This window comes from Thalassobacter sp. 16PALIMAR09 (assembly GCF_000765485.1).
Classification (GTDB): domain Bacteria; phylum Pseudomonadota; class Alphaproteobacteria; order Rhodobacterales; family Rhodobacteraceae; genus Thalassobacter; species Thalassobacter stenotrophicus.
Genome location: NZ_JHAK01000005.1, coordinates 114,527 through 229,869 on the forward strand (window position 1 = coordinate 114,527; position 115,343 = coordinate 229,869).

Sequence of the window (115,343 nt, forward strand, 5' to 3'; positions counted from 1 at the left end):
CCGTCATATGCTGTTTGCGGATTTGTCTGATGCAGAGTTTCTCAAGATCGCCGCAAGCCATGTAGAGGCCCTGAACCATGCGCTTAGTGGGATTGATCCATCGCGGGTGCGTGTTCACATCTGTTGGGGCAATTACGAAGGCCCGCATGTGTGTGATATCGACATGGCCAAAGTGTTTCCGACGCTGATGTCGGTCAATGCGAGCCAGTTGTTGTTTGAGACCTCAAACCCCCGTCACGCCCATGAGTGGACCGTGTTCCGAGACCGCGCCGCAGAAATTCCTGAGGATAAAATCCTCGTGCCCGGCGTGATCGACAGCACCACAAACTTTGTGGAACATCCTGAACTGGTCGCTGAGCGCGTTACGAAATTCGCGCAAATTGTGGGGGTAGACCGGGTTATCGCAGGGTCGGATTGTGGTTTTGGAACATTCGCCGGCTTCGGCACCGTTGATCCAGATATCGCCTATGCCAAGCTGAGCGCCCTATCGGAAGGCACCCGCTTGGCGGCTGAACGGTTCTAGAGTTTTTCGACGTGGATGGTCCCGGTCACAAAGGCGATATGCCCTGCGATCGCGGACACCGCGTCGGCGGGGGTCTCATAGGACCACGCCACGTCGTCGACTTGTCCGCTACGCCCAACAAGGTGAAAATAGCTCGCGACGCCCTTTTTGGGGCAGGTTGTGGTTGTGTCGGATGGCTCAAGAAAAGCCATGCCAATGTCTTCGCGGGGGAAATAGATGACGGGGGGCAAGTTGCCTTCGGTCAGTTCCAGCGCGTTGCGGGTTTCACCAAGCACAGAGTTATCGGTCCGAACGACCCAGGTTCCGGTAGCCTTGTGAACGGAAATCTCTTTTAGCATGTCTCTCTCCCCTGCGGTGTAAGGGCCTCATGTAACACAAACTGTGCAGAAAGCCACTGCCATGCGCGTGTGACATAGGTGTGACGGCTTCTTATGCACAAAGCGGGTGGCTGAGCACCCTATACGACCTGCGACTATAGGGGCGCGCAGGCCGCCGTGAGCCATGCCAAAGGCGCGGTATCCAGCTGAGACCCTACCTTGGCGAGGACTTCGCCATGATAGGCATCCAGCCAATCTCGCTCCGCCGGGGCTAGGATCGTGACATCAATCAAACGCCGATCAAACGGTACGAAGGTCAACGTCTCAAATGCATACTGCGTGCGCTCTGGGTCACCACCGGGCAGGGCAGGGGCGGGCTGCACCACGATCAGGTTCTCCAACCGAATGCCAAATCGTCCCTCTAGGTAGTATCCCGGCTCATTGCTGAGGATCATCCCGGGTTCCAGCGGCAGATCGGAGACTCGGCTGAGGCGCTGTGGCCCTTCATGCACGCTAAGGTACACGCCAACGCCGTGACCCGTGCCATGGTCAAAATCGCGCCCCGCCGCCCAAAGCGGCGCACGGGCCAGCGCGTCCAGATGTGCTCCCGCAACGCCCTTCGGGAACCGCGCACGCGATATCGCGATAAGCCCCTGAAGCACTTGGGTATAGGCGGTGCGCTCCTCTGGGCCGGGCTCGCGCAGGGCCATCGTCCGAGTGATGTCGGTGGTGCCGTCCAAATATTGCCCGCCGCTGTCCACCAGCAGGAGCGTATCGTCCGCAAGGGGGCGGTTGGTTTCCTTGGTGACACGGTAGTGCATGATCGCGCCGTTGGGGCCGCTGCCACAGATTGTTTCAAAACTAATATCGCGCAGGGCATTGGTTTCGCGCCGGAACCCTTCGAGTGCTGTGACAACGTCGATCTCTGACAGGCTGTCTTTGGGGGCACTGTCGAGCCACGCGAGGAATTTCACCACCGCGCTTGCATCCCGCAAGTGGGCCGTGCGGGTGGCGGTGATTTCGGCGTCGGTTTTGGCGGCCTTGGGCAGGGCGCAGGGGTCACGGGTGTCGACGGGTGTCGCACCTGCCGCCATCAGCGCGCGATAGACCGCGAGTGGGGCTGTGCCATAGTCCACTGCGACCTTGCCCGTCAGCTCGGACAGGGCGGGTGCAAACCCTGCGGGTGCAGCTATTGTGACGCCCTCTAGTGGTGCGATGCCTTCTAGTTTCTTGGCGTCAATGAACAGGGTGACTGTGCCGTCATCGTGCAAGATCCCCAGACACTGCGCAATCGGGTTGCGCGGGATATCCGCGCCGCGAATGTTCAAAAGCCAGTTGAGGCTGTCGGGCAGGGTCAGCACAGCCGCCGATTGTCCCGCTTTGCGCAAGTCCGCTGCAAGGCTGGTGCGCTTGTCCTCGGCGCTTCGCCCAGCAAGAGCGTCTGGGTAGACCATCACAGGCTCGGTCGGCGGGGCGGGGCGATCCTGCCAAATGCGGTCCAACAGATTGTCTGTTTCACGCAGATCAGCGCCGTTGTCCTCAAGGGCGGTGGCAAGGGCGAGGCCCTCTCTAACCGTGTGCAACCACGGATCAATCGCCAGAGTTTGGTCCTTGGTCATGCGCGCCGTGAGCCACTCCGCCAAGCCGGTCTCTGGCCAATGCACGGGGGTAAAGCTGCCCAAATCGACCTGATGCTTAACCTGAACGCGGTAACGTCCATCCACGAAAACACCGGCTTGATCACGCAAAGCCGCGCAAAATCCGGCGGACCCGGTGAACCCCGTAAGCCACGCCAAGCGGTCATCGCAAGGGGCCACGTATTCACCTTGGTGAACGTCCGCGCGTGGGATCAGAAATCCATCGACGCCCTCAGCCTCCATGATGCGGCGCAGGGCCTCCAATCGGGGGGGGCCGTTTTCGGGGCGCGCGCTCACGGAGAAGTCTTGAAACACTAGGAAACCTTTTTCATTCCAGCGAACCGCGCCCTTGCGCGCGGGTCCGTATCAAAGAGAGATGCAAGCTGCTCGGTCATCGCGCCCGCCAATTGCTCAACGTCGGTGATGGTTACGGCACGCTCATAATAGCGGGTCACGTCGTGGCCGATCCCGATGGCGATCAGTTCGATTTGCTTGCGCTTTTCCACCATGGCGATCACGTCGCGCAGGTGTTTTTCGAGGTAATTAGCCGGGTTTACCGACAGGGTGCTGTCGTCCACGGGCGCACCATCGGAAATCACCATCATGACCTTGCGCGCCTCGGGGCGGGCCAGCATCCGGCGCTGCGCCCATTCCAGCGCTTCACCGTCGATGTTTTCCTTCAGAAGGCCCTCTTTCATCATCAACCCAAGGTTGGGCCGCGTCCGACGCCATGGCGCGTCGGCTGATTTGTAGATGATGTGGCGCAGGTCGTTCAGGCGCCCGGGCTGTTGGGGGCGTCCCTCCTTGAGCCATTCCTCACGGCTCAGGCCGCCCTTCCACGCGCGGGTCGTAAAGCCGAGGATTTCGACCTTAACACCGCACCGTTCCAGCGTGCGGGCCAGAACGTCGGCGCAGATTGCCGCGATTGAGATCGGACGGCCCCGCATTGACCCAGAGTTATCCAGCAAAAGCGTCACGCAGGTGTCGCGGAATTCTGTGTCACGCTCCATCTTGAAGCTGAGCGGTGTGGTCGGGTTGGCAACGACACGAGCAAGGCGGCCGGCATCAAGGATGCCCTCCTCCAGATCAAATTCCCAAGAGCGGTTCTGTTGCGCCTGAAGGCGGCGTTGCAATTTGTTGGCAAGCCGCGACACGGCGCCCTTAAGGGGCTCTAGCTGCTGATCCAGATAGGCGCGCAAACGCTCCAATTCGGCGGGTTCCGCAAGGTCCTCGGCGCGAATTTCTTCGTCGTGTTCGGTCCGGTACACGATGTAGCCGGGGTCCGCCTCAGAGATGGGCGCCGGTGGGGGCGGCTCCATGTTGTCCTGGCTCTCGGGCATCTCCGCTTCTTCGGCGTTCTCAGCCTCGGCCATGTCATCCATTGTGACAGAGGCCTGCGCGGGGTCGGACTGTTGTTCTTGGCTTTGCTCGGGCGAGGCCTCATCGTCCTGCTCGGACTGATCATCCTCGCCGGTGCTGTCGGGCTGCTCATCCTCATCGGACTGGCCTTCTTCGTCCTGATCCTCGTCCTCTTGGTCAGGATCGTCGCCCAGCTGATCGCCGTAGCCCATGTCATCGATCAGCTGACGGGCGAGCTTGGCAAAGGTCGCTTGGTCGGCAAGCGCGCCGTCGATACCGTCGAGCGTGCCTTCGCATTGGCCTTCGATAAAATCGCGCCACAGGTTCATGACGTTCGCCGCTGCCGGGGGCAGGTCGCGGCCAGTAGCCAGATGCCGGATCAGATAGCCCGCAGCGGTGGCCAGCGGCGCTTGGGCGGCCTCGGTGATTTCACCGTAGCCGCGACGCGACGCGTCTGAGCCGATTTTGGCGTCGATGTTGCCAGCGGTGCCGGGCATAGCGCGGGCGCCGACGGCTTCGCACCGGGCGGTTTCCATCGCATCGTAAATCTCACGTGCCATGTTCCCGCTGGGCAGGTAGCGGCTGTAGGTGCTGGCGTCGTGGTACTTGTGGCGCAGGGCAAAAGCGTCGGCTGTGCCGCGCGCCAGCAGGACCTCTTCGCGGGTCATGCGGCGCGTTACCTGTGGCAGGCGCACACTGTCGTTGGTGGCACCGGGGGGGTCCACGGAATAGCTGACGCCCAACTCAGGATCGTCGGCCAGAACCTTTGTCGCCTCCGCAAGCGCCTTTTTGAACGGATCAGCCGGGTTATCGTTGGGTTTTTTCATACTATCCTCCGGCGGCGGAGGGCGTTGCTAAGCAAGCCCGCCCGCCCAGATTTTCACGGGAAAACCCGCCGCGTGTTCCTTAGCCGAGGCTCATGCTTGCTGCACTTTCAGGCAGTTCTTCGTCAAAGCACCGCTGGTAGAATTCGGCCACTGTCTGGCGTTCCAACTCATCACATTTGTTGAGAAACGACAGGCGGAACGCATAGCCCACGTCGCCAAAGATGCGCGCGTTTTCGGCCCATGCCAGCACCGAGCGGGGCGACATCACAGTAGACAGATCGCCGTTCATGAATGCAGTCCGGGTCAGGTCGGCCACAGTCACCATCTGGCTCACGATCTGGCGGCCCTTTTCGGTGTTGTAGTGGGGCGACTTGGACAGAACGATTGCGGCTTCCGCATCGTGGCTGAGGTAGTTCAGCGTTGCGACCAGCGACCAGCGGTCCATCTGCGCTTGGTTGATCTGTTGTGTGCCGTGATAAAGGCCCGTCGTATCACCCAGACCAACGGTGTTGGCTGTCGCGAACAAACGGAACGACGGGTGCGGAGTGATAATCTCGTTTTGGTCCATCAGCGTCAGTTTGCCGTCGGCTTCCAGTACGCGCTGGATCACAAACATCACATCCGCGCGGCCGGCATCGTATTCATCAAATACGATGGCAACGGGGTTTCGCAGGGCCCACGGCAGGATGCCTTCGTGGAATTCGGTAACCTGTACGCCGTCCTTCAGCTTGATCGCGTCTTTCCCGATCAGGTCAATCCGGCTGATGTGGCTGTCGAGGTTCACGCGCACTGCGGGCCAGTTCAGCCGGGCAGCGACTTGTTCAATGTGCGTCGACTTACCCGTGCCGTGATACCCTTGGATCATGACGCGGCGATTGTAGCCAAAGCCAGCAAGGATCGCGAGCGTGGTGTCTGGGTCGAACTTGTAGGTCGGATCAATCTCAGGCACGCGATCAGAGGCTTCAGCGAACCCCTTCACCTTCATGTCTGAATCAATTCCGAACACTTCCCGGACCGAGATATCTTCGGTCGGTTTTGCAATTTGCCCCATGCCACCATCCGCCATCGTGTAATCCTTACCTTGTTGGGGGCTCTCAGCCCACCGCGTTCGACGCAACATAACGCATGAAACGGCGAGGGGAAGGGGTGTGCTGGCACTATCGCGCCTGTCTTGACTAAGACCAGCCCGCAGTCGCCTTGAACGGGTGGCAACGGCGGGCTGAACACTTGAATAAAAAGGGGAGGGGCGTCTGCCACGACCACCCCTCCCGGAGAAGGATCACGCAATATAGGGACGCTTGCGTGATCCTATCGCTCACTCGGCGGCATGCGGGGCGGACGCCCCCCGAAACCATCCAAGTTTGCGAAACAGAACCCAGTCGAGCGCGAGCACGGCGATTAGGCTGGCACCGACAAGCGGCAGTAGGATCATCATGGTCACGATCACCGCAGCCACAGGCCATGACACCTGCGCATCTGGGGCGGCAGGCACGCCGAGGCTGCCCCGCGGCCGGCGCATCCACCACGCCACAAACCCTGACACCGACAACACAACGCCCAGCACTGCGGCCACGGTGTTTTGGGCTACGTTGGCCCAGCCGTATAATTCGCCTTGGTGAAAGCTGATGCCGAGGGATTTCGCCTGGGCGACCCCGGGGTTGTCGGTGAAATCGACCCGCGCCAAGATCGCGCCGCTATACTGGTCAACAACCAGTTCTGATTGCGCGTAGCGGTTCACGCTGGCAGAGCGCATCCAATACGCGCCATCGGCTTTGCGCGGGGGGCGGATTTCATAAGGTGTGGCCAGCCCTTGGGCCGCAGCGATGGCCGCGACCTGTTCAACCGCGATCGGCTCGCCTGTGTCGGTGCTCGACTTGGGCGCAGAGCCACCGAACCGGAGCGATTTGCTTTGAGTGCCGGTGATCTCTTGGATCTTGTTCAGGCCGCCGCCCCAGACATCCGTCCACGGCAGCCCAGAGACCAAGATCGGCAAGACCAAAACCACCGCGAGCATCCCGGTGAACAGATGCATTTGCCTCCAAAACCCGCGCTTTGCGGATTGGTTTTTCGGCAGGCGGGGCAATGCCGCGCGGTCCCGCAGCCGCTGTGCGCCGCGCGGCCACCACAACACGGCCCCGGTCACCAGCATGATCACGGCCCAATGCGCGGCCAGTTCCACAAACTTGGTGCCAATGTCGCCAAGAAACAGCTCTCCGTGGAATTTTTTGACTTGGTGCATCAGCATCGTGTCGCGCGCCTGCACGGCGATGATGTCGGCGGTGTAGGGATTGATCCAAGCGTAACTGCGCACGCCTTGGGAGGTGTTGAACTCAATCCGGGTGGTATGTTCGGGCGACACGGGCGGGATCACCGCGCGCATCCGGGAAATCCCGACAAAGGTGTCGAGCTGAGCGATTTGAACGGCGATGGGCAGGGCTGTTTCCTGCGCCTCTACGTAGAAACGGTCTGCATAGAGCCAGTTTTCGATCTGAGGCTTATAAAGGTAGAGGCCCCCCGTGATCGAGAGCATCGCCATGAAGGGCAATACATAGAGAGAGGCGAGGAAATGCCATTTCCAGACAAGGCGGTAGAACGCCCCGCCACGGGCGATGGTTGGGCGGATTGAGGCCGCCCCGGTGATATCGGACATGTAGTGTGGTCTTTCGCTGCGAATTTAGGTCTGAACAAAGGGGTCAGACAGGCAGCGGGGGACCTTGGGAGGGGGGCGGTAAAACGGCCGCGAGGGGCGCAGACACAAGGTCCGCACGCGCCGCATCGCGAAGGTTGGCACGGGCAAGCGTTTGCCAAACGGGTGTTTCGGGCACGGCGATTGCAACAACCGCGTCCTTGAACACACACTTGTGGGCCTCGGTGTCGGCGACTTCGACGGGCTGACCCTCGGCGTCAATGACGATGGTCTGCATCTCAAAGCCAGAGCAGATCACGATGGTCTGGAATTGGCCGGGCATCAGCTCCATGGCTATGGCCGATGCGCGCGGGGCAAGAATACCCAGCGTGATCGTCAAAACCAAAAGAAGGCGGAGCGCGTGCTTCATGGCACCCTTGGTGCGGCAGTCGCCCCAATGGGGCAACCGCCAAGATGTCGCAGCCTATTTAAAGCTGCGACTATCCTTAATCTGATCCCAAGCCCAGACGACTTCGCCAAGCTGTTCTTCTTGGCTGCGGTCGCCTCCGTTCATGTCGGGGTGAAGCACTTTGATCAGCTTTTTGTAGGCCTTGCGGATTTCGGCCTTTTCCCAATGATCCTTTGCTTCAAGGATTTCGAGTGCTTTGCGCTCGGTGGGGGGCAGTCTGCGACCACCGCCACCGCCCTTGCCAGGATTGCGGGTAGCGTTGGCACCCAGCACCTGATGCGCGTCATCCACGCCCAAACGGGCCCAGGCGCGTTCCTCGGCGGATTGCTTGAACGGTTTGGTGGGGCGCTCGCCCACTTTGTCACGGTCAAGTTGCGCGTTGATTTCTTCTTCGGTCGTCCCGTCAAAGAAATTCCACTTCAGGTTATATTCCCGCACGTGTTCACGGCAGAACCAATAGAAGTCGTCCAGAATGTCCGGGCTTTTGGGGGCGCGGTATTGGCCCGCTTCCTCACAGCCTTTGTGTTCACAGACACGTTTTGACGTCTCAAACGCCCCGGACATGCCGCGCCGTGTGCGGTTGGTCTTTTTCTTTGCGGTCGAAACACGCATGTCGAAGTTGAATGGATCGCTGCTGCTCACGGGTGTGTCCCCTTCGTTGCAAGGCCCTAGACTTTAGACTATCTGGCGGGGGAGTGAAGAGGCAGCGAGGGGATTTTTCGTGACTAAGGCCGATAAAATTGAAGCTGCCCTGCGCGCAGCGTTTACGCCGCAGGTTTTGGATGTCGTAAACGAGAGCCATATGCATGCGGGACATGCTGGCGACGATGGTACGGGCGAGACACATTACGCCGTGCGCATCCAATCCACCGCGTTTGATGGGATGTCCCGGATTGCGCGTCACCGGGCCGTGCATGCCGCGATTGGAAAGGACCTGATGGTGCAAATCCACGCCTTGTCACTGGATATCAGCGCGTAGATTCTGCCCCTTCGTCTATCTGATCCGCGCCCTCGGGCGTGTCTGGAGGCGTTTGTGCGCGCTTGGGGCGTGCCAACAGCGGATGTGTAACGGGGGCTGCGGCTTGTTTGGGGCGGCGAAAGATCAGCATCGTGTGCTGAACTGTGCTGCGAAACAGAAGGCCGCGGCGCTCCTCCGCCGGGAGGGTGTCGGTGCGAATGTACTCCCATCCTGCGGCGCCTAGCTCGTTCATCACCACGCTTAGGGCATTGGCAAACTTCGCCTCATTGCCGCGAATACCTTTGCCGGATTTGCCGCGACGCGGGGCAGGGACGATTTTGTATTCGAAGGTTTGCATTGTGTCAGATGTCCTTTGGGAAGGGCGCGGTGCACTAAGCGAGTGCGGCTGTTTTATGGTGTGCAAGGGCTGCTGCGATGACGCGGTCGACGTTTTGACTGAACGGACGACCGGCGGCTGCGATTTCCGACAACGGAATCCATTCGGCGTCCGCGGCATCATCCGCGGCAATGGGGCTACCCGCCACATAGTGGCATAGCACGGCGGCCAACAAGTAGTGGTGGGTGATGCGGTCGTGTGCGTCGCGGCCAACCACATCTAGACAGGTGAGATAGCCTGCGGCGGTCGCGGTGACCCCGGTTTCCTCATCCAACTCGCGAACCGCAGCCTCAAGGGCGGTTTCCCCCCATTCGACGTGCCCGCCTGGAAACCCCCATAGCCCTGCGTTCGGCTCTTTGCCCCGCTGCACCATCAGGGCTGCATCGTCACGCAAGACCACCGCGATCGCGCCGACTTTGGGGCGATCCGCGCTCATAACAGCCCCGTGGGCGATTGTTTTTCGCCCCGCGCATAGAGCCAAAACAAGAGCGTGAGTGCCAAGCTGCCAGTCATCAGCGCGCAACCAACCCAACCCGCAACATCTACCATAGACGGATTGGACAGAACGAGCACCCAAAGGGTCATCCCTGAGTTGAGGACGAATGATAACCCAAACAACCAGACCGCCGCGCGGTTTAGAAGAACCAACGCCGCTCCCCCAAGCAGAGCAAGAACAACTTGAGTGGCCCAAACTGCATCAAACCACGGAGGAAGTGTTGCAAACCATTCCTGCTGCTCGGGTGTGAAGGCCTCATAGTAAGCTGGCAAACTGTATTGTACGGCCGCGTAGTCGACCAGAACAGCAACTCCATAAAATACAGTTACCAGTCCCATGAACCAGTAGTGAAAACGTTCCATCCTGTATCCTTCGCAAGCAATGGGATGAGCATACCGCTGAACTCTCATTGTGCAATGTCGTCGAAAGGACCGTACGTTTGATTCGCGGTTAACAGCCCAACCGTGGCTCGGGCGATAGCGGGACAAACCGAACTGGCCGCGTATAGCTGTTTTCAGATTTTGTGAGTGATTTCCGCAGGTTTTAAGAGGATTAACCCGTTTCCGATTGGCCGGGTCCCCGAAGGGATGCTCTTAACACTTTGCTGGTACCGGTGGCCGGACTCGAACCGGCAAGCCTTGCGGCGGGGGATTTTGAATCCCCTGCGTCTACCAATTCCGCCACACCGGCACTTGCGAGGCCCGCTCTAGCCCAGTGTCGCGAGAGCGTCAATCGCTCTCGGGCAACAGATGCATTTATTTGGCCTGATTTGCCGCGTCGCGGCATTGACGGAACTCAAAAGGCATGACACTGCCGAAAGTATGATAAGGTCTTTATACAACTGGACTATGTCCATGGCCGACCATCCCCGCGCGTTGTGGGTGCTGGCTTTTGTGGCGTTCATCGAAAGTTCGGTGTTCCCGATCCCCCCGGATATCTTGATGATTCCCATGATCCTCGCGGCCCCGCGCCGTGCGTTTTTGATCGCGGGGGTGGCCACAGTGTCATCCGTTTTGGGCGGAATGCTGGGCTATTTTATCGGCGCATTCTTTTATGACACCATCGGCGCGCCCGTTCTCGAAGCGATGGGCAAGGGCGGCTCAATGGCCGAGTTTAACAACCGCTTTAACGATTTCGGATTTTGGGCGGTTCTTGTGGCAGGGCTGACGCCTTTCCCGTATAAAGTGATAACGATTATGTCCGGTTGGACCGGGATGCCGCTTGCGACGTTTGTTGCGACGTCCATCCTTGCCCGCGGTTTGAGATTTTTTATTGTGTCTGCATTGTTATGGAAATTCGGCGCCCCGGTTCGCGCCTTCATTGAGCGTCGCCTTGGGCTTGTGTTCACCGCGTTTGTTATTTTGTTAATCGGTGGCTTTGCGGCCCTTAGGTTTTTATGATCCTGCACGATATGTCCCAAAAACAAATGGTTATGGTCGCGGCTGGCGGCTCTTTGGTGTTGCTCGCTGGTGCGTACTTGTTTCAGGCGCTGGGCTATGCACCGTGCCAGATGTGCTTGTGGCAACGCTGGCCACACGGCGCGGCAATTGTTCTGGGCTTGGTCGCTATTGCTGGCATCGTGCCACGGGTGACGGCCTATGTGGGGGCAGCTGCTGCGTTAACGACCGCAGGGATCGGCGCGTTCCATTTCGGGGTTGAGCAAGGATGGTGGGAAGGCCCAAGCGCGTGCAGTGGCGCGGGCAATGATCTGGGCACCCTCAGCGGCGCTGATCTGCTGAGCACGGCAATCCAAGACACGATCATCATGTGCAATGAAATCGCGTGGTCCTTCATGGGCCTGTCGATGGCCACATGGAATATGGTTCTGTCGTTGGTGTTCGTGGCGATTTGGCTGCGCGCGGCCCGGATGGCCTAGCACGTCAAGCCCGCTGACGAATGGTCAAATGACCCGCCGGATGCCAAGGCACCCGGCAGGATTGAGGTCTTAACCCGCCAGTTTCTTCGCAACGATTTGGTTGACGACCGCAGGGTTTGCTTTGCCGCCCGTTGCTTTCATCACCTGACCCACGAACCAACCCGCGAGCTTGGGGTTCTGCTGGGCCTTTTCGACCTGCGCGGGGTTGGCGGCGATGATGTCGTCAACGGCTTGTTCAATCGCACCTGTGTCGGTCACCTGTTTCATGCCGCGGGCTGCGACAATCTCAGCCGGGTCGCCGCCTTCGGTGTAGACGATCTCAAACAGGTCCTTGGCAATCTTGCCCGAGATTTCATCCGCTTTGATCAGCGCGATGATCCCTGCCAATTGCGCAGGCGAAACGGGGCTATCAGCGATGCCCGCATCGTCCTTTTTCAAGCGACCAAACAGCTCATTGATGACCCAGTTGGCGGCCAGCTTGCCGTCGCCTGCGGCCTCAGCCACAGCCTCGAAATAGACCGCATCGGCAGTCTCAGCCGTCAGAACGCTCGCATCATAATCGCTCAACCCAAAGTCGGACATAAACCGGGCCTTCTTGGCATCGGGCAGTTCGGGCAGCGAGGCTTCGATTTCATCGACCCACGACTGCTCAATTTCCAGCGGCAGGAGGTCGGGATCAGGGAAATAGCGGTAATCGTGTGCTTCTTCCTTGGACCGCATCGAACGGGTTTCGTTCTTGTCGGGATCATAGAGCCGGGTTTCCTGCTCGACGCTACCGCCTGCTTCAACGATGGCGATCTGGCGGCGGGCCTCGACCTCAATAGCGGCTTGGATAAACCGCATGGAGTTCATGTTCTTGATCTCACACCGGGTGCCAAGGTGCGAAAAATCCTGCGTTTCTTGGTATTTCTCATAGGCGCCGGGCAAACAGATCGAAACGTTCACGTCCGCACGCATGCTGCCGCTTTGCATGTTGCCATCACAGGTGCCCAAGTACCGCAGAATTTGGCGCAGCTTGCCCAAGTAGGCAGCGGCCTCTTCGGGTCCGCGAATGTCGGGGCGCGACACGATTTCCATCAGGGCCACGCCCGTCCGGTTCAGGTCCACGAATGACATCGCGGGGTCCATGTCGTGGATGGATTTGCCGGCGTCTTGCTCCAAATGGATCCGCTCAATGCGCACAAGCCGCGCGGTTGGGGCTTCTTTGGCTGAGCCCGCGCCCATTTCGACCAGCACTTCGCCCTCACCCACGATGGGGTGGTACAGCTGCGAAATCTGATAGCCCTGTGGCAAATCCGGATAGAAGTAGTTTTTACGGTCAAACGCCGAGGTCAGGTTGATCTGTGCCTTGAGGCCAAGGCCCGTGCGTACAGCCTGTTCTACGCAGAATTCGTTGATGACGGGCAACATGCCGGGCATGCCTGCGTCCACAAAGGCCACGTTGGAATTGGGCTCTGCGCCGAACAGGGTCGATGCGCCAGAAAACAGCTTTGAGTTTGAGCTGACCTGCGCGTGGACTTCCATTCCGATGACCAATTCCCAGTCGTGCTTGGCACCGGCAATGGTTTTGACTTTGGGCAGGTCATAGGACAGGTCGAGCATCAGGGCCTCCGGGGTCATGTCTTGGCCTTTCGTTTAGGCGAGCATGCGGGGCAGGGCAAGGGCAAGCGATGGGCGAAAACAGGCTCAAACCCCGGCTTGGGGCTGTGGAAATTGATTTTTTCTATCTGTGGCGCTACGCGACAAGGACGGCCTTGGGGGTGTGGAGCATGTCAAGCACGGTAGCAAAGGGGGCGATGGCCCTGTTGGTGTGCCTCACGGTGTCTGCGGCCTCGGCGCAAACGGCTGCTGTGTCGGATGAGGAACTCGCCGACCAGACGTTACAGGCCCCGCTGTTTTCTGCCCCTCCAATCGTGCGTCCTGCGCAGGCCAAACTGCCAAAACTACGGTGGGATCATATTAATGGGTCCCGCGCATGGACCCGGGCTGCGATGCGCGCGCTTGGGGCACATGGCGCGCCGCTGGTCGACATGGTGCCCGGTGATATCGCGCAATGGTGTCCTGCCTATCCGGAGGCCGAGCAGTGGGCGCGCAAAGCGTTTTGGGCGGGCCTTCTGAGTACCCTTGCAAAGCATGAGAGCACCTATCGCCCCGGCGTTGTCGGAGGCGGTGGCAAGTGGGTCGGCCTTGTGCAGATCCTACCCGCAACCGCGCGTGGCTATGGGTGCAGTGCGCGCACGCGTGAAGCGCTCAAGGATGGTGGGGCCAACATGTCGTGCGCCGTTCGGATCATGGCGACGACGGTGCCGCGCGACGGAGTGGTCAGCGCAGGTATGAAGGGCGTGGCTGCGGATTGGGGCCCGTTTCACAGCCGTGCCAAGCGGGAGGACATGCGCCGCTGGCTCGCCGCGCGCCCGTTTTGCAAAGCGCCGGTTGATCTGGCCTCGGTCGCGCCAATGCCTCGGCCGGGCGCTACAACGCCCGTAGCGAACTAAGGTTTAGGGTAGGATCAAAATCCAGACCGAAACCGTTACGATCGACGCCGCCGTGCCCAGTAAAACCCCAGAGGCCGAGACCCGCGTCGCTCGGCCATAGACCGCTGCAAAGAGGTAACTGTTCACACCCGGCGCCATTGCGGCGGTCAATACGGCGGCACGCAATTGCGGCGTATCTAGCGCGAGCAGTGTGCCCATACCCAGCGTCACTGCGGGGTGCAGGATCAGCGCGATAGAGATCAGCATCAAGATCGTGCGGCCATCGCCCCCGGGCTTGTAGCGGACCATAACGCCTCCCAGCCCAAAGAGGGCTGCGGGCAGGGCCGCGCTTGTCATAAGGGTCACGGCCTCCATCACCGGTGCAGGCAGGGCCAAGCCCGACAGGTTCACCGCAAGCCCAAGCCCCACGCCGATCATCAGTGCGTTACGGAACATCGCCCGGGCCACCAGTCGCGCGGTGGCAAAGGCGCCGGGGCGGGTGGCGGCGTGTCGCGCGCGGACAATCTCCATGGTGGTTAGCCCCACCAAATAGCAAAAGCCTGCGTGGATTGAGATAATCGCGAAGTTTGGCGTTAGGCTGTCGATGCCGTAGGCGCGTTCGGCGATGGGCAAGCCAAGCAAAACGGTGTTGGCGAACATCGCGGCAAAGCCGATGGCAATTGCATCCTCGGTGGGGCGGGCAAAAAAGATTTTGGCCCCTGCGATGCCTGCCATGAAACACACGATAGAGCCTGTGTAGTAGCTGGTCAGCAATCGCCAATCAAAGCTGGCCTTCAGGTCCAGCCCTGCAATGGCGGAAAACAGCAGACAAGGAATGGCGAATTTTTGGGTGAAGGTCATCAGACCTTCGGTGTGGGTCTCGGAAAAAATCCCGCGCCATACGGCCAGATAGCCCGCCGCAATCAAGACAAAGACCGGCAGCGTGACGCTAAGAACGTCACCCATCGGTGTAAGGGAGTTCGAGGACACGACCATCCCAAGCGGGGCTGATGTGCGCGGGCGTTTCTGCGTCGAGCGTCGCGTAGTCGAGGTCGATGTGCATATTGGTGATCACCCCCTGTTTGGGGGCCATCTTCGTGAACCACTCCAATGTCTTGTCGAGGTGGAAGTGGGACGAATGCGGTTCTCGCCGCAGGGCATCAAGAATCCACAGATCAAGCCCTTCGAGCGGGGGCAAGGCGGTCTCAGGGATGTCGGAGACGTCGGGCAAATACGCAGCCCCACCGACACGGAACCCAAGCGCGTCGATGCGCCCATGGGCGACTTCGAACGGGGTGAGTGTCAGGGGACCGCCGGGGCCCTCGACCGTGATGGGTGCTGGCGTGTCGATCCGGTGCATATCCAGAATGGGCGGATAATCTGAGCCGGGAGGCTGTACAAAGACATAGCCAAACCGCTGGGTCAAATTGTCGAGCGTTATGCGATCTGCCCAAACGGGCAGGCGCGCGCGCATGTTGTAGACGATCATCCGCAAGTCATCGACACCGTGCACGTGATCGGCGTGGGAGTGGGTGTAAAGAACACCGTCCAGCCGACCAACGCCTGCATCCAACAACTGCCCGCGCAGGTCCGGTGAGGTGTCAATCAGGACGGTAGTCGTGCCGTTTTTGCCCACTCGCTCCACCAGCAAAGAGCACCGCCGCCGTCGGTTTTTGGGGTTGGTTGGATCACAGTCGCCCCAGTTGCCGCCGGGCTCGCCCGACAGCCGAGGCACGCCCCCAGAGGAGCCGCAGCCCAAAATGGTGAGGCGCAAAATGTCAGGTGTGGAGGTCGAATTCATGGCGTGTTGATGCGCCTTTGACGGGTTGGATGCAAGAGCAAGGCGTATCGTTGTGGGTTGGTTAGGACTGCGAAATGGGGCGCTGCCCCCGTCTGATGAGATCAGACGCCCCCGGGATATTTCGAAACCAAAGAGGGGCTAGGGCTGTGCTTTCCAGAACAGACGCTCAAAGTTTTGTTCTAGCTGTGCGGCGAAGTCCGGGTAAGGGATTTCGAAGTGGTCGGCCATCCGCTTGGCAGTATGGGCAGAATACGCAGGTTCGTTGCGTTTGCCGCGGTAGGGGGGTGGGGCGAGATAGGGGCTGTCGGTTTCGACGAGGAGCCGGTCGCGCGGGGCTTTGGCAAATATATCGCGCAGTTCGGAGGATTTGGGGAAGGCGGCGATCCCCGAGATCGACAGATAGAAGCCAAGGTCGAGGGCGGCCTGCGCCAGTTCGGGGCTACTGGAGAAGCAGTGCATGACGCAAGTGTAGGCGCCGGCCTTGTGTTCCTCGCTGAGGATGCGGGCCATGTCGTCGTCGGCGGCGCGGGCATGGATAATGAGGGGCAGGCGGGTCTGGCGCGCGGCCTCAATGTGGATGCGTAGGCTTTCTTGTTGGATCACAGCGCTTTCGGCGGTGTAATGGTAGTCGAGGCCAGTTTCACCGATGCCGACGAATTTGGGGTGTTCTGCCAGGGTCAGCAGTTGGTCGAGGGTTGCGAGGGGTTCTTCAGCCGCGCTCATGGGGTGGGTGCCAGCGGCCCAGAATACGGGTGCGTGGCGCTCTGCGAGTGCGCGTACCTGTGGGGCATGGCGCAATTTGGTGCAGATTGTCACCATTCGGTGGACGCCAGCCTCGGCCGCGCGGGTGATCAGATCGTCATGCTCACCCTCGAACGTGTCGAAGTCGATATGGCAGTGGCTGTCGGTAATTTTGGGGGCGGTCATGAACGGGCGCTCCTGCGCTCAGGCCCAGCGACGGGCCTCGGTGTCGATTGCGTGGAGCGTATCAAGGATGACGGCGGCGGGGTCAAGGTTGACGGCGCGGGCGTGGGCGATCCGGGCGCTGTGGGTGGCCGAAAGGGTGGCCCAACTGCGTGCGGCGACGTCATGGGGCGCGAGGCGGGCAAGGATCTGTGGCTCATTCTCTGCGACGGGCGGGTTCGGCGGGCCGGTTAGCCCTGTGCGCGCAAGACGGGCCAGAAAGATCGCAATCAGTTCTGTGGTCAGCGCGTAGGTTTCTGCATTCGCAGCGCCGACGCAGGCATCCGCGCATTTGAGGGCGGTCTGCCGATCTAGCGTAGGGCGGGCCCACAGGCTGAGGAGGCGCGCATAGATGTCGAGGCCACCGCCCGATGTCATGCGCAACGCGGTTCCGACCGAGCCGTTGGCGAGCGCGTTGAGCCCCGGTGGACGCGTGGTGTCTGCGTCCGGGGCAGCTTGGTGCAACGCTTGGGTCAGGTCATCCTCGGACAGGGGCATGAAGGGAAGGGCCCGACAGCGTGAGCGGATCGTGGGCAAAAGGCGCGCAGGTTGATGCGCGATCAGAAACAGCGTCGTGTTGGCGGGCGGCTCTTCAAGGGCCTTAAGGAGCGCGTTGGCGGCCGACGTGTTTAGTTCATCCGCGGCGTCTACGATCACTGTGCGTCTGCCGCCATCGCTCGCGGACATGTGGAAAAAGTTGTGCAGGGCACGCGTGGCATCCACCGTGATTTCGGCGCTCAGCTTTTTGGTTTTTGCGTTCCAAGGGCGGCGCAGCAGGAAATGTGACGGCTCCGAGAGGGCGGCCATGCGGCGCGCGACGGGGTGGTCTGGATCTGTCTCAAGGCTGGTGGGGGTGGGGGGCGCACCAAAGAGCCCTGCGTCGCCACCGGGTGTGGGCTGCGACAACAAAAAACGGGCCGCGCGCCAGGCGAAGGTTGCTTTTCCGATGCCGCGTGGCCCGGTCAGGAGCCACCCGTGATGGAGCCTGTCCGAAGTAAAGGCGTCCAGAAACGCGGCCTCGGCGGCGGCTTGACCAAAAAGGCGCACAGTATTGCGTGGGTGTGGGGCATCCCCGGCGCGATCTGGTTCTGGCGGGGCCTCATCGGCTTCGATTACCGCCATTCGGGAGCACCTTTGAGGGAGGCAAGAGCACGATAGTTATAAAGATGCGCGCGACGGACAGCAGGGACAGTGTTTTGCATCGCTTAGACCTTTTGGCGCAGATGGCTGTCGACTGCGTCCCAGATGCGCGCGGCGACCGCGTCTTGGCTGCCCTCCGCGCTGACGGGGATGCAGCGATCGGGGGCGTCTTGGCTGAGGGCGGCGAACCCTGCAGCGAGCTTTTGTTGAAAGCCCAATCCCATCGCTTCGAACCGGTCCTCGGTCGTGTCGCGGGCAAGGCCCCGGCTCAGCGCGTGGGCGGGATCCATATCCATTACAATGGTGACGTCCGGCTCCATCCCGATCATCAGGCTGTGCAGGGCGTCGACGGTGCCGCGCAGATCGCCGCGTGTTGCACCTTGGTACACGCGGGTCGAATCCGCGAACCTGTCGCTGATGACCACCTGACCTGCGGCAAGGGCGGGGCGGATCGTGCGTTCCAAGTGATCGCGCCGAGCGGCGGTGAACAGCAAAATCTCAGTCTCGGGGGACCAACGGCCGGGATCGCCCTCAACCAGCAGGCGGCGGATTTCTTCTGCACCGGGGGCGCCTCCGGGCTCACGGGTCAGGACAACGTCGTGGCCCGCTTGCCGCAAACGATCAGCCAGCATCCGCGCTTGGGTGGACTTACCGGACCCATCGATGCCCTCAAAGCTTATAAACATATGGTTTCTACTGTTCGCTAGAAGAGAGGGGGCGCGCATCGGCAGCACCGCCCAAAAGGCGGGCCAGAACGGCTTCACCCGCAAGTTGGATGCGGCGCAGAATGCCCGCAGGTTCCACATCGGCGGCCACTCGCAGGGGTACGGTGACGGGGGTCATATCCGCGACGGTGACATGGAAGGTGCCGACTTCGGTGCCAGCCGTCAGGGGCGCGGACAGGGGGCCGTCGAACTTGATCTCACCCGAGACGTTGCGGTCGCCGACGGCGGGCATCAACAAGGACACATCGGCCCCGGCAACCAAAGGCACGGAGGACGCTGCCCCCATGAAAACGGGGGCTTCACCGACCACGGTGCCTTCGGTCAAAACGGTCGTCTGCGCGAACTGGCGAAATGCCCAGTTGACGATGCGCTCTGCCTCACGGGCGCGGGCGGCCTCAGTCTCAAGGCCTGAAATCACAAACGTAACACGCCGCTCACCCTGTAATGCAGAACCAACAAGGCCATAGCCTGCTTCTTGGGTGTGCCCGGTCTTGAGGCCATCTGCCCCGATATCAAGCCGCAAAAGCGGGTTGCGGTTACGGGTATTGGACGGCGCGCGGCCATCAAACGCAAACTCTGTTTCGGCGAACATCGTATAGTATTCGGGAAAGTCGGTGATGATTTTTTCAGCGATAAACGCGAGATCCTTCATCGACATCACATGGCCCAAGGCGGGCCAGCCGCTGGCATTGCGGAATGAACTTTGCGTCATCCCCAGATCGCGGGCGCGCTGGGTCATCATCTCGGCAAAGCCTTCTTCTGTGCCATCGGGAGACAAAGCCTCCGCCAAGACAACACAGGCGTCGTTGCCCGACAAAACGATGATCCCACGGATCAAGTCTTCGACCCGGACACGGTCTGTGGTGTCCAAGAACATGGTTGAGCCGCCAAAGGACATCGCATGCTCTGATACAGGCAAGATGGTGTCCAAGGTCAGACGCCCATCTTCCAGCGCCTCATAGGTCATCAGCAGCGTCATTAGCTTTGACATCGATGCGGGCGGCAAGGGCACATCGGCCAGCTTTGACAGCAGGACTTGCCCGGTGTTGTGGTCGATCACCACGGCCGAGGTCGCCTCGGTCTGGAACACCTGGGCAAGGCTGGCGGCGGGTGCGGCCACCACAAGGGCGATCCCCACAGCGCAGGCACGCAGCGTGGCAAAGAAAGACGGGGCGGGGCGGTCACACATCACGGGTTCTCCGTTTGGCTCAGCGCAGGGTTCAGATCAGGGCGTCGGATCAGTTGGTAACGGGGTAGGTATCCTCAAAACCGAGGTTTTTGATCGTGCCCAGCACCGCCGCGCGATCCGCGCTTGTGCTTGCGGGGCCCACGACAACACGCCAAAACGCTTTGCCCGCGCTTTCTTGGGCCAACACGGTGGGCACTATACCCGCTCCGCGCAGAGCTGTCGCGGTGTTGCGTGCGTTTTGTTCGATGGAAAAGATCCCGACCTGCAAAAATGGCTTGGTCAGAGCGGTTTGGCCTGCCGCGGGCGTGGTGGTCACGGTCGCCGCCTCGGTCGCGGTTGGGCGCGGGGCGGGCACACCGGCGGCCACTGATGCGGCCTCGGCACGGTCCAACGCGGCTGCGGCGGCGGCGATGGGGTCGTCCAGCGATGTGGCTTCAATGGCGTCAACCGGCGCGGCTTCGCCCGTCGTGTCTGCGGCGAGTGTAATGGCGGCGGGATCAGGCATCTCTTCACGGCGCAGGGCGATCACGCTGACTTCGGTCGGGGCACCCGCCAAAATCCCAAGGGCCGCCGCCGCGTCTGAGCTGAGCTGCATGGGCGGACCGGGATTGGTGCGTTCCCGGCGGAACAACGCGCCGATCACAAACTTGTCGTTCGTCGTGTTGCGAATAATCACACGCTCAGGGTCGGTCACGTTTGGCGCCGCAATCCAAACCCCACCAAGGGACGGACGCCCATCCCATAGGCCGGGATCAGTGCGGTCGTAGACCTCGGGGGCCTCAACGTCGCGCTCGATCATCGCAACGCTTTGTGCCGCTTCAGGCGTCGTATCCTCTGCACCGCTGCCAAAGCTACTCGTGATGGAATTGAGCATCTCACCGGGCTGGCACGCAGACACCAAAAGCGCCAACGCGCTCACGCCCAAATACCGCGAAAAATTCGATCGACTGCTGCTCATCCTGTCACCCTTGCTTATTGGGGTTTGCGCGCCTCGGTGCGGTGCTCTTATTGGCGGCCGTCACATGCTATGGGCAAACCCTAGCCGAGGCTGTCCCGCATGGGAAGCCTTGGGGCGGGCCTGTGTGCCGGTTTTCGCGCAGATGTGACCCGGATGGCGGGCGTGATGGATGACGTAGCGTTTAGGCGCTGTGACGTGCAGGGGTTTGAAGGGTGGCCAGCAGGTCAGGGATGCGGGCTTTGAACTTGAAGAAACCAGCCGTTGCGTGGGGCAGGGCCGCGGCATCCCAAGGGCGCATTATCCGGCGCAGCGGCAATCGCGTGGCACCGGCCACGGCGTCCAGCCCGGTGCGGCCGGGTCCGGTGGGGGTGTAGGGCGCAACCAGTTGCTCAACCGCGTGTGCTTTTGCCCAATCTGCTGCGTCCTCGGGGGTGTGAACGATGGTGAAGCCGCCCACACGATCCCCCCAACGCGTGGCGCAGTCCTGTGCTAAGGATGACGTGAAATCAATAACCTGCGGTGCGACGTTAAATGGTGACCGCCGCGTTGTGTTCAGCAAGATCAGCCCCGCAACCGGACGCACCCCCCCCCTCAAGCAAAAAGCCGGGTGAAAGGTCATCTTCTGTCAGGATCAGCCCGGTGGGGAGGCTAGTGTCCACACTATCAGAGCCCGAAACTGGCAGCGGCTTGGGGTGTTCCGGATGGCCGAGGGGCTGGACCTCATGGGCTGGGGCCAGTTGCCCTGCCGGGTTGAACCGCCCGTCGGTATACTTGGCGATGTTATCGGGCCGCGCGGCATATGTTTTGCCCACGGTTTGCAGGCCGCCGACCCACCGCCATGACAGCGTGTTGGACGCTGGATCCCCATCCAACAAATGCCGCATAAAGAAATCGGCACCTAACGCCCAAGGCAGGTTCAGGGTGAACATCCAGATAGACGCAAACCACATCCGCGCATGGTTGTGCAGGTACCCGGTTTCTACCAATTCTTTCGCCCAATGGTCGAAACAGGCGATCCCGGTTTCACCCGCGCAGGCGTCTTGCCATGCCTGCCGCAGCCCCGATTGTGTGGCCAACTGGTTCTGCGCGGCCTTCACCTCTGCCTCATAGGCCGTCCAAACCGAAGGCCGCCGATCCAGCCAAGCCTTCCAATAGCTGCGCCAGCACACCTCTTGCAGGTACTTTTCGGCCGTCGACGGTGAAAAGCGCCCCAAGACAGCCTGCGCGATCTCAGCCTCCGACACCACGCGGTGGCGGACGTAAGGCGAAAGGACCGACACATGGGGGTGACCGGGCAGATCGTGGTTGCGCAGGCGTGCGTAGTCGCTGCCAGTTTTTGGAACGAAATGGGCGAGGCGCTCTAACGCGGCGGTGCGGGTCGGTTCAAATGACATAGCGCGCATCTAGGGGGCGCGCGCCGACTGACAAGCCTAGAAATTCGACAGGGCCGCATGGGCGGCGGCCGTAAAGCGGGTGCCCAACACATGCTCCCACACGTGGGAATAGGCATCCCGCGCAGCTTCGGCCTCAACTCCCAGTGTGTCCCAACCGCCATGGGTTAGCTGCATCCGGGTGCCACGCCCTGCAGCCTCAAATTGCAGGCTGACCGTGGTGGCCTCCGCATCCGGGCGGCCCATCCGCCACCGCAGGCTCAGTCCTTGGGGGGCATCCCACGCGGTCACGTCGGCCCAGCAGCCCACTTCGCCTGCGATTGTGGTCTCTTCGATGCGCCCATCGGGGCCGCCGTGAAACACTAACGCCATCGGCAGGCTGCCGTCCGTATCCGCGGAAAGGGAGTGTTTGGCGACGGGCCACCACAGGGCGATATCGTCGGTAAACAATGCAAATGCCTCAGCCGGGGTGAGCCGCACGTCATAGGCTTGGGTGATCGGGGGTGTCGCACCTTCGTCTGGGGCCTCGTCCGCTTGGACCAGGCTGGCGGTTGCGTCGGCGCGCAGCGCTTCCAGCCAGCTTTGCAGCGGCGCGATCCCCGTGGGGTCCAAGGCGTAGAGGCTCCGAGTGCCGTGCTTTTCCAGTGTCACAAGGCCCGCTCCCAGCATCACCTTTAGGTGCTGCGACACGGCGGGGCGCGACACGGGCAGGGGTTCGGCGATTTGTGCCACGCTTTGTGGGCGGTCGCGCATTTGGTCCAGAATTGCGCGGCGGGTCGGGTCCGCCAGCGCGGTCAGTGCATTTTCGTAAGCCATGGCTAACGTTAAGCCGCGAGGCCCCTGTGGACAAGAGGTTTGTTAACAAAGCGGTAACCACTTTTCAGTAGACCAGCAGGAATGTGCGACGGAACTAGCGAGGAGGCCTTGCAGCCCCCGATGTGCAGACCTAAGCTAATGGGGACTCCGGGCCATTCCGCCCGCAGCCCGAGCATATATCCGAGGCACTCCAATGCATGATCCCGTTGATTATTTCACAAACAACCTCGTCCCCATGGTGGTGGAGCAAACCAGCCGTGGCGAACGCGCATATGACATTTTTTCGCGTCTCCTGAAGGAACGCATTATCTTCGTAAATGGCCCCGTACATGATGGCATGAGTCAGCTTGTCGTGGCCCAGCTTTTGCACCTTGAGGCGGAAAATCCGTCCAAGGAAATCTCGATGTACATTAATAGCCCCGGCGGCGTCGTGACCTCGGGTCTGTCGATCTATGACACGATGCAATACATCCGCCCGGCTGTGTCCACATTGGTCGTCGGCCAAGCGGCCTCGATGGGGTCGGTCCTGTCGGTCGCGGGCGAAAAAGGCATGCGCTTCTCGCTGCCAAACTCGCGGATCATGGTGCACCAACCTTCCGGTGGGTACCAAGGTCAGGCCACGGATATCATGATCCACGCCGCCGAGACGCAAAAAATCAAAGAGCAGCTTTACAAGATCTACGTCGATCACACCGGCAACGATTATGACACCGTGTATCAGGCGCTAGAGCGTGATAATTTCATGTCGCCCCAAGAGGCAAAGGACTGGGGTCACATCGATGAGATCGTCACCAGCCGCGCCGTCAAGGACGCTGACTAATTCCTTTGGCCGCGGGGCGAATTCTCGCGGCTTTTGACATTGTGGATAGCGGCGCGCTGCCATAAGCTATCCAAAGATGAGCCGAGCGACAGGTGCGCGTGTCGCTCGGATTAGGTCCCCTCCATGCTCAAAAACGGGCACGGGGACATCCGATGAGGTGCGAAATGGCGAATAATTCCGGCGACAGCAAAAACACCCTATATTGTAGTTTTTGTGGCAAAAGCCAGCATGAGGTGCGCAAGCTCATTGCGGGCCCGACCGTGTTCATCTGTGATGAATGCGTCGAGTTGTGCATGGACATCATCCGTGAGGAAACAAAGGCGACGGGCCTGAAATCCTCGGACGGGGTACCCACGCCGATGGACATCTGCAAGGTGCTGGATGACTACGTGATCGGGCAGGCACATGCGAAACGCGTGCTCTCGGTGGCGGTGCATAACCACTACAAACGCCTCAACCACGCCTCAAAGTCCGACATTGAGCTGGCCAAATCCAACATCATGCTGATCGGCCCCACGGGTTGCGGCAAAACGCTCCTGGCTCAGACGCTGGCGCGCATCCTTGATGTGCCGTTCACGATGGCTGACGCCACGACCCTGACCGAAGCCGGCTACGTCGGTGAAGATGTCGAAAACATCATCCTCAAACTGCTTCAGGCGTCTGAGTATAATGTGGAGCGTGCGCAGCGCGGCATCGTCTATATCGACGAAGTCGACAAGATCACGCGCAAGTCCGACAACCCCTCCATCACGCGGGATGTATCGGGTGAGGGCGTGCAACAAGCTCTGTTGAAGATCATGGAAGGCACCGTCGCCTCCGTCCCGCCCCAAGGTGGGCGCAAACATCCGCAGCAGGAATTCCTGCAAGTGGACACAACGAACATCCTGTTCATCTGTGGCGGCGCCTTCGCGGGCCTCGACAAGATCATCGCACAACGCGGCAAAGGCTCGGCTATGGGCTTCGGCGCAGACGTCCGTGACGAAAGCGACAAGGGCGTTGGTGACTTTTTCAAAGATCTTGAGCCCGAAGACCTGCTCAAGTTCGGCCTGATCCCAGAATTCGTAGGTCGCTTGCCAGTGATCGCTACGCTTGAGGATCTCGACGAAGACGCCTTGGTGACCATTCTCACAGCGCCCAAAAATGCGCTTGTCAAACAATACCAACGTTTGTTTGAGCTTGAGGACGTGTCCCTTACCTTTACCGACGACGCGCTAACGGCAATCGCCAAACGCGCGATTGAGCGTAAAACCGGTGCACGGGGTCTGCGCTCCATCATGGAGGACATCTTGCTCGACACGATGTTCGACCTGCCGGGCCAAGATGACGTCGAAGAAGTGGTCGTAAACGAAGAAGCCGTCGGCCGCACCAAACCGCCTCTTCTCATCTACGCCGAAAAGAAAAAAGAAGAAGCCAGCGCGAGCTGATCCCCTTCACCAGATCCACCAAAAAAGCGCGCCCCTATCCGGCGCGCTTTTTCCTTTGTTCCTGAAATACTCTGGGGGAGGCCCAACGGGCCGGGGGCAAAGCCCCCTGAAGCATCTCATGCGCGAAAGCGCACAATGCTCTAGACCAAAGACCCACCCACATGCCCAGCAAGCCATGCCTCAGGGATCACCGGCGCCGCGTTGATCAGCGCGGCGGTGTATGCGGCTTGTGGATTGACAAAGACCTCCTGGGTCGCCCCTTCCTCCACGATACGACCAGCCTGCATCACCATCACGCGGTCAGTAATCGCGCGCACAACGCTCAGATCGTGACTGATAAACACATAACTCAGCCCAAGCCGCTTCTGCAGGTCGCTCAACACATCCAAAACCTGCGCACGCACCCGTACATCTAATGCCGACACCGCCTCATCGAGGATCAAAACTTGGGGCCGTGTAATCAACGCGCGCGCAATCGCAATGCGCTGCCGCTGCCCGCCCGAAAACGCATGGGGGTATTTGTGCGCATCACCTGCCGCCAGACCAACGGCCTCAAGTGCTGCAATCACTTGCGCCTCCGCATCCGTAGGCCGTCCCGTCAAATGAAACGGCTCCGCCACCAAGTCAGCCACGCGCCAGCGGGGATTGAAACTGCCGTATGGGTCCTGAAACACGACCTGCTGTGCGGCGCGCGCCGCAGTCGGCATGTCCGGGCCGACAGGTGTGCCAAGTAACGAAACCCGCCCCGCGTCCGCAGGCTCTAGCCCCAACAAAACGCGCGTCAGCGTCGATTTTCCACATCCGCTTTCGCCCACCAACCCAAGGCTCTCGCCTGCGTGAAGCGTGAAGCTGACCCCATCAACGGCCCGTGTCGCCCCATAATGGCGGGCAACATCGTGGGCCTCCAACACAGGGGCACCAACAGTACTGGGCGCCACACGTGCCGCAGGGCGGGAGGCCGCCAAAAGCGCGCGAGTGTAGGGGTGGCGCATCGTCCGAAACAGCGCTTCGGTGGTATCGCTCTCAACGATCCGGCCGGATTTCATCACCGCCACACGGTCCGCCATACCCGCGACAACGCCCAGATCATGGGTGATGAGCAACAGCGCCATCCCCTCGTCCCGCACCAAGTCGCGCAGCAAATCGAGGATTTGCGCCTGCGTGGTGACATCCAGCGCCGTCGTCGGCTCATCCGCGATCAGCAGTTTTGGGCGTAGCGCAATGGCCAAGGCGATGCATACGCGCTGCCGCTGCCCTCCCGATAGTTCATGCGGGTACCGGTCCAACCCAATATGGCTCAACCCGACCCGGTCCAATCGATCCCGCGCAATCGCGCGCGCCTCGGCCCGGCTGGCGCGCCGGTGCAAGCGGACGGTTTCTGCGACTTGGGCCCCGATGGTATGCACCGGGTTCAGCGCGGTCATCGGCTCTTGGAAAATCATCCCAATGTCTCGGCCTCGCATCTCGCAGAGCGCGCGCTCGGGCAGGGCGGTCAGGTCAGCTCCTTCTAGCCGAACGGCACCGCGCATGTTGCTGCCATCCGGAAGCAGCCCCATGATTGCAAGGGCCGTCAATGACTTGCCCGACCCGCTTTCGCCCACCAACCCCATGACCTCGCCCGGCGCGATATCAAACGACACCTCCCGCAACAGGTCCGTGCCCTGGATCGCAACGCTCAATCCATCAATCGTCAGCAATGAGGAGCAGGGGGCCAACGCGCTCACATCCCCGCCTTCCGCAGCCGCGGGTCAAGCGCATCGCGCAACCCGTCGCCCATCAAATTCAGCCCCAAAACCATCAGCACAATCGCCATGCCGGGCAGAATGGCCAACTGCGGCTCGGTATAAATCATGGTCTGCGCATCCGCGAGCATCCGCCCCCAACTCGCCGTCGGCGGCTGCGCGCCCAACCCCACATAGGACAGCGCGGCTTCGGCCAAAATACCCAACGAAAACTGTATCGTTCCCTGCACGATCAGTAGGTTGGCGATGTTGGGCAGGATGTGTTCCGCGCTGATCCGCGCCCGCCCTTTGCCGGCAACCCGCGCGGCAAGGATATAATCCAACGTCCACAACGGCAGCGCGCCGCCCCGGGCGACACGCGCAAAGACGGGGATGTTAAAGATGCCAATCGCCAAGATTGCGTTCACCGCTGATGCGCTAAACACAGCCGTGATCAAGATGGCGATGACCAACGACGGAAAGGCAAACACCAGGTCGTTGCCGCGCATGATTGCCTCATCCAGCCATGTCCCGCGATAGGCAGCCGCCGCCAATCCAAGGGGCACGCCAAATACAATCCCGATGCCCACCGCAACCAAGGCCACCGCGATTGAGGTCCGCGCCCCGGCCATCAACATCGCCACCATGTCGCGCCCAAAATGATCCGTGCCCAACCAATGGCTGGCGCTTGGGGGGTGCAACCGACCCGCGATATCCAGCACCGTGATGTCATACGGCAGCCACAGCAATGACACCGCAGCCAAGCTGACAAACACTGCGCTCAGCACCGCCCCAATGACCAACGACACTCTCATCTGCGCCGCAACCGCGGGTCAGCGAACGTATAGGCGAGGTCCACAAGAAAGGTCACCAAGATGACCGCAAACACCAACAGCATGGTCACCGATTGCACAACGATCAGGTCGCGCTGGGTGATCCCCTGAAAAATCAACCGCCCCAAACCGGGCAAAAAGAACACGTTTTCAATGATGATCGCCCCCGCCAACAGGAATGAAAACTGCAGGCCCAAAATGGTCAATACCGGGATCATCGCATTGCGCAACGCATGGCGCACAACGGTGGCACGGCGCGACAGGCCCTTGGCCCGGGCGGTCCGGATGTAGTCTTGGTCCAACGTGTCCAACAAGGCGGATCGCAACACCCGCGCAAGGATCGACGCCTGCGGCAGGGCCAAAGCAATCGCGGGCAATAATAGGGCACGCACCCCAGGCCAAAGCCCCGCGTCCCATCCCGGAAATCCTCCGGCTGAAACCCAGCGCAACTTCACTGCAAACACCAACACCAATATCATCGCGAACCAGAAATTGGGCACGGCAATGCCCAACTGCGTACCCCCCATGATCCCCCAATCCGCGGCACCCCCACGCCGCGCTGCCGCGATCAACCCCACAGGGATCGCGATCACAGTCGACAACACCAAGGCCATCACCGCCAGCGGGGCTGACACCACTATCCGCTCAGATACCAACTCCGCCACAGGCACGCGGTAGGTATAGGAGGTTCCAAAATCGCCCCCCAACATGCCACTGATCCACGCCAAATAGCGCACAGCCAACGGCCCCTCTAACCCTAACTCTGCGCGCAACGCCGCGACCGCGTCCTCACTTGCATTCATGCCCAACATGAACGCCGCCGGATCCCCCGGCACCGCCTGCAACATCACAAAAATCACAACGCTCGCTGCAATCAATGCCAGCAACAAAGACAGGGCCCGCCGCCCCGATGCCCGGATCATCGCAGCACTCTCACCGCTGGCCCACAACGCGCACCGCCCAAGGTCTTTGGTTCACAAATATCCCCGCCGGAGGCGCAGTCTCGCCTCACGGACCCGCGCGCCAGCTCACCCCTGTCAGGTCATTGGCTTGGGTGGGCGCATTCTGCCAAAGCCCTTCGATCCGGCTATCCGCCACACCGGTTTTTGCCAGCTGGAACAGGTAGCCATTCACGTAGTCCGCCGCGATCATTTTTTGCGCGTCCTGCAACAATGCTGTGCGCGCGTCCGGAGCCGAAGTGATGCCAAGCGTCTCCATCAACTGCTGAAAACCGGCGTTATCGTACTGAAAGTAATAATCCGGACGGGCATAGATATTTATGTCGGCAGGTTCTGTATGGCTCACGATTGTCAGGTCAAAATCCTTGCCGCGAAACACCTGCTCCAACCACTGAGCCCATTCCATATTGGTGATGTCAGTCGCAATCCCGACGGCGCGCAATTGGCTCGCGATGATCTCACCCCCGCGCCGCGCGTAGGATGGGGGCGGCAGCGCCATACGCAGGCGCAGGTCCGTGGCCCCGGCCTCTGCCAACAGCGCGCGCGCCATGTCCGGATCATGGGCCGAACCGCCCGTCAGGTCCACGTAATCTGGGTTATGCGGCGCAAAATGCGTGCCGATGGGCGTGCCATATCCAAACATCGCACCGTCGATAATCGCTTGGCGATCAATCGCGTGACTGATCGCTTTACGCACCCGCACATCTTTCAAATTGGCGTTGTTCATCGCGAGGATCGTCTCCCCCTCGGTCGAGCCAACGATGACCGAGAACCGCGGATCGGCATCAAAATTCGCCAACGTTTCGGGCGCAGGAAACACCGGGAACGCATTTACGTCGCCCGCCATCATCGCCGCAAACGCCGCATTCGGGTCTGAGATAAACTTGAACGTCGCACGCGTCAGTGCCGGGGCCGCGCCCCAATAGCCGTCAAATCGTTCCAACGTGACGCTGTCGCCCTTGGCCCACTCCACAAATCGGAACGGCCCGGTGCCCACAGGCTGCGTCGCGTTGGTGGCCACGCTCTCGGGGGCCACGATCACCGCATCCCCCCACGCCATGTTGAACGCAAAATTGCCATTGGGCGCGTCCAGCGTAATGACGACCGTGCTCCCATCCGGCGCACTCACGTCTGCGATCCCCGCAAACAGCGCCTTTTGCGCGTTGGTGCTGTCCTCGGCCCGCGCCCGGTTGAGCGAGAACACAACATCCGCACTGTCCATCGCGGTGCCGTCGTGGAACACGACTCCGGGACGCAGGTCAAAGGTCCATGTTAGCCCGTCCTCTGACACGCTCCAGCTTTGGGCCAGTCCGGGCACAACCGCCCCATCTGAGGCGAACCGCGTCAGCCCCTCAAACAGGTTGGCGTAGGTCACCTCATCAATGGCCGCCGCCGCGCCGCCCGTCGGGTCAAGGTTCGGCGGCTCCAACTGCATCCCTATGATGATGCTGTCCTGCGCGGCCCACGCGCCGGATGCCATCAATGCAAATGCTGCCACGGACATCTTGAGGGTCTGGGTCATGAGGTGTCTCCCGATTGGTTAACGGGAGTTTATGCGATGCGCCTTATGTGCCGCAAGCCGCTCTCGCAGAACCGCGACATGTGGTCAGTCCCCGCGCAGTCCCGGCTCGGCGGGCGCGCGGGCCAAAACGCGCGTGTTACCGCGCAAAACGACGGTCCATCCACGGCTCACATGCGCAGCAATACGGATCCCGCACGGTTTCCGTTCGCCACGGCGTCGTGGGCCTCAGCACAGGCCTCAAGGGGCAGGACCTCGGCAATGCGCGGGGTCAGCGTGCCGGCCTCAAGCAGGGTGTTCACATGGCCGATGGCTTGGGCGCGTTGGGTTGACGTCAGCAAGTAGATCAACGCCAATTCCAAGGTCACGGCTTTGAACATCAACGGATAAAAGGGCAGGGTCGGTGTCATCTCTTGGGCTGAGCCATAGGCTACGATCCGCCCGTTCTCTGCGATGACGGCGGTGTTCCTCGCGAGATTTTTGCCGAATTCAACCTCAACGATCTGCTCAACCGGTGCGCCGTCATTCGCGGCGATGATCTGCTCGGCCAGATCAGGCGCGGTATAATCCAGCACCGTATCGGCCCCGGCGGCGCGCGCGGCATCCATGCCCGCGCCGCGGGCCGTCGCGATTACCCGCGCGCCCGATTGCACCGCAATTTGCACCGCCAAATGTCCGACCGTGCCCGCGCCGCCCGAAATCAGCAGCGTTTTACCCGCAACAGGGCCGTTGCCCAGCACCACATGCGCCGCCGTCATCGCAGGAATGCCCAGTGTGGCGCCCTGCTCAAAACTGATGGCGTCGGCCAAGGGGACGGCTTGGGCGGCGGGCAGGGCGATGTAGTCGGCGGCGGTACCAAATGCGCGTTGCCACTGACCGTTCCAGACCCAGACACGCTGACCGACGCGCGCGGTGTCCACGCCTTCGCCCACAGCCTCAATCACGCCCGCGCCGTCGGAATGGGGGATGATGGTGGGAAAGGGCGGCTTGGTCACACCGGGCCGTCCGCCCGCACGCGCCTTGACGTCCGACGGGTTCACGCCTGAGGTATGCAACCGCACCAACACCTCGCCGGGGGCGGGATCCGGGGTGGGCACATCGGCCAAGATCAAAACATCGGATGCCGGGCCAAACCGGTCATAAGTCATCGCGCGCATGGTATTTTTCCTTATTCGCCGTAGGGCACCCAGATGGTTTTGACCTCTGTGGCAGCCTCTAGGAAGCGGTCCATTTGAGGGGCGGCAAAGTCATGGGCCTGTCCGTAGTTGACCCATGTCCGCTTAAGGTTGCCTGCCGCCTCACACTCAATCACGCCCGAAATATCCGCGCTTGAGAAGGACCAGCACGCATCCACCTCCATGTGGCCAGCCAAGTGCGGGGCCAGTTCCGCGTGCGACCCGGTTAGGATGTTGACCACGCCGCCGGGCACATCGGATGTGTCGAGCACTTGGTAGAAATCCGTCGCCGTCAGGGGCGCGGTTTCGGGCGCCGCCAGCACCAGACGGTTGCCCATAGCCATTGCGGCCCCGACCACGGAAACCATCGCCAACAGAGGGGTTTGTTCGGCGGCAAAGGCCCCGATCACACCGACCGGGCTGGGCATGCCCAAGGCGATCCCACGGATCGGCACACCGGCCGCGCGGCCCTCATACTTGTCGGCCCACGCGGCGCAGGTGAACAACCGGTCAAGGGCCGCCTCGACCTCTGCCGTGCCGTCTTGGCCAGTTTGTGCGTGCAACTGGGCGGCAAATTCATCGGCTCGGGCCGACAGGTTTTCGGCCATATAATACAAGATTTGCGCCCGCAGATGGCCGCTCGTTTTGCTCCAGCCGCTGGCCTTTGCGGCGGCTTCTACGGCGTTGCGGATGTCTTTGCGGTTGGCCTCGGCCACTTCGCCCAGACAGGCGCCCTTGGGGCCAAACACGCCGCGCACATAGCCGCCGTCAGGCCGTGCCTGTTTGCCGCCGATATACAACTTTGGCGTCCGGTCGAGGGGGCCTGCCGCAGCCATCTCACCAGTAGGGATGTGCAGCGCGGGCAGCTTTTTCGCATCCCCCACGGGCTTAGTATACGCGCGCAAGCCGGCCCAGCCGCCCTCCCGGCCAAAACCGCTTTCCTTTGTGCCTCCAAAGCCCGCGGCGGCGTCCATCAGGTTGGTGGCATTCACCCAAATGATGCCCGCCTCCAGCTTGGGTGCCAAATCCAGCGCGAGGTTCACGTTCTCGGTCCAGAGCGACGCGGCCAACCCGTAGCGCGTGTTGTTGGCCAATTGTACCGCTTCAACCGGGGTACGGAACGTGGTGGACACCAACACAGGGCCAAAGATTTCCTCCTGCATCAAGGGGTCGGATGAATGCAGCCCCGTGATCAGGGTGGGCGGATAAAAGGCTCCGGTTTGCGGCACGGGGCCGGCCTGATAGACCTCGCCTTCGGTCTGTTCGACCAAACCCGCAACCCGCGCGCAATCTGACGCCGCGATCAAGGATCCGACATCAATGCACTTGTCCAACGGATCGCCCACGCGCAACCCGTCCATGCGGGCCTTCAGCTTGTCATGGAACCTGTCCGCAATCGCTTCATGCACCAACAGGCGCGCGCCCGCACAGCACACTTGCCCACCGTTAAACCAGATCGCATCGACCAAGCCCTCGACGGCCGAGTCGATGTCCGCGTCGTCGAACACAATGTAGGGGGACTTGCCGCCCAACTCTAACGTCAGGGCCTTGCCGGTGCCTGCGGTGGCCTCTCGGATGGCGCGGCCCACGGTGGTCGATCCGGTAAATGCGATTTTGTCTACATCCGGGTGTGCGACAAGCGCGGCTCCCGTTGTCCCATCGCCGGTGACTATGTTCAAAACGCCCTTGGGCAGCCCGGCAGCTTGCGCCAACTCTGCAAACATCAGCGCGGTCAGGGGGGTCTGCTCTGCGGGTTTGAGGACAACCGTGTTGCCCATAGCCAAAGCTGGCGCGACCTTCCACGCCAGCATCAACAGCGGAAAGTTCCACGGAATGATCTGGCCGCAGACGCCGATCGCCTCACGTCCGGGCAGGTTTTCGGCCATCAGCTGGGCCATCCCTGCGTGATAGTAAAAATGCCGCGCCACAAGCGGAAGGTCGATATCGCGGCTTTCGCGGATGGGTTTGCCGGTATCGAGCGTTTCAAGCACCGAAAGCGCGCGGGCGTGTTTTTGCACCTGCCGAGCCAGCGCATACAGATGCCGCGCGCGCTGATGCCCGGATAGGGCGGCCCATTCGGGCTGAGCGCGGCGGGCCGCTTTGACGGCTGCATCCACGTCCGCAGCCGTGCCTTGGCTGACCTCGGCAAGGACCTCGCCGGTGGCGGGGTTGTGGGTTTTGAACCCGTCGCCCATCACCTGCGCTCCGTCAATGACATGACCAAAGGGGGCCTTGGCAGCCAGCCACGCGCGCACCTCTCCGTCCGCCTCAGGGGCGGGGCCGTATTCCAAAGTTGCAAAGATATCAGCGACGTCTGTCATGGTCTTCATCCAAAATTAGCCCATCGGGTGGCGGTGGCTGGCGGAATAACGCCCGGTGACGTGGTGCTCTAGCTGCCGCTCAATGTCATTCAAAAGCGACGAGGCGCCGAACCGGAACAGGTCCGGTTGCACCCAGCGCGGCCCCAATTCATCGCGGATCATGGCCATATAGACCAAGGCGTCCTTCGCCTTGGAAATCCCGCCTGCGGGTTTGTAGCCGACCTTGTGCCCGGTGCGATCCGCATAGTCCCGGATCGCGCGCAGCATCACCAGCGTGACGGGCAGGGTCGCGTTCACGGGCTCCTTCCCGGTGGAGGTTTTGATGAAATCCGCACCCGCCATCATGCACACCAACGACGCCCGCGCCACGTTGCGCAGGCTGCCCAATTCGCCCGTCGCAAGGATCGCTTTGACGTGGGCATCGCCACAGGCCGCGCGATAGGCGCACATCTCATCATAAAGGGCCTGCCAATCGCCGGTCAGCACATGACGCCGAGAGATCACGATGTCTATCTCGGCGGCACCGGCCGCGACGCTGGCCTCAATTTCCGCAATGCGCGTGTGAAATGGTGACAAGCCCGCCGGAAAGCCCGTGGAAACGGCCGCCACCGGAATGCCGGTGCCCTGCAACGCATCGACGGCTGTCGCCACCATCTCATGATACACGCAGATCGCGCCGGTGGTCAGGGGCGGCAGGCCGAGGGCCGTGTTCAGATCGGCGCGCAAGGGCTGACGGCCCTTGGCACACAGCCGCCGCACCCGGCTCGGCGTATCATCGCCCGACAGCGTGGTTAGGTCGATCAACGTGATCGCCTTGGCCAGCCACGCGGCTTGATAGGCCTTTTTGACGGACCGACGCCCGGGCAGCGTGGCGCAGCGGCGTTCAATCGCAGAAGTGTTGGCCTGCGCACGCGCGACCCAATCAAGGTCCAGCGGCATGCCGGGATTGCGCGGCAAGGTAACCTGCGGCAGCTGTGGGGCGGTGCCGGTGGGGGCGGGCGCGTGTGTTTGCGTCTGCATGGCGGGCCTTTGACGATGAAATGAACCGGCCAAAAGCGTCGCATGGGTCCGGAGGACATGCAACCTGTGACGTGGGGCCTATGGTTGTGCGTGCTCCCGAACCGGCCACATCACTTGCACTGCGCCCACCCCTCGGTCTAGAGGGGGCGCAACCGACCCGAGCACCCCCTCAGGAGCCTTCGCCATGACCACCCCCTCTGCCACGCCCAAACCGATCATCCCCTTCGACCGCACGACCAAAATCGCGCCATCGATCCTTGCGGCTGATTTCGCTAATTTCGGTGCGGAATGCGCCGCCGTTGAGGCGCAGGGCGCCGATTGGATCCACGTTGATGTCATGGACGGCCACTTTGTGCCCAACATCACCTTTGGCCCCGCCACCTGTGCTGCGATCCGCCCGCACATCAAAACGGTGATGGACGTGCACCTGATGATTGCGCCCGTAGATCCCTACATCGAAGCCTTTGCCGAGGCGGGCGCCGACATCCTGACCGCCCACGTTGAGGCAGGCCCCCACATTCACCGCACGCTGCAAGCGATCCGCGGCGCGGGCGTCAAAGCGGGCATCGCCCTGAACCCCGCCACCCCCGCAAGCGCGGTCGAATACTTGTTGGACATGGTCGATCTGGTCTGTGTGATGACGGTAAACCCCGGCTTTGGTGGGCAAAAATTCATCCACTCACAGATTGAGAAAACCCGCCAGTTGCGCGCCATGATCGGCGATCGCCCGATCCATATCGAGATCGACGGCGGCATCACCCCCGAAACGGCCCCGTTGATGACGGCGGCAGGGGCCGATGTGCTGGTCGCGGGTTCTGCGGTGTTTAAGGGCGGGTCGGTCGCCAACCCCGCACCTTACGGCGATAACATCCGCGCAATCCGCGCAGCCGCTGACGCTGTGGCCTAATCCCGCGCTGCGGGAAACGCGCCCTCACCGGCGGCCCATAACTGGCCCAATGCGGCCACATCGGGGGCGTCGGTGCCAAGGCGCGCGGCGTCCCGTGCCACTTCGGCGGCAAGGGCGCGGGCGCGGTTGGCTTGATCCGTCGGGTGGCCTTCGTGCTCAAACATTTCCTCTATGGCGTCTGCGGCGGCACTGAACGCGGCACTTAGCTGTGATGCGGGCAGGGCAGGGAAATTCTGCACAAGCCGCACCCCAAGGGTGCCGCGCCCCGCCAAGTCCTCATGCATGGCCTCGATGATAAACTCGACAACGTGGTCGATTGTCATGATACGCCTGTGTGCCGTTTCAATAGGCTACGGGTCTACACGCCAAACGCTAAGCAAAGCATAACACCAGCGGTGGCAGGCGCGTTTGCGCCTATACCCGCGATGTGCCGTGGTCGCGGATCAGTTCCGTCAGCAGGGTGCGGGCGGCGTTCAAATGCGTGCCGTGCAACTGTTGCGCAGTGGCCGCATCGCCCGCTTCAATGGCCGCTAGAACCGCCGCATGACAGTCAAGTGAGGCCGTCGGTAAGGGCCGATGATGCATCGTGGCCAAGCGCGCGCGACGCACCCGGTCGGTATAGCGATCAAAGATCGTGACCAACTCAGGGTTGCCCGATAATTCGACCAAGGCGCGGTGAAAATCCTCATCCGCGCTGGCCCACGTGCCCATGTCCCGCACGCTGAGCGCGTAGCGCATATTGCCAACGGCGCGCTGCAATTGCGCCAATTCACCAAACGCATGGGGGTGTCGGGCAGCGACCCGGCCCACAGCCACGATTTCCAGTGCCGTGAGGACCTCATAGATATGAGCCATGTCCTCAACAGATATGCTCGCGATGGTGATGCCGTGGCGGGGGCGGACCGTGACCAATCCGGCTGTTTGCAACCGCATCGCGGCCTCTCGGACGGGGGTGCGTGATAGGCCAAGGTGAGCGGCCAACTCGGCTTCGGTAAAACGCGTACCCGGCAGCATCCGGCCCGAAAAGATCTGCTCGCGCAGGGTGGTTTCGGCCAAATCGGTCAAGGTCTCGGTCATAGCGTCACTTTCCGCCCTTCGGCATCAGAGGCATAGCACGCCGCTTCCATCCGCAGCACCTCAAGGTAGTCTTGGGCGGTGTTTTCCAGCGTCGTGCCGGTCGTCAAGGCATCGCGGACGTGCAGTTGCAATGCACGCACGCAATCTCCCGCAAATCCGGGCCAGTCGCGCCCCTCTAACAGGCACTCCGCCTGCGCGCCACGGGTGCCAAAGCGGCGCAGATGCACCGCGCCGTCGCCCGTCAGGTGCAGGCTGGCTTGTGTGCCCTCGATCAAGGCCTCGCCAAAGGTGCGGCGCGGGCTGTCGGTGTCAAAATCAAGCAAGCGGTTGCCGTCTAGTACCGCGCGCGCGCCGCCCTGCCAGCCAAGGACAACATGGCCCGCATCTTCGCCCGCGATCGAGGGGTTGAGGCGGCGCAGATCGGCATAAACGCTTTGCGCAGGCCCCATCAGATAGCGGAACGTGTCCAGATAATGCACGCCGGTTTCATGGATCAAAAGCCGGGGCATCGTCTGAAAATAGGGTTGGCGGTCCATATAAGCGTCTGGGCCTTGGCCATCGCCTGTACGCAGCCGAAACGTCAGGTTCAAAACCTCGCCCAATTGCCCTGCATCTATCGCGGCTTTAACCGTGCGAAACCACGGCTGAAACCGAAAGTTTTCATGGATAATCAACGGAACACCGGCGGTTTGCGCAGCTTCCGCAAGGGCTCTGGCCTCCTCCAACGAGGTGGCAAAGGGTTTTTGGCAGATCACCGCACGGGGGCGTGCGGCCAGCGCCTGTGTGACCGCTGTATGGTGGCTGGGCGGGGGGGTAATTATGTCGATGATATCGGGGCTTGTGGCCGCGATCATAGTGGCCAGATCGGCAAAACCCTGCGCGCCGTGGGTGTTGGCCGCGGCTTGTGCACGGGCAGGGTCCTGATCGGCGACGCCGACCAGTGTGCAGCCCTCCATGCTGGCCCATGCCGCGTGGTGGTGTTGGGCGAAATACCCCGCACCCAGACATGCAACGCGCAGGGTCATAGTGCTGCGGCGACGGCGTCTGCGGCGGCCTCGGTCCCGCAGGTGCCGCCCAAATCGCGGGTGACATTGCGGCCCTCGGCCACCACTGCATCCACGGCGGCGCGCAGGCGGGCACCATCCGCGCGCAGGGCGGGCGCGTCGTGGGTATCGGCCAGCCAATCCAGCATCATCGCCGCTGACAGGATCATCGCAAAGGGGTTTGCAACCCCTCGGCCCGCGATATCGGGGGCGGAGCCGTGGCAGGGTTGGAACACCGCGTGCTGTTCACCGATGTCCGCGGACGGCGCAAGGCCAAGCCCCCCCATCAGGCCCGCGCCCAAGTCCGACAGGATGTCGCCGAACATGTTTTCCGTCACCATAACGTCGAAAATCCAAGGCCGGTCCACCATCCACAATGCGGTCGCATCCACATATGCGTGGTCTGCGCCCAGATCCGGGTGCTGGGCCATTTCCGCATCGAAAATCTCACGGAAGAAGGCGAAGGCGCGGAAAACGTTGGCTTTATCAACGCATGTGACATGGCCCGCGTGGCCTGCGGCCTTGCGCGTTGTGGCCAGCCGGGCGGCAAAGCGCATCAGTTTTTCCGAGGTCGCGCGGGTGATGCGCAGGGTTTCTTCGGCGTAATCCTGCGTGACGTGGCCGGTGCCTTGGGTGTGGAACAGGCCTTCGGTGCTTTCGCGGATCAGGACGAAATCAACGGTTTGCCCGCCCTCAAGCCGCAGGGGCGTGGGCGTGCCCGGCGTGATGCGCACGGGCCGTACGCCTGCAAACAGGTCAAACCGTTTGCGTAGGTCAATCTGGGGCGAAATCTCGGTCCCGTCGGGATAGCGCACATCGGGCAGACCCATCGCGGACAGCAGGATCGCGTCGGCGGCACCAGCGGCCTCAAGCGAGGCGGCGGGTAGGCTATCCCCGGTGCGCGCGTAGTGAGCGGCACCGGCGGGGCAGGGCACAAACCGGAGGCCGTAGCCGCCCGCTTGCGCGAGGCCCTCAAGCAGGCGCACAGTGGGGGCCATGATCTCGGGGCCAATGCCGTCACCTTCAAAAACGGCGATCTCAAAATTGGATTTCATGGGGCCTCACGTGCTGTGCCAGATTAGGCATTGATTGAACCGACAATGTATACATTAATGTATACATTAATCCAGACCCGGAAAGAGACACATATGTTCGCTGTCGTCGTTACGTTCGAAATCAAACCAGAGGCCGTCGCGGCCTTCACCGACTTGGTGTGCCATAACGCCGAGACATCGGAGCTGTTGGAACCCGGGTGCCACCAGTTTGACGTGTGTACGGATCCGGGCCGCCCGAATGAGGTGATGCTGTATGAGCTGTATTCCGATGCGGCCAGCTTTGATGCCCACCGCGCGTCGCCGCATTACCATGTGTTCACGGCAGCGATTGAGGACATGGTGCGGCAAAAGACAGTGCAGACCTATGTGAATGTCCGTCAAGGCGGGGCGGAGGCATGACGACGGGCGAAAGCGGCACGTGGGAGGTCCTGGCCGTCAAATACGCGGAGCGGAACGCCCGGACCCGTGCTGACAGCTTTTTGTTCGATGACGCCCACGATACCCCGCATGAGATGGACTATTATATCTGGGTGCTGCGGCAGGGCGCGCGGGTGATCTTGGTCGATACCGGATATGACGACCCCGAGGCCACGCGCCGGGACCGGCCCATCCAGATCGACCCCCGTACGGCGCTTAGGCCCTTGGGTATTGCGGCAGAGGATGTGACGGAGGTGATCGTCACACACCTGCATTACGACCACGCCGGGGGATTGCACCTGTTTCCCAACGCGAAGCTGCATCTTCAGGCGGCTGAGATGGCTTTTGCGACCGGCCCCTGCATGTGCCACGACGCGCTGCGGATGCCGTTCACTGCCGATCACGTGTGTGAGGCGGTCAAACGGCTGTTCGCGGGGCAGGTGCAGTTTCATGACGGCAGTGCCGAGATCGCCGATGGCGTCCGGTTGCACTGTATCGGGGGGCATTCGAAGGGATTGCAGGCGGTGCAGGTGCGCACGCAGGCGGGGTGGCTGTGTCTCGCGTCGGATGCGGCGCACTATTATGAGAACGTTTTCCGCGGCAAGGTATTCCCGCTGGTCGTGGATGTGGATGACATGTTGGCGGGGTTCGAGACGCTCAAGTCGCTGGTGTCGGCGCCGGGGCTGATTGTGCCGGGTCATGACCCGCTTGTGCGGCAGGTTTTTCCCCGCTGGCGGATGGGCGCGGACATCTGGCGGTTGGATGCGGGTCCGGTCGCGGCGGATGCGGATTGGTTAAACTCTATTACCGATTCGTAAACGTGTGATCGATTCGACCCTATCGCCTAGTGCATAGCCGGTTGTCCCTGATTGCATACCCAGTAACCCGTAGGGTGTGGCGGCTGTTGGGGGCGTAAACCATGCCGTTAGCGAAAACATTATCGGGGTGCTGCAATTGACCCGATAAGTCTGTCGGTCTAAAAGTGCCATGGGGACGGGGTATCAGCGCAATTTTTGCATTGATACTGAGCAATGGGGAGACATTATCCTGCACGATGGCCCGCTAAAGGCGCATTCCACTGTCGTAAGACATATGCGTTAGGTGCGATCGGTCCCTAGTAAACGCCTTGCCAAATCGGTAAGGAAACTTCACCAAAACCTATGTTCCACGGGAGGAACTCAACATGAAACTGAAATCAATCGCGCTGGGCACTGTGACCGCGCTTGCCGTCACCGGCACCGCAGCACAGTCCCAAGAAGTGTTCGAGATGACCACAGCGTTCGGTAAGAACCTGCCAATCCTCGGCACCGGCGCCACCGACTTTGTCGCCAAGATCAACTCGATCTCCACCGAAGTGGAATTTGAGCACTTCGATCCCGGTGAGCTGGTCCCCGCTCTCGAAGCTCTCGACGCTGTATCGTCCGGTTCCGTAGACGCGGCCTACACCACTGCTGGTTACTGGCAGGGTAAAATCCCCGCAGCATCGCTGTTCTCCGCTGTGCCTTTCGGCCCAGAAGCTGGCGAATTCCTTGGCTGGATGCTGTACGACGACGGTCTGGAGCTGTTCCAGCGCATGTACGTCGAAGCTGGCTTTAACGTCCACGTTCTGCCCTGTGGTGTGACCGCACCCGAGACATCCGGCTGGTTCAAGAACGAGATCAACTCGATCTCCGACCTCGAAGGCCTGAACATGCGCTTCTTCGGCCTCGGTGCTGAAGTCATGCAGCGTCTTGGCGTTTCCACATCGCTGCTGGCTGGTGGTGACATCTTCCCCGCGCTGGAGCGTGGCGCGATCGATGCGACCGAATTCTCCATGCCCGTCATCGACGCGCGTCTGGGCTTCTACAACATCGCGAAGTTCAACTACTTCCCCGGTTGGCACCAGCCCGCGACCATCTATGAGCTGATGATCAACCGCGATCGTTGGGAAGACCTCGATGAGATGTCGCAAAACCAGATCGAAATGGCTTGCTTGGCAAACCTGACGACCAACTACGCAGAAGGTGAAGCCACAAACTTCCCCGCCATGGTCGACAACGTTGAGAACCAAGGCGTGACCATCAAACAGTGGTCGCCCGAGATCCTCGAAACATTCGAGGCCACATGGAACGAAGTGGCTGCAGAGCTGGCGTCCGAAGATGCATACTTCAAAGAAGTGTGGGACGATCTGCAAGAGTACCGCGCAGGCTACAAAACCTGGGGCAACTCGATCTACCTGCCGCGCCCACGCAACTAAGTGCGTGGTCCTTTAAGCGCGTGGTAACGCGGGCTTAAGGCCAAAGACCTTGGGCCGGGCGATCCTGAAATAGCGGACCGCCCGGCCTTTTTTATCAGACCCCCTGCCATGCCCGCTTGAAAAAAGAGGCATGCAACACGGAGCAGACAGATGGAGAACCAAGAGCCCGTCGTGGCCATTTCCGACCCCGGTGAGGTTGGTCGTGCCGCGCACAATGCCGGTGATCGCGCCATCATTCAGATTTCAAACGTTTTCGCGTGGCTGTTCCCGATCCTGATGGTCGCCATTGTGGCGCAGGTTATCCTGCGGCAGTCTGGTTTTAACCAAGCGTGGTTGGATGACATGCAGTGGTGGCTGTATGGTGCCGCTGTTCTGATCGCCATCGGTTACGCCGTGACAACCAATGGCCACGTGCGCGTGGATATTTTCTACGACAATTACGCCCCCGAAAAGCAGGCCAAGATTGACTGCTTTGGCTTGGTTTGGCTGTTTTTGCCGTTTGTGATCCTGTGCTGGGACCTGACGATCCATTACGCCATCGCCAGTGTTGCCGCCATGGAAGGGTCCTCTAGCCCCAACGGTTTGCATAACCTGTGGCTGCTGAAGTGTTTCATGAACGTCAGCTTCATCTTTGTGGGCGCTGCTGCGTGGTTCACCTATACCCGCCGCCTTGCCACCTTGTGTGAGCCGGTTCTGTGGAAAAAGTTGTTCTATGCGTTTCCGTCGATCATGTTCTTGGTGAATTTGGTCGTCTACTACGCAAGCTGGTGGTTTATCTATTTCACCTCCGAAGAGGGAACGACCTTCCGCCAAGTGACCCGTGCCGACTATTTCGATGAGATCGAGTGGGGTCCGTTTGAGACCGCCCCCTCCGTCGCCATCGCGCTTGTCTTGACCCTTGTGCTTATTGGTGCCGCGCGCGCCATGGCCCCTAAATCGTAAGGCTCCAATATCATGGGTATCCTTGAAGTCCTGGGGGCGTTTGTCACCCTCAACGAAATCGCCGTGCTGGCGATGTTCCTCACCTTTATTTTCCTGCTGTTCCGTGGCGTCCCGGTGGCGTTCGCGCTGGTGGGTGTGTCGCTGATCTTTGTGTTGATCGCAGAGATTTTCCTTGATCCGTTTCGGTCCAATTTCCGCGATGTGATTGAGTTTGACCGTACGGGCATCGACTACCAACGCCTTGGGGCGCTGGGGTCACGGCTGTTCGGCAATATCGTGCAGAACCCCGTTTTGGTGGCGCTGCCGATGTTCATCTACATGGGCCTGATGCTGGATCAATCCGGCGTGGCGCAGCGGATGATGCACGCTATGCAAAAGCTGTTTGGTGGCCTGAAGGGTGGTTTGTCCCTGACGGTTCTGCTGATCGGGATCATCCTTGCGGCCTCGACCGGGGTGATTGGTGCGTCGGTAACGTTGCTGGGTGTGATGGCCCTGCCTGCGATGATGAAGCAGAACTACTCCAAGCCGATTGCGACGGGGACGATTGCCTCTGCCGGTACGCTCGGGATTTTGATCCCTCCGTCGATCATGCTGGTGATCATGTCCGATCAGCTGGCCATTTCGCTGGGTGATCTGTTCATGGGGGCGCTGTTCCCCGGGCTGCTACTGGGTGCGCTGTATATCACGTTCATCGTGGTGTTTGGCCTGATCTCGCCCAGCTCGATGCCTGCGCCGGAAAAGACCGATGAGGTTGGCTGGCCCGTGGTTAAGGAAGTATTGTTGGCCGTTGTGCCGCCCATGTTCCTGATCCTGCTGGTGCTGGGTTCGATCTTTGCGGGTATCGCGACGCCGACCGAGGCCTCTGGTCTGGGTGCATTTGGGGCCACGATGCTGGCGGTTCTGAACCGCAAGCTGAACTTCAAAGTCTTTGTTGAGGTCGCACGCTCCACTCTGAACACAGCCGGTTACATCGTGGGTATCTTCCTCGCGGCGAACTTCTTTGCCTTCGTTCTGCGCCGCTACGGTGGGGATGAGATCATCGAAAACCACATCTTGGGCATCTTTGATAACCCCTACATGATCGTGGCATTCATCTTGTTCCTCGTGTTCCTGCTGGGCTTCTTGCTGGACTGGATCGAGATCACAATCATCATCATGCCGCTGATGCTGCCGATCATTCAGGGCCTTGAGCTGGCTGTGCCGGGCTTTGGTCAGGTCCAAGACCCCGCCGTTGTGTGGTTCGCGATCCTTGTCGCGGTGACGTTGCAGACCTCGTTCCTGACACCGCCGGTTGGCTTTGCGCTGTTCTACCTCAAGGGCGTGTGCCCCCCCGGTGTGTCGCTGAGCCATATCTACAAAGGCGTGATCCCCTTCGTGCTGCTGCAGCTGTTGGGTCTGGGCATTGTGTTTGCCTTCCCCGCGCTGACGACGTGGCTGCCATCGGTGGCCTACGGAAATTAGCGTCAGCAATCAGCTGGTGAAAATTGAAAACCGCGCCTCTTGGGGCGCGGTTTTTTCGTGGCAGCGCCCCTGCGACACGCGGTCCCTTTGCCCTTGAACCGCTGCGGGGATCACGCCATATCTGCCCCAAGCAAAGCGCGGACTGCCACCCGCGCGGCGCGCATCTGCCCCGGATCGGACGCCTGGGGCGTAAAATAAAAGGATGATCCTATGTGGAAACCTGCGTCTCTTGCGCTGGCTTCGGCTGTTTGCCTTGGCTTGCTCACTCCGGCCACTGCCCATCACGATGGCGCGCACGCCAGTGCCGCCCCTGTGGCCGTGACCAGCACCGGCAAAGTCGGCATGAGCCATGGTGAAATGGCCAAGGCCAAGGTTGGCGACATCATGGTGATGAACGCCATGATCCGTGCAACGCCCCCTGCGGCCCCCGCGGCCGGTGGCTTTGTCACGCTGCACAACATGGGTGCGACAGATGACACCCTGATCGCCGCCCGCGTGGGCGCAGATATCGCCGGTAAGGTTGAGCTGCACACCATGGAGATGGACGGCGACGTTATGCGTATGTTCGAGGTCGAAGGTGGCATCGCGGTGCCCGCCGGTGAAATGGTCAAGCTGGTTCCCGGTGGCCTGCACATCATGTTCATGGGGCTGCCTCAGGGCCTAGACGCGGGCGTCAGTCACGATGTGACACTGGTGTTCGAAAACGCGGGCGAGGTGACACTGCCATTCGCCGTGCTGCCCCTCGATCAAGTGCGTGAGATGACCGGCGCGGACGGTCACGGCAGCCACGGCCACAAACACCACTAGCCAACCGCTCGGGAGGGCAGAGACATGTCGAAACGAATGTTGACGATCCTGCTGGGGCTGTCGGTCTGTGTGCTGGCGATATCGGCTGGGCTGTTGTTGCGGGTCGTGTGGGATGGCCGCTCGGGCGCGGGGGCGGGCAGCTTGGCCACGTCCGTCGAGTTCGGCGCGCCATTTTCTCTGGTGGATCACACGGGCGCCGAGATCACCGAGGCCGCGTTCAAAGGGCAGCCCAGCCTGCTGTTCTTTGGGTTTACCCATTGCCCCGAAATCTGCCCGACCACGGTCTATGACATGGAGACATGGTTCCAGGACCTCGGTCCGGCGGCTGGTGATGTTGAAGCGTTCTTTGTTACGGTAGACCCCGAGCGGGACACATCTGAGTTCCTGTCGGACTACCTGACCGCACAGTCAGACCGAGTGACCGGTATCACGGGCACGCCTGAGGATGTCTGGGCCATGGCGCGCAGTTGGCGGGTTTACTGGCAAAAGCGGCCGTTGGGTGATGGTGACTACACCCTCGATCATTTCGCCTCGATCTATGTGTTAGATGCGGATGGCAAGCTGTTCGAAAAGATCAGCTATGGCGAAGACGCAGAAAGCGCGAAAGCGAAGATCATGGCCGCGGTGAATAGCTAGACCCTTCGGATTGCGCCGCGCTTCGCGCGCCGCGATGGATATTTAGAAACCAAAGAGGGGGGCGCTGCACATTGTGGCGCCCCTTTTTTCATGAAAGCCAGGCCCGGTTTGTCAGGCCCTCGCAGCGCGCATGTCCGCTACGCCGGAGGGCCTTCCTTCTTCGGTTACGGTCATCGGCGTCCCCGCCTGTACCGCCCTTTCACCCTGCACCAACGATCTTAATAACGCGTTAAGGTTAATCGCTTCTTTGGTTCTTAAATATCCAAAAATCGGCGCAGTTGGGTCAACGTTAGCAGTGTCTTGTATGGGGTATGGCGCTTCAACGATCGCTGCTCTGGTTCGGAAGGTTCCAGACCAAACCGGCATTGAATCTTAACCATTGGGGGCCAGCACGTGTTTGTAAGCGCGCTGGCCGAGTTTTTGGGATTTATGGTCTTGGCGGCGCGATCTGGAACAGGGCCATGACGTCGCTCATGTCTGGACCGCGTTCGCGGCCCGTAACCGCCTTGCGCAGGGGCATAAACAGGCCTTTGCCTTTGCGGCCCGTCGTCTCTTTGACGGCTGCGGTCCATGTGCCCCAAGTGCTATCGTCGTAGGGTGCGGACGGCAGGAGCTCGAAGGCTGTTGCTACGAACTCGGCGTCTTCGTCGTCCACGATTGCGGTCGCTCCGTTTTGGAACATTGCCCACCATGCGGCCATGTCCGCGCGGGTCGTTATGTTTTCGCGCACGACGCGCCAGAACCGCTCGGCCTGATCGCTGGGCACGCCTAGGTTTGCGATGTCCGAGGCCACGCCTTCTAGCGGCAGGGACGCGAGGTGGCGTGCCGTGATTGGGAAGAGGTCGTCCTCATCGAACTTGGTCGGGGCTGCGCCAAAGCGGGTCACGTCGAAATTCTCGACCAATTCTTCAACCGACGTGCGCAGCTCAAACGGATCGGAGGAGCCGAGGCGGGCCATGTGTGACAAGAGCGCCATTGGCTCGACGCCGCGGGCGCGAAGATCGCGCAGGGACAGTGTACCCAACCGTTTGGACAGTGCTTCACCCTGTGGGCCGGTCAGGAGCGAGTGGTGCGCAAAGCTGGGCACTGCGCCGCCGAGGGCCTCAATGATTTGAATCTGTGTGGCCGTGTTTGTAACGTGGTCCGAGCCGCGCACCACGTGTGTCACGCCCATTTCCGTGTCATCGACGACGGAGGCCAGTGTGTAAAGGAATTGGCCATCGCCGCGGATCAGGACAGGGTCCGACACGGAGGCTGCGTCGATCGACATCTCACCCAGAATTTGGTCGGACCATTCGATACGTGTGTGGTCCAGTTTGAACCGCCACACGCCGTCGCCGCGTTCTGCGCGGAGGGCGTCTTTTTCGGCGTCGCTGAGCGCGAGGGCTGCGCGGTCATAAACAGGGGGCTTGCCCATATTCAGTTGTTTTTTGCGCTTGAGATCCAGCTCAATCGGGGTCTCGAAGGCCTCGTAGAACCGGCCCTTGCTGCGCAGATCGTCGGCGGCGGCGACGTAGCGGTCTAGCCGTGAGGATTGCGTCTCAACCCGGTCCCATGTCAGGCCCAGCCATTCGAGGTCCTCTTTGATGGCGTCTGCGAATTCGGGCTTCGAACGCTCCGGATCGGTGTCGTCGAGGCGCAGGATGAAGGTCCCGCCCGCCTTGCGCGCGATCAGGTAGTTAAACAGCGCGGTGCGCAGGTTGCCGACGTGCAGGTAGCCTGTGGGCGAAGGGGCAAAACGGGTGGTGGTCATGGGGGACTCCTTTGGGCGGGGATGTGTCATGCGCGCGCGCCGATGTCCAGTGTCACGGCTTTGTGTGCGCATCAGGGGCGGGACTGTGGGCGCAGTCGCGCTATGTCTTGGGAAAGACATTTAAGAGGGAGAAACCCATGACAACCTTTACCCGTCGCCAAGCCTTGGCAGCCTCTGCCGCGTTACCCTTTGCGGGTGCCGCCGCCACCAATGTGTCTGCCCAAGGCATGACCGACAAGCTGGGCAACACGCAGCCCACATTCCATCGCTTCGCCGTGGGCGAGATGGAAGTGACCGCCCTATTGGGGGGCACCCGCACCGTAGAAGAGCCGCAGGGGATTTTCGGCATGAATGTCGATGAAAAGACATTCGCAGAGGCGTCTGCGCAGGCGTTTATCCCTGACGATAAGGTGCAGTTCTTTTTCAATCCGACTGTGGTTAACACAGGCGCGGAGCTGATCCTGTTCGATACTGGGTTTTCCGGTGAGGGGATCTCGGGGCTGTTGGAGCAGGCGGGGTATAGCGCCGATGCGATTACACATGTCGTGATCACTCATTCCCACGGCGACCACATTGGTGGGTTAACCCGTGAGGATGGCACGCCCACGTTTGCCAATGCCGCTTACCTCACTGGGCGGGTCGAATTTGATACGATGTCCGGCACCGGGAATGAGGGGTTTGACACCAAAGTCGCCCCCTTGGCCGAACAGATGACCTTTCTGGAGGACGGTGGCGCGGTGGCGTCTGGCGTGACCGCGATGGCGATGTTTGGCCACACGCCGGGGCACATGGGCTACATGATTGAAAGCGCCGGTCGGCAGTTGGTTTTAACGGCGGATTTGGCCAACCACTATGTCTGGTCGCTGGGCTATCCCGACTGGGAGGTGCGGTTTGACCGTGACAAGGCCGCCGCTGCCGCGACCCGGCGCAATGTGTTGGGCATGTTGGCCGCCGACAAGCTGCCGATGCTGGGCTATCACATGCCGTTCCCCGGGGTCGGATTTGTCGAGCCGCGCGCGGATGGGTTCCGCTACACGCCTGCGACCTATCAGTTCATGCTGTAGGGACTGAGCGCGTTAACATTGGGGGCCAAGCTGCTGGGCGGCTTGGCCTTTTTCGTTGGTATTTCGTGTGGTGAGTGTTGCCGCTGGGTCAACGTGCCCGTCGATTGTGGGCGCAAGCTGGAATGCAGACTTGGCAGAGGCCCCGCGCGCGGCCACAAAAGCCGTATGGAGACCCGTTCCCCCCTTATTGCAGGAGTGTTCGCCGTGGCATTTGGGCTGATGGCCCATGCGCTTGTGGGGCATGTGCCGTTTCCGTTTGGCGATGATTTCGCCTATGCGCCCTTGGCTGAATACAAAGCAAACGGCGCACTGTTTGCCCGCGATGACCAGCTGCGCATGTTTGCCAACCATGCGCTGGTTTACGAATGGGTCTATTGGTTGGGGCAGAGCGGCCCGGGCGTGGAGGCTGTGTTCCGTGTGGCGGTCATTGCCTTGGCCGTTGTGTGCGCGGGGGCCGTGATGGGGGCACTTGGCGGGTTCGGTGCGCCGATTCTGGCGCTGCCCGTAGTGCTGGCGCTGGGGGTGTTGGGGCCGCTGGACGGATTGGGGCGCGGTGATTTTGGCGGTTTGATTGGTGCGTTTTTCCATCATCACAACATGGCCTTGGCCTCTGTGCTGTTGGCAGTTGCCGCTACGCTGGGACGGCGTTTTGTGTTGGCGGGGCTGTGTTTGGCGGGGGCTGCCTATGCCCAGCCGATGACCGCGATCCACGGGGCGTGGATTGTGGGGCTGGGCCTGTTGCTCGCGCAGCCGCGCGCGACTTGGACGCTGGCGTTTGTAGCGTTGATCGCGGCGTTGCCTGCTGTGTGGATCGTGGGGCGCGGGGTGTTGGTGGACGCGGGCGGTGAGGGGGTTCAGATCGACCTGATCACCGATGCCTACCGCTTTCGCGCGCCGCATCATTACGATCCGCCGTGGGGGGATATCGGGGTTGCGACGCTGTATCTGTTGGCCGGTTGGCTCGGGACCGCGTTGGTTGCGCGGACGGATCGTTGGCTGGGGCGTTTTGGTGTCGGGCTGATGCTGGCCTTTACGGTTCTGCACGCTGTGACCTTGGTGGTGTATAAGCTGGGGGTCGCCGAAACCTCGGCCCTGTTTATCCTAGATGCCAACCGCTCAACCCCTTTGTTGTTTGTGCTAGGACCTGTGATCGCCCTCGCGGGAATGTGGCGCGTGGGCGTGGGCGCGGCCAGCCTTGGGTGCGGGGTGGTTTTGGCCGCGATCGTGGGCGTGAACGGCAGCGTGGCAGGGGCTGGGATGCTTGCGGCGGGCGTCGTGGTCATGGGTCTGCACCGGTTCGAATGGGGGCCACGGGCGACTGCGGTGGGGGCGTGCTTGGCGGTGCCGTTGGTGTTCCCGCCCGCGACGCTGCCACCCTTTGTGCCGGCAGAGACCCGCGACGTGTTGGCGCAAATCCGTGCGCAAACGCCCCAAGATGCGCTGTTTGTGATCCCCGTCGGACTGTCATCGTTTCGGCACTACGCGCAGCGCAGCGCTTATGTGGATTTTAAGTTGTTTTCCGTTGCACAACCCGCGCAGGCTGCGCTGACGCGCGCGCGGATTGATCAGGTGTTAACCCCAAAGCCCGAGCACGCGGAGGTCATTGGCTGGCCCGCGATTGCCCTATGGGATGAGGATCAGCGGCAGGCCGGGACGTGTGAGGCAATGGGCGCGACCCTGCAGGCCACGGGCGCGGAATACTATGTACGCGCAGTAGCACCCGGTGAGGTGCCGCCCACGTGTGCGGGGCTGGTGCGGCCGATCACGGGCGCCACCCTCGTGGTTTACGAGGCGGCGGAATAATCCGGCCGGAACACCCAGAATTTGCACATCAAATAGGTGGAGGCGGGCACAGCGAGAGCCACACATGCCATCGTCAGGGCAAACGGCGCGCCGAGCCAGACGGTCATCGTTTGTGTGATGGACGACGACACCACAAGCCCCAAAACCGCTGTCGCGAGGAACCGTGGCCCGTGGAGGCGGTGGCGTAGGTCGGTGTGAAACACCCAGCGCCCATGCCCAAAGTACGACAGCAGCACGGCGGCGCAAAACCCTGCGGTATTGGCCATTTGCGGCGCGAGCATCAGGCCATGTGCCGCCCCGAGCGCGACACCCACATGGACGCCCGTCGCGAGCGCGCCAACACTGGCAAAGCGTGTCAGTTGTGCCGCTAGCATCAGTCGTCGTCGGCGGATAGGACCGCGCAGAGCGAGAGGCCAAAGGGCAGCGCAAGGCGCCCCACAAGGTGGCGCTCGGCGGCAAAGACACCGCGCAGCGCGCTGTTGATTATGGGGGCAGGCAGCGCGTCATCGACGGCATCGCTGCGCAGGACCGATTTGATTGCGCGCCCTGCGACGGCCACGGGGAAAAGTGCGGAGTTAAAGTAAAAGCTGCGTTCTACGCGCAGGCCCGCATCGTTCGCGACGCCCTTTAGGCTGGCACGGGTGTAGCGGCGGTAGTGGTGGTGCCGTTCATCATGCGCGGACCACAGCCACGGAAACGCGGGCACGGTCATGAGGACGCGTCCCTTTGGCGCGAGTTTTGTGCGCAGGGCAGCCAGCGATGCCTGATGGTCCTCGACGTGTTCCAGAACGTCGAAAAGCCCGATCAGATCGAAGGTCTCAGCCTCAAACGGGAGGGGGCCGGGCAATGCGCCCTCGGCCACGGCGACGCCGCTTTTCTGGGTAGCGGTGGCGCGGGCGTCATGGTCCAACTCAAACGCGCGCAGGGCCCCAAAGTCACTGAGCATCCCGAGGTTGCCGCCAGTTCCGCAGCCCGCCTCTAGGATGCGGGGGGCGTCCGGCAGGTCGATCATCCGCTCAATGACGGTGCGAATGATGGTGCGGCGTGCGGCGAACCACCAATGCACCTCTTCTTGTGCGGCCATTCGCTCAAAAACTGCTCGATCCATTAGTTTTGTCCCCCGGGATTATGGATGGAACGCAGCACGTAAAGGGGTCTCTCGCGGACCTCCGAATAGATGCGCGCGATGTATTCGCCAACGATCCCGATGGCAAAAAGGTTGAGCCCGCCGAACATCAAAATGGTGATCATCGTTGAGGCGTAGCCCGGCACGTCGATGCCAACGACAAGCGTGCGAAAGAACAAAACGGCCGCATAGAGGAAGGCCATTAGGGCCAGTGTGCCGCCTGCGTAGGTCCAAATTCGCAAGGGCACGGTGGAGGAGGAGAAGATCCCGTCGAGGGCGAAATTCCACAGTTTCCAATAGGTCCAAGCGCTGGTTCCGGCTTGGCGTTCGGGGCGATCAAAGGTGACCTCTTCGGTTTCGAATCCGACCCAGCTAAAGAGAGCTTTGTTGAAACGGACACGTTCATTCATGTCGCGCAGAACGTCGATGACTTGGCGATCGAGCAGCCGGAAGTCGCCCACGTCTTGGGGGATGCTGTGATCTGCGAGTGCGTTGAAAACACGGTAGAAGCCTTGAGCGGTCTTGCGTTTGATCCATGTGTCTTGGGTGCGGTTGGCACGGCGGGCGTTAACGATTTGGGCACCCTTGGACCACAGGTCTAGCATTTCGGGAATGACCTCGGGCGGGTCTTGCAAATCAACGTCAATGGGGATGCACACATCGCCCTGCGCGTGGTCGATGGCTGCAGAAAGTGCCGCCTCTTTGCCAAAGTTGCGCGACAGGTTGATCAGGTGGACATGTGGGTTGTCGGCCATGCGGCTGCGGATCACGAATTCGGTCGCATCGCGTGAGCCGTCATTCACAAAGATTACCTCGTAATCGTAAGTGGCGTGCAGGGGCGCAAAGACGCGGTCGATTTCGGTCAAAAAGGCTGAGACTGCTTCTTGTTCGTTGAATACGGGCACCAGCAGCGAGACCAGCTTGCGCGGGAGCGGGGCAGGGTAGGCCGGACGAAGGGTCGGTTGGTGCATGGTCATCGGATTGTCCCCGGTTTGTCGCTACGTGACGGTTTTGAGTATGGGCCGGAATCCGGCTTTTATTTGTCCCAAGCGGGCCGTTTATGGGGATATGTTTGGATGGATTAGGGGGGCTTACGCCTCACTTTTGCCACTGGGGCCGGCTAGGTGGGGGCATGTTCGACAAGAGTGATATGTCCCTGTTGGCGGTGGGTTTTGTGGCTGTGGGCTTGGTGCTGACGGCAGTGGATGCGGGGCGGCCATTTGCGGGGCCGCCTGTTGATTTGGCGACGGGCGATCTGCCGGTCGTGAGCGGGGATGTGCCCCTTGGGGCTGCGCCGCAGCAGGTCGATATTCAGAACGTTTCGGTCGATCTGGGAGCAGGCTTTACGGCTGAAATCCTTGAGAGTTATGTCCTGACGGGACGGGTCGTGACGCGCAAACCCTACAGGTTTGATGCGGTGGCAAAGGTCTCACCGTTGGATTTAGGAATAATTTACGGAGAGTTGTTAGACCCGGAATATGACGCCCGGGTACGGTATCGCACCGGCACCCGGATGATACGATTTCAGGCGGACGACACCCGCACGATGCCCCACGATTGGGATCATCTGGTAACGAACAATCATGTGATCCCGGTCGATGCCGCGGTCAAAGCGGCACTGATGACGGTTAAGGTGGGGCAGGCCGTGCAAATACGCGGCTACTTGGTCAGCGTGACGGGTGATGGGCTGCGGCCTTGGACCTCATCGCGGGTGCGCAGCGATGGGTTCCCTGCGGGGTGTGAGATTATCTTGGTGCGGTCCGTTGAGGTGCTGCCGCAGGGGAATGCAGTTCGGCACGCGCGTGTGGGTTACAAATAAAAACGCCGCGCCCAGTGGTGGGTCGCGGCGCGTGTTGCATGGGTCAGGAGTTTCCGGCCACCAGATCGGGCCAGTTGATATCGCCTTGGGCAATGAAGCCTGCACGATCCTTGTCCCAGCGACGCTGCACGCCGCGGTTAAAGTTTAGGTAAAGCTTGTCGTCTACGATGGCCCAACGCTCTGGCTCGGTGGAGGCGAGGCTGTTTTTCTCACCCACGGCCCAGGCGCAGTAGCCGCCGTATTGGGGGGCATAGGCGGTGGGGTCGGCTGCAAACAGATCGCGATTCTCGGCAGAGGCGAACTGCCATGTCGCACCTTGCCAGTCGTGGGTGAACTCGGCGGAACCCGCAACGGGCTTGCCTTGGGTAAAGTAGGCCACGGTGTCGGTGCCGTCTATGGCGATCCCGTCGGAGGTTTTGTAGATCAGCCCGCCCAGATCGCCGGTATCAGCGATGACGGATTGGATGCCGTAGACAGTGGCGAGGGAGGCTGCGGAAGCGATGAGCAAAGTGCGGCGCGTGAGAGGCATGAGGATGTGTCCTTAACAAGAGATCAAATGACATGTGTCGTTGAACCCTAGATGCCCTTGGCCGCGGCGGGAGACAAATCACCTCTGCTCACGGGTGCGTGTGCGTTGGTCCCGTTTGAATTGGCCCCGTGTGCGTTGGAGGCGGGCGGCGGATCGTGTGACCCGCCGCCCGGATGATGCGCTGTTAGATCTCGGCCAAGCGGGCAAGGGCGGCGCGCACCACCTCGGCCTCTCCCTCACGGGCGGCAAGGTTTGCACGGGCTTCTTCGACCACTTCGGCGGGGGCAGAAACGGCGAACTTGGGGTTGTTGACCCGGCCCGACAAGCCCTTGATCTCTTTGTCCAACTTGCCGAGGTTCTTCTCTAGCCGGCCGCGTTCCTTGTCGACGTCGATGATGTCTTTGAGCGGCAGGGCAAAGCTGGCAGCCCCCACAGCCACCGAGATCGCGCCTTTGGGGGCGGTGTCGGCGTCCGTCAGGCTTTCGATCCGGGCCATCCGGTCGATCAGGGCCTTGTTGTTGGCATAGGCCGCGCGGGCGGTGGCGTCGGCCTCTAGACGGACCACGGGGATATACAACCCAGCAGGCACGTTCATTTGCGCGCGCGCGGAGCGGATGCCTTCGATGAAACCAATGACCCAGTTCATTTCGGCGTCGGCCTGTGGATCGACAGCCTCGGCCCCGACGGTGGGCCAAGCGCCGTGCACACACATCGTGTCGCGCTGGGCGGTTTGGGCCCAGAGGTCCTCAGTGATGAACGGCATGATCGGGTGCAGCATCAGGATGCATTGGTCCAGCGCCCACGCGAGGGTGGCTTGGGTTTCAGCCTTGGCGGCCGCGTCATCACCCTGCAATAGGGGCTTTGAGAATTCGACGTACCAATCGCAGTAAGTGCCCCAGACAAAAGCATAAAGCGCGTTCGCCGCATCGTTAAACCGGTAATCCGCAAGGGCCGCATCGACGGCTTCGCGGGTGCGGCCGACCTCACCTATGATCCATTTGTTGAGGGTGGCCTCGGGCGTGGGTTGGGTCGTTTTGGGGGCGGCGTCCGCGCCGACGGCCTCATACAGTTCCGCAAAGCGGGCGGCGTTCCACAGTTTGGTGCCGAAGTTCCGGTAGCCCTTGATCCGCTCCATATCCAGCTTGAGCACACCGCCCAAGGCCGCCATCGCTGCGCTTGAGAACCGCAGTGCATCGGCGCCGAATTCGTCGATCACGTCCAGCGGGTCGACCACGTTGCCCACGGATTTGGACATCTTCTTGCCCTTGGCGTCGCGGACAAGACCGTGGAGGTAGACCTCGTGGAAGGGGATTTCGTCCACGACCGCAAGCTGCATCATCATCATCCGGGCGACCCAGAAAAATAGGATGTCTTGGCCGGTCACAAGGACGGACGTGGGGAAGTATTTCTCCATCTCGGGGGTGGGTTCGGGCCAGCCGAGCGTGCCGATGGGCCACAGGCCCGAGGAGAACCAGGTGTCGAGGACGTCGGGGTCGCGCGTGAGGGCAACGCCCGCGCCAGCTTGGGCCTGTGCCTCGGCTTCGGTGGTGGCGCAATATTGGTTGCCATCGGCATCGAACCACACCGGGATTTGGTGCCCCCACCACAATTGGCGCGAAATGCACCACGGCTCGATGTTTTCGAGCCAGTGGTAGTAGGTTTTCTCACCGCTTTCGGGCAGGATTTTGACGGTACCGTCGCGGACCGCGTCCAGTGCGGGGGTGACGATTTGTTCGGCGTCGACGAACCATTGGTCGGTCAGCATCGGCTCAATCACGACTTTGGAGCGGTCGCCAAAGGGCTGCATGATGGGCTTGTTTTCGACCATCGGTATGGCGCGCGTTTGCTCGGCTCCGTCCTCATCCGTGACGGTCTCGGTCGTCATGACCGCGAGGCCTTCGGCCGTGATGGCGGCGACAACGGCATCGCGCGCGGCGAACCGGTCCATGCCGCGGTAATCTTCGGGCACGAGGTTGAGGGCGTCGGTTTCGCTTTCGGTTAGTGTGCGCTTACCATCTGCGACCTCTTGGGCGATGGCTGCGGCTTCAGCGTAGGGCGCGCCATCGGCACGCATCGCGGCCTTGGTGTCCATTAGGCGGTAGCAGGGGATGCCGCCGCGCTTGGCCACGCCGTAGTCATTAAAGTCGTGCGCACCGGTGATTTTTACCGCGCCCGAGCCGAAATCGGGATCGGGGTAGTCGTCGGTGATGATCGGGATCAGGCGGCGATGTTCCTTGGGCCCGACAGGAATTTCGCAGAGTTTTCCAACAATTGGCGCATACCGTTCATCCGATGGGTGCACGGCTACGGCGCCGTCGCCCAGCATCGTTTCGGGCCGCGTGGTCGCGATCGAGATGTAGTCGCGTGTTTCGCGGAGGGTGACGTTTCCGTCCTCATCCTTTTCAACGTATTCATAGGTCGCGCCGCCCGCGAGGGGGTATTTGAAGTGCCACATGTGGCCCGCGACTTCGATGTTCTCGACCTCTAGGTCCGAGATCGCGGTCTCAAAATTGGGGTCCCAGTTGACCAAACGTTTGCCGCGATAGATCAGGCCTTTGTTGTACATCTCAACAAAGACTTTGATGACCGCGTCGTGGAAGTTTTGCTCGCTTGCGTCGGGGTCACCGGGAGCGCCACCCATCGTAAATGCCTCACGGTCCCAATCGCAGGACGCACCTAGGCGCTGCAACTGGCCGATGATCGTGCCGCGCGATTTGGCTTTTTGCTGCCAGACGCGCTGCAAAAACGCCTCACGGCCCATTTCGGCGCGAGTGGGTTCGCCGTTTTCGGCCATCTCACGCTCTGTCACCATTTGGGTTGCGATGCCCGCGTGGTCGGTGCCGGGCTGCCAGAGGGTGTCAAAACCTTGCATCCGCTTCCAGCGAACCAGAATGTCTTGCAACGTGTTGTTGAACGCGTGCCCCATGTGCAGGGAGCCGGTCACGTTCGGGGGCGGGATCACGATGGAAAAGCTGTCCTTGGCTCCGTCCCAGTTGGCGCCAGCGGCAAAGCATTTCTCGGCCAACCACTTGGCGGAAATGCGGGCTTCGGCCTCAGCGGCATTGAACGTTTTTTCCATCGACATCGGGCTCTTTCCTCACGGTTTCGCGTGGCAAATAGCGCAACCGCGAAGGCGTCACAAGCCGCTGGTCTGGGTCGGGCGTGCCTGTGCGGGGGATGGGGGCGGTTTAGCGTGCTGTTTTGCCGTGCGGGCCCTTGTTGTGGTGGTCCGTTTGGGGCATTCGTGCCGACCGATCCGCGCGGGCTGTATGGGTGAGCGGCGTGCATGTGCAAAAACCCAAGAATTTTGCGCCAAAGCAGGCCGCTGTGCTGGACTTCCCTGTGGGCTTTCCTACTGTCAGTCACAACGCAGGAGGAACGTTCATGAGCGGATTTGGAACCAGCCAAGCGATGCGCCGGGTCGAGGACCTACGGTTGTTGACGGGGGGCGGGCAGTATGTCGATGACATTGCCCCGCGTGATGCGTTGTTTGGGTTCGTGTTCCGATCCTCTGTGGCGCATGGCGAAATCACCACCCTTGACGTGAGCGCGGCCCGCGCGGCCCCCGGCGTGGTCATGGTGCTGACGGCTGAAGATTTGGCCGCCGCAGGGCGGGACACAGCTATGAGCGCCTCGATCATCAAGAACCGCGATGGTGTCAAAGGTGCTGCGCCCAAGCGGCCATTGTTGGCCGAGGGACGCGTGCGTTTTGTGGGCGAGCCTGTGGCCTTTGTGGTGGCTGAGACTCTGGACCAAGCGAAAGCGGCCTCGGAGCTGATTGTCTTTGACTTCGAGAGCCTGCCTGTCAAATTGGACGTGGCGCCGGGCGGCGGGGTGGACCTGCACGCCGAGGCCCCGGGCAATGTCGCCTACACGTGGGAAACGGGCGATGCGGACGCCGTGGACCGGGCCTTTGAGGCGGCGGCGCATGTGGTCGAGCTGACTGTGGATGACACGCGTATTATCGCCAATTCGCTAGAGCCACGCGGCTGTTTTGCCGAGATTGAGGATGGCGGCATCCACGTGTGTGTGAACGGGCAGGGTGTTTGGGGGCCACGCGATGACCTTGCCAAGTTCCTCGGGTTCACCAAGGATGAGGTCCGCGTGACGAACCCCGACGTGGGCGGTGGCTTTGGGATGAAGGCCATGAGCTATCCCGAGACGTTCATCGTTGCCCATGCGACCCATGCGTTGGGCCGGCCCGTGCGCTGGATGGCGGAACGCACCGAGAGCATGTTGTCGGACAACGCGGGCCGCGACTTGATTTGCACCGCCCGGCTTGGCTTTGATGCCGATCACAAGCTGACGGCCTACAGCATGGATTCAGTTGCGAATTTGGGGGCGTATAACTCGGGCTATGCGCAGTTCATCCAGTCGGAGTTGTTCGCGAAAGTGCTGCCCGGCGTGTACGATGTGCGCGACGTGTTCATGCGCAATGTGGGGGTCTATACGAACACCACACAGGTGGATGCGTACCGGGGCGCGGGACGGCCTGAGGCGATTTATGTGCTGGAGCGGGCGATGGATTATGCCGCGCGGGAGTTGGGCGTTGACCCGCTTGCGCTGCGCCGTAAATCGTTCATCCCGACCGAAAAGTTCCCCTACACCAGCGCCGTGGGTGAGATTTATGACGTCGGTGATTTTGACCGCGTCCTAAGCCGTGCCGAGCAGGAAGCCGATTTGGCGGGCTTTGCCGCCCGGCGCGCCGCCTCTGAGGCGGAGGGCAAGCTGCGCGGCGTGGGGCTTTGCTATTACATCGAGTCGATCCTTGGGAATCCAGAAGAAACCGCAATGGTGGCTTTTGAAGAGCCGGGCATCGCGACGCTGTATGTTGGCACCCAATCGAACGGGCAGGGCCACGAAACAGTCTATAGCCAGTTTGTGTACGAATGGCTGGGTATCCCGCCCGAGAACGTCAAAATCGTGCAGGGCGACAGCAAACGCATCGCCAAGGGCGGCGGCACGGGCGGATCCCGCTCGGTCACGACGCAAGGCACCGCGACCAAGGCCGCCTCTGAGGCGGTGGTCGCGCGGTTCACGCCCTTTGTGGCAGACTTGCTGGAAGTCGAGGCAGACACCGTCAGCTTTGGGGAAGGCAGCTTCCGCTCAGACGGGTCCAACCGGGTGATGACAGTGCTAGAGGCCGCGGATGAAGCGCGCGCTGCGGGGCGTGAGGACTTGTTACGCACCTCCGAGACGACAACCTTGCCCGGACGCAGCTTTCCCAACGGGTGCCACGTTTGTGAATTGGAAATCGACAAAGACACCGGGGTCGTGACGGTGGAAAAATACACTGTGGTCGATGATTTCGGCAATCTGATGAACCCAATGCTGGCGGAGGGGCAGGTGCATGGCGGTGTGGCGCAGGGCGTGGGGCAGTGCCTTAGCGAGGCGGTGGTTTATGACGAAAGCGGTCAGCTGCTCACGGCGACGTTCATGGACTACGGGATGCCACGCGCCGATAATCTTCCGATGATTGCATTTTATTCTGAACCCGTGCCCTCGACGGCCAATGTGCTGGGAATGAAGGGCTGTGGTGAGGCAGGCACCGTGGGCGCGATAGCCGCGGTTGGTAATGCGGCGCTGGATGCGCTGTGGCCACTGGGTCTGCGCAAGGTAGATATGCCGTTCACGCCCGCACGCATGTGGGCCATGCTGCGGGAGGCCGAGGGGCGCGCGATTGCGGCTGAGTGACAGGCTCCGAGGCTGGCTCAAGACGCGCCACGCCCCAAGCGCCGAGGGTCCGCCCGAAGCGCAAATCCATGTCGTGTTGCTGGACGGGACTATGTCGTCGCTGACACCGGGACTTGAGACCAACGTGGCGCGCATTTGGCGGCTGCTGCAAGAGGTCCCGGGGCTGTGCCTATACTACGAGCCGGGGATCCAGTGGCGCGGATGGCGCCGAGGCCATGAGGTTATGGCCGGTGTCGGGATCAACCGTCAGATCAAGCGCGCCTATGGCTTTTTGGCGGAGCGGTATCACCCCGGGGATCAGATCTACTTTGTCGGGTATTCGCGCGGGGCTTACGGCGTGCGTGCCTTGGCGGGGCTGATCAATCGCATCGGGTTGTTGCGTGCGGATGCGGTGAACCATGGGCGGCTGGAGGAGGTCTATGACCTTTATCGTCATCGTCCCGATAGCGCCGAGGCGCGGGCGTTTGCGGCAGAGCATTGCGTACCCAAGGTGCAGATTGATGCAGTCTGTGTGTTTGATACGGTGCGCGCGCTGGGCATTCGCTGGCCGTTGGTCTGGCGGTTCGCGCCTGCGGTACATGAGTTTCATTCCAACGTATTGGGGCGATCGGTGCGACGCGGGTTTCATGCGCTTGCGATGGATGAGACCCGGTTGGCCTATGCCCCGCAGCTGTGGGAGGTGCCTGAGCACCGTTTGGATGACGTGAAACAGGTTTGGTTTAGGGGCAGCCACGGGGATGTGGGCGGGCATATCGGCGAGTTCGCCCCCGCGCGCGGTTTGGGCAATGTACCGCTGGTGTGGATGTTGGAGCAGATGGAGGCCACTGGGCTGCCGCTGCCTGCGCAGTGGGCGCGTCGGTTCCCGCAGGACGCGACCGCGCCTTCGGCGGGCAGTACGCGTGGTTTCGGCAAGTTTTTCCTCGCCCGGCGGCGGCGCGTTTTGGGGCGTGATCCTTCGGAGGTGGTGCATCCCTCCGCTGAGGCGAGCCTGCCGCGCGGAGTGCGGTTGCCACGTCTGGAGACCGCTGCCAGCAGTGAGCCGGAAACTCAGGGCGGTATTTGAGTATTTTTTGAACAAAGGAGCGCCGGATTTTGGAGCTCATGCGTGAGATTGGTATCTATTGCGAGCGGATAGGGCCTGCGTTTTGGGCCGAGCCGATCAATGCGGTCAGCAATGGCGCGTTTTTGGTTGCCGCCTTGGTGATGTGGCGGCGCGCGCCCCAGCCGGTTTGTCGGGCCTTGAGCGGTGTGTTGGCTGCGATTGGTGTTGGTAGTTTTCTGTTTCATACCCATGCGACCGTTTGGGCGATGATCGCGGATGTTGCGCCGATTGGGCTGTTTATCCTTTGCTACATTTGGGCGGCGCATCGCTATTTTTGGGGTCTTTCGTGGGGGTAGGCCGGGGTGAGCGCGCTTGGGTTCTTGCCGTTTGCCGCTGTCCTGACGCCACTGTTTTCCGCGCTTCCGTTTTTTCATGTGTCGGCGGGGTATTGGCCGGTGGCTTTGCTGATTGCGCTGGAGGCGTGGGCGTTGCGCCGGCGCTTGCCGCGTGTCGCAATGGGAATGGCCGTGGGGGCCGGGGTGTTGGTTGTGTCGTTGATGGCGCGGTCGGTTGATATGGCGGTTTGCGCGGCTATTCCGGTCGGGACGCACTTTCTTTGGCACCTGTTGAACGGACTTATGTTGGGCTGGATGATTGAGGTTCTGCGTCGCCACCTTGCAGAGCGGCCAAGCGCTGGCTAAACGGGGGCGAAACGAGGCCAAACAGATGCAAAGGGGCGCCAATGTCCATCGATATTGAAACCGCACGCAAGGTGGCGAAGCTCGCCCGGATCGCCGTGCCCGAAGAGCGCCTTCCGGCGCTTGCTGGTGAGTTCAACGCAATCCTCGGCTTTATCGAGCAGTTGAATGAGGTCGACGTTGAAGGCGTGGAGCCGATGGTGTCCGTGACGCCCATGCGTCTGCCGCGGCGTGTTGATGTGGTGACGGATGGCAGCCAGCAAGAGGCCGTTTTGGCCAATGCGCCCGATGCGCGCGAAGGATTTTTTGCCGTGCCGAAGGTGGTGGAATAATGTCTGATCTCAACACGATGACGATTGCGCAGGCACGGGATGCCCTGCGCGCTGGCGAAACCACCAGTGCCGAGCTGACGGACGCCTGTCTGAACGCAATAGAGACCGCCGGTGAGTTGGGTGCCTTTGTGCACAACACGCCTGATGTGGCGCGCGCGCAAGCGGCGAGTGCGGATGCGCGAATTGCTCAAGGTGACGCGCCCAGCTTGTGCGGTATCCCGTTGGGGATCAAAGATTTGTTCTGCACCAAAGGTGTACCGAGCCAAGCAGCCAGCCGTATCCTAGAAGGGTTCAAGCCCGAGTATGAGAGCACTGTGTCTGGTCAGTTGTTTGACCGGGGTGCGGTGATGTTGGGCAAGCTGAACATGGACGAATTCGCCATGGGGTCCAGCAACGAGACGTCGGTCTATGGCAACGCCGTGAACCCGTGGCGTGCGGGCAATTCGGACGCGGCTTTGACGCCTGGTGGCTCATCTGGGGGCTCTGCCTCTGCGGTGGCGGCTGATTTGTGTTTGGGGGCCACGGGAACCGATACGGGCGGCTCAATCCGTCAGCCTGCGGCGTTCACGGGGATTGTGGGTATCAAGCCGACCTATGGGCGTTGCTCTCGCTGGGGTGTTGTGGCGTTTGCGTCCTCGCTGGACCAAGCGGGCCCGATGACCAAAACCGTGCGCGATGCGGCAATCATGCTGGAAGGCATGTGCGGTCATGATGCAAAGGACAGCACCTCGGCCGATCTGGCTGTGCCGGATTTTGAGGCCGCTTTGACGGGTGATATCCGGGGCAAGGTCATTGGTATTCCAAAGGAATACCGGATGGATGGCATGCCCGCCGAGATCGCCAAGCTGTGGGAAGACGGCACCGCCATGCTGCGCGATGCAGGTGCCGAAATCCGTGATATCTCATTGCCGCACACCAAATACGCGCTGCCCGCATATTACGTGATTGCACCGGCTGAGGCGTCTTCCAACCTTGCGCGGTATGACGGGGTCCGCTTTGGTCACCGCGCGTCGCTGGCGCAGGGTGATGGCATCACCGAGATGTACGAAAAGACCCGCGCCGAAGGCTTTGGGGCCGAGGTGCAGCGCCGCGTGATGGTTGGGACCTACGTACTGTCCGCCGGTTTCTACGATGCCTATTACAACCGCGCCCGGCGCGTGCGCGCGCTGATCAAGCAGGACTTTGATACGGTCTTTGCTGCTGGCGTTGATGCGATCCTGACACCTGCCACGCCGTCGGCTGCGTTTGAGTTGGGCCGCAAGGTGGATGATCCGGTTGAGATGTACCTCAACGACGTGTTCACCGTGACGGTGAACCTTGCGGGTCTGCCGGGTATTTCGGTGCCAACGGGCTTGGATGAAAAGGGCCTGCCGCTTGGCTTGCAACTGATCGGGCGGCCTTGGGAAGAAGCGGATTTGCTCAATACCGCTTATGCCCTTGAGACGGCGGCCGGTTTTGTGGCCAAGCCGCAAAAATGGTGGTAAGCTCACGCAAAAGTCGTGAGGCGAAAATGCGCAGTATAGTGTTGAGTGTGTCAGTGCTGGCCTTGATGGCCTGCACGCCGCCCGTGCCCGAAAGTGGCGTGGGTTTTGACACGTTGGGGCGCAGTGAGCGTGAGCAGCAATTGCAGACCGGGATCGCGCCACAGCCGACTACGGTGTTGCCGCCGGTAGCGGTTGGTCCACTGGATCCAGTTGATCCGGCTGCACAGATCGCGGCTGAGGCGACAGAAGCTTTGGTCGAAACCGCGCCTCAGTCCCCTGTGCTTAACCGCAACAACCCTGAGATCAGCCAAGAGCAGGATTTTGAGGTTGTCGCAGCGGAACGCGATATCGAGGCCGATGCCGCCCGCATCGCGGCTGCACGTCAGCAGTTTCAACTTGTGCGCCCCAAAGAGCTTGAGCCTGTGGGAGACACGGGTCCGAACATCATCCAATACGCGCTGAGCGCGAGCCACCCTGTGGGGCAAAAGCTTTATCGCCGGGGCAATCCGTTTGCTGCTGCGCGCCTAGAGGCTAAGTGCGCGGGCTACCGGACTGCGGACGTCGCGCAAGAGCAGTTTTTGGCTGCGGGTGGGCCGAGCCGAGACCGACTGGGGCTGGACCCCGATGGCGATGGCTATGCCTGTGACTGGGACCCAGCCACGTTCCGTGATCTGGTGCGCAACTGATCGTTATGCGCAGTCCGAACTTTGGGCCGCGCAAAGATGGGCTGCGGCCAGACCTTATCATCATTCATTATACTGCGATGGCCTCGGCTGACGGGGCAATCCGGCATTTGTGCGATCCTGCGGCCCAAGTGTCAGCGCATTATGTGATATGTAGTGCGGGTCGTGTGACGCCGTTGGTGGATGAAGCGATGCGTGCGTGGCACGCCGGTGCGGGGTCTTGGGGCGGTGAGGCGGATGTGAATTCCCGCTCGATCGGGATTGAGCTGGCCAACGATGGGTTTCAGCCGTTTTCCGAGCCGCAGATGACCGCGCTAGAGGATCTTGTGCGCGGGATCATGGCGCGCTGGGATATTCCACCAGAGGGTGTGTTGGGCCATTCAGACGTGGCGCCGGGGCGTAAGATTGATCCGGGCGCCCGGTTTGATTGGCGGCGGTTGGCGCGGCAGGGCTTAGCGGTTTGGCCCGATCCGGGGGCGCCGGGGGATTGGCTGTCTGATCTGCACCGCGCGGGCTATGCGGCGGACGCGGCGCCAGAGGTGCTGTTGTCGGCGCTACGGCTGCGGTTTCGGCCCGGTGCGGCGGGGCCTTTATGTGATGCGGACCGGGCGATTGCTGCAGGGTTGGCGGCGCAGTTTCCTGCCCGTCCAGCCCGACGCGCCTAGGGCGTTTGCACGAAAACACAGGCCGCATAACGGTTGGGGCTTGCACAAGGCCCGCCTGAGCGCGTAGCGAGAACCCGCGCGGAGGGTCGGATGATCGCGGCGCGTGTTGCACCGAGAATTGCTCGGTTCCGTGTCTGCGGCGGCTCAGATGGTCCGCCAAACCCACGGCCCCAAGATTTAGCGTGCAAGACGTGCCGAGGAAAGTCCGGACTCCACAAGGAAACGGTGCCGGGTAACGCCCGGGCGGAGCAATCCGACGGAAAGCGCCACAGAAAATAGACCGCCCGAGCGTGCTCGGGTAAGGGTGAAACGGTGGAGTAAGAGCCCACCGCCGCGCTGGCAACAGGGCGGGCACGGCAAGCCCCACTGGGAGCAATGCCAAATAGGAACCGCGCGCCAAGGCAACTTGGCGGGGCCCCTTGGCCCCAGCAGGTTCGGGTTGGCAGCTAGAGGCGTCAGAGCAATCTGGGGCCAAGAGGAATGGTCATCTCGAGGGCCCTTGTGGCCCTTAGACAGAATCCGGCTTATAGGCCCTCCGCGCATTTTCTGCTCTTTGGTACCGTTTGAGGCAGCAAGTTTCCCTTGCGTCCGCTGGGGTTGATTGAATTCACACGCTATGGCTAGATCAAATGGTTCGCATATCCTGCGGGCAGAAGGGTACGTGGATGAGCGACATCGAGCCCCCAGATGTGCAGAGCCGTTGGCAAGGTGCGCCAAGCAGTCCGCAAGGCGCGCTGGATCGTATCCGTCGGTTTGGTCCGTCTTTCACCCTCGCGTTTTTTCAAAACAGTCCAGACTCTGTTTCGCTGCTCTCGGCGGGTGGGGTGATCGAATACATGAACCCCAACGGTCTCGCGTTTCTTGGGTTTGATCGCAGCGATGAAATTGCAGGGCTGAGTTGGTCGACACTCTGGCCTGTCGAAACACAGACCAAGGTTCTGGCGGCGTTGAACCAAGCCAAAAGCGGTGTGCCCGCGCGGTACGAGTCGACTTTGGGTTATTTGAACGCGCCAGAGACCCGCTGCGCGATCACTTTGTCGCCGCTGATGGCGCCAGATGGTCATGTAGACGCTCTTCTGGCGGTTGTTCGCAGTCAATAGCGTGCAAACGCGCGGATCTGCGCGCTTTGCGGTTGACAGCCCCCCGCGACCGAGTAAAAGCGAGGCTCAAGTTTTTGGGCGGCATGTGTCCGCCCCTCGATCCTCTGGAGACTGACCATGGCGAAGCCGACCACAATCAAAATCCGCCTGAACTCCTCGGCGGGGACTGGCCACTTTTACGTGACCAAGAAAAATGCACGCACGATGACCGAAAAAATGGTCGTACGTAAGTATGACCCCGTTGCGCGCAAGCACGTTGAATACAAGGAAGGCAAGATCAAGTAAGATCGCCTAACCCTGACAAGACAAAGCCGGTCGTGCAGTCCCTGCGCGGCCGGTTTTTTATTGCGATACACCTTCCGCGCTTGGCCCCCATTCGGGGCCTTGGTCTGCGCTGGCCCTTAGATGCCAAAGGTGGATGCTAATGACCCTTTCCCTTAGACCTGCTCAGCCCGGTGATGTGCTGCGTGTGACTGCCTTGCTTACGCAGAGCTATCCTGTGCTGCTCGCGCCGGATTATGCGGCACAGACCCTCAATGCGGTGCTGCCTGCGATCACGCGGGCGCGCCCATCGCTGTTGGCGGGGAATACCTATTTTCTGTTGGAAGAGCGGGGCGCGTTGCGCGCGGCGGGCGGTTGGAGCGATACGGACCCGTGGGGCGGGGCCTGTGCCCCGCAAACCGCTCATATACGCCATGTGGTGACCGCACCTGATCATGTGCGGCGAGGGCTTGGGCGTCGCCTCATGGCCGGTATTTGTGCGGATGCTCGCGCGCAGGGGATAACTCGGTTTGAGTGCTATAGCACCCTAACGGCCCGGCCATTTTATGCCAGTTGTGGATTTGAAGAGGTGGCTGCGGTGGTGATGACTTTGGCGCGCGGAGTTGGGTTTCCTGCGGTCCATATGCGGCGCATTTGTGCGCCGATGACCTGACCAGCGCCCATGAAAAAGGCCGCCCCGAGGGGCGGCCTAATGTCTGTTCACAAGAACAAGTATCTATTCTTGCTGGCCCATGAACATGAGCAGGAATTGGAACATGTTCAGGAAGTTGATGTAGAGGCTGAGCGCGCCGTCGGATGCGGCCTTGTCCAACCACTCCTGATCGCCGTGTGCGGCGTGTGCCACATACTCGGACTTCAGGCGCTGTGTGTCATATGCGGTCAGACCGGCAAAGATCAGCAGGCCAATGGCCGAGATCGCCATCATCATGGGGCCAGACTGAAGGAACATGTTGATGACCATAGCCACCAGCAAGCCGATCACACCCATCACAAGGAAGGTGCCCATGCCGGACAGGTCTTTCTTGGTGGTGTAGCCCCAAAGGCTCAGACCCGCGAAGGCGATGGCCGTCACAAGGAATGTCTGCACGATCGAAAAGCTTGTGAACACAAGGAACACCGAGCTAAGCGACAGGCCCATGAAGGACGCGAATGCAAAAAAGCCAAGCTGGACTGTTGCCGCATTGGCGCGCCGCATCAGGGCCCCCCAACCGAGGAACAGGAACGCCAGAGGCGCGAGCATTACCACCCAACGCAGGGGCGTTGTGTAGATCAATGCACCAAAGCTGTTGAGCATCGTCCCGTTGCCCAGCTGTACAACCGCCTGGCTTGGATCGGATGTGACAGTCAGGGTCGAGATGGCCCATGCAGCAGCAGCCGTAATCAGCATGCCGATCGACATGGTGCCGTAGACTTTGTTCATGTGGGCGCGCAAGCCGGTGTCGATCTCGGCCGCGCGAGCGCCGGATACACCGGACCGCAGGGTCTCAAATTGTGCCATGGAACTCCTCCAAGCGTTAAGGTTCACGACAGGCGCACGTATTGCGCCGCGCTTAGGCACAATATCGGGTCAAGTGGCGGGCTTTTCAAGCGCTTCGGCCTCTCAAGGCCCCGTGTTTTGATTGTTTTTTTCAATCAAACTACGATGTTTGTCTCGAAAGAGGCTTTCGCCGCTGACCGTAGGCTTATTGTTGCCAATGCGAGGGCACATCCCAAAGGGGGCGCGCGGCCTCGGTCCGGGCCTGATCGGGGGTGACGCCGATATCCGCAAGCTGACGCGCATCCATCGTCGCGAGTGCGCGACGCTGCCGCCATAGGGCGATGTAATCCATCAATCCAAACGCGCGGTTCCGCGATGGAGCAAACGAGGTGGGGGAGGAGCAAGAGAAGTCGGCCATCGGGAAACCTTTCCAATTTGTGTTGTGATGCTGGTCATCAATTTCATTTGTTGATGTATATGGCGTAGTCAGCTACATTTGAAAAACGAATGATTGTGAATTGAACCATCAGGAAGCGTAATATGCCAAGAAACCTCGACACAACTGCGCTTAGGGCCTTTGCTGCGGTGGCCGAAACCGGCGGCGTGACGCGTGCCGCGAGTATGTTGAACCTGACGCAATCGGCTGTTTCGATGCAGTTAAAGCGGCTTGAGGTGGCGCTGGATGTCACGCTCTTGGATCGCGCGGGCCGGGGTGTGGCGCTCACGGCGGAGGGGGAGCAATTGTTGTCCTATGCGCGTCGAATTTTGGCGTTGAACGATGAGGCTGTGGATAAAATGACGGCCGAGGAGTTTGAGGGCGAGATTCGCCTTGGGGTTCCGCACGACATCGTGCCACGCGCGATCCCGCAGGTGTTGCGCGCCTTTGCGGTGGAATTTCCGCGAATGAAGGTGCAGTTGACCACGTCATGGACCTTGGACCTGCTTGAGCAGTTGGAGTCAGGTGCTTGCGATGTCATTTTGACGACTGAGCAGGGTAAGGGCGCGCGCGGCGAAAGCCTCGTGACGGTGCCCATCACGTGGGTGGGTGCGCCGGACGGGGCGGCGTGGCGGCATCGCCCACTCCCTTTGGCGTTTGAGGACAATTGTATTTTTAAGGGTCAGGTGGTTGAGGCCTTGGATCGAGCGGGCATTCCGTGGGTTAATGCGGTCTCGACCAAATCCATCCGCGCAGTTGAGGCAATCTTGGCCGCCGACATTGGCGTGCATGCTCTGTTGCTGGGCACGGCGCCCGAGGGGGTCGCGCCGATTTCGCATGGTGGCGTCCTGCCGGAATTGGCGGATTACAACATCAATATGTATGTGCGGCGCGGCTTTGATGGTCCGGCCGCCGAGGGCATGAAGCAACTTCTACGCACGGTATATCCGGACGTTATGGGATCGTCCGGACCACGACCTTCCCGGTTGAGCGCCGCGTCCTAAGCAGATCCAACGCCTCGGGGACTTGGTCGAACGGTAGGACGTGGCTGATGTGCGGTGTGATTTGTCCGGCCTCAAACATTTTTAGCAAAGCGGCGAGGCTGTCGGTGACAATCGATGGGCTCGTTTTGAGCAACCCGCCCCAATACAGCCCGTGAACCGAGATGTTTTTGACCAGCATATGGTTTGGCTTGATTTCGGGCAGATCGCCGCTGGCAAAACCGATCAGCAACATGCGCCCGCCCGGGTTGGTCGCGCGAAAGGCGTCGGTGAATTGCGTACCGCCAATTGCGTCATACACGACGTCGGCGCCGCCAATCGCTTTGACGGTTTCGCGAATGTCCTGCGTGTCGGTGTCGATTAGGTGGTGCGCGCCTGCGGCCTTGGCCACGGCCAGTTTGTCGGCACCTCTTGCACAGGCGATCACCTCGGCCCCGAGTTGCGCACCTATTTCGACCGCAGTGAGGCCAACGCCCCCCGCAGCCCCCAAAACCACCAACCGCTCACCGGGTTTGAGGCGGGCGGCGTGGGTCAGCGCGAGATGGCTTGTGCCGTATGCGATCTGAAAACCTGCGGCCTGTTCGTCGGTCATACTATCGGGAATTGGAACGCAGCGATTGGCTGGAAAACAGCCCCATTCCGCCAGCCCGCCTTGACCCCCAAAAATGGCCACACGCGTTCCGGGTGCGGGGCCGTCGGTGTCGGGGCCAAGGGTCTCAATCACGCCGCTGATTTCGAGGCCGGGCGTGAAGGGCAGGGCGGGCGTGTCCTGATATGTGCCCTTTTGCATCAGCAAATCCGCGAAATTCATCCCGCAAGCAGTGATTCGGACCAAGACCTCTCCGGGGAGGGGATTTGGCCGGGGGATGTCTTCACAAGTGAGGGTTCGGTCCGTCCCCGAGATACGATAGGCGAGCATGACGGTTCCTTTGCCAATTGCACTGGGTTGCCGAAAGTGCCGTGAAAATCATAAAAGACAAGTGCTTTTTATTGGATTTTCTTGTGTAAGGTGGGTTTTCCGCCAGTGTTTTCGAAATTGCATCGCATTTTGCAATATCTATCTGAATCAGAGGTTAACGGGCTTAGGCGCAATCCTGTGTTATTAAAGTGTAAACTTTATTTGATAGTTTGCGTGTAAACTTGATCTGACGCATGGTGGTGTTGTGTGATCTTTACGAAACAGAACGTTGAGAGCATGGGCAGGACGATCTTCCTGTGTCTAAGGCTCGATTAAGGAGTGACGTGATGAAACATCCTGTGGATGTGAATGTCGGAAAACGAATTCGCCATCGGCGGTGGATGGTGGGTATGACCCAGCAGCAGCTCGCTGAGCATGTCGGGATCAAGTTCCAGCAAATCCAAAAATACGAAACGGGCATGAACCGGGTTTCGGCTTCGCGGCTTTGGGAAATCTCTGAGGCGCTGTCGGTGCCGGTGAGCTATTTCTTTGAAGGTGTGCGGGACGAAGACGCCCCTGCGCATGTGGCCGAAGGGACGCCCGGCGATATCTTGGGCGACAAAGAGGCCATGGAGCTTGTGCGGTCGTACTATGCGATCCCTGAAAACCAGCGCCGCCGCCTGTTTGAACTGGCGCGTGTCTTGTCCGAGAGTGCCGCCTAGGGCCTTGATGCCACGGCGCGTGGTTGCGCGCCTTGACGCTAGCGATGCCCCATGACACCCACGTGACGTCAGACACCGCGTGGAAAGGCCGCTCATAATGCACCACACAATCGACCCCGTCATGGCGACCGGTTTCAAACGGGTTGGCCACGCAATGGCAGATGCTGCACGTCGTGAGACGTTGCGCCATTTTCGTGTGCGCGGGCTAGGCGCGGACAACAAGGATGCCGCCGGTTTTGACCCCGTCACTATTGCTGATCGTGCAGCCGAGGCCGCGATGTGTGCGGTTCTTGCACAGGAGCGTCCCGATGACGGCATCTTGGGCGAGGAAGAGGGTGCAAAGCCCGGCACAAGTGGCCTGACGTGGGTCCTTGACCCGATTGATGGGACGCGCGGGTTTATATCAGGGACGCCGACGTGGGGCGTGCTGATCGCGCTGCAAGACGCTTCCGGCCCAATTTACGGAATTATTGATCAGCCCTACATCGCAGAGCGGTTTGAGGGCGGGTTTGGCGTTGCGCGCTGTGTGGGCCCGACGGGGGAGACCACCTTGGCTGTGTCCGACACACGGACCCTGTCGGAGGCGACGATCCTGACGACATTTCCCGAAGTAGGCACGGACGCGGAGGCGCGCGCCTTTCACGCCGTAGCCAAGCAGTGCAAACTGACCCGCTACGGTATGGACTGCTACGCCTATGCATTGCTTGCGGCGGGCCATGTGGATTTGGTCATTGAGGCGGGGTTGAACGCCTATGACGTCGCAGCCCCAATCGCCGTGGTGCAAGCCGCTGGCGGTATCGTCACAGATTGGTCGGGTCAGCCGGCCCACGAAGGCGGGCGCATTATCGCAGCCGCAACGCCTGAACTTCATTCCGCAGCCCTAGAGGTGATTTCCAATGCCCTGTGAGACTTTGATCAAGGGCGCCGCCCGCTTGTTAACGATGGATGACGCGGATCTGCGCCTTGATGGCGCTGACGTGCGGATCAAGGATGGCGTTATTGCCGAGGTCGGCGTTGGGCTGGAGCCGGGGCCCGGGGCGGATGTGCTGAACGCTGAGGGGTGTTTGGTGACACCCGGCCTCGTGAACACGCATCATCACCTGTACCAGACCCTGACGCGCGCCGTCCCGGGGGCGCAGGACGCGCTTTTGTTCGGCTGGCTGCGGACGCTGTACCCGATTTGGGCGCGGTTTGGTCCCGAAGAGATGTATGTCTCGGCGCAGGTTGGGCTGGCTGAATTGGCTCTGTCGGGGTGCACGCTGTCGTCTGACCATCTGTATTTGTATCCCAACGGCAGCCGTTTGGATGATACGATTGCTGCGGCTTCTGACATCGGATTGCGGTTCCATCCGACCCGAGGCGCCATGAGCATCGGTGAAAGCCTCGGCGGTTTGCCCCCGGACGCGTTGGTTGAAAACGAGGCCGCGATTATCGAGGACAGCATTCGCGTGATTGATGCCCACCATGACCCGCGCCCGGGTTCGATGGTGCGGGTTGGTGTTGCGCCTTGCTCACCGTTCTCGGTCAGCCGCGATCTGATGCGGGACGCGGCGATCTTGGCGCGTGACAAGGGCGTGATGCTGCACACGCACTTGGCTGAAAATGATGAAGACATTGCCTATTCGCTTGAGAAATTTGGCTGTCGGCCCGGGCAATACGCCGAAGATTTGGGCTGGACCGGGGATGATGTTTGGCACGCACACTGCGTGAAGCTCGACGCGCAAGAGATTGATTTGTTTGCAAGGAGCCGGACAGGCGTGGCGCATTGCCCTTGTTCTAACTGTCGGCTTGGGTCCGGCGTTGCCCCCTTGGTGGAGATGCAAAACGCGGGCGTCAAAGTGGGTTTGGGCGTGGACGGCTCGGCGAGCAACGACATCGGATCGCTGGTGGCCGAGGCCCGGCAAGCGATGCTGTTGCAGCGGGTCACACGTGGGGCCGATGCGATGTCGGCACACGCAGCGCTACGCCTCGCGACGCGGGGCGGGGCCGAGGTGTTGGGCCGCTCTGATTGTGGTCAGCTGGCCCCGGGTTTCCGCGCGGATATCGCCGTTTGGGATATGCGCAGCGTCGCGGCGGCAGGGTCATGGGACATGGGTGCACTCTTGTTGGCGGGACCACAACAGGTCCGCGATCTGTTTGTTGAGGGACGCCGCGTTGTGGCGGACGGGCATGTCACCACCGTGGATATGCCCAAGCTGCTAGAGCGTCAGCGCACCTTGGCGCATCGTTTGCAAGACTAGCCTCGGGGCCGCAGCGCACGCAGGATCGTAGAATAGGCAACACCCCTTGGTTCGGTGGTTTTTGGCGCTGTCTCAGTGCACTTAACGCATCCCCCATGTTCCAAGAAGGATATCCAATGCTTGACGATTTTGACGAATATAAAGGTCAATCCGGTCTCGATAGTCCCGCCCAGAATGCCGAAGAAATCACACCGAGTGATACGGCTGACCTGTCCCATGCCACGCGCGCGCTTTACGTAGGCGGCGACGGCGACGTGCGCGTGACCTTTATCTCAGGCACGACCGTGACGTTGGCAGGCCTGCGTGCAGGCGTGGCCTATCCGTTCCGTTTGGCGCGTGTGCATGCCTCGGGCACAACGGCTGTGGGCTTGGTTGGTCTGCGCTAAGGTTCGTGTCTTTTAGCGTGCAAATGCGCCGAGGATCTGGGCACGTGCGGTCGGATCCTCGGGCAGACCCAAAGCCTCGCGGGCGGCAAAGAGCCCGGTGTAGTCGCCCAAAAACAACGTCCGCCCCTGCGCATAGGGGCTAAGGTCGATATTGCGCGCAAAACTGTGGCCCAGCCCCGCGACGCGGTAGCCGGGTGCGGCGCGCGTCTGTTCCAGATAGCCCTCAATCGCGAGGCGCTTAAGCGGGCCAGCGGCCCCGGTGAAACGCGCGGTTACAGCGCGCTGGCTGCGCATCAGGCCGGTATTGGGGTCATAGCGGCCCACAACGCTGCCAAAGCCTTCGTCCTCAAGCTGTTGAATGCCGGTCCCGCTCACGCGGACGCCGGACACGGTCGTGGCAAACCCCGCCCGGTCGACGGTGCCTGAGACTAGATCGCGCGCATCCCGCGCGGGCGTGAGGCCGCTTGCCTCAACAGCATTGCCGCGCCAAAGACCTGAAACAGCCACGCGCTGGCCGATCCGAGCAAGCCGGTTGGGCCGCGCCAGCTTCACCGTGGTTCCCAAAATCGTCAGCTCTCGGCCACCGTTGGCGATTGCTGTGATCTCACCGACCAGCGGATGGGTGACGTGGACGCGCCGCGCGGTCAGCCTATCCGTGGGACCGCCTGCCTCAACCGTCAGGCTATCGCCAATGGCGATATCGCGGGCCGTGATTTCACCAAATCCATCCGAATATTTGGTCAGGTCGTCCGTCGCCACGCGGCGGCCCGCAACGATCAAGCTGCCAAACTCCGTCAGGATGCCGACAATCCCGGTGCCGCCGATACCGCCCTCAGATTGGCGGGGCTGGGCAGGGGCAGGCAAAGCTGCACTGGGCCAAAAGACGCCCGCGGCGCCTGCACCGAGAATAAAGCGTCGAGTATGGCTGCTGCGGGTCATCGTGGAAAACCCTTTTGGTCTGAAATATTGTCCGCCGGACCATCATCATCCGAATACAAGAAAACGCCAAACCGAAATCGCATAGTGGCGTCTGGGTCTGTTTTATCCGCATTTTGCAGGTGCGCTGCGCGGGTGTTGATGTCTTGCAAAGCTTTGATTCCAATGGTGCGCACGTCCTGTTCGATGGCCGTGACTGACGTCTTTGTAAGATGGTTGTAAAATACGGCGCGTTCAAGGAATGGTGACTGGCCATCGGCCAATAGATTTTCAACCGCGGCATTCATGTGATCGCCAAGGTTTTCGGAAAAGAAGTGTAGCTTTTGGTCCAGGTCGGCGGGTCCGACCAATGCCGCCGGGTTTAGATGCACCAAGCCGTCGGCATCCACACTGACGATGCTTTGACGCTCCAACTCATCCAAAACCGCGCGGGGGCGCACATCGCGGCTGACGCTTTGCACGAGGTGGTCAAAGCTGGGCGGGCTGGCCGCGCTGCGGGGCAGGGGGCTGGGCGCACCCGTCGGGGTTGATAGGTCCGGCTGGGTGATCCAGCGGCCGACCACCGTGGCCAGCGTTGAGGATTTGCGCGCGACGCTTGCATCTGCGTCGGTGTCCGCAGCACGCAGGGTTTTGACATCGCGGCGGTGTACACCGGTCATCACACTGACTTGGCTGTCGGTGGCAGCATCGCCCGCGGCGTCGGTGGCGACCTCGACATATGTCTGCTTGATGATCCGGTAAAACGCGGGCGCGGTTATACCTTGGGCAATCAATGCCCGAACCAATGGGCGCAAGATCGCGCGTACGGCCTGCTCAAACAGGGAACTCTTCGTAAAGGGATCTGGCGTCATCTGGGTGTTATCACTGCTTGTGTGCAAAATTTCCACAAATTTCTTGCCTTTTTTTCAAGTCGATGCATTTTGGATTGTTAGTCGTGTGTATTTTGCACACGCAGGGTGGAAAAAGAATTAAAGGAAATACCAATGAAATTGTCGCTCGTATTGAAAGCCACTGTTGTGGCTGGTGCCTTGGCCGTATCCGGCTGCGCTGAAATGATGACGCCATCTGAGCCTAATATCGTCGAAGTCGCGCAATCGGCTGGATCGTTTAACACACTTGTGGCGGCCGTTGGGGCCGCTGATTTGGCGGGTGTGTTGTCAAGCGAGGGGCCGTTTACGGTCTTCGCGCCGACAGATGAGGCTTTTGCAGCTCTGCCTGCGGGCACAGTAGATACGCTGCTGCTACCGGAAAATAAGGACCAGCTGACCGCGATCCTGACTTACCACGTGGTGCCGGGCAAAGTGATGGCCGCTGATCTGGCGGGCCAGCGTCTCAGCGTGGCGACTGTGAACGGCGCATCGGTACATATCGATGGGCGCAGCGGCGTTACGGTCGAAAACGCGACGGTGACGGCGGCTGATATCGAGGCCTCTAATGGCGTTATCCACGTGATTGATACGGTCTTGCTGCCCTAAAAGCGGACAGACCAAAGGGCGGCGTGCAACTGGCGCGCCGCCCTTTTTTATGCGCTGAGGACGGTCGCGAAGTTTAGTGTGGCGATGACAACAGGACCTTGGCCGCCAAGTGATGGCGTATTGGGTCCGAAACCCAAGTTAATTTACCGCGCCCCACAGCGTCACCAGTCAGATTGTTGAATAGCTGGCTGAGAATTTGCTGCCTTTCCCAGAGCCGTTGGCTGCGACTACCTAGCCGACAATCATCTGTTTGAGCTGCAACGCCTCGTGTTCCAGCTCTTGCAACCGATAGGTGACCACATCGCCGATGGTGACCATGCCTTGCAGTTTGCCGTCCGCCAGAACGGGCATGTGTCGGAATTTGCCTTCGGTCATGAGCCGCAACACCGTGACCAGTGTATCGTCAGGCGCGCAGGTGATGACGTTCTCAGTCATGTTTTCGGACACAAGCTGTGGCAGGGTTTGCCCCGGCGTTTCGGCGAGTTTGCGGACGATATCACGCTCAGACAGGATGCCGGCCAAGGCGCCGTCGGATGTGGTCACGACGAGGGCGCCGATTTTCTTATCGCGCAGTATGTTGACTGCCGTGGCAATTGTATCGCTGGGTGCCACCGAAAACACAGTTCCCCCCTTGCTCTTAAGCAGTTCGGCCACGGTCGCTGCATCGCGTTTGATATTGCTCTGTGTGGATTGACTAACGCTCTTTTTTGCTTCGCGCGTGTCGCCGCGGGTGGGGGCTTGATAGGACGTGGGCATGTCGTCTCTCCTGTCTACTTGAGTCCGTGACCAATGCCATGGTACCGCGACTTGGCCAAAACGCCTAATGGGAGAGAGATCAGTGCTTGAGACGAGTTTGTACCTCACGCCCGGCGTGGCGACCGCCATCTTTGTGGTGGCCTGTATTTCTGGCTATCGGTATCGCAGCGTTTGGAAGGCAGAGGGCCCCGTTTGGCAGCTTTGGCTGTGGGGGCTCGTGGCAAGTATTGGCCTGCTCACGGTCGGCTTTTTGCCGATGCAGCCGGGCTAGTCAGCCTCGGCCATTTGATCCAACATCTTGCGGGCGCGCGGACATTTGAGCCGCTCGCGCAGGGGGCTATTGGGATCGATTTCTTTGTTGCAGACCAAACATTGGTCCGCGTCGCTGATCGCATTGAGACCACCACAGCTGCCCTTGATCCGCTTACCTGCGAAAATCACGCCAAGCGCCATGCCCACGAGAACCGTGAGCATGAGCGCGAAGGCGAGGGCAAAGGTGGCCATCGGCGCGACCTAGGCCGACAGACGTGTGTATGCGGGGCTGGCCGTGGTCACGAAACCAGAGCCATCCGTCGCGCGGTCGATGAACAACACGGCGACATCATGCGCCTCGGCAACCTCTAGGCCGCGATCACGACCCAGCGTGAGCATCGCCGTGGACCAAGCGTCCGCGTGCATCGCGTTATCCGCAAGCACCGTGGCTGATGCCGTGGTGTGCGTGATCGGGCGACCGGTCGTGGCATCAAGGATGTGCGTGTAGCGCTGGCCGTCTTTTTCGAAATAGTTGCGATAGTCGCCGGATGTCGCGACCGCGAGGCCAGAGACACCAACAATTTGCTGCACATTCCGATTGGCGACATCGGGTGTTTCAATCCCAATCTGCCAAGGCTGACCATCTGCGTTGCGGCCCGAAGTGGCCAAGTCACCGCCGATTTCCACGAGGTAGTCTGTAATGCCATGGCTTTGCAGGACACTAGCGACGCGATCAACGCCGTGGCCTTTGCCGATACCCGACAGGTACACCTGCGAGTCTGCTGCGGATTTGACCAACGCGCCATCTTGCACAACCAGCGGGGCTGCACGGCCCGCGCTTGCGAGGGCGGCTTCGATGCGGGCGTCTGTTGGGTTTTGCACGGTGGCGCCCTTTGCGCCAAAACCCCATGCTTCGATGAGCGGGCCGAGGGCCACGTCGAACTGACCATCGGTTGCTGCATGGATGTCGGCAGAGGTTTTCAGCACATGCGCGAGGTCGGACGACACCTGGATCGGTGAGGTGGAGGCAATTGCGTTCAGGCGCGACACCTCAGACGACGCGTCCCAGTTGGACATCTGCCGGTTCACATCAGCCAACACGCTTTTGATGCCTGCGTGAACATCGGCCTGAGCCGCCGAACGGGACGGGTCAAGTGCTACGACGTTGTACGCGGTGCCCATTGTGGCGCCGCTGAATTTCAGCACATCCGGGCCCCGTTTACAGGCGGCCAGCGCCAGTGGGGCAAACATTACAAATCGTCTTGTGAGCGTGATCGAAGCTGACACAGTGCGTCCCTCATTTGTTGTGGCTTTTCTCTACATCAAAAAGCTGCCTTCTGACTTGCGACAAAGTAACCCGAAATGCAAAATGGGATGGAAAAAATACCCCGTTCCAATAAACGCACATCACAACCTGCGATAATTGCGCGGGGGGAACGTAATGGTGGGGATAAGTGCCTGCGTGTCACAGTTCATGCTTAAAAAAGGCCTCGATCTTCCGGTCGAAGGGGCGCCCACACAGGGGATAGAAGCCGGTCAAGCCGTTCGCACAGTGGCGATTCTTGGCGCGGATTACATCGGATTGAAGCCGCGACTTGAGGTTGCGGAGGGCGAAGAAATCAAGGCTGGTAGCCCGATTCTGTCGCACAAGGATACGCCGGACGTCAAAGTAACCTCGCCGGTGGCGGGGACGATCAAGGCGATCAATCGGGGCGCGCGTCGCGCATTGATCAGTGTCGAAATTGAGCCGTCTGCTACGCCAAGCGATAGCATCGATTTCTCAAGCATTGGAGATACGGCCACGCAAGAGGGGCTCGCGCAAAAGTTGTGCGCTTCTGGCCTTTGGACGTCGTTCAGAACACGGCCATATTCCAAGGTTCCGGCCTCGGATACGCGGCCTGCTGCACTGTTTGTGACGGCTATGGATACGGAGCCTTTGGCGGGCAATCCTGTCGACATTATCGCCGCAGATGCGGACGCATTTCGCAACGGATTGGCCGCGATTTCGACACTGAGCGAGGGTGCGACATACCTGTGCCACGAAACTGGTGTAACGCTGCCCGGCGCAGAGCTGGACGGGATCACTACGGCCGGTTTTGCGGGCCCACACCCCGCGGGCCTGCCGGGTACGCACATTCACTTCCTTGAGCCGCCGACCGCTGCGAAAACTGTTTGGACCATTTGGTACCAAGACGTGATCGCGATCGGCAAACTTCTGATGACGGGCAAGCTGGATGCAACCCGTGTGGTTGCTCTTAGCGGCCCGCTGGTGAAATCGCCCCGTTTGGTGACGACCGTGATGGGCGCTTCGATGGTGGATTTGACGGCAGGTCAGATCGACGACACCGTGCCATTGCGTCTGATCTCTGGCTCGATCCTGAGCGGACGGGCAGGGGCGGCCGAAAGCGCGTACTTGGGTCGCTATGACCGTCAGATCACCGTGATCGAAGAGGACAAGGCGCAGATCCCAATGGGTTGGGTTCGGCCGATGCCCTCTAAGTTTGCCGTGCAACCCGTTCTGGGATCAGCATTTTCCAAGAAAGTCTACAAACTGACATCCAACTTGAACGGTGGCCGCCGCGCTATGGTTCCGCTAGGCACGTTTGAGGGGCTGATGCCGCAGGACTACCTGCCGACGCAGCTTCTGCGGGCGCTTTTGGTGATGGATACGGATCAAGCGCAGGCCCTTGGCGTGCTGGAATTGGCCGAAGAGGACCTCGGTCTTGTCGGCTTCGCCTGTCCTGCAAAATATGAATATGGCATGGCGCTTCGCGACTGCCTCTCCAAGATCGAGAAAGAAGGCTAGCACATGGGATTGCGCAACTTTTTCGACCGCGTCGAGCCCCACTTTGAGAGGGGCGGAAAGTACGAAAAGTATTTCCCCCTCTACGAGATGGTCGAGAGCTTCCTGTACACCCCCAAGACGGTGACAACGGCAGCCCCGCACGCCCGGTCCTACATCGATATGAAACGCATCATGACATACGTCGTGATGGCCACGATCCCGTGCATCTTGATGGGGATGTACAACATCGGGTTTCAGGTAAATACGGCAATAGAAACGCTGGGTGCTACGGGCTGGCGGGTTTGGATTTTGGAAACCACGGGCATCGGATTTAACGCCGCGAACCCGATGGTGAATATCCTGCACGGTGCGCTGTACTTCCTCCCGATCTACATCACCACACTGGTGGCTGGGGGCATATTCGAAGTTATCTTTGCGACCATCCGTCGCCACGAAGTGAACGAAGGTTTCCTAGTGACTTCAATGCTTTATGCATTGATCATGCCACCCGATGCGCCCTTGTGGCAGGTGGCTTTGGGGATCATCTTTGGCGTCGTGATCGGCAAAGAAGTGTTCGGTGGCACCGGCAAAAACTTCCTCAACCCGGCGCTCACAGGTCGTGCGTTTCTCTACTTTGCCTACCCACAAGAGATGTCGGGTGACACGATCTGGACCCCGGTTGACGGCTTTTCCGGGGCGACCAGTCTCGCGATTGCAGCCTCCGATGGCTACCAAGAGATCGTGGCGCGCGGCACGACTTGGATGGATAGCTTCTTGGGTTTTGTCCAAGGCTCCATCGGGGAGACATCGACGCTTGCGTGTTTCATCGGCCTTGCGTTCCTGCTGACCACCCGCATCGCCAACTGGCGCATGATCGCCGGGTGTTTGGGGGGCATGATCGCCTTTTCCACACTGCTGAACCTGATCGGTTCGGACACGAACCCAATGTTCGCGATGCCGTGGTATTGGCACCTCGTCGTGGGTGGCTACGCCTTTGGCCTTGTGTTCATGGTGACTGAACCTGTGTCGGGTTCCCACACCAACATGGGGCGGTTCATCTATGGTGCGTTGATCGGCTTTATGGTCGTGATGATCCGGGTGATTAACCCTGCGTTCCCAGAGGGCATGATGCTCGCCATCTTGTTCGGTAACGTCTTTGCGCCGCTCATCGACCACTTTGTCGTCCAAGCTAACATCCGCCGGAGGGCCCGCCGCCATGTCTGATGCGACCCCGCAGCCAAAGGGCCCCCTCGGGCGCTTTCTTGCCCTGCCAACGGACTCGGTACCAAAGACGGTTTTCGTCGCGGTGATGCTGTGCCTTGTGGCGTCGATGTTTGTGTCCGCCGCAGCCGTGGCCTTGCGCCCTCTGCAAGAGGTCAACAAGCTGATCGACAAACAGGTCAACATCCTGCAAGTCGCTGGCATGTATGAACCGGGCGTGGACGTGGTCGAGGCATTTGGCGTGTTTGAACCCCAAGTCCTTGAGATCGCGACCGGCACATTTACCGATCAGTTCGACGCGGCCAGCTTTGACGATCGCGCAGCTGCTTCTGATCCTGCTTTGTCTGTTGCGTTGGACGATGATCCGGCGGGCATTGGGCGTCAGTCCAAGTTCGTGACTGTGTACCTGCTGCGCGACGACGCGGGCGGCATCGATAAGGTGATCATGCCGATCCACGGCTACGGCTTGTGGTCCACGCTGTATGGCTTCATCGCGCTTGAAGAGAATGGCAACGATATCTTTGGCCTTCAGTTTTACCAGCATGGTGAAACACCCGGCCTTGGTGCCGAAATCGACAACCCCCGCTGGAAGGCCCTTTGGCCCGGCAAGCGGGTGGCTGATGCCAACGGTGAATTGCAAATCCATGTCGCCAAAGCCCCCAACGCATCTGGCGCAGACTATCACATCGACGCGCTGGCAGGGGCCACGCTGACATCCGTTGGCGTCAACAACCTTGTGCAGTTCTGGTTGGGTGAAACGGGCTACGCGAGCTTCCTCGCCAACCTGAAATCGGGAGATATCTCATGAGCCAGACCCGGAGACAGATGTTGATCGACCCGCTGGTCGACAACAACCCGATCACGCTACAGGTGCTGGGCATTTGCTCCGCGCTTGCGGTGACCTCCTCCTTGCAGGTGGCATTTGTGATGTCGCTGGCCGTGACCTTTGTGACCGCATTTTCGTCGATGTTCATCTCGATGCTGCGCAACCACATTCCCGGCTCGATCCGGATCATCGTGCAGATGGTTATCATCGCCAGCCTCGTGATCCTCGTGGATCAGGTACTCAAGGCCTACGCCTATGAGATTTCCAAGACGCTGTCAGTTTTTGTCGGCCTGATCATCACGAACTGTATCGTGATGGGGCGCGCTGAGGCGTTCGCGATGAAGAACCCACCCGTGGCAAGCTTCATCGACGGCATCGGCAACGGTCTTGGCTACGGCCTGATCCTGATGCTTGTTGGTTTCTTCCGGGAGCTTTTCGGCGCCGGCAGCCTGTTTGGCATCACCATCTTCGAGACGGTCAACAACGGTGGCTGGTACGTGCCCAACGGCATGCTGCTGCTGCCCCCGTCTGCGTTCTTTATCATTGGGCTGATCATCTGGGCGTTCCGCGCTTGGAAACCTGCCCAAGTCGAAGAGCGTGAATATAAAATTCAAACGGTGGAGTCGCACTGATGGAAGGGCTGCTTTCCCTCGCTGTAAAAGCGATTTTTGTTGAGAACCTCGCGCTCTCGTTCTTCCTTGGTATGTGTACCTTCATCGCGGTGTCGAAAAAGATCTCGACGGCCATCGGTCTTGGCGTTTCGGTCATGGTGGTGCAGGCGATTACGGTGCCTGCCAACAACCTGATCTTGACCTATCTGCTGGCTCCGGGCGCATTGTCGTGGGCGGGGTTCTCGGATGTCGATCTGACGTTCTTGGGGCTGATTTCCTACATTGGTGTCATCGCGGCGCTGGTGCAGATTCTTGAGATGGTTCTCGATAAGTACTTCCCACCGCTCTATAACGCGTTGGGTGTGTTCCTTCCGCTGATCACAGTGAATTGCGCCATTCTTGGTGGGTCGCTGTTCATGGTGGAACGGGATTACAACTTTGCCGAGTCGGTCACCTACGGCTTGTCCTCGGGCTTTGGTTGGGCTCTTGCGATCACGGCCATGGCGGGCGTGCGCGAAAAACTGAAATACTCCGACATCCCAGACGGTCTTCAAGGTCTGGGCATCACGTTCATCACGGCCGGCCTGATGGCTATGGCCTTCATGTCGTTCAGCGGCGTGAAACTCTAAAGGAGAACGGGCATGGCTACTTTCGGATTAGGTATCATCCTCTTCACGCTGATTGTTCTGGCGCTTGTGTCGATCATCATCATGGCGCGGTCGCAGCTGGTCTCGACGGGCAACGTGAACATCACCATCAACGGTGAAAAGACCATCTCGGTTCCGGCGGGCGGCAAGCTGCTGCAAACGCTGGCCGAGCAGAAACTGTTCGTGCCCTCCGCCTGTGGCGGCGGTGGCACCTGCGCGCAGTGTCGGGTGCGTATCCACGAAGGTGGCGGGTCGATCCTGCCGACCGAAGAGGGGCATATCACCAAGCGTGAAGCCGCCTGCGGGGATCGTTTGTCGTGCCAAGTGGCGGTCAAACAGGACATGGAGATCGAAGTCCCAGAAGAGGTCTTTGGTGTCAAAAAGTGGGAATGCACGGTCGAGTCGAATGAAAACGTGGCGACCTTCATCAAGGCGCTCGTGCTGCGGTTGCCCGAGGGCGAGGATGTCAACTTCCGCGCTGGTGGCTACATCCAAATCGAAGCCCCTGCGCACCACGTCGATTACAAGTCCTTCGACGTTGAAGAAGAGTACCGCGAGGACTGGGACAAGTTTAACTTGTGGCGGTTTGAATCGGACGTGGCTGAGCCGCTTGAACGCGCTTATTCCATGGCGAACTACCCCGATGAGAAGGGCATGATCATGCTCAACGTTCGGGTCGCCACACCGCCCCCCGGTGCGGATGCGGTGCCTCCGGGCAAGATGTCCTCGTACATCTTTAACCTTAAGCCCGGCGACAAGGTGACGATTTCGGGACCGTTCGGTGAATTCTACGCCCGCTAGACGCAAAAAGAGATGGTGTTCATCGGCGGTGGTGCTGGCATGGCGCCTATGCGGAGCCATATCTTTGACCAGCTCAAACGCCTCAAGAACCGCGATCGCAAAATCTCGTTCTGGTACGGTGCTCGCTCCAAGCGTGAGATGTTCTTTGTCGAAGATTTTGACCAACTGGCCGAAGAGTTCGACAACTTCGAATGGCACGTGGCCCTGTCCGATGCGCTGCCCGATGATGATTGGGACGGCTACACAGGCTTCATTCACAACGTGTTGTTTGATGAATACCTCAAGAACCACCCAGCACCTGAGGATTGTGAATTCTACATGTGCGGACCGCCGATCATGAACCAGTCGGTTACAAATATGCTCATCGATTTGGGTGTAGACCGCGAAGACATCATGCTCGACGATTTCGGCGGGTAAGAAACAAACCCCGGGACGCGAAAGCCTCCCGGGGTTTTTGTTTCAAGGCCTTGGCTTATGGTGTTGTTTCCCTAAGGGCATCCGCTACAGTTTTGCCCATGGATGCTGCTGCCTTTTCCCGTGATCTCATTATTCCGACGTTCGTCGTGGTCACCTATGTTGGTGAAGACACAGGCGGTGAAGCCTACACCATCTCCAATGAAGTTAGCGGCAAGCATTTCAGCGCAAACGCGACCGCCGTTTCCTTTCTTGAGGTGCTTCGGGAAACAGGCTCCTACGCCCAAGCATGTGTCAGCACGGGCCTCCCGGACCCGGTGGCGCAAAACACGCTCGCGCAGTTCATGCGTTACGGTGTTGTGGTGGCGCAAGGTGTAACAAACCAAGACTTACCAAAGGCAAACCAGCCCCTTGAGGCGAAGGCGATTATGATCCGGTTTGACCTGTTTGATGCCGCCGGGATCGCGGCGCGTTTCGCCGGGCTGGGCCGGTGGGCGTTTAGCGCGGTGGGGCTCATCACTTGGATGCTTTTGGGGGGCTGGGCCATTGCTTCTGTGGCTTTGCGTCCGGACAAATTGGTATATGCCATCGCGCAGGTTCCCGCGATCAACCTTCAGGGTATTGCGCTATTTGCGCTGTGCTTCGTCGCGCTCAAGATCGTGCATGAAATGGGCCACGCACTCGCCTACCAAGAGATGTGTCGCCGCGATGGTATCGCCTCAGGGCCGATCCGCATGGGACTGTCGATTTTTGCTATGACGCCCTTTCCCTATACCAACGTCACTGGCGCTTGGCGGCTGAAGGGGCGGATGCCACGGGCGATTATCGGGGCTGGTGGCTTGTATCTGGAGTTTTTTGTGGTGTTTGGGGCCACGCTCTTTTGGGCGTTTACTGGCGCGGGTCCCCTACAAGACGCGGTGTTTCAGGTGGCGATGTTCGCTGCCGTGTCGAGCCTGTTGTTCAACCTAAACCCGCTCATCAAGCTGGATGGGTATTATATTATGACGGATCTGTTGGGCCTGCCCAATTTGGCCGGGCGCGGCAGTCAGGCGGCGGTGCGTTGGCTAAGCCTCGCTTTGGGGGCCGAAGTGGCGCGTCCGGATCGGCGGGCGCTTGGGTATTGGGTGCTTAGCTACCTCTACCGCTGGGTCATTTTTGCTGGCATCTTTTGGATTTCCTATCAGTTTGATCCTCGCATCGGTGCGGTTGTTTTTGGCATTGTGATTACGATGCTAATTGTCCGCCCACTTTCGCGCAGCCTGAAGCAGGCGCGCGGCAATGGGGCCCGACTGGGGCGCGTCTTGGCGGGTGTGGGGTGCCTCGCTGCGATATGCGTGCTGAGCGTGATCCCGTTTCGGGACCGGGTCCTACTGGATGGACAGCTGTCCCGCTTTGAAACCACCTTTGTCCAAGTGCCCGAGGCGGCTGAGCTGCGCTTAGATGCGGATGGCTTGCCCGTGTTAGAGAGCCTTGAGTTGGTGCATGAACAACGCGACCTTCAATTGCGCCGACAAATTGTCGAGAGTGCCACACGGGCCATCGCGCGACGTCCTTCGGGGGTAGAGATCGCGCGCCTGCAAACCGATCTGGTTCAACTAGATGAGATGGATGGCAACTTAGATCGTCGGGCCACAAGTCTGCGTGTCACGGCCAGCCCGGACAGCGTCTGGACCCCTTTGGCCGCGCGCGATTATGCGGGCGCATGGGTGCAGCCGGGGCAGGCGGCATTGGGCGCGATATCGACCGCCACGACTGCGCATCTGGTGCTGTGGCTTGATCAGCGTGATTTTGAGGCAGGCCTTCTGAGCCGTGCCGACAGTGCCCCGCTTTTGGTGCGACTAGAGCATGCTCCGGATTGTGAGTTTCAGGCGCAAATGGTGCAAACCGAAGCGCAATTGGTGCTGCGCGATGGGGCCGTAAAGCTGCGCGCGACCATTGATTTGCCAGCACCTCCTTGCCTTGCAGAAGCTCCCAGCGGGGCAGGTGCGGTTGCGCGCAAAACGGCTGAGCCTAAATCGCTGTTTCAGCGGGCGAAAAACAGTGTTGAGCGCGCCCTTCAGGATCGCCTCCCGATCGAAACACTGTTAGAATAAGACTTATAAATTTATTGGGAGCATAATTATGGCCAGACGGCGCGCTGTGGATAAAACACAAACCGTGGATGTAACGGGGCGGTTGCCGTTCTTGTATAATTCCCTCGTTCCGATCACATCTGAGCGTCACAAGGACCTGCGGATCAAGACCGATCGGGAGTTTGGTGTCGCTGCCAACGCAAACGCGATCCCGATCACCTGCGATGAGTTTGCGCAGGTCGTTCGGCACTATCCGATTGTCTTTACTACGGGCGCTAAACCGATGCCAATGGCACTGGTGGGTTTGCGCAAAGGCGTTAATGATCAAATAGATGCGCAGGGAAAGTGGGCGAGCGCCGCCTACATTCCGGCCTACTTGCGCCGCTATCCCTTCCTGTTGGTGAAGGAGGCCGAGGATGCGCCACGACAAATTCTGTGCGCGGACATGTCCTCAACCCTTTTTACCCAAACGGCTGATGGCAGCACGGCTCTGCTAAACGACGATGGCAGCCAGTCTGAGCATTTGACTGGCATCCTTGATTTTGCCACGCGCTATGAAACATCAGCGCAACGCACCCGCCAGGTCATGGCCGAGGTCGCAAAATTGGACTTGCTGCAAACCACAACCGTGAACTTGTCTAAACAGGATAAGACGGCACGGATCGAAGGGTTCCAAGTGATCTCCGAAGAAAAGGTGCGTGATCTTGATGACGTAACGCTGGCTGGGCTTGCGCGTCGGGGGCTCATGACGCTGTTTGCCGCGCATCATATGTCGATGGCGAATTTCTCGAATATGGCTGCGGTCGCATGACTTTTCGGGCGGCCTGCGCGGTGGCCTTGTTTGGGGCGCTTGCCCCGTTGCCCGCAGCGGCGCAGGGCGTGACGGCGATCTTGGAACCGGTACAAAGCGTAGACATCCGCCCATCCCTCGTGGGCATTCTTGCCGCCGTTGATGTCGCCGAAGGCACGACGGTCGCACAGGACGCACCGCTGGCCCAGCTTGAAAGCAGAACTCAAAGCCAACGTGTCGCTTTGGCCCAAGTGGTGGCGGAGGCGGATGGGCGCGAATTGCGCGCGCAGACCCAAGTGGAACAAGCGCAGGCTTTGTTCGCCCGCGTCCAAGCAGCGCGTGCGCGCGGTGCCGCCCAGTCGTGGGAGGTTGAGCAGGCGCAACAAGCCGTTGATCTTGCGAAAGCCGATCTGCAAATCGCTCAAGAAGGCCAACGCCAAGCTCGCGCGCAACTTGCGCTAGAGCAGGCAATGTTGGCCGACTACACCTTGCGCGCGCCATTCCCCGGGGTCGTGCTAGAGGTCCAAGCCGAGGCAGGCACCTATGTGGACGCGCAGGCCGTGGTATTGACGTTGGCGCAGCTCGACGCGCTTGAGGCCACGGCGTTTGTCCCGCTGGAATGGTTGGATCGGATGGTCGTTGGTCAAAACCTGGAGGCGGAAGTCGAGGGTGCGATAATCCAAACGGCGGCCGTACAAGTCACGACGATTGATCCCCGGATTGACCCCGCCAGCCGCACGGTGCGCATTCGCGTCGCACTTGATAACGCCGATCGTGCTTTTCGCCCCGGTGCGACATTGATCCTCCGAGCACCATGAACACTGTACCGCGCCCTCCGCAGGCCCAAGCCGCTGTGCCTCAGTCGCTGGCAGAGGCTTTGGCTGCGGTGTTTTCGACCTCGGCGCAGGTACCTTTTTCGGCGCGCTTGGTTGGCTTTACCAAAGCCTTGATTCCGCAAACACGGGCTTGGGTCATCACCCTCGATGCCGAGGGGCAGCCTGATGCGCATCCCGCCGGTGACGTGCCTGACGCGGGGATGACCCTTGCAAAGCAGGCGCTATCGCCAGAGGCTAATCCTGTCCTAACTGAGGCCACATTCATGGCCGCGAAAATCGCGCTCGACACCGGGCAGGATGCCGCCTTGGTGGTTGAATTGCGCGGTGAGGGGCAAGCCGCCCGCGCCTTGGCCCATGAACGGCTGACCCTCTTGGCGCGCTTATCTATTGCCACTTATCGCTCCGAAACCGTGGATCTGTTGCAGAACCTGCTGCGGTTCTTTGCCGAACTAGCCCAAAGCGCCGGAACACAAGGCCCTGACCTGCAATCGCTCAGTGATATGATGGCCGCGTTTTTCTCAGCTGAATACGCGGCGGTCGCCCGGTTTGATGGGCAAAAGGTGCATGATCTGCATATCTCTGGGCAGGCGCAGATGGGCAAGGGCGCCCGCGTGGCCACTGAGCTGAAATCCAGTATGGCTGAAACCGCGCGCCTACGCCTGTGTGAGCAAACGCGCGCGTTCACCGCAGAACCGGGGCAGCAAGATGGTCTTGTTATGCACCTTGCGGCCCCACGCCGAAACGCCAGTATGCTGCCGTTTTTGGCCGCTAGTGCAGGCAAACTTGCGCCCCATGCGGCGCGGCACGGCGTGAACTGGCGCGCTTGGGCAAGGCGCAGCGCGCTGGTTGGAGTGCTGTGCGGCGTGGCCTTCGTGCCCATCCCCGATGGAGTGTCCCTTCCGGCCACGGTTGCGGCGGTGTCCCACCGGATTGTGACCAGCCCGCTGGATGCGCCCTTAGCGGGTTTGGACGTGCGTGCCGGCGACCGTGTGATCGCTGGCGAAACGGTGCTTGGCCGCTTTGACACCCGTGCGCTTGATCTGGAATTGATCGCAGCGCAGGCCAGCTACAGCCGCGCCCTTTTGGACCGGGAGCGCGCCCGCGCCGGGCGGCTGGCAGCAGATCTGCGCACCGCAGAGCTAGAAGCCGAACGTGTCCTTGCGGATATCGCCCTGTTGGAGGCGCGCAAAGAGACCGCCGTTTTGATGGCCCCAATTTCTGGGTTGGTCATCGGTGATGGTCTTGGCGACATGACCGGTGCGCTGATGCGGCGCGGGGATCTGGTCCTAGAGATCGCGGACCCCTCTGCGATGGAGTTGGATGTCTTAGTCCCGCAATCACAGGTGGCCAAGGTTGGCTTGGGGCAGGCGGGTGCGTTCCGTCCTGATTTCGACCCATCTTTGCGGTTTGATACGCAGGTTGTGTCCATCTCACCCGCAGCACCAAGCGGACAGCGGGCCCCGTTGTTTCCGGCGCAGGCCAGCCTGTCGGATGCGGCGGTCGATACGTTGCGTCCGGGTATGACCGGTGTTGTGGCGCTCGACCGGATGTGGCGTCCGATTTGGCAAGTCGTTGGCCGCGGTTTGCGCGACTGGGTCCTGTTGCGGTTGTGGGTCTAGGCGACCCGAGGCCGCTAGTGTGGGCTGCCCGGTGTGGCGGTTGCCTCGCTCAGAAACTCTTGGTTGAAACGATTGAGCCCATTGCCCAGCGGGTTGGCAGAGGCCTCATACAGGCTTTGAACTGTTAGGCCTGCGATGTCTTCGAACACTTCATCAACCCGTAGCGTATCTGCATCAGCAAACGCGCCCTGCTGAAAGGTCGACGCATAGAAGGTCCTGGCATTAAACATGCCGTGGCTTTGGGGCAGGGTCGAGGGCCGGTCAGCTGATAGCGAGATGCCATAGCTCTCGGTCGAAAGGTCGGTGCCGACGCGCGCAAACCGTGTTTCCCCCAGACTGGCAAGCTCTGTGGTGGGGCGCTGGTCCAGCAGTTCCACCGGCGCATCAAACACGCGACTGCCCTGTAGAGTAGCGAACATGCTGTCGTCATAGGGGCTGTCGATTTCGGTCCGCGGGAAGATCGCGATCCAATGGCCGCCCGCATCCGCAAGAACATGACGCAGGCCAGTCTGCTCCCCTTGGGGGCCATAAAGACGGATGGTGACATTAGAGCCGGGCTCAGCCGTGCCCGAATAAATCGGATCAATCGCGAGCACTGGCAGGAACCACGCGTCATCAATCCCCAGGTTGCTAAAGGGGTCGCTTACTTGGGCCGGGCTAGAGGTGGTTGTCCCGGTGAATGTGGCCGGGTCGCTCGCGGTATAGATGCGGGTCTCTGGGTCAGAGGCCGTCGGCATCGAAGTGCCTTCAACGCTTGCGACGTTCGTGACGGTAGTGGACGTGCTTGTCTGAAAGCCGATGAACACATCGTAGGTAATTGTCACACTTTCACCCGGTGCCAATCGTGGGACCGAAATAGACAGCAGTGTATCGCCCGCAGCAGAGCCTGCCGTGACGGTCGCAAGGCTTGGATCGCTGACCGTAATTCCGCCCGCACTGGACAGCTGGAACGGCAGCGGGTCACTGATCACGGTGTTATAGATCGGTGCGGTCGCTGCACCATCATTGGCCACAACCACCGTGTAGGTCACCGTGTCCCCAAGGAATGGCGAAGTGTCACTGACCGTTTTGACGACATTGAGTTCTGGTTCGACGATTTCGATGGTTTTGGTGTCGGATTGAGGGCTGAGGGGTGTTTCGCCGGAAGGGGTGATGACGAGATCGGCTGAGTTGGTCAGGAGCGCGCCGTTTGTGTTGGCGGTGATGTCTTGGACGACGGCGACGAGGGTTAGGGTGATCTGGTCTTGGGCGTCGATGGTGCCATCGCCAAGCGAGGTTGACGCGCCCAGATCAAAGGTTGTGACTTGGCCGCTGTTCACCGGTGTGCCGGGTGCGGTCAGGCTGATGTTTGAGCCGGGCGTGCCGATAGAGGCAGAGACAAAGCCCAGACCCGTTGGCAGCGTGTCGGTGATGACAATGCTATCGAGATCTGTCTCGGGCAGGGTCACGAGTAAGGCGTATGTAACCTGTTCTCCGATCGTCAAATCTGTCAGGCTGTTGTCGCCCTGCGCGGTGCCCGTGTCTGGGTTTGAACTCGACACGACGGTCTTTTCCAGCCCTCGGATGGACAGGACGCTGTTGCTGTCCGTGACGGTCTCGGTCCGGCCGGTGGGGCTGTTGGCGTCCCCATCGGGCACTGTGTCGTACACGGCCGTGGCAGTGTTGGTCAGCGGTTGCAGGTTGGGGGCCGTTGTGGACAGGAGCGCGTTATAGTTGACCACCAACGTCTCGCCAGGCTGAATCACAGGGATCATAACCGTAAAGCCGCTGCTGGTTTCGGTCACGCTTGGGGTGATAGTGGTGCCATCCAGCGCAAGGCTCACACTGCCAGAGACCAGCGCAAGGTTCGCGTCTGACAAAGTGTCAGTGATGGCCACATCATAAGCAGGCCCATTGCCGGTGTTGGTTAACGTCAGCGTGTAGGACGCTGTTTCGCCGCCATAAAGTGCCACAGGGCCCACTTTGTCGATCGTCAGGTTGGGGTCGACAATCTCAACCTGTGCGGTGGCGGTGACGGGGGTCATTTGTCCGTCGGGCCCCGTGGGCAAGATCGTGGCGCTGACGGTGTTATCTGTGACGCGACCCGACTGGGCCGTGGGCACATCAATGACCCGGGCAGAGACCTGTATCAGGATCTTGTCATCGGCGCCGATGCTGCCATCTGACGGGTTATTCACGGCGCCAAAGTCGATGGTAAAGGTCTGCCCGTTGGTCTCAGTCACAACGGGTGGGGTGTTCACTGCCGTCATGCCCGCGCCGATGGATGTGACGTTCACCGAGCCTGCGATCAGCTCCAACTCTGGCCCCAGCACATCGCTCAACACCACACTGTCGAGGGGAATTTCTGGCAAGGTGAGTTCATAGGCATAGGTCACGGTCTCGCCGATGTTCAGATCGACGAGACCCGTATTGCCAACGGCTGTGCCGGTCTCGCTGAAGTCTGTCGAGAGCACGGTTTTGGTGATGCTGGGTCCGGTTGCGATCGCATGATCATCACTGTCCGTGGCGGTCCGGCCAGTGGTTGAACGCGGATCGTTATCTGGCACGGTGTCAAAGGTGATGGTAGCGGTGTTGTCAAAGCTGTGAGCGGCGGGGGCGTTGGCATCGAGGCGGGCGGTATAGGTGACCTCAAGCGTTTCGCCGGGCAACAGTTTGGCCACCAATGTCTCAAACCCGGTGGCCGTCGAGGTCACGCTTAGGCCCGATGTGATATCCACGGTGTCGATCGTTGCCGTCAGCGAACCTGCGTTGTAGCTGAGGTGGGCATTGTCCAGAACGTCCGCCACAAGGATGTCAAAGGCGGGCCCGGTGCCTGAGTTGACCACGCTCACCGTGTAGCTTGCGTCGCTTCCTGGGTTGACGGCGGTGTTGCCGGATTTGTTCACACTCAAGACAGGGGTCACGATATCCACGGGTGCGGTGGCTGTGATCGGGTCCATTGCCGCTTGGCCTTGAGGGGTCAGCGTGAGGGTTGCCGTGTTGCTGAGGGCTACGGCATCTTGGTTGGTGGTCACGTCCTCAACTCGGGCAGTGACCAAGATTACGACCTGATCATCGGCGCCGATGCTGCCGTCTGATGGGTTGGTAAAGGCGCCGAAGTCGAAGGTGATCTCCTGACCCGAGATGCTGCGCGATGGGATGACGCCGGTCAGCCCGGTGGCACTGCTGTCGATCGAGGACGATACAAAGCTCAGCCCGGTTGGAAGGGTGTCGACCAAAACGGCGCCGTCGATATCGATCTCCGGGAAGGTAACAGTCAGGGCATAGGTGACAGTCTCTCCGATGTTCAAATCAGTGACGCCCGCAGTGCCCGCACTGTCGCCGGTATCAGTGATGCTGCTGGCTACGGTGGCTTTGCTCAAAAGCGCGCCGGGAACGATCGCATGGGTGTCCGTGACACTCTCCTCGCGCCCCGTGTCAGAGGCCGGATCACCGTCAGGCACCGTATCAAAATCAGCCGTCACCGTGTTCGACAGCAGATCGCCTTGGGCAAAGCCCACGTCGACGTCCGCTTCGTAGCTGACCCGCAACACATCGTTGGGCAAAAGCGTATTGGCTAAGAAGCTGAAGCCGCCGTTGGTTTCAGTGACGGTCGGGCTCAATTGGGCGCCGTTGAGCGTCGCGGTGACACTGCCAGAGACAAGGGTCAATTGGCTGTCGGCAATCGCATCAGCCACAAGGATGTCAAAGGCGGGGCCCGTTCCGGTGTTCTCGATCTCAACCACGTATGTGACCCGGTCGCCGGGGTCTGCGGCCAGTGGGCCAGATTTGTCGATCGTGAGGCTGGGCTCAACGACATCGATAGCATCACTGGCTGTGACGGTGTCAAGCACAACGCCCGCAGCCGTCACATCCAGAGTGGCGGTGTTCACAAGGCTTGCGCCCTCTGCCACCGCGGTGACGTCCTCTACCCGCGCGGTTAGCGTGACCTTGACGTGGTCGCCCGCATCCATCGCGCCCGTGGCCGTGTTGCTCACGGCGCCAAAATCAAAGGTGGTCACAGCGCCGACATTGGTCACGACCACATCCGCTGCACCAGATATCTGTGCACCCTCAGACACAAACGCTGCACTCACATAGCTCAGCCCCGGGGGCAACGTGTCGATCAAAACAACACTGCTCATCTCAGCCTCAGGCAACACAAGCGTGAGGGTGAAGGTCACGTCTTCACCCACAACAAGGTCGAGGTCGGTGGTCTCAAACGCCGAACGGTCCGTCTGGCTGAAGCTCGATCCAGTGGCCTCTTTGTACAGCGCCGGCACCGTGCCAACGTCATGATCATCGCTGTCGGAATAGGTGCGGCCATCGGGTGAGGTTGGCGTGCCATCGGACACGGTGTCGTAGTCCACCGAAGCGGTGTTCGAGAAGATTGCTGCTTCAGGCGCGCTGGCCGAGAGGGTGGCATTATAGGTCACGGTCAGGGTCTCGCCCACCGCGATAGACCCAATGACAGCCCTAAAACCATCGCCCACCAAGCTCACAGCCGGAGAGATCGACGTGCCCTCCAGATCAAAGCTCGGCGTGCCCGACAAAGCCAAATGCGGGTTGCTGAGCAAATCCTCTAACACCACATCATGCGCCGGACCCGTGCCGTCGTTGGTCACAGTCACCGTATAAGGAATCGTATCACCAGCTTCCGCCACGATAGGCCCCGTTTTGACGACATTGAGTTCTGGTTCGACGACCCGGACGTCGGCCGTGGCCCGAGGGTCGGGTTGCAGCGGTGTTCCGCTGGATGGGTCATCCACATCTAGCCGCCCTCGGTTGCGCAGTCGGTCTCCTGCATCCACGCTGGGCAGGTCCTGCACTTGGGCGACAAGGTGGATGACGATGGTTTCGTCCCTCGCAGCCGCATCATCAGTTGCAGCCACTGTGACCGTGCCAAAATCGAACGTGACCGTGCCGGAGGTAAGGGTCACAAAACTAGACGTTTCGGTGTCGCCTGCATTGATATTGGTGGTGGTCACATTCGCGCCGCTGCCGATGGATACGATCTCGGCTGAGACTGCGCTTAGCCCCGTGGGCAGCGTGTCAGTCAGGGTCAGGTCAGCGATACCTTCGGGCAGGGTAATCGTCAGGGCATAAGTAATCGTCTCGCCAATGGCGACGCTGCTGCCTGATGTGCTTGTGTCGCCCGTGCTAAGCACCGTTTTCGCCAGCTGCACATCTGGTGAGGTAACGACAGCCGTATCCGTAGGAATCGTATAGCCAGCAAGCGTGTTGTCATAGACCCGACCATCGTCGGCATCGGTCTCATCCCCGTCGGGGTCGCTGTCAAAGCGCGTGACTTCGGCAGTGTTGTTCACGGCGGTTGAGAACGTAAGCGTATTGATGATGGTCGCATCAAAGACGATCTCAATTGTGTGGCCCGCCTCTAGGACCGGGATACTGGCCCGCAGCCCATCGCTGCTCGTTGGATAGACGAGGGTAGGGGCATCCGCCCCGCTGGGGGTTACGTCCACGCCGTTGGCATTCAGGATTTTGATCGTCCCGCTTTGGGTGCTTGGCAGAATAAGTGCCACGTCATCAAGCGGGTCGTTCAAGAGAATGTCGTAGGCCGGGCCGCCCCCGACGTTCTCGGTCAGGATGGTATAGGTCACGGTATCTCCAGCATCGGCTGTACTAGGCGAAACGCTTTTGTCGATGTCGAGTTCAGGCTCGACCACGTTTGCGGTGGCGTCGTCGGTGAAGATCTGAGGCTGCCCGGTGTTGGGATGCGTTAGAACCGTGCCCGTGCTGGTATCAACCAAGCTGAGCCGTGCCTCGTTCACGAGGGTTCCGCCGCCTTGGACTGCGGCGATATCGGTAACCTGTGCCACCACAGTGATCAAGGCGGTGTCATTGGCCGCGCTGTTGTCGCCCGCATTGTCGATGGTCCCGAAGTCAAAGACGAAACCGCCGTCCGACCCGAGGGTGATGAAACTCGACGAGGTATCCGTGTCGCCCTGGGCAAGGTTGTCGCTGCTGACACTGGAATGGAACGTCGTTAATTCGGCCGAAATCGGCGTCAGCCCGGCGGGCAGAGCGTCCACCAAGATCACATCGGATATGCCCTCAGGAAAGACGATTTCAATTTCATATGTCAGGGTCTCTGAGATCCCGACAGAGGCCCCGCTGGTGAGGGGGTCGTCCGAGCTCACGAGGGTTTTTGTCACCTGCGGGTCAGGCGTGGGCAGCCTATGCGTGTCAGACGGGCCAGAATAAACGCGGCCATCATCGGGATCGGTGGTGTCACCCGCTCGGTCACTGTCGTAGCGGGTGACTGTGGCGGTGTTGTCGATACTGCTGGCGAATGCGACGCCCTCTTTCACGACCATTTCATACGTGATCTCAATGGATTGCCCTGGCATCAGCACAGGTATGACTGCCTGCAAACCCTCCGATGGGGTCGGAAACACGTGGCTGGGGGCGTCAGCGCCGGTTGGTGTTACGTCGGTGTTGCCATCCATGATCCGAATGCTGGATGCAGGCGAAGAGCTGAACTCCAGGTTGGGATCGGTGATCCCGTCATCAATGATGATATCATAGGCCGGGGCACCCCCAGCATTGGTAGAGGTAATCGTGTAAACGACAGTGTCACCGGCATCCGCCTCTGCCACATCAGTCGATTTCTCGATCTGCATATCTGGCTCAACAATCCAAATGTGCTCACTGTTCCAGACGACTGTCTGGTCGGTCATGAATTTAGCTTTGTTCGTAAGCCTATCGCCCGCGTCATTCCCTGTCACATCGTTGAGCTGGGCCACAACCCGCACGAGGATTTCATCGCGTGCGTCTTGAACCAGGTCGGTGGCGTTGATCAAATCACCAAAGTCAAAGTCGATTTTGTCACCGTTCACTGTGCCGGTCGCACCGGCGCTCAACGCTGAGCCCGTAATGTTGGAGCCGATCGAAATCACCTCTGCCGAGATCAGATCAAGCGTGCCCGGCGAGGTCGGCAAAATGTCCCGAAGGGACGCGTCAGAGTTCGTGCCCTCAGGCAGGGTGATGACGATGTCGTAGGTGACCGTCTCACTGATCGCTAGGTTGCTGCCGCTGGTATCGGGGTTGGAGGTGGCTGAGACGAATTTGTTGGCTGTCGGCTTTTTCGATATCACGCTCGCATCGTCCGAGATCGCGTAATCGCGTTCATCTGATGCGTTATCGTCGGGCAAGCTGTCAAAGGTCAGGCTTGCGGTATTGTTGATCTCGGTGCCCGCTTCAATCGATAAGTTTACCACGGCTTGGTACGAAATCGTCAGGGTCTCGCCCACGTCCAGCACATCGGCTGTAATTTCAAGCGTCGTGTCACCGCTGGTGTTGCCGGTCACGATGGTCGTGCCTGTGCCACCCGTCACGGTGACGCTTCCAACAACAAGGTCGATGCTAGGGTCCAACAGATCGGTTAGAACCAGATCATAGGCGGGGGCATCGTGGGCTTGGACTGGGTTGTCGACCTCAATGGTGTAGGTCACCGTCTGGCCCGCGCGCACCCCGCTATTGGGTGCGGTTTTGTCGATGGTGAGCTGCGGCTCAATCAATTCAACCCGGCTAGAGACATCTTCGCTGACGCCATCCGCCACAAACTTCGCTTTGTTGGTGAGTTGTTCGCCCGCCTCTGCGGTCTGCCCGCCAAGTGACTGGGCCGTGACTTCGAAGGTAATCACATCATCGGAGAGGAAGTTGTTGCCCAGATTAACTAAGTCGCCGACGTCAAAACTAACGCTTTTGTTGTCGCTGGCCACGGTCCCGAGGCTGCCAAGGGTGATCCCGTTTGATGATGTCAGGGCATTCGTGTTCCAGCCGGTGATAACCGCCGAGAGCATATCAAAATCGCCAAACACGCCGCCGACACTGACCTCATCGGACAGGATGACATTTTCATAGCTGCCCTCAGGCAGATTGATGCTGACCTCAAAGGTGAATTCCTCGCCAACCATGACTTCATTGGCGCGTTGTACCCCGATCTCGCGGCCTTCAAGGGTTTTGACGATGTCGACCGCATCGACCTCTGCCTTGGCGGTATCAGTCAGGCTGGCGTCGGCGCGGTTGATCGCGGATGTGCCGCCTGAGCTTTCAAAGGCAGTGAAGTTCGTGACAGTGGCCGTGTTTTCCATCACGTCGCCGGCTTTTACGGTTTGCTCGGCCACAAGGTCGTAGGTGATGATCACGAGGTTCTCACCGGAGGTGCCGTCAAAGGCCGACAAGGCGCCCTCAGAGCTGCGATCATCCAGAACCATGCCGCCAGAAAACAGATCACCAGTGTAGGTGATTGCACGGGTGCCTGTACCGTCCGTCACCGACAGGTTCAGCCCACCGGTGGGCACCGCAAAGCCCGCAGGCAGGGTATCGGTAATTGTGACATCAAAGGCCCCACTGGGCGCTTTGCCTGTGTTCTCGACCACAATCGCAAAGGTCACAAGATCGCCCGCATCGATCCCCTCAAGCTCGGCATCAATGGGCGTTGTGTCGAGGGCATCTGAACTGATCGTGCCGCTGAACCGTGCCCCACTGTTGCCTGGTGCAGTGAACGTCACCGGGCCTTCGGTCGCGGAAAACGCGACATCAGGGTCCGTGCTGTCGGTCGCAATCACGCCCTTAGTGATCGCCAGTTCCGGCTGGCCGTAGATAAAATTCGCGATGGCGGTCGTATCGACCATGCCGTTGACCACATTGTCCTCAAATGCCGTTGCTTGGTTGGTCAGCATCAGACCATCGGCAAAAATGGCATCAATCACGGTGGTGGTGAACAGGATCTCGATCCGGACGGTTTCGCGGGGCTCGGCGGTGAAGGTGCCGAAATCGTAGTTGATCTGGTTGTCATTGGGCACGCCAGACAGGGTTGGGGGGCCGCCGCCCGCATCCACGTAGTCCTGCGATGCCAGACCGAACTGCGCCACCCCTGCTGCGGGGGGTATGCCGCTGACGATATTGTTGAATGCGGTGATTTCCGTGGAATCGAACACGTTCTGTGGGAGGTTATCGATGATTTCGAGGTCTTCGTACGACCCAAGAGGGGCCGTGTAGATGATGCTAAACGTGACCTCATCGCCCGCCGAAATCGGCAAGCCGGGCGTTGGGGCCGCGCCGTTGATGAAAGATACCGTCTTGCTGTCGATCTGCCCAAAGGGTGTTTGCAGGGTGGTTCTGGTATCGTCGGTCTCGGTCCCGAGGGTGTTGGTCGGATCGCTGTTTTCCCGAACACTGGCCGAGATCGTGGCGGTGTTGCGCAACAGATCGCCCTGCGTGAACGGGATTTCGCCGATGTTGCCATCGTCCGTTAGGTTCCCAAGGATACGGGCGTAATACGTGATTGTCGCCGTTGTGCTGGCACCGCCGGGCGTGCCGTCTGCGTCATCACCGGTCAGGATCGCATCAGAACCGGCGTCCACGAGCGCTTGGCTGATATCCCAGACCACGGTCGTCTTGCCGGTGTTGCTATCAAAACTCGTCGTTTCTTGCGGAAGCAAAGCGGCGTTCGTGACGGCGCCACCGCTGCTTTCGGTGGTGGTTAGGGTCGGGACGTAACTGCCGGTGTTCAGATACTCCCACCCATTGCCAAGAACATCCGTGACCTCAAGGTCGCCAAAGGTAAAGTAATCGGAGACCTGAACCTCAAGCGTGAAGCGGTACACGTCATCGGGGCTGATGACGCCAGTCAGATTGGTGTCATCCACCAGTGTCGCGCTCTTCTGGACGGCGAGCGAAGCGGCCTCTTGGCGGTTGGTTGCGGTGGCTGAGATCGTCTCAACCGGGTCGTTTGTGTCCAGCGGATCCCACTGGCCGCTGCCTGTCACAGTGTTGATCACGCTTGCAGGATCGCCTGAGTTCACGGGAATGGTCGGGGTCGTCGTTCCGGCAGCCGTTTCATCGATGTAGTAGTCAAATGTCACGACGGCATTGCCGGTGACCGGATTGCCCACAATGGATGCGAAAGTCAGGTCGAGCGTGTTGTTGCCTGTGCCTGCGGGCTGGCCCACGGTTGGCTCGGTATTGATCGTCGCCGTGGGCGACATCGTGAGATTGCCCATGTAGACGATCTCGGGTGGGAGCGTGTCGACCAGATTGAAATCCGTCAGGGTTTGTCCGGGGGCTACGGTGACTTCTAGCGTGTATTCATAGACATAGCTTGGGCCAGTGGCGGCCTCATTCTCTGGTGCGCTATTGGTTTTGCTCAGTTCAAACAATGTCTTGCCGACGCTTGTTGTGGAAAATGCGCTAAGGGTCGAAGGGTCGGCCGTCGGATTATCCAGCGGGTCATTGCCAAGCGCAAAACCAGCCCGTGTTTCGAGGTCAACGGTATGGTTCAGATCGGCCTCGTCCGAGAAATCGAGCGTCATCACCACGTCAACGGCGGGGTTTCCCGGTGAGAACGAGCCGTAGGGCAGGGTGAAAACCAGCAGTGTTTCACCCGGCGTGCCCGTTACGACCAACGGGTCGCCAAGGGTATCAGTGGCGATCGGGTGCACTGCCTCACCGGCGAGGTCGAACACCAACTGTGTTGTGTCAATCGCGCCGCCCAAGAATGTGGCGCTGTCGAAGGACACGCCGTCATACCCGTCTGGGCCGAGCGTCGGCAGTACGACGTCGATGAACGGCAGGTATCCTGTGTCGGTACTGTGCACGTTGTCGAAGGTCAGGGTGAACTCGACATCTTGGGCACCTAGTTCCACATCCGTGGGGCCGGACACCGTGACTTGGGCCTCACCGTCCAGAACGATGCGGTCTTCTAGTGGCTCGAAACGTGGCAGATCCTTCATGATGCGGACCCCGCGCGACTGTAGCATTGGTGCGTGCGGCGCATGGTCTTAACCATCACGGCCGCTCCGCGCGAGTTGGTAGGTCTGCTCGCCTCGGATATCACGGGTCAGGTTCATCGACAGGCCCCAACGGTCTAGCAACAAACCCCGCGCCCGGGCCAAATTCGCGGCTGAGATTTCGCGTGTGGCACGGGCTGTGGCAACGGCTTGCTCACTGGCTTGGAGGTTTTGATAACTCGTCAGCAGCGCTGACAGCAGTTCGATCCCGGCGTCGCCGATACCTTCGTCCCAGCGGGCTTGGATGGCGTTTGTGTCGGCTTGTGCGGCCTCAAGCGCGCGTCGCTGGGCCACCAGATCGTTGCAGGCCACAATGTATTCGTTCGCCGATACGTCTACTTCCAGTAACACGGTTGAGATCGCGGACATGACCTGACGCTCTTGCTGGACCGTCTCTATCCGGCGGCGATGATACCGCGCGTCGCGTTCGTCAAATCCCAGCGGGACCGAGAATTTCAACCCGACCAGGGTCCCGACGTTGCCCGATTGGTCGTCAAACGCATCCCCTAGGCTGCGCCCGCCCGTGCCCCCTTCGCTGCGGGCCTCTAGGACAAGGTCCAGTTCGGGCAGGCTTTCGTTGGCGGCCATTCCTTCGCGCAGAAGGGCGGCTTCGTACTGTAAAATCGCTTGCTGGATTTCAGGACGGTGGATGAAAACAGCCTCGATCGTGTCGTTGGTGGACAACAGATGCAGCGCACCGTTCGGGGCCGACGTGGGCAGCACCTCAACATCAGCAGGTCCAAGCCGCTTGTCATTGACAAGAGCCGCGAGCCGGAATTCAGCGTTCTCCATCGCGGCTTTGGCACGAACCATATCGGCCCGCCACTGTGAGGCCAGAGACCGCGCGCGATTGATCAGGACTGGATCGGCATCAATCCCCTCACGGTTGCCGATTTGCTCGGCGATTTGGGCACCGTGACCGGCCAGATGACGGCGCTGGGCATAGACAGATCGCGCGACATATAGGTTCCAATAGGCGCGCTCGACCTCCAACAGATGGGCCGAGGCTTGACGGTGGAATTCTTCTACTGCGATCTGGGTGTCCATGTTGGCGATGCGCCGGGTGCTATCGGTATAGGTAAAACCACCACCGCGTAGGAGCGGTTGGACATAGGTCAGCGCGGTCTGAGACACCGTTTGCTCACCGGGGATAAACGCGGTGTCGTTGGTGTCAGTGGTGGTGAACCGTTGGGACAGCGAAATCTCACCACCGGTTTGCAGACGGCTTCGGACACCAAATTCGACATCATCCTCGTCCGTGGTGAGACGAGTGGCACCGCCCGCACTTGCAGGACTTGTGGCGAACTCATCGCGGCGTTCAATGCTGGCGTCGGCAAAGATTTCAGGCACAAAACGGCCCCGGGCCTCTTGGATCGCTGTGCCGCGAATGGCGGGCAGGTCACCGAACGCTGCGATTTGGAATGAGTTGCGGACGGTCGCGTTGATGATGTCCGGCAATGAGATTTTCTGCGCGCGCTGTCTTGGCAACAGATCGCCACGATGGGCCGACCGGACCCACCATTCACCAGCTGTTGAGGGTGCCGAAATATGTGCCACGCGGCGCACCCCGTTCAGCGATGTGCCAAGGCCCCGCTCGCGGGCTTCGATCAGGGCATAACGCCCCAATGCGCGGCGAATATAGATCGCCCGGTCCGAAGTGTTGCGAAAGGCCTTATAGGTGATGGTATCGACGGACCATTGACCGTTGCTGAGGTCTTCACTCGACAGGTCAAATTCACCATTGCCCGGAAAGCTATCAAGCCGTGTGCGCGCCTGCGAAGCGTTCATGAACACACCATCGCGGTTGGCGTCCAATTCTTCGCCAACGGATGGGTTCATCGCGCGTATACCCGGCACGTCCCCCGGCGATAACCCGATGGAGCCTTCGCCAGTGCAACCCGCGACAAAGGCCAGCGCGGCCGCAGCCGCCATATACTTTCCGGACATGAATAATCCTTGCACTCAGTGTCTTAAATCAAATTTACTATCTTTTGAGTGCAACCATTAACTATTTATAAACTTATTATTAACCTTTATTAACGCCGATTGAAAAGGATTGTATTTTTGCAATCATTTGCCCCTCTTATGCCGTGTTTCGGGGCTTACTGTGTCTTTTGCGGAAATGGTTTTCAGGTTTGGTATCAAAATTGCTGAGCATCCTCGCGCGTGCGCGCGACGGCTCTGAGCCGTCTAGTGAGTGCGTCGGAACTATGTTTGGAAGCTACTCATTTGGCCGTCCGTATTTGCGCGGCATGTCGATGGGAATAAGGGATTTTTATGGGTTATTTGAGATCGACGGCCGCAGCCTGTGCCGTTTGTAGCGCGATAGCAGCCAGCGTCATTGGCGGCGCAGCAGGGGCGGACGTGCCGCGCGCTTTTAGCCAAATTATTGTCAACGGTAACGCGCGGTTTAGCGACCAAGATGTCTTGGCCACGGCAAACCTTCGGCCGGGTGAAATTTACTACGCCGATGATCTGCGCGCCGCGATTGAGGCATTGGAATTCACCGGTGAGTTTGACTTTATCCGCATCCGGTCAGAGGGCCCACGACTGATTGTGACCGTCGATGAAACCCCATCATATGAGGGGCTTTTGACGTTTGGGCTGGGCTATGACAGCGATACGGGGGTGTTTGGTGGGGCTGTCCTATCGCTTGAAAACGCGTTGGGATTGGGGGCTGACGTTCTGGGTGAAATCATCGTCGCCCAAGAGGTACAGACCGCGCGACTGCGTGTGTTTGACAATGATGCCCTGTCCGAAACTACCGGGGTTGGCGTGCGCTTGTTTTACGGCGCCTATGAATATGACAACACGTTGTTCGACTACGAACGCATGTCTATTTCTCCCTATGTCCAGGCGGATGTGGGCGGCGGCCAAATCGAGGCGCGTGTGACATTCACTGAGACAGAAATCAGCGATGTCGCATCCACGGCCTCGGCGATTTTGCAGGGCGATACGGGCACGCAGGACGCGACCGAATTTGGTCTTTCGTACCGCTTTGGGGTGACCAATCCGAACGCTAACCGCTTAACATGGGGCGCGTTGGTCAGCGTGGACTATGGCATTGCCGGGGATGCAAAACTGGTACGGAGTGAGGGGCAGGTCAATGTATTTGCGCCCTTGCCTGCGGGATTTGCGCTGCGCTCAACGCTTGAGCTTGGGCATGTTGCGGGGCAGGGCAGTGCCGTGACGCGCGCGACCGATCGCTTTGTTTTGGGCGGAGCATCGTTACGCGGGTTTGAGCGTGGTGGTGTCAGCGTGCGTGATATCGATGGCGCGGTCGTGACCGATCTGGGCGGGACCCGGTTCGGCGCGCTTCGCACGGATGTTGTGCTGCCCGTTCTGGCAGATTTACCCGGCGTGGATGTATTTGGATTTGTGGATGTGGGCCGCGTTTGGGGGCTGGATAGTTCCGTTACGCCCTCGGGCACGCTGCAAAACACGTCCGATTTGCGGACCTCGGTTGGACTGGGCGCATCCTACGATTTTGCACTTGGACGGCTAGAGGGGTATCTCGCCTCTCCGACGTCAAAGCAAACTGGCGACCAAGAACAGGTGTTTGGTCTTACCTTTCGCGCGCAATTCTAAGGGGCGGCTAGCCGCGGTACACAACGCCTACGGATGCGCAATCGGGGTACACGTCCGGTTTGCGTGAATAAACGCGCGCGGCCCGGCACCCACTTGCCATTACGTGGGCGTGGATCATTGCGGTTAATTCTTCCTGTGTCTCGATGCGCTGTTGGTTAAAGCCGCGCACGTAGTCGACCACATGATCATAGTCAAAAAACTGGCCCTGAGAGACATTAACGCCCTCAACATCCAATTCGATCGAGATGAACACGCGCTGAGTTTTCTCCTTCTCAAAGGCATGCAGCCCCAGGAACATCTCAACGCAGAGATCCTCAATCTTGATCGTGTAGTCAGTCATCGACCAAACCTTCCTTCACCAAAAAGGCCACGTCCCGTGGCAGTTCCCATAGGGTCTGGCCGCCGTCGATTGTGAGGATCTGATCATTGTAGCTTTTGGTGTTCCACATGAACAAAACGGTCTGGGCGATTTCGCCTGGGGTAACTTGACGACCCAAGGGATTGATCCGGCTGCTTTTTTCAAAGTTCGCCTGAGACTGCTTGCCGCTAATCAATGTAATGCTCGGCGCGATGCCTGCCACGCGCGGAAAGCCACCGAAGCGCATCGCTAGCATTTGTGTCGCTGTGAACAGTGCCGCTTTGCTCAGCGTGTAGGTGAAAAAATCGGGATTCATCGCAAAGACTTTGTTGTCCAGCATGTTGACGATGAGGCAGTCTTCCAACCCCTGCGACTGTGCTGCGGTCAGCTCTGTTAGGTAAACGGGCGCCTTAAGGTTAACGGCCATGTGGCCGTCGAACTGTGCCTCATCAATGGTGCCGATGTCATCGTTCATGAACATTGAGGCATTGTTAACCAGCAAGTTGAGTGGGCCAAGCCAGTCGATCACATCCGAAAAGACACGGGTCAGGCTGGCTCTGTCGCTCAGATCGCCTTGAAACACGGCGCAGCTGTCTGCAGTGATCGCGTTCAGCTCGGCTCTCAGGGTCTCGGCCTCGCTGTGCGACGTATTATAGTGCACCGCGACCTTGAAACCGGCGGTCACCAAGGCCCGGGCAATCTCGGCCCCGATGCGTTTCGCGCCGCCAGTGATAAAAGCCGTGGGCATGTTCGTAATCTTCCTTGGGGTAGGGGGCTTGGGCGATGCGTTGCCCGATCCAGTAAATGTATCGCCTGCGGCTTAAGGCAATTTTTCTTTGCAGGTCAATGACAACGCGGTGTGCCAAAGTACAACTTTGACGTGTTTTGATGGCCAGGTCCGCAGTCATCAGTTGGTCTCGTCAAACTGGCCCGGCGGGGTAAATCGGTATCAGTTAACTCTCAATAGGCTGATCAAAATGGCGGTATTTGGGATATTTTGGGCCATCAGTTAAACGCTTGTTGCGCTCGTGATGGATGTCGTATTTTATCAACGATGTCGTTTTTGAGCAATTTTTCATCTTTGATCAATGGGTGCGACAACCGCGCTCTGAGCCGCTTCGTAGCCTGATAGGGGGGCGGCTCCCAAGTTTTCATCAAAACCGAAGAGCGTTGCATGACCGATCCAAAACACATCCATTCCGCTGCCTGCGCCTATGCAGATGAGGTCCGCGCCGGAACCTTGTCGCGCCGTGAATTCTTGACCCGTGCGACGTCTTTGGGCGTCACAACTGCGGCCGCGTATGGCTTGTTGGGGGCCGCACGACCCGCTCGTGCCGCGGCCCACGCGCAGGCGGGGGGCACATTGCGCATTGAATCAACTGTGAAGGCGCTGAAGGATCCGCGTACATATGACTGGCCGCAGATGTCGAACTTTACCCGCGGATATCTGGAGTACCTCGTGGAATATCAGGTGGATGGCAGCTTTGAGCCGATGCTTCTGGAAGCTTGGCAAGTCAATGCGGATGCCACGGAATACACGCTTAAGGTCCGCCAAGGCGTGACGTGGAACAACGGCGATGCCTTTACCGCCGATGACGTCGCGTTCAACATTGCGCGCTGGTGCGAGTCCGCAGTTGAGGGCAACTCCATGGCCTCCCGCATGGGCTCGTTGGTGGATGCCGAAACCGGGATCGCCCGCGAAGGTGCAATCACGGTCGTCGACGATAGCACCGTGCGCCTGACGCTTGGCCAACCCGACATCACGCTGATCGCAGGGTTCTCGGACTATCCAGCGGCGATTGTGCACCAAAGTTTCACAGGCGATCCGTTGGAAAATCCCATCGGGACGGGTCCCTATTTGCCCGGCGATTTTGAGGTCGGCGTAAAAGCGGTCTTGGTCAAGAATGAGAACCACACATGGTGGGGCACCGGTGCCTATTTGGACCGGATTGAATACCTCGACTTTGGAACGGAGCAGGCGGGTATCGTGGCTGCCGTGGACGCGGGTGAAGTCGATATGGTCTACGAGTCCATCGGCGATTTCATCTTGGTGATGGATGCTATCGGGTGGTCCAAGTCTGAGGCTGTCACGGCAAACACGGTCGTGATCCGCGCCAACCAAGAGGCCGAAGTAAACGGGATCAAACCCTACGCGGATGCCCGCGTTCGCAAGGCGCTTGCGATGGCCGTAGATAACGCGGTTCTTTTGGAATTGGGCTTTTCGAACAACGGTCGCGTGGCCGAAAACCAACACGTTTCCCCGATCCATCCCGAATACGCCGAATTGCCGGCGCCCGTGTTCGACCCTGTTGGCGCAAAGGCCCTGATGGCCGAGGCCGGGATGGCTAATTTCGAACACGACTTGGTGTCAATCGACGACACTTGGCGCAAAAACACCTCGGACGCCGCCGCCGCGATGATCCGGGATGCGGGCATCCCGATGCAGCGCACGGTTTTGCCGGGGGCAACGTTCTGGAATGATTGGGCAAAGTACCCGCTCTCTACGACGGATTGGGCGCAGCGGCCTTTGGGCGTGCAGGTGCTCGCGCTGGCGTATCGTTCGGGCGAACCTTGGAACGAAAGCGCATTCGCAAACGCAGAGTTTGACGCGCTTTTGGCGGATGCTTTGGCAATTGCAGACGCTGATCAGCGCCGCGAGGTGATGGCCAAGTTGCAGAAGATTATGCAGGATGAGGGCGTGATTATCCAACCCTATTGGCGCTCCATCTACCGTCACCACAAAGCCAACGTGATCGGAGCGGACATGCATCCAACGTTTGAGATCCACGTCACGAAACTGGGCCTCGCGAGCTAAGCGGGTTCCAACAACACTCCCTGACGCGGGCCATGCTGGCGTCAGGGGGTGGTCAGAAGCGGCGGATGTTTTGAAAGAAGCAGCAGCACGCTCGTCAGACCAATTGCGTCTATGAACAACCGGACGGCGCTCGAAGTGGTGTAGGTGGCGGACGGGATGGGTCTGATGGCGAACCCTCTCCACCTACTAAGTTATTGTAATCATTGATGCGAGGCTGGGTTCGAGTGTGCATCGAGTCAAGCGGCTCTGGGAGCGAACCCGTCAAACAATGGAGCGCGCAGGTTGGCCGCGACTTCCTTCAACGGGTTACCGCTGAGACGTTTTTTGGGGGCCCAAGTGTAATGTTACGCCTACGAGGTTCAAACGTCAGGCAGTCCCGTGATTATCGCCGGAACCTGCGGATCAGACCGGGCGCTGCCGCATAACTCGCAAAGAACAGCACCCCAAAGACCACGACGGCCAGAAATGCATTCTGATTTTGGTTCCACAGCAGCACGCCCGCGATTGGCGGTGCGATGACGAAGGGCGACAGCACGAGCGTTGTGAGCGGGTTTGCAATCTGACGGCGGTTTCGGCCGAGGATGCAGATCTCCAAAGCCCGCATTACCATCTGGTGCACATGCAGCCGATCCGGTGCGGAAACGTCCCTGTTCCTGCGAGACCTCCGATAGATCGCCAGCAATGTATCAGCCACGGGCCAATACATCGTCAGCAAAATGGCCCAGGGCGAGACATCGGGCGAATTGAGAAGCACTGAAATCCCAAACCAACTCAGCACAAAGCCGATCGTGTATGCCCCGGCATCGCCGAGGAAGATCAGACCAAAGGGATAGTTCAGGAGGAAGAACCCGAAGATACCTGCGGCAATCATCATCGCCAGGTGGACCATCGTGGCGTAGCCTGCCAGCTCTGCAATATAGCTCAGTGCAATAGCTGCTGCGATAGCCGTCATAGACACGAGGCCGTTCACCCCATCGATCAGGTTGAAGCCGTTTGCGATACCTGCCGTCACCAGAAGGGTAAGCGGAATGCCGATCGCCCAGTGCGCTACCAGCAGGTCCAGCCCGGGGATTCCGGCGCGTGGCAGCCAAACGCCCAAGAGCCAGATCGCCAGCAAACTCGCGCCCATGGCAGCCAACATCCGCCGTCGAGGCGACATGTGAAATCCAAGGTCCTCTGCCAGCCCCACCACGAAGAGCAGCGAGGTCGCAAGAACGAAATTGGCATACGGCCCAGAGATTGAAACGGGCGCAAAGATCACGCTCAGACCCAGTGCACCGAAGATCGCAACGCCCCCAACACGTGGGGTGAGCCGCGTATGCATGGACTGAACCGCCCTCAAGTCATCTGTGCGCCCACTGAGGCGCGGAAACCGCTTACGCAGCAAAACAACCGCAGCACAAATCACAAACGCAAGCGCGGCCAAAACAAACTCGTGCCATTCAAAATGCAACATGGCTTGGTGAACCAAGGTCAGCCCCTATCAAAGTTATAAATGAGTCTCAGGTTAATGTGGACCGAGTAGGCCAATCGGCCCAATATCGCCAGCATATCTTTTGAGTGCGAGGGGCCTCCGCCCCCAAGTGTTACATTTTCATAACATCTCAAGAGTGAACTAACCGAAAGATGCGCTCACGGGCGCGTGAACCATCGTGCACCAAAACCCGCCAGTTATTCAATCACTCCTTGCTGCCTTTGTCATCATAGGCATAACGTTTGTTGTAGTAATAGTAATAGCCGCCCTTGCCCGACGCCTCGGCCTTGTAGCCGTTCAGGATCGCACCGATGAACTTACCGCCGCCCGCCTCAAATATACGGATCGCGGCCTCAAGCTCGGGCGCCGCGGTCACCTTGTGACGCGCCGCAATCATCGTCGCGCCAACGTATTTTGACAAAATAACAGGGTCGGTCACGGCCAAAATCGGCGGCGCATCCACGATGACGAAATCAAACTGTTCCGAGAGTTGCTTGATCACCTGCTCAAACTTGGGCCGCATCAGCAATTCCGACGGGTTTGGCGGATAGTGCCCCGAGGTGATGTAAAACAGGTTCTCAATCGGACCTTTACGGATCACATCTTCCAGCATCACATCGTCGGCCAGAACTTCTGACAGGCCATTCGTATCTCGCGGACAGTTGAAATACTTGCGCAAAACGCCGCGCCGCAGGTCTGCGTCAATCACCACAACCCGCGTGCCAGCCTGTGCCATCACCGCAGCAAGGTTGACACAGATGAACGACTTGCCAACACCAGGCGCAGGCGAGGTAATCGCCAGCGACTGCGATTTTGCGTCAATCATCCCGAAGTGCATCGAGGTCCGCAGCGACCGCAATGCCTCAACCGAAAGGTCAGTGGGTCGATCAACCGCCAGAATGGACATGGTTTTATTCTTGTTCGACGACTGGTCTGCCAGTTTCGAGAACCCAACAGAGGCAAACACCGAAAGCCCCAGGTTTTCGAGATCCTCAACCCCATCCACCGTCCGGCGCAGCATACGCGGCACGAGGATCGCGCCAACACCCGTGATCAGGCCCAAAACCGCCGCCAGCATGACGATGATTTTGGTGCGCGGCGCGACCGCAAAACGCTCGGTCAGAGCGTTATCAATCACACGGATGTTCCCGATGGTGGAGGCCCGAACAACCTGCAATTCCTGACGACGTTGCAACAGTGACTGATAAATTTCCTGCGCAACCTGCAAATCACGGTTGAGATTGAACACTTCCAACTGCTGCTCGGGCAAGCCTTGGGTTTCCTCACGAATAGCCGCCAGACGCTCCTCAAGGATCACGCGGTTTTCTTCCAGACGCTTGTAGCTCGGGTGGTTCGGCGTCACATCCAATGCCAGTTCCGCTTGCTGCATCTTCAGATCGTTCAGCTGGGTTTCAATCTTTGCGGCACTCGACAGAACCTGCTGGGTTTCAAAGGTCAAATCGACCGAAGACACAGACCGCTGGTAGGAATTGAGCGCCAATTGCGCCGCTTGAACCTGCGCCTCTGCGTCGGGCAGGCGGTCCTGAATGAACTGAAGGCTCTTTTCAGCAGACGCGGCACCGCGCTGAATGTTCTGGCGCACATAGGCCGCCATCACAGCATCCAACACGCCCGAGGCCATTGCACGGTCGGGGTGGCGATACGTCAGACGCAGGATCGACGACTGACGGCCAACCTCGGCAACGCCCAGATCTTCTGACAATTCTGTGGCAATCAGCACCGGATCGCGGCTCGACACGATGTATTCGCGCCCCACAGGCCCCGTCAGCGCATCCACACGCAAAGCAAAGTCTTCGCCGCCCGCAACAGGCGTGCCAACCTGACCAGAAAGCGCGGATCCATCCGGCAATTCTACGTCAAACGATCTCTCATCGGTTTTGACGACAACGATCTCTTCGCCGATCCATTCAGACCGAACCCGCAACACGCCGACTTCAATGGTCTCAGATTGCCACGAATAGGCCTTGAGCCACGAGGTGCCGAAATGCGGCACACCAAGATGGCGGAAGATATTCCCCAAAAAAGGCAACGCGCGCGGGGCGGCATCGATGTGAAGCCCCAAGGCATGCACCGCGTCGCTCGCCACGCTACGGGATTTCAGGATCTCGATCTCGGTCGCCGCGCGACCACCAGAGCCGCTGCCCATCAATGCCTGCAACTCTGCCGGCAGGTCCCCTCCGCTCGACCGTTCCTCTAGCTGAACGAGAGCTGTGGATTGGAAAATTGGCGTCTGGGATTTTGCGTATAAAAACCCGATGATTACAAAACCGACCACAAAAGCCGCGATGAACAGCTTGCGCGCCCAAAGCACGTGGAAAATTTCAGCCAGGTCGATCTCGTCGTCATAGTCATTTTTGTTAGACACGTAACGGCCTCCAATACTTTAGCCGAGCCGTTTAGCCCAAGACCGAGCCGACTTATCGATCTCGGCAAATACCAATTCATGAAATTCGACGCTCTGAAGATAGGGGTCTTCGATGCCTTCATCGCGCTCCCATTTGTCGAACATCATCGTTTTGCCACTCGCGTGCGGGAAATTCTCGCGGATGTATTGGCGATGTTCTGGCCCCATCACCAAAACCAGATCGTGCATCGCAAGAATTTCGGAGCTGATCTGACGGGCCGCGTGACCCTCGACTTTGACGTTGTGCGCGCGCGCAACCGCCGCCGCGTCTTTGTCGACACCCTTGCCAACCAACGCACCGATCCCGGCAGAGGTCACGGTCAAATGCGGGCAAAGCGCAGCTAGAGCACGTTCACCCACAGGCGATCGACAGATGTTCCCTGTGCAGACGACCAGAACCGACTTAAACATCAGATATTGCTCGCGTTTTGATAGAGACTCAAGCTCGGCAACAGGTCAGAAATCAGACGGTTCCAACGCGACACCGGGTCGGTGGTGACAAATACAACGTCTTGCGCCTGCATCGCGAAACGCGTGCCGATCAGATAGGCGCTCGGGTTCGAAACATCCAACTGGAACACGGTCAAACCATCACCATCACGGCGGAACACAAAGATACCGCGAGCATCGGCGCCACGGATATTCAAACCGCCCGCCTCGCTCACGATCTGGGTCAGACTCACGTCACGCTCGGAGATATTCACCGAAGATGCAGTTTTGATCTCACCCAAGACAAAGGCTTCATCTGGCTTGCGATCCGGAACAAATACGGTGTCGCCATCCAGAACCAATGGGTTCGACGACTCGCGGCCATATCTGACAAATGCATCGAGGTTGATTGGATAGGTCTTACCATTACGACGCAAGATCACCCGCTCCGTATCCGCCCGCGCAGGATCGAGGCGCGCCTGCGCCACGAGGTCCAACAAACGGGTCGGGTTTGTACTCAGCGGATAGCGGGCCGGATTTTCCACGGCGCCAGAGATGACCGCGGATTGTGAGTTAAACTCTATCACGCGCACCTCGACCTGGGGGTCGGGGAAATACTCGCTCAAACCTTTGGTCAGCGCTTCGCGGATTTCCGGGACGGTTTTGCCCGAAACCTCAACGGCGCCCACATAGGGGAAGAATACCGTTCCATCTGCTTGCACAACAGTGCCCGGAGCCGGCGCGCCTTCGATGTATTGCGACGGGTCGTTCAGCTCGGACACACCCCAAACGATGATCTTTAGAACGTCACCTGTGCCGACGCGATAAACCCACGACGACCGACCGGGAACAGAGGCGCTTTGCGGAACGCTGGCAGCCGCAGCGGTGAACTGAAGAACGTTTTGATCGTCAAGCAAAACAACCCGGGCATCCGGCAAGACCTCAACCACGGCCTTGCTCAACCCATCACCAGCCACAGGCAATTGGCTCTCACAGGCGCTCAAAAGTGGAAAAAGCGCTGCCCAGATAAAAATTCGCATAGGTGTAGGGCCCTTGATCATCAATTCTCCTGGATGTTTATAAAGCGAAGCATGAACGATTTCGAGCTTTTCATGCATCACAATTACAACGGAAGCAACACCCGCTACCTTCCGAGTAAGTCGCCCGGAGTGCGGCCTCCAGTTCCTGATTGCTGTCGAAATGATCCTCAATCGCCCGCTTGTTGCGCCCCGTCACGAAAATCAGCGTATCGATCCCCGCCGCAATGGCTTCTTCGGCCGCATATTGAATAAGCGGCTTATCGACGATCGGCAGCAGCTCTTTCGGCATAGCCTTGGTGGCCGGCAAGAAACGGGTGCCGAAACCGGCAACGGGAAATACAGCTTTGCGAACGGGTTTCATGAAGATTTTCCGATACGAATTATTTGTGATTGCGGTTATCTATCGAATTCACAAGGACCGCAGCTGGTCTGCCCCGACGGCAACGCGGGTCTGTCCGCCCATGATCTCCATTAGGACCCAGACGCGCCGATCCGGCGCGATCTTTTCGACCTCAGCCACAAAATTGGCAAATGGTCCCTTGGTCAGCGTGACCTGATCCCCAGGCTTCAGAAGCTTCGGGGGCAGTAATTTGCCCTTCGCATCGCAGCGCAACATCAGCTGCGAGACCAGATCCAGCGGCACAGCGGTAGGTTCTTTCCCGAAGCTCACCAGCCGTGTGATGCCGTAGGTCGAGTTGACCGTCCGCCAGAACCCGCGGGCCACATCGAAGGCCACGAAGATGTAGCCGGGAAACAGTGGACGCATGGCGGTGACGAACTTGCCATTGCGCTGGCGTGTCTCCTCTTCCATCGGCAGGAAGGTCTGGAAGCCCTGGCGCTTGAGGTTCTTGTCCGCGATGTTGGCGCAGTTCGGCTTCAGCTGCGCCAGAAACCAGCTTGTGCCGCGATCGTGGAATGTCATCTCGAACCCTCATTAAAACTCTACCGCCCACATATCGCTCGAACTTGAACAGATGCAAGTATGGTTTTCCGGGTGTTCGATTACATTTTGATGAAGATGATGGAGCTTTCACCGCCCAGAGCATTGATATAATGTGATAATTCAGCACTATCAGCTTGATACACTTCTCCACCCACGCAAACGTCCGACCGACTTGAAGACGGATCGGAGGCTGAGTTGGACGGGAGTGGCGAGATTACAGAGTTTCGGGCGGCGCAATATGTGCGCATGTCGACGGAGCATCAGCAGTATTCAACGCACAACCAGTCCGACAAGATCCGCGAATACGCCGAAAAGCGCGGCATCGAAATCATCAAGACCTATGCCGATGACGGCAAGAGTGGCCTTTCCATCGGAGGGCGCGCGGCGCTGCAGCAGCTGATCGCGGATGTGGAATCCGGCGCGGCCGACTTCAACGTGATCCTGGTCTACGATGTCAGCCGCTGGGGCCGTTTCCAAGACGCGGACGAAAGCGCCTATTACGAATACATCTGCAAGCGCGCCGGCATCAACGTCGCCTATTGCGCTGAACAGTTCGAGAATGACGGCTCCCCCGTTTCGACCATCGTCAAGGGCGTCAAACGCGCCATGGCCGGGGAATACAGCCGGGAGCTTTCGGTCAAGGTCTTCGCCGGCCAGTGCCGCCTGATTGAGCTGGGCTTCCGCCAGGGCGGCGCAGCCGGCTTCGGATTGCGCCGTGTGCTTGTGAACGAGCGCGGCGAGATCAAAGGCGAGTTGAAGCGCGGGGAGCACAAATCGCTTCAGACCGACCGCGTCATCCTGATGCCCGGGCCCGATGAGGAAGTGGCCTGGGTGAACAAGATGTATCGCTGGCTGATCGAGGAGGATCTGTCCTTCCGCGAGATCGCCGACCGCCTGAACGAAGAAGGCGTGACCACTGATCTGGATCGGCCTTGGACTTCCGGCACAGTGCGCACGGTGCTGACCAATGAGAAATACATCGGCAACAATGTCTACAACCGCTCCTCCTTCAAGCTGAAGAAGCTGCATGTGGAAAACCCGCCGGACATGTGGGTGCGCAAGGAAGGCGCCTTCGAGGGGATTGTGCCGCTTGAGTTCTTCCTGACCGCGCAGGAGATCATCACGGCGCGGTCTGCACGCCTGTCAGACGAGGAGCTGCTGGATCACCTGAAACGGCTTTACGCCGACGCTGGCCAGCTTTCCGGGGTGCTGATTGATCAGACGCCAGACATGCCCTCGTCTTCGGCCTATCGAAACCGGTTCGGCTCGCTCGCCCGAGCCTATGAGATGATTGGCTATCGCTCGGACCGGGATCACGAACGCATCGCGCTGAACAAGCGCCTGCGCGGGATGCATCCGGAGATCATCGCGCGGACAGAGGCGGCAATTGCGGAGGTGGGCGGCACGGTGGCGCGTGATCCGAAGACCGATCTGCTGACCATCAACGGTGAGATGGTCGTCAGTTTGGTCCTGGCGCGCTGCCAGCCACAGGGCGACGGGCGCCTACGCTGGCGGATCCGGTTTGATCCAATGCGCTATCAGGCGGACGTCACGCTGGCCGTGCGGCTTGATCCCGAGAACCGCGAGGAGCTCGATTACTACCTGCTGCCTTGGCTCGATTTACCTCGGCAGGAAATCCGGCTTTGCAACCGCACCAGCATCGCTTTCGAGGCCTTCCGCTTCGAGGACCTCGGCTTTTTCTACGGCATGACCGAGCGGGTCGGAATTCGCCGGAAATGGGAATGAGGAGCGGATTTATGGAAATCAACGCAAGCACAAAACATGAACAATTTTGCTGGAAAAGGAAACCACACCCATGATGACTGACACACCCGAGAGCGTCACGCTCGTCCCCATCGACCGGATCGAAGTCCTGAATTCGCGGGACCGCAACATGAAGGTCTTTGAGGAGATCGTTGAGAACATCCGCTCCATCGGCCTTAAAAAGCCGATCACGGTGACGGAGCGCGAAGGTGCCGATGGGGCGCCCGCCTATTTGCTGGTCTGCGGCGAAGGACGGCTGAATGCCTTCCGCCTGCTGGGCGAAAGCCATATCCCGGCGCTGGTGGTGAATGTGACCGATGAAGACGCCTTCATCATGTCGCTGGCCGAAAACATCGCCCGGCGGGGTCATCGTCCGCTGGAGATCCTGGCCGACATCGAGCTCTTGCTCGCGCGGGATTATACTATCGACGACATCATCAACCGCACGGGGCTTTCCGAAAAATACGTCCGAGACATCGTCTTCCTTTTGGAAAAGGGCGAAGAGCGCCTGATCGAGGCGGTGCAAAATGGCACTATCCCGCTGACCACCGCCCTCGAAATCGCCCGCGCCAAGCACGATGACGAAAACCTCGGCGACATGCTGGAAGAGGCCTACAAGACCGGCCAGCTGAAAGGTCATCAGATCACGGATGCCAAGCGGCTGATCGAAAAGCGTCGCGAAAAGGGCCCCAAAACCGGTGGCGATCGCCCGAAGTTGCCGAACTCGGCGCACTCGCTGGTCAAGACCTACCAGCGCGAGGTCGCCCGCCAACACAAGCTTATGCTGAAAGCCGATCATGCGCATCAGCAACTGCTCTTGGTGGTCCAGGGGCTGAAACGCCTTTTTGCCGATGAGCACTTCGTGACGCTCCTGCGTGCCGAAGGCCTCGACAGCCTGCCGAAATACCTCGCCGACCGCATTGAAACCGCCTGAAACCCGAAAAGGAACATCCCATGAATGATCTCAGCACAGTAAAGCCGCTTTACCCCGGGGCCTTTCCTCAGCCTGACGCGGACGACAGCGACGCGCCCTATCCCAAGGCGCCGTTGAACCTGACCCTCGGGTTTGATCTTGAGACCTTCCAGATCCCGCTCGAAGAGCTCATGCCATCGAAAAAGGT

General features: G+C 60.0%; 105 protein-coding genes, 1 tRNA gene, 1 other RNA gene and 2 pseudogenes (2 of these 109 running past the window's edge). 52 read left to right on the forward strand and 57 right to left on the reverse strand.

Annotated features, from left to right (window positions below; genetic code table 11):
* Positions 1-523, forward strand: partial view of a cobalamin-independent methionine synthase II family protein gene (locus PM04_RS11645; RefSeq protein ID WP_038006947.1) — the final stretch only. 605 nt of this gene lie to the left of the window's left edge; 523 of the gene's 1,128 nt are visible here — the last part of the coding sequence; its start codon lies beyond the left edge, outside the window; the stop codon is at positions 521-523.
* On the opposite strand, the gene PM04_RS11650 is transcribed toward PM04_RS11645, so the two are convergent.
* The 7 genes from PM04_RS11650 to PM04_RS11680 all read right to left on the reverse strand — a co-directional run bounded on the left by PM04_RS11650 (position 520) and on the right by PM04_RS11680 (position 8,400).
* Positions 520-861, reverse strand: coding sequence for a DUF427 domain-containing protein (locus PM04_RS11650; RefSeq protein WP_038006950.1), 342 nt, complete (start codon positions 859-861; stop codon positions 520-522). The two genes, PM04_RS11645 and PM04_RS11650, sit on opposite strands and share 4 nt — an antisense overlap.
* A 134-nt stretch (positions 862-995) precedes the next feature.
* The gene (locus tag PM04_RS11655; RefSeq protein WP_038006954.1) at positions 996-2,792 is read right to left on the reverse strand and encodes an aminopeptidase P family protein; all 1,797 of its coding nucleotides are present in this window, start codon (positions 2,790-2,792) and stop codon (positions 996-998) included.
* Positions 2,792-4,663 carry a cobaltochelatase subunit CobT gene (gene cobT / locus PM04_RS11660; protein ID WP_038006957.1) on the reverse strand — a complete coding sequence of 624 codons (1,872 nt, stop codon included), beginning with the start codon at positions 4,661-4,663 and terminating at the stop codon, positions 2,792-2,794. Before cobT ends, PM04_RS11655 begins: the two co-directional genes overlap by 1 nt.
* A gap of 79 nt (positions 4,664-4,742) precedes the next feature.
* Positions 4,743-5,714, reverse strand: a complete 972-nt coding sequence (gene cobS, locus PM04_RS11665; RefSeq protein WP_369793311.1) for a cobaltochelatase subunit CobS — start codon at positions 5,712-5,714, stop codon at positions 4,743-4,745.
* Between the two features lie 264 nt (positions 5,715-5,978).
* Entirely contained in the window at positions 5,979-7,313 is a 1,335-nt protein-coding gene (locus PM04_RS11670; RefSeq protein ID WP_038006961.1) for a PepSY domain-containing protein, read from the reverse strand.
* Between the two features lie 43 nt (positions 7,314-7,356).
* Complete coding sequence (locus tag PM04_RS11675; protein WP_038006964.1) at positions 7,357-7,719, reverse strand: hypothetical protein; 363 nt, start codon at positions 7,717-7,719, stop codon at positions 7,357-7,359.
* Positions 7,720-7,773: 54 nt separating this feature from the next.
* Positions 7,774-8,400, reverse strand: coding sequence for a J domain-containing protein (locus tag PM04_RS11680; protein WP_116904192.1), 627 nt, complete (start codon positions 8,398-8,400; stop codon positions 7,774-7,776).
* Positions 8,401-8,479: 79 nt separating this feature from the next.
* Here PM04_RS11680 and PM04_RS11685 point away from each other — a divergent pair, with 79 nt between their 5' ends.
* Positions 8,480-8,737, forward strand: coding sequence for a BolA family transcriptional regulator (locus PM04_RS11685; protein WP_081946074.1), 258 nt, complete (start codon positions 8,480-8,482; stop codon positions 8,735-8,737).
* Here the strand turns inward: PM04_RS11685 and PM04_RS11690 are convergent.
* The 4 genes from PM04_RS11690 to PM04_RS11705 form a co-directional block, all read right to left on the reverse strand.
* Positions 8,727-9,074, reverse strand: coding sequence for a DUF4177 domain-containing protein (locus PM04_RS11690; RefSeq protein ID WP_052068451.1), 348 nt, complete (start codon positions 9,072-9,074; stop codon positions 8,727-8,729). The two genes, PM04_RS11685 and PM04_RS11690, sit on opposite strands and share 11 nt — an antisense overlap.
* Positions 9,075-9,108: 34 nt before the next feature.
* Complete coding sequence (locus PM04_RS11695) at positions 9,109-9,549, reverse strand: NUDIX hydrolase (protein WP_038006965.1); 441 nt, start codon at positions 9,547-9,549, stop codon at positions 9,109-9,111.
* Positions 9,546-9,971, reverse strand: coding sequence for a hypothetical protein (locus tag PM04_RS11700; RefSeq protein WP_038006966.1), 426 nt, complete (start codon positions 9,969-9,971; stop codon positions 9,546-9,548). The genes PM04_RS11695 and PM04_RS11700 overlap by 4 nt, the downstream gene beginning before the upstream one ends.
* A gap of 243 nt (positions 9,972-10,214) precedes the next feature.
* A tRNA-Leu gene (locus PM04_RS11705) sits at positions 10,215-10,299 on the reverse strand.
* A gap of 131 nt (positions 10,300-10,430) precedes the next feature.
* Between PM04_RS11705 and PM04_RS11710 the strand changes: the two genes are divergently transcribed.
* Both PM04_RS11710 and PM04_RS11715 read left to right on the forward strand, forming a co-directional pair.
* Entirely contained in the window at positions 10,431-11,009 is a 579-nt protein-coding gene (locus PM04_RS11710) for a YqaA family protein (protein ID WP_038007182.1), read from the forward strand.
* An 11-nt stretch (positions 11,010-11,020) separates the two neighbouring features.
* Positions 11,021-11,485 carry a disulfide bond formation protein B gene (locus PM04_RS11715; RefSeq protein WP_038007184.1) on the forward strand — a complete coding sequence of 155 codons (465 nt, stop codon included), beginning with the start codon at positions 11,021-11,023 and terminating at the stop codon, positions 11,483-11,485.
* 69 nt (positions 11,486-11,554) lie between these two features.
* On the opposite strand, the gene gatB is transcribed toward PM04_RS11715, so the two are convergent.
* Positions 11,555-13,087 carry an Asp-tRNA(Asn)/Glu-tRNA(Gln) amidotransferase subunit GatB gene (gene gatB / locus PM04_RS11720; RefSeq protein WP_038007185.1) on the reverse strand — a complete coding sequence of 511 codons (1,533 nt, stop codon included), beginning with the start codon at positions 13,085-13,087 and terminating at the stop codon, positions 11,555-11,557.
* A 167-nt stretch (positions 13,088-13,254) separates the two neighbouring features.
* Here gatB and PM04_RS11725 point away from each other — a divergent pair, with 167 nt between their 5' ends.
* Positions 13,255-13,980: a transglycosylase SLT domain-containing protein gene (locus PM04_RS11725; protein ID WP_081946090.1), complete on the forward strand. Its 726-nt coding sequence runs from the start codon at positions 13,255-13,257 to the stop codon at positions 13,978-13,980.
* Positions 13,981-13,983: 3 nt separating this feature from the next.
* On the opposite strand, the gene PM04_RS11730 is transcribed toward PM04_RS11725, so the two are convergent.
* The 10 genes from PM04_RS11730 to PM04_RS17680 form a co-directional block, all read right to left on the reverse strand.
* Positions 13,984-14,949: an AEC family transporter gene (locus tag PM04_RS11730; protein WP_324618326.1), complete on the reverse strand. Its 966-nt coding sequence runs from the start codon at positions 14,947-14,949 to the stop codon at positions 13,984-13,986.
* A complete protein-coding gene (locus PM04_RS11735; protein ID WP_038006970.1) occupies positions 14,918-15,760 on the reverse strand; it encodes an MBL fold metallo-hydrolase in 843 nt (280 codons plus the stop codon). Before PM04_RS11735 ends, PM04_RS11730 begins: the two co-directional genes overlap by 32 nt.
* Positions 15,761-15,898: 138 nt before the next feature.
* Entirely contained in the window at positions 15,899-16,687 is a 789-nt protein-coding gene (locus PM04_RS11740) for a TatD family hydrolase (RefSeq protein ID WP_038006972.1), read from the reverse strand.
* 18 nt (positions 16,688-16,705) lie between these two features.
* On the reverse strand, positions 16,706-17,845 hold the full coding sequence (locus PM04_RS11745; RefSeq protein ID WP_038006974.1) for a DNA polymerase III subunit delta': 1,140 nt from the start codon (positions 17,843-17,845) through the stop codon (positions 16,706-16,708).
* An 83-nt stretch (positions 17,846-17,928) separates the two neighbouring features.
* Positions 17,929-18,549, reverse strand: a complete 621-nt coding sequence (gene tmk / locus PM04_RS11750; RefSeq protein WP_038006976.1) for a dTMP kinase — start codon at positions 18,547-18,549, stop codon at positions 17,929-17,931.
* 7 nt (positions 18,550-18,556) lie between these two features.
* Entirely contained in the window at positions 18,557-19,777 is a 1,221-nt protein-coding gene (locus PM04_RS11755) for a D-alanyl-D-alanine carboxypeptidase family protein (protein WP_038006978.1), read from the reverse strand.
* Between the two features lie 49 nt (positions 19,778-19,826).
* Positions 19,827-20,735, reverse strand: coding sequence for an SPOR domain-containing protein (locus PM04_RS11760; RefSeq protein ID WP_038006980.1), 909 nt, complete (start codon positions 20,733-20,735; stop codon positions 19,827-19,829).
* Positions 20,736-20,916: 181 nt separating this feature from the next.
* Complete coding sequence (locus tag PM04_RS18415) at positions 20,917-21,294, reverse strand: hypothetical protein (protein WP_369793312.1); 378 nt, start codon at positions 21,292-21,294, stop codon at positions 20,917-20,919.
* The gene (locus PM04_RS11765; protein WP_369793313.1) at positions 21,263-22,129 is read right to left on the reverse strand and encodes an FAD-binding domain-containing protein; all 867 of its coding nucleotides are present in this window, start codon (positions 22,127-22,129) and stop codon (positions 21,263-21,265) included. Before PM04_RS11765 ends, PM04_RS18415 begins: the two co-directional genes overlap by 32 nt.
* 36 nt (positions 22,130-22,165) lie before the next feature.
* Complete coding sequence (locus tag PM04_RS17680) at positions 22,166-22,942, reverse strand: metalloregulator ArsR/SmtB family transcription factor (RefSeq protein ID WP_081946076.1); 777 nt, start codon at positions 22,940-22,942, stop codon at positions 22,166-22,168.
* Positions 22,943-23,135: 193 nt separating this feature from the next.
* On the opposite strand from PM04_RS17680, the gene PM04_RS11780 reads away from it, so the two are divergent.
* Positions 23,136-23,762: an ATP-dependent Clp protease proteolytic subunit gene (locus tag PM04_RS11780; RefSeq protein WP_038006983.1), complete on the forward strand. Its 627-nt coding sequence runs from the start codon at positions 23,136-23,138 to the stop codon at positions 23,760-23,762.
* 164 nt (positions 23,763-23,926) lie between these two features.
* Complete coding sequence (gene clpX / locus PM04_RS11785) at positions 23,927-25,186, forward strand: ATP-dependent Clp protease ATP-binding subunit ClpX (RefSeq protein ID WP_038006985.1); 1,260 nt, start codon at positions 23,927-23,929, stop codon at positions 25,184-25,186.
* A 140-nt stretch (positions 25,187-25,326) separates the two neighbouring features.
* Here the strand turns inward: clpX and PM04_RS11790 are convergent, their stop codons facing one another.
* The 7 genes from PM04_RS11790 to deoC all read right to left on the reverse strand — a co-directional run bounded on the left by PM04_RS11790 (position 25,327) and on the right by deoC (position 34,734).
* Positions 25,327-26,910, reverse strand: a complete 1,584-nt coding sequence (locus PM04_RS11790; protein ID WP_234702869.1) for an ABC transporter ATP-binding protein — start codon at positions 26,908-26,910, stop codon at positions 25,327-25,329.
* Complete coding sequence (locus tag PM04_RS11795) at positions 26,907-27,722, reverse strand: ABC transporter permease (protein ID WP_038006987.1); 816 nt, start codon at positions 27,720-27,722, stop codon at positions 26,907-26,909. The genes PM04_RS11790 and PM04_RS11795 overlap by 4 nt, the downstream gene beginning before the upstream one ends.
* The gene (locus PM04_RS11800; RefSeq protein WP_038006990.1) at positions 27,719-28,663 is read right to left on the reverse strand and encodes an ABC transporter permease; all 945 of its coding nucleotides are present in this window, start codon (positions 28,661-28,663) and stop codon (positions 27,719-27,721) included. Before PM04_RS11800 ends, PM04_RS11795 begins: the two co-directional genes overlap by 4 nt.
* Before the next feature lie 85 nt (positions 28,664-28,748).
* Entirely contained in the window at positions 28,749-30,221 is a 1,473-nt protein-coding gene (locus PM04_RS11805; protein ID WP_038006993.1) for an ABC transporter substrate-binding protein, read from the reverse strand.
* 167 nt (positions 30,222-30,388) lie between these two features.
* Positions 30,389-31,375 carry an NADPH:quinone reductase gene (locus PM04_RS11810; RefSeq protein ID WP_038006995.1) on the reverse strand — a complete coding sequence of 329 codons (987 nt, stop codon included), beginning with the start codon at positions 31,373-31,375 and terminating at the stop codon, positions 30,389-30,391.
* Between the two features lie 11 nt (positions 31,376-31,386).
* The gene (locus PM04_RS11815) at positions 31,387-33,714 is read right to left on the reverse strand and encodes an aldehyde dehydrogenase family protein (RefSeq protein ID WP_038006998.1); all 2,328 of its coding nucleotides are present in this window, start codon (positions 33,712-33,714) and stop codon (positions 31,387-31,389) included.
* Positions 33,715-33,729: 15 nt separating this feature from the next.
* Entirely contained in the window at positions 33,730-34,734 is a 1,005-nt protein-coding gene (gene deoC / locus PM04_RS11820; RefSeq protein ID WP_038007000.1) for a deoxyribose-phosphate aldolase, read from the reverse strand.
* Positions 34,735-34,918: 184 nt separating this feature from the next.
* Between deoC and rpe the strand changes: the two genes are divergently transcribed.
* Positions 34,919-35,641, forward strand: coding sequence for a ribulose-phosphate 3-epimerase (gene rpe / locus PM04_RS11825; protein ID WP_081946077.1), 723 nt, complete (start codon positions 34,919-34,921; stop codon positions 35,639-35,641).
* Here rpe and PM04_RS11830 read toward each other — a convergent pair.
* The 4 genes from PM04_RS11830 to PM04_RS11845 all read right to left on the reverse strand — a co-directional run bounded on the left by PM04_RS11830 (position 35,638) and on the right by PM04_RS11845 (position 38,816).
* Positions 35,638-35,964: a hypothetical protein gene (locus PM04_RS11830; RefSeq protein ID WP_038007003.1), complete on the reverse strand. Its 327-nt coding sequence runs from the start codon at positions 35,962-35,964 to the stop codon at positions 35,638-35,640. The genes rpe and PM04_RS11830 overlap by 4 nt on opposite strands.
* Before the next feature lie 91 nt (positions 35,965-36,055).
* A complete protein-coding gene (locus tag PM04_RS11835; RefSeq protein ID WP_038007006.1) occupies positions 36,056-36,718 on the reverse strand; it encodes a GntR family transcriptional regulator in 663 nt (220 codons plus the stop codon).
* Positions 36,715-37,743 (reverse strand): Gfo/Idh/MocA family protein, encoded by a 1,029-nt coding sequence (locus PM04_RS11840; RefSeq protein WP_038007009.1) that lies wholly within the window; start codon positions 37,741-37,743, stop codon positions 36,715-36,717. The genes PM04_RS11835 and PM04_RS11840 overlap by 4 nt, the downstream gene beginning before the upstream one ends.
* Positions 37,740-38,816 (reverse strand): isocitrate/isopropylmalate dehydrogenase family protein, encoded by a 1,077-nt coding sequence (locus PM04_RS11845; protein ID WP_038007011.1) that lies wholly within the window; start codon positions 38,814-38,816, stop codon positions 37,740-37,742. Before PM04_RS11845 ends, PM04_RS11840 begins: the two co-directional genes overlap by 4 nt.
* 93 nt (positions 38,817-38,909) lie before the next feature.
* On the opposite strand from PM04_RS11845, the gene PM04_RS11850 reads away from it, so the two are divergent.
* The 7 genes from PM04_RS11850 (at position 38,910) to PM04_RS11880 (ending at position 45,315) form a co-directional block, all read left to right on the forward strand.
* Entirely contained in the window at positions 38,910-39,215 is a 306-nt protein-coding gene (locus tag PM04_RS11850) for a putative quinol monooxygenase (RefSeq protein ID WP_038007014.1), read from the forward strand.
* The gene (locus PM04_RS11855) at positions 39,212-40,051 is read left to right on the forward strand and encodes an N-acyl homoserine lactonase family protein (RefSeq protein ID WP_038007016.1); all 840 of its coding nucleotides are present in this window, start codon (positions 39,212-39,214) and stop codon (positions 40,049-40,051) included. Before PM04_RS11850 ends, PM04_RS11855 begins: the two co-directional genes overlap by 4 nt.
* 365 nt (positions 40,052-40,416) lie before the next feature.
* Positions 40,417-41,469, forward strand: a complete 1,053-nt coding sequence (locus PM04_RS11860) for a TRAP transporter substrate-binding protein (RefSeq protein WP_038007018.1) — start codon at positions 40,417-40,419, stop codon at positions 41,467-41,469.
* A 150-nt stretch (positions 41,470-41,619) separates the two neighbouring features.
* A complete protein-coding gene (locus PM04_RS17400; RefSeq protein ID WP_052068452.1) occupies positions 41,620-42,411 on the forward strand; it encodes a TRAP transporter small permease subunit in 792 nt (263 codons plus the stop codon).
* Between the two features lie 12 nt (positions 42,412-42,423).
* Positions 42,424-43,872 (forward strand): TRAP transporter large permease subunit, encoded by a 1,449-nt coding sequence (locus PM04_RS11870; RefSeq protein ID WP_038007019.1) that lies wholly within the window; start codon positions 42,424-42,426, stop codon positions 43,870-43,872.
* 210 nt (positions 43,873-44,082) lie between these two features.
* Positions 44,083-44,679, forward strand: coding sequence for a copper chaperone PCu(A)C (locus tag PM04_RS11875; RefSeq protein ID WP_052068453.1), 597 nt, complete (start codon positions 44,083-44,085; stop codon positions 44,677-44,679).
* Positions 44,680-44,703: 24 nt separating this feature from the next.
* The gene (locus PM04_RS11880) at positions 44,704-45,315 is read left to right on the forward strand and encodes an SCO family protein (protein WP_052068454.1); all 612 of its coding nucleotides are present in this window, start codon (positions 44,704-44,706) and stop codon (positions 45,313-45,315) included.
* Between the two features lie 427 nt (positions 45,316-45,742).
* Here the strand turns inward: PM04_RS11880 and gltX are convergent, their stop codons facing one another.
* Positions 45,743-47,068: a glutamate--tRNA ligase gene (gene gltX, locus PM04_RS11885; RefSeq protein WP_038007020.1), complete on the reverse strand. Its 1,326-nt coding sequence runs from the start codon at positions 47,066-47,068 to the stop codon at positions 45,743-45,745.
* 137 nt (positions 47,069-47,205) lie between these two features.
* Here gltX and PM04_RS11890 point away from each other — a divergent pair, with 137 nt between their 5' ends.
* Together PM04_RS11890 and PM04_RS11895 are read left to right on the forward strand one after the other, a co-directional pair.
* Complete coding sequence (locus tag PM04_RS11890) at positions 47,206-48,132, forward strand: MBL fold metallo-hydrolase (protein WP_038007022.1); 927 nt, start codon at positions 47,206-47,208, stop codon at positions 48,130-48,132.
* Between the two features lie 204 nt (positions 48,133-48,336).
* Complete coding sequence (locus PM04_RS11895) at positions 48,337-49,935, forward strand: DUF6798 domain-containing protein (RefSeq protein WP_038007026.1); 1,599 nt, start codon at positions 48,337-48,339, stop codon at positions 49,933-49,935.
* Here PM04_RS11895 and PM04_RS17405 read toward each other — a convergent pair.
* Genes PM04_RS17405 through PM04_RS11915 form a run of 3 tightly spaced genes read right to left on the reverse strand, consistent with a single transcriptional unit; the run spans position 49,917 to position 52,038 of the window.
* The gene (locus tag PM04_RS17405; RefSeq protein ID WP_052068455.1) at positions 49,917-50,309 is read right to left on the reverse strand and encodes a GtrA family protein; all 393 of its coding nucleotides are present in this window, start codon (positions 50,307-50,309) and stop codon (positions 49,917-49,919) included. The two genes, PM04_RS11895 and PM04_RS17405, sit on opposite strands and share 19 nt — an antisense overlap.
* Positions 50,309-51,043 carry a bifunctional 2-polyprenyl-6-hydroxyphenol methylase/3-demethylubiquinol 3-O-methyltransferase UbiG gene (locus tag PM04_RS11910; protein ID WP_038007029.1) on the reverse strand — a complete coding sequence of 245 codons (735 nt, stop codon included), beginning with the start codon at positions 51,041-51,043 and terminating at the stop codon, positions 50,309-50,311. The genes PM04_RS17405 and PM04_RS11910 overlap by 1 nt, the downstream gene beginning before the upstream one ends.
* Positions 51,043-52,038 carry a glycosyltransferase family 2 protein gene (locus PM04_RS11915; RefSeq protein WP_152594031.1) on the reverse strand — a complete coding sequence of 332 codons (996 nt, stop codon included), beginning with the start codon at positions 52,036-52,038 and terminating at the stop codon, positions 51,043-51,045. Before PM04_RS11915 ends, PM04_RS11910 begins: the two co-directional genes overlap by 1 nt.
* Before the next feature lie 155 nt (positions 52,039-52,193).
* On the opposite strand from PM04_RS11915, the gene PM04_RS11920 reads away from it, so the two are divergent.
* On the forward strand, positions 52,194-52,880 hold the full coding sequence (locus PM04_RS11920) for a hypothetical protein (RefSeq protein ID WP_152594032.1): 687 nt from the start codon (positions 52,194-52,196) through the stop codon (positions 52,878-52,880).
* Between the two features lie 43 nt (positions 52,881-52,923).
* On the opposite strand, the gene PM04_RS11925 is transcribed toward PM04_RS11920, so the two are convergent.
* Together PM04_RS11925 and PM04_RS11930 are read right to left on the reverse strand one after the other, a co-directional pair.
* Complete coding sequence (locus PM04_RS11925) at positions 52,924-53,409, reverse strand: YHS domain-containing (seleno)protein (protein ID WP_038007036.1); 486 nt, start codon at positions 53,407-53,409, stop codon at positions 52,924-52,926.
* A 184-nt stretch (positions 53,410-53,593) separates the two neighbouring features.
* On the reverse strand, positions 53,594-56,494 hold the full coding sequence (locus PM04_RS11930) for a valine--tRNA ligase (protein ID WP_038007038.1): 2,901 nt from the start codon (positions 56,492-56,494) through the stop codon (positions 53,594-53,596).
* A 299-nt stretch (positions 56,495-56,793) separates the two neighbouring features.
* On the opposite strand from PM04_RS11930, the gene PM04_RS11935 reads away from it, so the two are divergent.
* From PM04_RS11935 to PM04_RS11980, 12 genes are all read left to right on the forward strand, one after another.
* Positions 56,794-59,103 carry a xanthine dehydrogenase family protein molybdopterin-binding subunit gene (locus tag PM04_RS11935; protein WP_038007040.1) on the forward strand — a complete coding sequence of 770 codons (2,310 nt, stop codon included), beginning with the start codon at positions 56,794-56,796 and terminating at the stop codon, positions 59,101-59,103.
* Positions 59,090-60,166, forward strand: coding sequence for a DUF2235 domain-containing protein (locus PM04_RS11940; RefSeq protein ID WP_052068465.1), 1,077 nt, complete (start codon positions 59,090-59,092; stop codon positions 60,164-60,166). The genes PM04_RS11935 and PM04_RS11940 overlap by 14 nt, the downstream gene beginning before the upstream one ends.
* A gap of 38 nt (positions 60,167-60,204) precedes the next feature.
* Entirely contained in the window at positions 60,205-60,501 is a 297-nt protein-coding gene (locus PM04_RS18420; protein ID WP_369793314.1) for a hypothetical protein, read from the forward strand.
* Between the two features lie 6 nt (positions 60,502-60,507).
* On the forward strand, positions 60,508-60,846 hold the full coding sequence (locus PM04_RS18425) for a hypothetical protein (RefSeq protein WP_324618328.1): 339 nt from the start codon (positions 60,508-60,510) through the stop codon (positions 60,844-60,846).
* A gap of 41 nt (positions 60,847-60,887) precedes the next feature.
* Positions 60,888-61,175, forward strand: coding sequence for an Asp-tRNA(Asn)/Glu-tRNA(Gln) amidotransferase subunit GatC (gene gatC, locus PM04_RS11950; protein WP_038007042.1), 288 nt, complete (start codon positions 60,888-60,890; stop codon positions 61,173-61,175).
* Entirely contained in the window at positions 61,175-62,659 is a 1,485-nt protein-coding gene (gene gatA / locus PM04_RS11955; RefSeq protein WP_038007044.1) for an Asp-tRNA(Asn)/Glu-tRNA(Gln) amidotransferase subunit GatA, read from the forward strand. The genes gatC and gatA overlap by 1 nt, the downstream gene beginning before the upstream one ends.
* 26 nt (positions 62,660-62,685) lie before the next feature.
* Positions 62,686-63,345: a hypothetical protein gene (locus PM04_RS11960; RefSeq protein ID WP_038007212.1), complete on the forward strand. Its 660-nt coding sequence runs from the start codon at positions 62,686-62,688 to the stop codon at positions 63,343-63,345.
* Positions 63,346-63,350: 5 nt separating this feature from the next.
* The gene (locus PM04_RS11965; protein WP_038007047.1) at positions 63,351-64,007 is read left to right on the forward strand and encodes an N-acetylmuramoyl-L-alanine amidase; all 657 of its coding nucleotides are present in this window, start codon (positions 63,351-63,353) and stop codon (positions 64,005-64,007) included.
* A 78-nt stretch (positions 64,008-64,085) separates the two neighbouring features.
* An RNA gene (gene rnpB, locus PM04_RS17420) (RNase P RNA component class A) lies at positions 64,086-64,550 on the forward strand.
* A 122-nt stretch (positions 64,551-64,672) separates the two neighbouring features.
* Positions 64,673-65,107 carry a PAS domain-containing protein gene (locus PM04_RS11970; RefSeq protein ID WP_038007049.1) on the forward strand — a complete coding sequence of 145 codons (435 nt, stop codon included), beginning with the start codon at positions 64,673-64,675 and terminating at the stop codon, positions 65,105-65,107.
* A gap of 117 nt (positions 65,108-65,224) precedes the next feature.
* Complete coding sequence (gene rpmG / locus PM04_RS11975) at positions 65,225-65,392, forward strand: 50S ribosomal protein L33 (protein ID WP_011454349.1); 168 nt, start codon at positions 65,225-65,227, stop codon at positions 65,390-65,392.
* A gap of 139 nt (positions 65,393-65,531) precedes the next feature.
* Positions 65,532-66,041 carry a GNAT family N-acetyltransferase gene (locus PM04_RS11980; RefSeq protein WP_038007051.1) on the forward strand — a complete coding sequence of 170 codons (510 nt, stop codon included), beginning with the start codon at positions 65,532-65,534 and terminating at the stop codon, positions 66,039-66,041.
* Between the two features lie 63 nt (positions 66,042-66,104).
* On the opposite strand, the gene PM04_RS11985 is transcribed toward PM04_RS11980, so the two are convergent.
* Together PM04_RS11985 and PM04_RS11990 are read right to left on the reverse strand one after the other, a co-directional pair.
* Positions 66,105-66,887, reverse strand: a complete 783-nt coding sequence (locus PM04_RS11985; protein WP_038007053.1) for a Bax inhibitor-1/YccA family protein — start codon at positions 66,885-66,887, stop codon at positions 66,105-66,107.
* Between the two features lie 184 nt (positions 66,888-67,071).
* On the reverse strand, positions 67,072-67,284 hold the full coding sequence (locus tag PM04_RS11990) for a DUF1127 domain-containing protein (RefSeq protein WP_038007055.1): 213 nt from the start codon (positions 67,282-67,284) through the stop codon (positions 67,072-67,074).
* Between the two features lie 122 nt (positions 67,285-67,406).
* Between PM04_RS11990 and PM04_RS11995 the strand changes: the two genes are divergently transcribed.
* Positions 67,407-68,306 carry a LysR family transcriptional regulator gene (locus PM04_RS11995; protein ID WP_038007057.1) on the forward strand — a complete coding sequence of 300 codons (900 nt, stop codon included), beginning with the start codon at positions 67,407-67,409 and terminating at the stop codon, positions 68,304-68,306.
* On the opposite strand, the gene PM04_RS12000 is transcribed toward PM04_RS11995, so the two are convergent.
* Positions 68,257-69,222 carry an NADPH:quinone oxidoreductase family protein gene (locus PM04_RS12000; RefSeq protein ID WP_038007060.1) on the reverse strand — a complete coding sequence of 322 codons (966 nt, stop codon included), beginning with the start codon at positions 69,220-69,222 and terminating at the stop codon, positions 68,257-68,259. The two genes, PM04_RS11995 and PM04_RS12000, sit on opposite strands and share 50 nt — an antisense overlap.
* A 326-nt stretch (positions 69,223-69,548) precedes the next feature.
* Here PM04_RS12000 and PM04_RS12005 point away from each other — a divergent pair, with 326 nt between their 5' ends.
* From PM04_RS12005 to PM04_RS12020, 4 genes are all read left to right on the forward strand, one after another.
* Positions 69,549-69,923, forward strand: a complete 375-nt coding sequence (locus PM04_RS12005; RefSeq protein WP_038007062.1) for a helix-turn-helix domain-containing protein — start codon at positions 69,549-69,551, stop codon at positions 69,921-69,923.
* A 97-nt stretch (positions 69,924-70,020) separates the two neighbouring features.
* Positions 70,021-70,830: a histidinol-phosphatase gene (gene hisN / locus PM04_RS12010; protein ID WP_038007064.1), complete on the forward strand. Its 810-nt coding sequence runs from the start codon at positions 70,021-70,023 to the stop codon at positions 70,828-70,830.
* Entirely contained in the window at positions 70,820-72,163 is a 1,344-nt protein-coding gene (locus PM04_RS12015) for an 8-oxoguanine deaminase (protein WP_038007068.1), read from the forward strand. The genes hisN and PM04_RS12015 overlap by 11 nt, the downstream gene beginning before the upstream one ends.
* Positions 72,164-72,279: 116 nt before the next feature.
* The gene (locus tag PM04_RS12020) at positions 72,280-72,549 is read left to right on the forward strand and encodes a hypothetical protein (RefSeq protein ID WP_038007071.1); all 270 of its coding nucleotides are present in this window, start codon (positions 72,280-72,282) and stop codon (positions 72,547-72,549) included.
* A 12-nt stretch (positions 72,550-72,561) separates the two neighbouring features.
* Here PM04_RS12020 and PM04_RS17410 read toward each other — a convergent pair whose 3' ends face one another.
* Together PM04_RS17410 and PM04_RS12030 are read right to left on the reverse strand one after the other, a co-directional pair.
* Positions 72,562-73,488: a DUF5666 domain-containing protein gene (locus tag PM04_RS17410; protein ID WP_052068457.1), complete on the reverse strand. Its 927-nt coding sequence runs from the start codon at positions 73,486-73,488 to the stop codon at positions 72,562-72,564.
* Positions 73,485-74,336 carry a DUF6502 family protein gene (locus tag PM04_RS12030; protein ID WP_038007217.1) on the reverse strand — a complete coding sequence of 284 codons (852 nt, stop codon included), beginning with the start codon at positions 74,334-74,336 and terminating at the stop codon, positions 73,485-73,487. The genes PM04_RS17410 and PM04_RS12030 overlap by 4 nt, the downstream gene beginning before the upstream one ends.
* 132 nt (positions 74,337-74,468) lie before the next feature.
* Here PM04_RS12030 and PM04_RS12035 point away from each other — a divergent pair, with 132 nt between their 5' ends.
* Positions 74,469-74,960, forward strand: coding sequence for a fasciclin domain-containing protein (locus PM04_RS12035; RefSeq protein WP_038007074.1), 492 nt, complete (start codon positions 74,469-74,471; stop codon positions 74,958-74,960).
* A gap of 231 nt (positions 74,961-75,191) precedes the next feature.
* Here PM04_RS12035 and PM04_RS12040 read toward each other — a convergent pair whose 3' ends face one another.
* A complete protein-coding gene (locus PM04_RS12040) occupies positions 75,192-75,716 on the reverse strand; it encodes a CBS domain-containing protein (RefSeq protein WP_038007077.1) in 525 nt (174 codons plus the stop codon).
* Between the two features lie 82 nt (positions 75,717-75,798).
* On the opposite strand from PM04_RS12040, the gene PM04_RS12045 reads away from it, so the two are divergent.
* Positions 75,799-75,987, forward strand: coding sequence for a hypothetical protein (locus PM04_RS12045; RefSeq protein ID WP_369793315.1), 189 nt, complete (start codon positions 75,799-75,801; stop codon positions 75,985-75,987).
* On the opposite strand, the gene nqrM is transcribed toward PM04_RS12045, so the two are convergent.
* A complete protein-coding gene (gene nqrM / locus PM04_RS12050) occupies positions 75,984-76,220 on the reverse strand; it encodes a (Na+)-NQR maturation NqrM (RefSeq protein WP_038007083.1) in 237 nt (78 codons plus the stop codon). The two genes, PM04_RS12045 and nqrM, sit on opposite strands and share 4 nt — an antisense overlap.
* A 9-nt stretch (positions 76,221-76,229) precedes the next feature.
* Positions 76,230-77,219, reverse strand: a complete 990-nt coding sequence (locus PM04_RS12055; RefSeq protein WP_234702870.1) for an FAD:protein FMN transferase — start codon at positions 77,217-77,219, stop codon at positions 76,230-76,232.
* A 211-nt stretch (positions 77,220-77,430) separates the two neighbouring features.
* On the opposite strand from PM04_RS12055, the gene PM04_RS12060 reads away from it, so the two are divergent.
* The 10 genes and pseudogenes from PM04_RS12060 (at position 77,431) to PM04_RS12105 (ending at position 88,590) form a co-directional block, all read left to right on the forward strand.
* Positions 77,431-78,774, forward strand: a complete 1,344-nt coding sequence (locus PM04_RS12060) for a Na(+)-translocating NADH-quinone reductase subunit A (protein ID WP_038007220.1) — start codon at positions 77,431-77,433, stop codon at positions 78,772-78,774.
* 3 nt (positions 78,775-78,777) lie between these two features.
* Positions 78,778-79,977: an NADH:ubiquinone reductase (Na(+)-transporting) subunit B gene (locus PM04_RS12065; RefSeq protein ID WP_038007089.1), complete on the forward strand. Its 1,200-nt coding sequence runs from the start codon at positions 78,778-78,780 to the stop codon at positions 79,975-79,977.
* Positions 79,970-80,782 (forward strand): Na(+)-translocating NADH-quinone reductase subunit C, encoded by an 813-nt coding sequence (locus PM04_RS12070; protein WP_038007093.1) that lies wholly within the window; start codon positions 79,970-79,972, stop codon positions 80,780-80,782. Before PM04_RS12065 ends, PM04_RS12070 begins: the two co-directional genes overlap by 8 nt.
* On the forward strand, positions 80,779-81,432 hold the full coding sequence (locus PM04_RS12075; RefSeq protein WP_038007095.1) for an NADH:ubiquinone reductase (Na(+)-transporting) subunit D: 654 nt from the start codon (positions 80,779-80,781) through the stop codon (positions 81,430-81,432). The genes PM04_RS12070 and PM04_RS12075 overlap by 4 nt, the downstream gene beginning before the upstream one ends.
* Entirely contained in the window at positions 81,432-82,040 is a 609-nt protein-coding gene (gene nqrE / locus PM04_RS12080; RefSeq protein ID WP_038007098.1) for an NADH:ubiquinone reductase (Na(+)-transporting) subunit E, read from the forward strand. Before PM04_RS12075 ends, nqrE begins: the two co-directional genes overlap by 1 nt.
* A 12-nt stretch (positions 82,041-82,052) precedes the next feature.
* A pseudogene (nqrF, locus tag PM04_RS12085) lies at positions 82,053-83,276 on the forward strand (NADH:ubiquinone reductase (Na(+)-transporting) subunit F).
* Between the two features lie 98 nt (positions 83,277-83,374).
* Entirely contained in the window at positions 83,375-85,366 is a 1,992-nt protein-coding gene (locus tag PM04_RS12090) for a hypothetical protein (protein ID WP_038007101.1), read from the forward strand.
* A gap of 28 nt (positions 85,367-85,394) precedes the next feature.
* Entirely contained in the window at positions 85,395-86,156 is a 762-nt protein-coding gene (locus tag PM04_RS12095; RefSeq protein WP_052068459.1) for a SapC family protein, read from the forward strand.
* Complete coding sequence (locus PM04_RS12100) at positions 86,153-86,953, forward strand: efflux RND transporter periplasmic adaptor subunit (protein WP_038007104.1); 801 nt, start codon at positions 86,153-86,155, stop codon at positions 86,951-86,953. Before PM04_RS12095 ends, PM04_RS12100 begins: the two co-directional genes overlap by 4 nt.
* A complete protein-coding gene (locus tag PM04_RS12105) occupies positions 86,950-88,590 on the forward strand; it encodes an efflux RND transporter periplasmic adaptor subunit (RefSeq protein ID WP_038007107.1) in 1,641 nt (546 codons plus the stop codon). Before PM04_RS12100 ends, PM04_RS12105 begins: the two co-directional genes overlap by 4 nt.
* Before the next feature lie 14 nt (positions 88,591-88,604).
* Here the strand turns inward: PM04_RS12105 and PM04_RS12110 are convergent, their stop codons facing one another.
* The gene (locus PM04_RS12110) at positions 88,605-99,329 is read right to left on the reverse strand and encodes an isopeptide-forming domain-containing fimbrial protein (RefSeq protein WP_161785705.1); all 10,725 of its coding nucleotides are present in this window, start codon (positions 99,327-99,329) and stop codon (positions 88,605-88,607) included.
* A gap of 48 nt (positions 99,330-99,377) precedes the next feature.
* The gene (locus PM04_RS12115) at positions 99,378-101,333 is read right to left on the reverse strand and encodes a TolC family protein (protein ID WP_038007113.1); all 1,956 of its coding nucleotides are present in this window, start codon (positions 101,331-101,333) and stop codon (positions 99,378-99,380) included.
* A gap of 330 nt (positions 101,334-101,663) precedes the next feature.
* Between PM04_RS12115 and PM04_RS12120 the strand changes: the two genes are divergently transcribed.
* Positions 101,664-102,974, forward strand: a complete 1,311-nt coding sequence (locus PM04_RS12120; protein ID WP_038007116.1) for a BamA/TamA family outer membrane protein — start codon at positions 101,664-101,666, stop codon at positions 102,972-102,974.
* A gap of 7 nt (positions 102,975-102,981) precedes the next feature.
* Here the strand turns inward: PM04_RS12120 and PM04_RS12125 are convergent, their stop codons facing one another.
* A complete protein-coding gene (locus PM04_RS12125) occupies positions 102,982-103,314 on the reverse strand; it encodes a dihydroneopterin aldolase (protein ID WP_038007119.1) in 333 nt (110 codons plus the stop codon).
* Positions 103,307-104,080: an SDR family NAD(P)-dependent oxidoreductase gene (locus PM04_RS12130; RefSeq protein WP_038007121.1), complete on the reverse strand. Its 774-nt coding sequence runs from the start codon at positions 104,078-104,080 to the stop codon at positions 103,307-103,309. The genes PM04_RS12125 and PM04_RS12130 overlap by 8 nt, the downstream gene beginning before the upstream one ends.
* Positions 104,081-104,506: 426 nt before the next feature.
* On the opposite strand from PM04_RS12130, the gene PM04_RS12135 reads away from it, so the two are divergent.
* Complete coding sequence (locus tag PM04_RS12135; RefSeq protein ID WP_038007123.1) at positions 104,507-106,147, forward strand: ABC transporter substrate-binding protein; 1,641 nt, start codon at positions 104,507-104,509, stop codon at positions 106,145-106,147.
* A 382-nt stretch (positions 106,148-106,529) separates the two neighbouring features.
* On the opposite strand, the gene PM04_RS12140 is transcribed toward PM04_RS12135, so the two are convergent.
* From PM04_RS12140 to PM04_RS12165, 6 genes and pseudogenes are all read right to left on the reverse strand, one after another.
* Complete coding sequence (locus PM04_RS12140) at positions 106,530-107,618, reverse strand: glycosyltransferase (RefSeq protein ID WP_152600851.1); 1,089 nt, start codon at positions 107,616-107,618, stop codon at positions 106,530-106,532.
* Positions 107,619-107,826: 208 nt separating this feature from the next.
* Complete coding sequence (locus tag PM04_RS12145; RefSeq protein WP_038007125.1) at positions 107,827-110,007, reverse strand: polysaccharide biosynthesis tyrosine autokinase; 2,181 nt, start codon at positions 110,005-110,007, stop codon at positions 107,827-107,829.
* 18 nt (positions 110,008-110,025) lie between these two features.
* Positions 110,026-110,457, reverse strand: coding sequence for a hypothetical protein (locus tag PM04_RS12150; RefSeq protein ID WP_038007127.1), 432 nt, complete (start codon positions 110,455-110,457; stop codon positions 110,026-110,028).
* Entirely contained in the window at positions 110,457-111,536 is a 1,080-nt protein-coding gene (locus PM04_RS12155) for a polysaccharide biosynthesis/export family protein (protein WP_161785919.1), read from the reverse strand. Before PM04_RS12155 ends, PM04_RS12150 begins: the two co-directional genes overlap by 1 nt.
* 100 nt (positions 111,537-111,636) lie before the next feature.
* Positions 111,637-111,876, reverse strand: a pseudogene (locus PM04_RS12160) (sugar phosphate nucleotidyltransferase); the annotation flags it as partial.
* 48 nt (positions 111,877-111,924) lie between these two features.
* Positions 111,925-112,437: a transcription termination/antitermination protein NusG gene (locus PM04_RS12165; RefSeq protein WP_038007131.1), complete on the reverse strand. Its 513-nt coding sequence runs from the start codon at positions 112,435-112,437 to the stop codon at positions 111,925-111,927.
* A 216-nt stretch (positions 112,438-112,653) separates the two neighbouring features.
* On the opposite strand from PM04_RS12165, the gene PM04_RS12170 reads away from it, so the two are divergent.
* From PM04_RS12170 to PM04_RS12180, 3 genes are all read left to right on the forward strand, one after another.
* A complete protein-coding gene (locus PM04_RS12170) occupies positions 112,654-114,204 on the forward strand; it encodes a recombinase family protein (RefSeq protein WP_255347913.1) in 1,551 nt (516 codons plus the stop codon).
* A 70-nt stretch (positions 114,205-114,274) separates the two neighbouring features.
* On the forward strand, positions 114,275-115,156 hold the full coding sequence (locus PM04_RS12175) for a ParB N-terminal domain-containing protein (protein ID WP_038007133.1): 882 nt from the start codon (positions 114,275-114,277) through the stop codon (positions 115,154-115,156).
* A gap of 20 nt (positions 115,157-115,176) precedes the next feature.
* Positions 115,177-115,343 carry the beginning of a plasmid partitioning protein RepB C-terminal domain-containing protein gene (locus PM04_RS12180; protein WP_084212705.1) on the forward strand. It continues 931 nt past the right edge of the window, so the window shows 167 of its 1,098 coding nt (coding positions 1-167); its start codon is at positions 115,177-115,179; its stop codon lies off the right edge, out of view.

Coding starts and splice junctions, on each gene's coding strand:
- PM04_RS11650 (WP_038006950.1), bottom strand. CDS start 861: ATGCTAAAAGAGATTTCCGTTCACAAGGCTACCGGAACCTGGGTCGTT.
- cobT (WP_038006957.1), bottom strand. CDS start 4,663: ATGAAAAAACCCAACGATAACCCGGCTGATCCGTTCAAAAAGGCGCTT.
- cobS (WP_369793311.1), bottom strand. CDS start 5,714: ATGGGGCAAATTGCAAAACCGACCGAAGATATCTCGGTCCGGGAAGTG.
- PM04_RS11670 (WP_038006961.1), bottom strand. CDS start 7,313: ATGTCCGATATCACCGGGGCGGCCTCAATCCGCCCAACCATCGCCCGT.
- PM04_RS11675 (WP_038006964.1), bottom strand. CDS start 7,719: ATGAAGCACGCGCTCCGCCTTCTTTTGGTTTTGACGATCACGCTGGGT.
- PM04_RS11690 (WP_052068451.1), bottom strand. CDS start 9,074: ATGCAAACCTTCGAATACAAAATCGTCCCTGCCCCGCGTCGCGGCAAA.
- PM04_RS11695 (WP_038006965.1), bottom strand. CDS start 9,549: ATGAGCGCGGATCGCCCCAAAGTCGGCGCGATCGCGGTGGTCTTGCGT.
- PM04_RS11700 (WP_038006966.1), bottom strand. CDS start 9,971: ATGGAACGTTTTCACTACTGGTTCATGGGACTGGTAACTGTATTTTAT.
- PM04_RS11710 (WP_038007182.1), top strand. CDS start 10,431: ATGATAAGGTCTTTATACAACTGGACTATGTCCATGGCCGACCATCCC.
- PM04_RS11715 (WP_038007184.1), top strand. CDS start 11,021: ATGTCCCAAAAACAAATGGTTATGGTCGCGGCTGGCGGCTCTTTGGTG.
- gatB (WP_038007185.1), bottom strand. CDS start 13,087: ATGCTCGACCTGTCCTATGACCTGCCCAAAGTCAAAACCATTGCCGGT.
- PM04_RS11725 (WP_081946090.1), top strand. CDS start 13,255: ATGTCAAGCACGGTAGCAAAGGGGGCGATGGCCCTGTTGGTGTGCCTC.
- PM04_RS11735 (WP_038006970.1), bottom strand. CDS start 15,760: ATGAATTCGACCTCCACACCTGACATTTTGCGCCTCACCATTTTGGGC.
- PM04_RS11740 (WP_038006972.1), bottom strand. CDS start 16,687: ATGACCGCCCCCAAAATTACCGACAGCCACTGCCATATCGACTTCGAC.
- PM04_RS11745 (WP_038006974.1), bottom strand. CDS start 17,845: ATGGCGGTAATCGAAGCCGATGAGGCCCCGCCAGAACCAGATCGCGCC.
- tmk (WP_038006976.1), bottom strand. CDS start 18,549: ATGTTTATAAGCTTTGAGGGCATCGATGGGTCCGGTAAGTCCACCCAA.
- PM04_RS11755 (WP_038006978.1), bottom strand. CDS start 19,777: ATGTGTGACCGCCCCGCCCCGTCTTTCTTTGCCACGCTGCGTGCCTGC.
- PM04_RS11760 (WP_038006980.1), bottom strand. CDS start 20,735: ATGAGCAGCAGTCGATCGAATTTTTCGCGGTATTTGGGCGTGAGCGCG.
- PM04_RS11765 (WP_369793313.1), bottom strand. CDS start 22,129: ATGTCATTTGAACCGACCCGCACCGCCGCGTTAGAGCGCCTCGCCCAT.
- PM04_RS17680 (WP_081946076.1), bottom strand. CDS start 22,942: ATGGCTTACGAAAATGCACTGACCGCGCTGGCGGACCCGACCCGCCGC.
- PM04_RS11780 (WP_038006983.1), top strand. CDS start 23,136: ATGCATGATCCCGTTGATTATTTCACAAACAACCTCGTCCCCATGGTG.
- clpX (WP_038006985.1), top strand. CDS start 23,927: ATGGCGAATAATTCCGGCGACAGCAAAAACACCCTATATTGTAGTTTT.
- PM04_RS11795 (WP_038006987.1), bottom strand. CDS start 27,722: ATGAGAGTGTCGTTGGTCATTGGGGCGGTGCTGAGCGCAGTGTTTGTC.
- PM04_RS11800 (WP_038006990.1), bottom strand. CDS start 28,663: ATGATCCGGGCATCGGGGCGGCGGGCCCTGTCTTTGTTGCTGGCATTG.
- PM04_RS11805 (WP_038006993.1), bottom strand. CDS start 30,221: ATGACCCAGACCCTCAAGATGTCCGTGGCAGCATTTGCATTGATGGCA.
- PM04_RS11810 (WP_038006995.1), bottom strand. CDS start 31,375: ATGCGCGCGATGACTTATGACCGGTTTGGCCCGGCATCCGATGTTTTG.
- PM04_RS11815 (WP_038006998.1), bottom strand. CDS start 33,714: ATGACAGACGTCGCTGATATCTTTGCAACTTTGGAATACGGCCCCGCC.
- deoC (WP_038007000.1), bottom strand. CDS start 34,734: ATGCAGACGCAAACACACGCGCCCGCCCCCACCGGCACCGCCCCACAG.
- rpe (WP_081946077.1), top strand. CDS start 34,919: ATGACCACCCCCTCTGCCACGCCCAAACCGATCATCCCCTTCGACCGC.
- PM04_RS11830 (WP_038007003.1), bottom strand. CDS start 35,964: ATGACAATCGACCACGTTGTCGAGTTTATCATCGAGGCCATGCATGAG.
- PM04_RS11835 (WP_038007006.1), bottom strand. CDS start 36,718: ATGACCGAGACCTTGACCGATTTGGCCGAAACCACCCTGCGCGAGCAG.
- PM04_RS11840 (WP_038007009.1), bottom strand. CDS start 37,743: ATGACCCTGCGCGTTGCATGTCTGGGTGCGGGGTATTTCGCCCAACAC.
- PM04_RS11845 (WP_038007011.1), bottom strand. CDS start 38,816: ATGAAATCCAATTTTGAGATCGCCGTTTTTGAAGGTGACGGCATTGGC.
- PM04_RS11850 (WP_038007014.1), top strand. CDS start 38,910: ATGTTCGCTGTCGTCGTTACGTTCGAAATCAAACCAGAGGCCGTCGCG.
- PM04_RS11855 (WP_038007016.1), top strand. CDS start 39,212: ATGACGACGGGCGAAAGCGGCACGTGGGAGGTCCTGGCCGTCAAATAC.
- PM04_RS11860 (WP_038007018.1), top strand. CDS start 40,417: ATGAAACTGAAATCAATCGCGCTGGGCACTGTGACCGCGCTTGCCGTC.
- PM04_RS17400 (WP_052068452.1), top strand. CDS start 41,620: ATGGAGAACCAAGAGCCCGTCGTGGCCATTTCCGACCCCGGTGAGGTT.
- PM04_RS11870 (WP_038007019.1), top strand. CDS start 42,424: ATGGGTATCCTTGAAGTCCTGGGGGCGTTTGTCACCCTCAACGAAATC.
- PM04_RS11875 (WP_052068453.1), top strand. CDS start 44,083: ATGTGGAAACCTGCGTCTCTTGCGCTGGCTTCGGCTGTTTGCCTTGGC.
- PM04_RS11880 (WP_052068454.1), top strand. CDS start 44,704: ATGTCGAAACGAATGTTGACGATCCTGCTGGGGCTGTCGGTCTGTGTG.
- gltX (WP_038007020.1), bottom strand. CDS start 47,068: ATGACCACCACCCGTTTTGCCCCTTCGCCCACAGGCTACCTGCACGTC.
- PM04_RS11890 (WP_038007022.1), top strand. CDS start 47,206: ATGACAACCTTTACCCGTCGCCAAGCCTTGGCAGCCTCTGCCGCGTTA.
- PM04_RS17405 (WP_052068455.1), bottom strand. CDS start 50,309: ATGCTAGCGGCACAACTGACACGCTTTGCCAGTGTTGGCGCGCTCGCG.
- PM04_RS11910 (WP_038007029.1), bottom strand. CDS start 51,043: ATGGATCGAGCAGTTTTTGAGCGAATGGCCGCACAAGAAGAGGTGCAT.
- PM04_RS11915 (WP_152594031.1), bottom strand. CDS start 52,038: ATGACCATGCACCAACCGACCCTTCGTCCGGCCTACCCTGCCCCGCTC.
- PM04_RS11920 (WP_152594032.1), top strand. CDS start 52,194: ATGTTCGACAAGAGTGATATGTCCCTGTTGGCGGTGGGTTTTGTGGCT.
- PM04_RS11925 (WP_038007036.1), bottom strand. CDS start 53,409: ATGCCTCTCACGCGCCGCACTTTGCTCATCGCTTCCGCAGCCTCCCTC.
- PM04_RS11930 (WP_038007038.1), bottom strand. CDS start 56,494: ATGTCGATGGAAAAAACGTTCAATGCCGCTGAGGCCGAAGCCCGCATT.
- PM04_RS11935 (WP_038007040.1), top strand. CDS start 56,794: ATGAGCGGATTTGGAACCAGCCAAGCGATGCGCCGGGTCGAGGACCTA.
- PM04_RS18420 (WP_369793314.1), top strand. CDS start 60,205: ATGCGTGAGATTGGTATCTATTGCGAGCGGATAGGGCCTGCGTTTTGG.
- gatC (WP_038007042.1), top strand. CDS start 60,888: ATGTCCATCGATATTGAAACCGCACGCAAGGTGGCGAAGCTCGCCCGG.
- gatA (WP_038007044.1), top strand. CDS start 61,175: ATGTCTGATCTCAACACGATGACGATTGCGCAGGCACGGGATGCCCTG.
- PM04_RS11960 (WP_038007212.1), top strand. CDS start 62,686: ATGCGCAGTATAGTGTTGAGTGTGTCAGTGCTGGCCTTGATGGCCTGC.
- PM04_RS11965 (WP_038007047.1), top strand. CDS start 63,351: ATGCGCAGTCCGAACTTTGGGCCGCGCAAAGATGGGCTGCGGCCAGAC.
- PM04_RS11970 (WP_038007049.1), top strand. CDS start 64,673: ATGAGCGACATCGAGCCCCCAGATGTGCAGAGCCGTTGGCAAGGTGCG.
- rpmG (WP_011454349.1), top strand. CDS start 65,225: ATGGCGAAGCCGACCACAATCAAAATCCGCCTGAACTCCTCGGCGGGG.
- PM04_RS11980 (WP_038007051.1), top strand. CDS start 65,532: ATGACCCTTTCCCTTAGACCTGCTCAGCCCGGTGATGTGCTGCGTGTG.
- PM04_RS11985 (WP_038007053.1), bottom strand. CDS start 66,887: ATGGCACAATTTGAGACCCTGCGGTCCGGTGTATCCGGCGCTCGCGCG.
- PM04_RS11990 (WP_038007055.1), bottom strand. CDS start 67,284: ATGGCCGACTTCTCTTGCTCCTCCCCCACCTCGTTTGCTCCATCGCGG.
- PM04_RS11995 (WP_038007057.1), top strand. CDS start 67,407: ATGCCAAGAAACCTCGACACAACTGCGCTTAGGGCCTTTGCTGCGGTG.
- PM04_RS12000 (WP_038007060.1), bottom strand. CDS start 69,222: ATGCTCGCCTATCGTATCTCGGGGACGGACCGAACCCTCACTTGTGAA.
- PM04_RS12005 (WP_038007062.1), top strand. CDS start 69,549: ATGAAACATCCTGTGGATGTGAATGTCGGAAAACGAATTCGCCATCGG.
- hisN (WP_038007064.1), top strand. CDS start 70,021: ATGCACCACACAATCGACCCCGTCATGGCGACCGGTTTCAAACGGGTT.
- PM04_RS12015 (WP_038007068.1), top strand. CDS start 70,820: ATGCCCTGTGAGACTTTGATCAAGGGCGCCGCCCGCTTGTTAACGATG.
- PM04_RS12020 (WP_038007071.1), top strand. CDS start 72,280: ATGCTTGACGATTTTGACGAATATAAAGGTCAATCCGGTCTCGATAGT.
- PM04_RS17410 (WP_052068457.1), bottom strand. CDS start 73,488: ATGACCCGCAGCAGCCATACTCGACGCTTTATTCTCGGTGCAGGCGCC.
- PM04_RS12030 (WP_038007217.1), bottom strand. CDS start 74,336: ATGACGCCAGATCCCTTTACGAAGAGTTCCCTGTTTGAGCAGGCCGTA.
- PM04_RS12035 (WP_038007074.1), top strand. CDS start 74,469: ATGAAATTGTCGCTCGTATTGAAAGCCACTGTTGTGGCTGGTGCCTTG.
- PM04_RS12040 (WP_038007077.1), bottom strand. CDS start 75,716: ATGCCCACGTCCTATCAAGCCCCCACCCGCGGCGACACGCGCGAAGCA.
- nqrM (WP_038007083.1), bottom strand. CDS start 76,220: ATGGCCACCTTTGCCCTCGCCTTCGCGCTCATGCTCACGGTTCTCGTG.
- PM04_RS12055 (WP_234702870.1), bottom strand. CDS start 77,219: ATGTTTGCCCCACTGGCGCTGGCCGCCTGTAAACGGGGCCCGGATGTG.
- PM04_RS12065 (WP_038007089.1), top strand. CDS start 78,778: ATGGGATTGCGCAACTTTTTCGACCGCGTCGAGCCCCACTTTGAGAGG.
- PM04_RS12070 (WP_038007093.1), top strand. CDS start 79,970: ATGTCTGATGCGACCCCGCAGCCAAAGGGCCCCCTCGGGCGCTTTCTT.
- PM04_RS12075 (WP_038007095.1), top strand. CDS start 80,779: ATGAGCCAGACCCGGAGACAGATGTTGATCGACCCGCTGGTCGACAAC.
- nqrE (WP_038007098.1), top strand. CDS start 81,432: ATGGAAGGGCTGCTTTCCCTCGCTGTAAAAGCGATTTTTGTTGAGAAC.
- PM04_RS12090 (WP_038007101.1), top strand. CDS start 83,375: ATGGATGCTGCTGCCTTTTCCCGTGATCTCATTATTCCGACGTTCGTC.
- PM04_RS12095 (WP_052068459.1), top strand. CDS start 85,395: ATGGCCAGACGGCGCGCTGTGGATAAAACACAAACCGTGGATGTAACG.
- PM04_RS12100 (WP_038007104.1), top strand. CDS start 86,153: ATGACTTTTCGGGCGGCCTGCGCGGTGGCCTTGTTTGGGGCGCTTGCC.
- PM04_RS12105 (WP_038007107.1), top strand. CDS start 86,950: ATGAACACTGTACCGCGCCCTCCGCAGGCCCAAGCCGCTGTGCCTCAG.
- PM04_RS12110 (WP_161785705.1), bottom strand. CDS start 99,329: ATGAAGGATCTGCCACGTTTCGAGCCACTAGAAGACCGCATCGTTCTG.
- PM04_RS12115 (WP_038007113.1), bottom strand. CDS start 101,333: ATGTCCGGAAAGTATATGGCGGCTGCGGCCGCGCTGGCCTTTGTCGCG.
- PM04_RS12120 (WP_038007116.1), top strand. CDS start 101,664: ATGGGTTATTTGAGATCGACGGCCGCAGCCTGTGCCGTTTGTAGCGCG.
- PM04_RS12125 (WP_038007119.1), bottom strand. CDS start 103,314: ATGACTGACTACACGATCAAGATTGAGGATCTCTGCGTTGAGATGTTC.
- PM04_RS12130 (WP_038007121.1), bottom strand. CDS start 104,080: ATGCCCACGGCTTTTATCACTGGCGGCGCGAAACGCATCGGGGCCGAG.
- PM04_RS12135 (WP_038007123.1), top strand. CDS start 104,507: ATGACCGATCCAAAACACATCCATTCCGCTGCCTGCGCCTATGCAGAT.
- PM04_RS12150 (WP_038007127.1), bottom strand. CDS start 110,457: ATGTTTAAGTCGGTTCTGGTCGTCTGCACAGGGAACATCTGTCGATCG.
- PM04_RS12155 (WP_161785919.1), bottom strand. CDS start 111,536: ATGATCAAGGGCCCTACACCTATGCGAATTTTTATCTGGGCAGCGCTT.
- PM04_RS12165 (WP_038007131.1), bottom strand. CDS start 112,437: ATGACATTCCACGATCGCGGCACAAGCTGGTTTCTGGCGCAGCTGAAG.
- PM04_RS12175 (WP_038007133.1), top strand. CDS start 114,275: ATGATGACTGACACACCCGAGAGCGTCACGCTCGTCCCCATCGACCGG.